Source organism: Mesorhizobium sp. M1E.F.Ca.ET.045.02.1.1, from assembly GCF_003952485.1.
Lineage (GTDB): Bacteria > Pseudomonadota > Alphaproteobacteria > Rhizobiales > Rhizobiaceae > Mesorhizobium.
Genome location: NZ_CP034447.1, coordinates 5183381 through 5298723, shown reverse-complemented (window position 1 = coordinate 5298723; position 115343 = coordinate 5183381). Strand labels below are relative to the sequence as shown.

Below are 115343 nucleotides of genomic sequence, written 5' to 3'. Positions count from 1 at the left end.
CGGCCCCGACGGCAAGGACTATGAGGCGGTCTACACGCTGGAGCAGCAGCCCGACGGCAGCTTCAAGATCACCGGCTGCAGCCTGCGCGCCTCGACTTCGGTCAGCACGTGAGCCAGACAATCAGTAGCGCGCCCTGCCGCCAGACATGTCAAAGACCGCGCCGGTGTTGAAGCTGGCGGCATCGGAGCAGAGCCAGAGAACCAGCGCCGCGACCTCTTCCACCGCCCCAAGCCGCTTCAGCGGGCTGGCGCCGACCATGTCGCTGACGACCTCGTTTCCGAGTCGCCGGATAAGGTCCGTATCGATCGGACCGGGAGCGACGCAGTTGACGCGGATATCGGTGTCGCAGACCTCGCGCGACAAGGCCTTGGTGAAGGCAATGATGCCTCCGCTTGCGGCCGAATAGGCGGCGAGGTTCGGCAATCCTTCCTTGCCGGCGAGCGACCCCATATTGACGATGCGGCCGCGAGCGGCCTTGCGCATGACCGGCAGAACCTGATGCGTGACCTCGAATGTTCCGATGAGATTGACCCCGATGATGCGCTGCCACTCAGCGGGATCGAAGGCCTCGAAGCCAAGGTAGGGACCAAGATAGCCCGCGTTGTTGATGAGAATGTCGACCCCGCCTGTCGTGGCGACCACCTCGCTGAGAGCATTCCTTATGTCGCCCGCCCTGGTCACATCGACCGTCTGACTGCTGGTTCCGTCGACTGGCGCTGGATCGGCATCCCACACCCACACGTCGGCTCCTGACCGCGCCAACTGCGTAGCCACGGCCTTGCCGATGCCCCTCGAGCCGCCGGTCACGATCGCCGTCTTGCCGGCAAAGTCGTAGGTCACGGTCATGGCTGATCCCCGAGGGCGCAACTCTGCTCTCGGGCAGTCGGTCCGTCAATCGCGGGACGTCCGGCTAGATGGTTGAAATATCGCCCCTCGCCCAGCCATCTGAAATCTCCGCGGCGCGCGCCTCGAAGCCCCGCGCCTCGATCGCGGCTCGGATGTCCTGCATCAGCTTCTGATAGTAGGACAGGTTGTTCCAGGTGAGCAGCATTGCGCCGAGCGTCTCTTGCGAACGCACCAGATGATGCAGATAGGCGCGCGAATAGTCGCGCGCGGCGGGGCAGTCGCTCTCCTCGTCCAGCGGACGTGGATCGTCGGCGTGGCGGGCGTTGCGCAGGTTGATCTTGCCGCGGCGTGTATAGGCAAGGCCGTGTCGGCCGGCGCGCGTCGGCATCACGCAGTCGAACATGTCGATGCCGCGCGCCACCGACTTCAAGATGTCGTCCGGCGTGCCGACGCCCATCAGATAGCGCGGCCTGTCGTCCGGCAGTTCCGGGCAGGTGATCTCCAGCATCTCCAGCATCACCGCCTGCGGCTCGCCGACCGCCAGGCCGCCGACGGCATAGCCTTTGAGGTCCATCGCCTTCAGCGCCTGCGCCGAACGCACACGCATCGCGGCGCTGTCGCCGCCCTGGACGATGCCGAACATCGCTTTGCCCGGCTGGTCGCCGAACGCCGCCTTGCAGCGTTCGGCCCAGCGCAGCGACAATTCCATGGCGCGCTCGATCTCCTTCGGCTTGGCCGGGAGTGCGGTGCATTCGTCGAGCTGCATCTGGATGTCGGAATCGAGCAGCCCCTGGATCTCGATCGACCGCTCCGGCGACATCTCGTAGGGCGCGCCGTCGATATGCGAGCGGAAGGTGACGCCCTTTTCCGTCAGCTTCCTCAGCTTCGACAGCGACATGACCTGGAAGCCGCCGCTGTCGGTCAGGATCGGGTATGGCCAGCGCGCGAACTCATGCAACCCGCCGAGTTTCGCCACGCGCTCGGCGCCCGGCCGCAGCATCAGATGATAGGTGTTGCCGAGGATGACGTCGGCGCCGACGCCGCGTACCTGGTCCATATACATGGCCTTGACGGTGCCGCCGGTGCCGACCGGCATGAAGGCCGGCGTGCGGATTTCGCCGCGCGGCATGGAAATCTGGCCGCGCCGCGCCCTGCCGTCGGTAGCGATGAGCTTGAAGGAGAAAGCTGCAGCCATCGAATTCCTTGTGGTGGACGAGCGTGCCTGGTGTTTTTCGAGATCAGCGTCCATCGCTTGTCTCCCGGAAAAGTAGGCAGGAGTCCCCATAGGAGTAGAATCTGTAGCGGCTCGCGATGGCATGCGCATAGGCCGAACGCATCGTCTCCAGCCCACTGAAGGCCGAGACCAGCATGAACAGCGTCGAGCGCGGCAGATGGAAATTGGTCATCAGCATATCGGCTGTCTTGAAACGGTAGCCGGGCGTGATGAAGATATCGGTCGGCCCCGACCAGGCCTCGATCCTGCCGTCTTCGCGCGCGGCGCTTTCCAGGAGGCGCAGCGACGTCGTGCCGACGGCGACGATCCGCCCTCCCCGCACCCTTGCCGCATTGAGTGCGTCTGCCGTCTCGCGGCTCACCGAGCCGATTTCCGCATGCATCTTGTGATCGGCGGTATCGTCGGCCTTGACCGGCAGGAAGGTGCCGGCGCCGACGTGAAGCGTGACGAAGCGGCGCTCGACACCCCTGGCGTCAAGAGCGGTGAACAGCTCAGGCGTGAAATGCAGCCCCGCGGTGGGCGCGGCGACAGCGCCCTCTTCCCTGGCGTAGATGGTCTGATAGTCGCGGCGGTCGCGCTCGTCGTCGTCGCGTTTCGAGGCGATGTAGGGCGGCAGCGGAATATGGCCGACGGCGTGCAGCGCCTCGTCGAGAAACGGCCCTGAGAGGTCGAAGCCGAGCAGCGCTTCGCCCGCCTCGCCCTTCTCGATCACGGTCGCGTCGAGCCGACCGAGGAAGCAGGAATTCTGATCTTGGCCGAAATGGATGCGGTCGCCGACGGCGATGCGCTTTCCGGGCCGCATGAAGGCCCGCCAACGGTCCGGCGCCACCCGCATATGCAGCGTGGCCTCGACCTGCGCCATCGCCTCGCCGCGTTTGCGGATGCCTTTCAATTGCGCCGGGATGACCTTGGTGTCGTTGAACACCAGCACGTCGCCGTCCTCAAGCAGCGACGGCAGATCGCGCACGATCCGATCGTCCAGGCCTTGGCCGGGTCTGACGACCAGCATCCTGGCGCTGTCTCGCGGCTCCGCCGGACGAAGCGCGATGCGCGCCTCCGGCAGCTCGAAGTCGAACAGATCGACGCGCATCAGAACAGCCGGATGAGCAGCGCTCCGACCAGCAGCAACACGGCCCCGGCGACGCGGCCAAGCGAGATCTCGCGCACGGCTACGCCGAGGAAACCGGCGCGGTCGACCAGCATGCCGGCGATCAGCTGGCCGGCGACCAGGAAGGCCATCAGCGCGGCGGCGCCGATGCGCGGCGTGAGGATGGTGGAGAGCGTGACATAGAAGCCACCGAGCATGCCGCCGGCAACGAACAGCCACGGCGCCGGCGCCTTCCAGTCGAGCGAAATGCCCTGCAGCCTCACCACGGCGACCGCGATGATGCCGAGCACGATAGCGCCGGACAGGAAGGAAAACGCGGCGGCCGCGACCGGAAGGCCGAGGCCGCGCGCCAGTTGCGAGTTGATCGGCGCCTGGATGGCGATGAAGGCGCCAGACAGGATGCCGAGCAACGACCAGACTGCGCCCATCACCTTTATGCCCTTACTTGACGTCGGCCGCGACCTTCAGCGACACGATCTTGTCGGGGTCCTGCACCGGCTCGCCGCGCTTGATCTTGTCGACATTCTCCATGCCCTCGATCACCTGGCCCCATACCGTATACTGGCGGTTGAGGAAGGAGGCGTCGTCGAAGCAGATGAAGAACTGCGAGTTCGCAGAATTCGGGTTCTGCGCGCGCGCCATCGAGCAGGTGCCGCGGCCGTGATTGGCGTTGGAGAATTCGGCCTTCAGGTCCGGCTTGTCGGAGCCGCCCATGCCGGCGCGAGACGGGGCAAAGGAGGGCTTCGAGGAATTGCCGAATTTGACGTCGCCGGTCTGCGCCATGAAGCCGTCGATGACGCGGTGGAACACCACGCCGTCATAGGCGCCCTCGCGCGCCAGTTCCTTGATGCGGGCGACGTGACCGGGCGCCAGGTCGGGATACATTTCGATGACGACGTTGCCCTTCGTCGTTTCCATGATGAGCGCGTTCTCGCGGTCCTTGATCTCAGCCATGTCAGAAAATCCTTTTAAAATTGAGTGAGTTACTTACCATCGGCAGCGATGCGAACCTTGATCATGCGATCGGGGTCGGTGACCGTGCCGTTGTCCGCCTCGTCGCCCTTCTTTATCTTGTCCACCAGATCCATGCCGCTCTCCACCTTGCCGACGATAGTGTACTGGCCGTCGAGGTTCGGCGCCGGCGCGAACATGATGAAGAACTGGGAATTGGCCGAATTCGGATCCTGCGAGCGGGCCATGCCGACCACGCCGCGCGTGAATTGTTCGGTCTGGGAGAACTCGGCCGGCAGGTCGGGAAGATCGGAACCGCCGGTGCCGACGGCCTCGGGGTTGAAACCCTTCTCCATGTTGCCGAACTTGACGTCGCCGGTCTGCGCCATGAAGCCGTCGATGACGCGGTGGAAGGCGACGTTGTCATAGGCGCCCTCGCGCACCAGCTTCTTGATCTGCGCGACATGCTTGGGCGCGATATCCGGACGCAGCGCGATAGTCACGTCGCCGTCCTTCAGCGTGATGATCATGGTATTTTCCTTGTCGGCGGCCAAGGCCGGCAGGGATGCGGCGAAAAGGCCGGCAAGCACGACAAGGAACGAAGCGAGCTTCTTCAGCTTCATGGTGTTCTCCGAAAGTCTTTGTTTGGGTGCATGTCGTTGACCCAAAACCGGAATCCACTTTTGGGCGACATGCGCTATTTCGCGAATTTGGCGGTGAGCGCGCCGGCGACGGCCGCCGGCACGAACGGGCGGATGTCGCCGCCCATCGACGCAATCTGGCGGACAAGTGTGGCGGTAATGGTGCGCACCGAGGGGCTCGCCGGCAGGAAAACCGTCTGCAGGTCCGGCGCCATCGTCTCGTTCATGCCGGCCATCTGCATCTCGTAGTCGAGATCGGTGCCGTCGCGCAGACCGCGGATGATGATCGAGGCGCCATGCTTCCTGGTGGCGTCGACGACCAGACCATCGAAGGCAACCACCTTGATGCGGGCGCTATCGCGGCCGAACTCCGCCTTGGTCGCGGCCTCGATCAGCGCCACGCGTTCGTCGAAGGAAAACAGCGGCGCCTTGCCTGGGTGGACGCCGATCGCCGCGTAGACGGTGTCGGCCACGGCAAGCGACGCCTTCAAGACGTCGAGATGGCCGTTGGTCAGCGGGTCGAAGGAGCCTGCGTAAAGGGCGGTGCGTACGGTCATGGCAGGCTTCTAGCGAGCCTCTCAAACAAAGGCAAATCCCATTGATGTGCCGGTCGTGAACCTTTTCACGGACGTGAACGACAGATGAATGCGACGATCACGAACGCTTCACGCAGCGTTCACTAGGTTGCCGCTTCAGGAGATGAAACCAAAACACCATCTTATCGTTACAAGAGCAGGAGAACACGAAAATGCTGATCTACATGCTTGCCACCGCAATGACTATCGGGATGCTGATCGCAACCGCATTCGGGCTGCATCAGGAAGCCGCGCGGGTGCGCGTCAAGGCCAACACCAAGCGTCTCGATGGGTTCGTCGCCCGTAACGTTTACCGCCGCTTCTGATTTCCAGCCATGATCGCACCGGCCCCACGGGCCGGTGGCGCGTAGCCAAAAGCCTATTCGGGATTTCCCTCGCCCGCATCTTCTGTGGCGCCGACCTCGCCCGAAGGCGCTTCTTCGGCTTCCTCGTCAGCCTGCGGCTCCGAAATCCGCTCCACCGAAACCACTTTCTCGCCTTCTGCCGTGTTGAAGATGGTCACGCCCTTGGTGGCGCGGCTGGCGAAGCGTATGCCCTCCACTGGCACGCGAATGACGGTGCCGCCGTCCGAAACCAGCATGATCTGATCGTCGTTGCCGATCGGGAAAGTCGCGACAAGGCGCCCGATCTCGGCCACTTTCGAGACATCGGTGGCGCGAATGCCCTTGCCGCCACGGCCTGTCAGGCGGAAATCGTAGGACGACGAACGCTTGCCGTAACCATATTCGGTCACCGTCAGCACAAGCTGCTCATGCACCTTGAGGAATTCGTAGCGCTCGTCGGAAAGCTCGGCTTCCTCGCCGATCTCCTCATTGGTCAGCGCAATCTCTTCCTCCTCGCCGACAGCACCGACGGCAAGCCGCCGCTCGGCGGCAGCGCGCTTCAGATAAGCGGCGCGCTCGGCAGGCGATGCGTCGACATGCTCGATGATGGACATCGAGATCACGCGGTCCGTCTCGGCCATGGCGATGCCGCGAACGCCGACGGAGTTGCGGCTCTGAAAGACGCGCACGTCGCCGACCGGGAAGCGGATGCACTGGCCGGAATTGGCCGTCAGAAGCACGTCGTCGTTGTCGGTGCAGGTCTCGACGCCGAGGATCTCGTCGCCCTCTTCCTCCAGCTTCATCGCGATCTTGCCGTTGCGGTTGACCTGGACGAAGTCGGACAGCTTGTTGCGGCGCACCGTGCCGCGCGTGGTGGCGAACATCACGTCGAGCTCGCCCCAGCTTGCCTCATCCTCCGGCAGCGGCATGATGGTGGTGATGCGCTCGCCCTGCTCGAGCGGCAGCATGTTGATCAGCGCCTTGCCTCGCGATTGCGGGTTGCCGACCGGAAGACGCCACACCTTTTCCTTGTAGACGATGCCGCGCGAGGAGAAGAACAGCACCGGCGTGTGCGTATTGGCCACGAACAGCCGGGTGACGAAATCCTCTTCCTTGGTCGACATGCCGGAGCGGCCCTTGCCGCCGCGGCGCTGCGCCCGGTAGAGCGACAGAGGCACGCGCTTGATGTAGCCGGAATGGCTCACCGTCACCACCATGTCCTCGCGCTGGATCAGGTCCTCGTCTTCCATGTCCGCCCCGCCCTCGGCGAGCTCGGTGCGGCGCGGCGTGCCGAACTCGTCGCGGACGGCGATGAGCTCGTCCTTGACGATCTGCTGGATGCGCGCGCGGGAAGATAAAATGTCAAGATAATCAACGATTTCGGCGCCGATCTTGTTCAGCTCGTCGGCGATCTCGTCGCGGCCGAGCGCGGTCAGGCGCTGCAGCCGCAGATCCAGGATGGCGCGCGCCTGTTCTTCGGAGAGATTGTAGGTGCCGTCTTCGTTGATGCGGTGGCGCGGATCGTCGATCAGCTTGATCAGCGGAGCGACGTCGTGGGACGGCCAGCGCCGTTCCATCAACTGCTCGCGCGCCGTCTGTGGATCGGGCGCAGTGCGGATCAGCTTGATCACTTCGTCGATGTTGGCGACGGCGATGGCGAGACCGACGAGCACATGGGCGCGCTCGCGCGCCTTGCGCAAAAGGTATTTCGTGCGGCGGCTGATCACCTCCTCGCGGAAGCCGACGAAGGCCTTCAGCATGTCGATCAGCGTCAGCACTTCCGGCTTGCCGCCGTTCAGCGCCACCATGTTGGCGCCGAACGACGTTTGCAGGGGCGTGAAGCGGTAAAGCTGGTTGAGAATGACGTCGGCGACGGCCTCGCGCTTCAACTCGACGACGACGCGGTAGCCCTGGCGGTCGCTCTCGTCGCGGATGTCGGAGATGCCCTCGATGCGCTTCTCGCGCACCAGTTCGGCCATCTTCTCGATCATCGCCGCCTTGTTCACCTGATAGGGAACCTCGGTGATGACGATCGATTCACGGTCGTTGCCGCGCGCCTCGATATTGACGCGGCCGCGCATGACGATCGAGCCGCGCCCCGTCGAATAGGCGCTGTAGATGCCGGAACGGCCAAGCACGATGCCGCCGGTCGGGAAATCCGGACCGGGCACGATCTCCATCAGCGACGGCAGGTCGATGGCGGGGTTGTCGATGATGGCGATGGCGCCGTTGCAGACCTCGGCCAGGTTGTGCGGCGGGATGTTGGTGGCCATGCCGACGGCGATGCCGCCCGAGCCGTTGACCAGAAGGTTCGGGAAGCGCGCCGGCAGCACTTTCGGCTCGCTGCCGGAAGCGTCGTAAGTATCCTGGAAATCGACGGTTTCCTTGTCGATGTCCTCCAGCAGCTCATGCGCGACCTTGGTCAGCCTCGACTCAGTGTAGCGCATCGCCGCCGGCGGATCGCCGTCGATCGAGCCGAAATTGCCTTGACCGTCGATCAGCGGCACGCGCAGCGACCAGTCCTGCGCCATGCGAACCAGCGCGTCGTATATCGAGGCGTCGCCATGCGGATGGTATTTACCCATCACGTCGGCGACCGGACGCGCCGACTTCACATATTTGCGGTTCCAGTGATAGCCGCTCTCATGCGAGGCATAGAGGATGCGCCGATGCACCGGCTTCAGGCCATCGCGTACGTCGGGCAGCGCGCGGCTGACGATCACGCTCATGGCGTAATCGAGATAGGAGCGCTGCATCTCCTCGATGATCGAAATCGGCTCGATGCCGATGGGGCCGCCCTCCGGCCCGCGCGGTGTCTTCTGGTCGGTCAAATCAGGTCACAATCCTGTCGGGAATCACTCACCGCTTATATAGGATGCCGGGCTGAAACTCCAATGGCGGCGACACTTTTCCAGAGACAATTTTGGTGGTAATTTCAAAAGGATACCGTTGATTGCGACGATATGGCCAAGGTCGATTTCGCCGCCACAGGGGCAAGGTCGGCCATGGATCGTCACCCTCGGGCGGAAACTGCAAATGCAATGAATTGGATCTCATGGCTGCCTCTGCGGGCGCTCAGCGGCTGGACGGCAAAGGACCTCAACGGCGACCTGGCCGCCGGTTTCACGCTGGCGGCGATCGCCATTCCCGAACAGATGGCGACGGCCAGGCTCGGAGGCTTCCAGCCGGGGATCGGGTTCTTCGCCTTCGTCGCCGGATCCGTGGCCTTTGCGTTCTTCGGCGCCAATCGCCATCTTTCGGTCGGGGCGGATTCGACGATCACGCCGCTTTTCGCCGGCGGCCTCGCACTGATCGCGGCATCCGGCTCGCCGCATTATCTGGCGCTGGCGGCCATGCTGGCGCTGATGGTCGGGCTACTGGTGGCGTTCAGCGGCATCTTCCGTCTTGGTTGGATCGCCGATCTCCTTTCGGTGCCGGTGACGACCGGTTTTCTCGCCGGCATTTCCGTCCATATCATCGTCTCGCAATTGCCCGGACTCCTCGGCCTGCCGCCGGAAACCGGCGAGACGCTGCGGCGCATCGGCGATATCGCCGCCAATCTCCGCCTCGCCAATCCGTGGAGCCTGGCGCTCGGGCTCGGCGTGTTTGCGATCGTTTTCATTGCCGCGCGCATCAGCGCCCGCATCCCCGCGGCCCTGATCGGGATGATGCTGGCCACACTCGCCGTCACTATCTTCGATTTGCAGAACCGGGGCGTCGAAGTGCTCGGCGCCTTGCCGAACAGGTTGCCGACGCCCGAAATGCCGACCGTCGACTTCCGGGATGCGCAGGCCCTTGTCCCGCTCGCGCTGCTGATCGCCATCGTCGTCATGGTGCAGACGGCGGCCACCAGCCGATCCTTCGCGCCGCAGGATGGCGAAGCGCCCGATGTCAACCGTGACTTTGTCGGCGTTGGCGCGGGCAGCATTGTGGCCGGCCTGTTCGGTGCCTTTGCCGTCAACTCCAGTCCTCCGCGCACGGCCATCGCCGCCCAGACCGGAGGTCGCTCGCAGCTGTCCGGCCTGATTGCCGCGACCATCGTGCTGGCGCTCAGCACCTTTGGCGGAAGCCTGCTTGCCAACGTGCCGCAGGCAGCCCTTGCCGGCGTGCTGATGTTCGTCGCCCAGCATATCCTACGCTGGCAGGTGTTCGCCGCCGTCTATCGCCAAGCGCCGTTCGAGTTCGCGCTGATCCTGATCACCATGGTCGCGATCGTCGTCCTGCCGATCGAGACCGGCGTGGCGATCGGCATCGGCCTGTCGCTGCTGCACGGCATCTGGGGCTCCACGCGCACTGAGCCAATTGAGCTGGCGCAGGTGCCGGGCACGTCGGTCTGGTGGCCGCCAAGCGGTCCCAGCGCGGGTGAGCAGCGTCCCGGCGTGCTGGTGGCTGCATTCCAGGCGCCGCTTTCTTTCGTCAACGCAGACCGTTTCAAGCGCGGCCTGCGCGATCTGGTCGACGCCAGAAGCGATGAGGTGAAATTAGTGGTGCTGGAGGCCAGCAACATCGTCGAGATCGACTACACCGCCGCCCAGGCGCTGATCGACGTCATCCGCCATTGCCGCGACAAAGGCGCCGTCTTTGCCGTCGCGCGCATGGAATCGCTCCGCGCCCAGGAGGCGCTGAGACGGTTCGGGGTCGCCGACCTGGTCGGCACGCAGCGGATATTCCAAAGCGTCGACGCCGCCATCAAATCGCTTGGCCCGGGACAAACTCAACAGCAGGACGAAGCGCAATGATAAGCCCACGCGAACCCATCGTTACACCTATCGCCGTCAACCCGGTCGGCTGGAACGGCGGGCGCGATAGGCGCCGGGAGCCTCGCCCATCTCGCGCTTGAACCGGCGGTTGAAGGTCGACAGATCGTTGAAGCCGGCATCCAAAGCGATCGTCGAGATCGCCTCGTCCGACGCGCGCAATTGCACCGCGGCGCGGTGCAGCCTGGTCCGCAGCAGGAACTGGTAGGGCGTCATGCCGGCCACATGCCGGAACGTGCGCAGGAAATGATACGGGCTGGTCGCAGTGCCGTCGGCAAGTTCGGTGAGCGAGAGCGGCCGGTCGGCGTTGAGCTCGATCAGGCGCACCGCCTCGGCAACGCGTTTCTGGTCGCGCCGGCTGGGTGTCGGCGCGACCTTGGGAGAGCCGGCTGCAGCCGCGACCACGGCGCCGGCAATGTTGAGCCCGAGCTCTTCGAATGCCTCGGCATCGCCCGTTTCCCGCGCAGCCTCCGCTTGCGCCAGCAATGATGCCAGCGCCGTCAAGGGCGGCAGGCTTGGACCGTCGAAGCCAAGCCGCTCCGCGCCCGGCACGTCGGCGACGACGCGCTCCATATACGTCGGAGAAAAATGGAAGGAGAGGCAGCGGTCGCCCGCGCCATGCTCGTGGCCGCATTCGTAGCAGGCGCCGGGATTGCCGAGCAGGATGGCGCCGGGAGCAAGCATCGCCGTGCCCTGGCGCGTGCGATAGCGGAAGGTGCCACTGGTCACAGCGGCGAGGCAGAAACTGCGATGCTGTTCCTCGAACGGCCTGTCGCCGGCGCGTGCCGTGCAGATCACGTCGCACACCTGCCAGCCGGGCCCAGAGCCGAGGTTTTTGTCAGTCGTCGCCATTACCGAAAGATAGCAATTTTTCCCAAGCGCAGAACCCTGCCGGCCCCTATTGCTGGTCCTCTCCTGACAAACGAGGCAGCAGCCATGACCGATCCTTTTGCCGAAGCCCTGCACAGCGACGGGCCCAATCCGGATCTTGCCGAAAAGCTGAAACTCTACGGCCGCTTCATCGGCGCCTGGACCTTCGACGCCACGCGCATTTTGGAGGACGGCACCAAGCTTGCCGGGCGCGGCGAGGTGCATTTCGGCTGGGTCCTGGAAGGCAAAGCGGTTCAGGACGTCTGGATCCTGCCCGCGCGGGATGCCGGTCCTTCGCCGTCGCTTGGGCCGTGGACCTTCTATGGCACGACGCTGCGCGTCTACGACCTTGGCATCGACGCCTGGCACATTTTCTGGAGCGATCCGCGCAACCAGTATTACAGCCGTCAGCTCGCTCGCGCCGAAAGCGACACGATCGTGCAGGTCGGCGCCGATGGCACCGGTGCATCGGTGCGCTGGAGCTTTTCGCGCATCACAGAAAATTCGTTCCGTTGGCTGGGCGAGCGCTCGCATGACGGCGGCGCGACCTGGCGCATCGAGGTGGAGTTTCTGGCCCGCCGATCGACTCCAACCTGAGCCATCAACCGCCTGTAATCATGGAGAAAACAATGCTCGACCATGTCTCGATCGGTGTCCGCGACGCCGATGCCTCGAAACGCTTCTACGACGCCGCGCTGCAGCCGCTCGGCTATTCTTGCCTCAGCCAGTCCCCCGGCTCGCTCGGCTACGGCGCTGAAGTTGTCCAGCTCTGGGTCAACGACGCCGGCCGGCCGGTGCCGGCAGACACGGACTCGGGCCTGCACTTCTGCTTTTCGGCACCGACACGCGCCGGCGTCGATGCGTTCCATGCAGCAGCGCTGCGAGCGGGCGGCAAGGACAATGGCCAGCCCGGGCTCCGCGCGGCCTATGGCGATAACTACTACGCGGCGTTCGTCATCGACCCTGACGGCTACCGCCTGGAGGCCTATTGCGGCAAAGCCGAATAGCCGGCTGATTTCCCTTCCGCCTGTTTCCAGCGCCCCGGCTTTGCTCTACCAATTGAAGCGCTTGGGCTTCGCCCGGCGGGAGGGGACCAGCGATGCCGAGCTTCGACAGCCTGTTCAACGCCTTCGTCACCATACTGGTGACCATCGACCCGCCGGGGCTGGCGCCGCTTTTTCTCGCCGTGACGCGCGGCATGAACCGCGAGGAGCGTCAGCAGGTTTCCGTCCGCGCGTCGGTGATCGGCTTCCTGGTGATGGCGCTGTTCGCCGTCGCAGGCGCCTCGATCCTGTCGGTGTTCGGCATCACGCTGCCGGCCTTCCGCGTCGCCGGCGGCTTCCTGCTGTTCTTCATCGCCTTCGAAATGGTGTTCGAGCGCCGTCAGGACCGCAAGGAGAAGATCGGCGACGTCGCCATCACCAAGGACATGATCCACAATATCGCCGCTTTCCCGCTGGCGATCCCGCTGATCGCCGGCCCCGGCGCGATCTCGGCGACCGTTCTGCTGTCGGGACACTTCGAGGGTTTCGCGGCGCAGACGGCGCTGGTCGGCATCATCGCGATCTGTCTTGTGCTCACCTTTCTGGTGTTCGTGCTGGCCGAACGCATCGACCGCATCCTCGGCCAGACCGGCCGCTCGATCCTGACCAGGCTGCTCGGCGTCATCCTGGCGGCGCTCGCCGTGCAGTTCGTGGCTGACGGCGTCAGGGCGCTGATGGCCTCTTGAGCAGCATCCCTACTGCCTACTGCCTACTGCCTACTGCCTACTGCCTACTGCCTACTGCCTACTGCCTACTGCCTACTGCCTACTGCCTACTACCTACTACCTATTCCCTATTTCACCGCCGTATCAACGACCTCGAAATCATGCGTGACGGTCGCGGTCTTGGCCATCATCGCCGTGGCCGAGCAGTATTTCTCGATCGAAAGGTCGATCGCCCGTTTGACCTTGTCGCGCGACAGCGCGCGGCCCTTGACGATGAAATGCATGTGGATGCGGGTGAAGACGCGCGGCTCGGTTTCGGCACGGTCGGCGTCGAGCTCGACCACACAGTCCTCGACCGCCTCGCGGCCCTTCTCGAGGATGTGGACGACGTCATAGGCCGAGCAGCCGCCGGTGCCGATCAGCACCAATTCCATCGGGCTTGGCCCCGGCGTTCGGCCTTCCGGCCCGTGCGCCGTGCCCAGCACCACTTTGTGACCGCTGCCGGACTCGCCGACAAAGGTGCGTTCCTCGACCCATTTGACGCGTACTTTCATGACTTTCCTCGAAAATATTGCCCTACTGGCCGAACACGACCGTATGCATGATGCGGCCCGGCAGCAGCGTGAAGATGCCGGCGCCGACCAGGGCGAAGACATAGAGTTTGATCATGGCGCCACGATGGGCGGCGACGCGATGCGTATGCGCATACCACACCGCCAGCGGCGCGGTGACCAGCACCAGGATCGACAGGATGTGGATCGGGCTGAACGGTCCGATGAGCCGGATCTGCTGGATCCAGAAGCTCGAGATGGCGATGACCAGCATCAGCGCCACCCAGACATAGCCCATCGCACGGTGGCGCGGCGTGCCTTTCGGCAGCGCCAGTTGGGCGCCGCCGACTGCCAATGCAGCAAAGGCCGCGAACGCATGCCACGGGATGGGAAATGGCGAGGACAAAAGCGGTCCGAGCGACATCGCTTTCCCCTCAAATAGCCACCGCGCGATCCCGGTGCTTAGAACGGGATCTCGTCATCCAGCTCGCGCGACGAGCCGCCGCCACCGCCCCTGGAACCACCACCGCCACCACGGCTGAAGCCCTCGTTCGGGCCGGACTGGCCGAAATCCGAGCCGCGGCTGTTGCCGCCGCCGGAATAATTGCCGACCTGGCCGCCGCCACCCTCGCCACGCGCGTCGAGCATCTGCAATTCGCCGCGGAACTTCTGCAGCACGACCTCGGTCGTGTAGCGGTCATTGCCGGTCTGGTCCTGCCATTTGCGCGTCTGCAACTGGCCCTCGACATAGACCTTCATGCCCTTCTTCAGATACTGCTCGGCCACCTTGGCGAGCTGGTCGTTGAAGATGACGACATTGTGCCACTCGGTCTTCTCCTTGCGCTCGCCGGAATTCTTGTCGCGCCAGCTTTCCGACGTGGCGATGCGGATGTTGACGACCGGATCGCCCGAATTCAGCCGGCGGATTTCAGGGTCCGCCCCGAGATTGCCGACCAGAATGACCTTATTGACGCTACCCGCCATCTTATTTCTCCGCGCTCATCCGAAACAATTTTACGTCGCCGCACCTTATAGCCTGCCGATCGCCCATGCCCGCAAAGGCTGGCTTTTCCCACAAGGTTTTTGTTCTCTTTTCGTTCTATTCTTGACGGCTGCTCCTGTCAAGGAATGTCACCAAGAAGTAGTGTTCTGCGTAGGAAACAAAAGGGGAGACATCCGAATGAACATCGTTACGCATGAGGATCGGCCGCGAGAGATGTGGCGAGCCGAAGTGGAGACCCGCATGCAGATCGCCGCCGCCAATGGCGCCGCCGAGCTTTGCATATTCGAGCAGTGGGTCGGGCCAGGTGCCGGCGCGCCGACGCATTCGCATCCAGTGGAAGAGGTGCTGACAGTGATTGCCGGTAAAGCCGAAATGTGGATCGAAGACCGACGCGCCGGACTCACCGCCGGGCAGTCGCTGATCATTCCCGCGCACCGCAAGCATGGCTTTCGAAATGTTGGTTCCGGCACGCTTCATATCCATGCCGTGCTCGCATCACCGATCTTCGAGGCAAGCTTCGACGGAGCCGCGGAGCCGGTGAAACGCTGGACGTCCTAAAACGGCACTTGCCAAACCAATAAGTATCGACTTATGCTTCGCACATGATCGAAGCAGAGATTTTCCGGGCGCTGGCCGATCCGACACGGCGCGCCGTCTATGAGCGGCTGGCGGCCGACGAATTGACCGTGTCCGAATTGCGCGCCGGCATGAGCGTGTCGCAGCCCGCGGTCTCGCAGCATCTTGCCGTACTGCGCGGCGCCGGCCTCGTGATCGAGCGGCGCGCCGGCCGCAACGCTTATTATCGCGCCGACCCGCAAGGGCTCGATCCCCTGCTCGGCTGGATCGAACGTTACCGCGCCTTCTGGCCGGAGCGAATCGAGAGGTTGAAGACGGTTCTGAAGGAAATGGATCAATGACGGCTATAAAACATCCGGCAGCGACCGGTGCACCGCTGAGCTTCGAATGCGAGCTTCCGGATCCGCCGGAAAAAGTCTGGCGCGCGCTGACCGAGCCGGAACTGCTCGCCGCCTGGATGATGCCCAACGACATGAAGCCGGAGGCGGGCAAGCGCTTCGCCTTTGCCGGGCCGGATGCGCCGATCGAATGCGAGGTGCTCGAGGCCGAGCCCGGCAAGCTGCTGCGCTATTCCTGGCGCGAGCGGCCGGGCGCAGACGCTGATCGGCTTCCGGCCTTCGACAGCGTCGTCACCTTCACGCTCGAGCCCACGGTTTCCGGCGGCACGCATCTCAGCATCGTCCATGACGGCTTCGTACCGGCAACGCATCCTGTCGTCGCCCTGGCCGGCGCCGGCTGCGGCCTGTCGCTCGACGCGCGCAAGAACCCGACCGCCGCCAATGCGCCCTTTATGATGCTGCACGCAGCCTGATCAACGACAACCAAGGAGACTTGGCCAATGAGCGCCCTTGCCAATCTGGTGCCGATGGTGATCGAGCAGTCGAGCCGCGGCGAACGCGCCTTTGACATCTTTTCGCGGCTGCTGCGCGAGCGCATCGTCTTCATCAACGGCGAGATCAATGACGGCGTGTCGGCGCTGGTCTGCGCGCAGCTTTTGTCGCTGGAATCGGACAATCCCGACAAGGAGATATCGATCTACATCAACTCGCCGGGCGGCGTGGTGACCAGCGGCTTCGCCATCTACGACACGATGCAATACATCTCCTGCCCGGTGTCGACGGTCTGCATGGGTTTTGCGGCGTCGATGGGCTCCTTCCTGCTGATGGCCGGCTCACCCGGCCGGCGCATCGCGCTGCCCAACACAAGGATCGTGCTGCATCAGCCGCTGGGCGGCTTCCAGGGCCAGGCCTCCGACATCCAGCGCCACGCCGAGGACATTCTGCGCACCAAGCACCACATGACCGAGCTCTATGCCAGGCATTGCGGGCGGACATACGAAGAGGTCGAGCGCACGCTCGACCGCGACTATTTCATGACCGCCGAGGAAGCCAAGGCCTGGGGCCTCGTCGACCACGTCTACGACACGCGCAAGAAAGCCGCCTAATGCATGTCGCCCAAAAGTGCGCAGCGGTTTTGGGAGAACGACATGCATCAAAACAAAGACCTAAAGCGCGTCGCCTGAATCCGCTTCAGCGCGACGCGCTTTAAGGCATGTGGCCCGGAAGTGTGTAGCGGTTCCGAAGCAACGACATGCATCAACGTGAGACCGCGCGGCAATTTGATTGTGACGCGTCTGGCCCCGATTTCCACGTGCCCCGATAGTCGAGGAATGACGACGCACCGGACATCCAGCCATTTGCGCATCGCCTTCGCCGCTCTCGTTGGCTCTCTGATTGGCAGCGCGGCAGCTTTTGCCGACGACAGCTCGACGCAGAAATTGCCGGGCGTCAGCAGCGACTACCGCATCGCCAAGCCTGCTCCGCAGCCTGAGCCGGACGACGCGCAGCCCGCCGGCAACAATGGCACGTTCAAGATCGGCGATACCGATGTCAGGATTTCCGGCAGCATAACCATCGACATGGCAACGGGCGGCATCAGGCCTCCCAGCCACTGAGGGCCATTTCGGCCTACCAAAGCTCCCACTCACAAAATGTAAGCCCCGCCACTGCTTCCGCAGGTGGACGGGGCTTTCATGGATCTGAAACCCAACTTTAGCCGGGAGTGGACTGCCGGCGTTCTGTTTCGGATGCAACGCGGCACTCAGCCGACGATCCGACTATGGTCTCTGATTGTACGGAATCGGCAAGTCACGGTTTGTCGGGCCGGCGCTCGCGCCTACCCTGGCACTTATGCCTGCCGCGGCTCCATCAACGCGTGGAGCCTCAATGGACTGTCCGGTGGCGTCATGCTCCGCTCCTGGGTCCGTTGCGACAATGTCGTTCGAAGCGCAAATCGCTATCGCCTGCGGCGTCTCGCAGGCCACCTCTGGGTGGCGAGGCCATCGAAAGACGGCCGGCTTCGTTGACGCGTTCGAGACTGCTCCCGCGGGTCCGGGACGTCAACCTTTGAATAGCCGGTTACGGAAAAATGTGATCGCTTGGAGGTTACGTCCAGGTAAGTCGCCTGCTTCCCGCGGATCGGTCAGGACGGCTTTGGTAGTCGCTGTTTCCACAGCACTTTGTCAGGAGCGTGTTCGGTCTTTGTTCTTTGCGCTTGCCCGCCCGCACGAAAGACGGTTAAACGCTTTTGTCGAGAATTGTGGCGTCTCTCGACGTGGCGGCGAAATTACCTACATAGGGGATGGCCGGGACAAACCCGCCAATCCAGCAAAATTCCAGATCTGAGGCGGCGACCGGCGATGGCCGACCAAAAATACCTTTCCATTCGCGGGGCGCGCGAACACAATCTCAAGAACGTCGATCTCGACCTGCCGCGCGACAGCCTGATCGTCATGACCGGCCTGTCAGGATCCGGCAAGTCGTCGCTCGCCTTTGATACCATCTACGCCGAGGGCCAGCGCCGCTACGTCGAAAGCCTGTCGGCCTATGCCCGCCAGTTCCTGGAGATGATGCAGAAGCCGGACGTCGACCAGATCGACGGCCTGTCGCCCGCCATCTCGATCGAGCAGAAGACCACCTCGCGCAATCCGCGCTCGACGGTCGGCACCGTCACCGAGATCTACGACTATATGCGCTTGCTGTTCGCGCGCGTCGGCATCCCTTATTCGCCGGCCACAGGCCTGCCGATCGAGAGCCAGACGGTCAGCCAGATGGTCGACCGCGTGCTGGCGCTGGACGAAGGCACGCGCCTCTATCTGCTGGCGCCGATCGTGCGCGGCCGCAAGGGCGAGTACCGCAAGGAACTGCTGGAACTGCAGAAGAAGGGTTTCCAGCGCGTCAAGGTCGACGGAGTCTTCTACGAGATCGCCGACGTGCCGGCGCTGGACAAGAAGTACAAGCACGACATCGACGTCGTCGTCGACCGCATCGTCGTACGTGGCGATCTGGCGACGCGGCTCGCGGATTCGATGGAAACCGCGCTGAAGCTCGCCGAAGGGCTGGCGGTGGCCGAGTTTGCCGACAGGCCGCTCGACGCCAGCCAGACCGGCGAGGACTCGGTCAACAAGTCGAAGAACGAGACGCATGAGCGCATCATGTTCTCGGAGAAATTTGCCTGCCCGGTGTCCGGCTTCACCATTCCGGAAATCGAGCCCAGGCTGTTCTCCTTCAACAACCCGTTCGGCGCCTGCCCGACCTGCGACGGCCTCGGCAGCCAGCGCGCCATCGACGCCAACCTCGTCGTGCCGGACGAGAACGTCTCGCTGCGCGACGGCGCGATCAGCCCGTGGGCGAAATCGACCTCGCCCTACTACGCGCAAACTCTGGAAGCGCTCGGCAAGGCCTACGGCTTCAAGCTCGGCGAAAAGTTCAAGGATCTGAGCGCCGAGGCGCAAGAAGCCGTGCTGCACGGCACCGGCGAGCGCGAGATCACCTTCCAGTATGACGACGGCTTGCGTTCCTACAAGACGACCAAGACCTTCGAGGGCGTCATCCCCAATCTCGACCGGCGCTGGAAGGAAACGGAATCGGCCTGGATGCGCGAGGAGATCGAGCGCTTCATGTCGGCCACCCCCTGCCCTGCCTGCAACGGCTTCCGGCTCAAGCCGGAGGCGCTGGCGGTGAAGATCGCCGGAAAGCATATCGGCGAGGTCACCGAACAGTCGATCCGCAAGGCCGACCAGTGGTTCACCGACCTGCCGGCGCAGCTCAACGAGAAGCAGAACGAGATCGCGGTCAGGGTGCTGAAGGAAATCCGCGAGCGGCTGCGCTTCTTGAACGATGTCGGCCTCGACTATCTGACGCTGTCGCGCAATTCGGGCACGCTGTCGGGCGGCGAGAGCCAGCGCATTCGTCTCGCCTCGCAGATCGGCTCCGGCCTGACAGGCGTGCTCTATGTGCTGGACGAGCCGTCGATCGGCCTGCACCAGCGCGACAATGCGCGCCTGCTCGATACGCTGAAGCACCTGCGCGACATCGGCAACACGGTGATCGTCGTCGAGCATGACGAGGACGCCATCCTGCATGCCGACTATGTCGTCGACATCGGCCCGGCCGCCGGCATCCATGGCGGCCAGATCATCGCGCAAGGCACGCCGCAGCAGATCATGGCGACGCCCGCCTCGATCACCGGCAAGTACTTGTCGGGCGAGCTCGAAGTGGCGACGCCACAGCTGCGCCGCGAGGCGAAGAAGAACCGGCGGATCAAGGTCGTCGGCGCGCGCGGCAACAATCTGAAGAACGTGACGGCGGAGATTCCGCTGGGCACCTTCACCTGCGTGACCGGCGTTTCCGGTGGCGGCAAGTCGACCTTCCTGATCGAGACGCTGTTCAAGGCGGCCTCGCGCCGCATCATGGGCTCGCGCGAGCATCCGGCCGAGCATGACCGCATCGAGGGGCTGGAGTTCCTCGACAAGGTCATCGACATCGACCAGTCGCCGATCGGCCGCACGCCGCGTTCCAACCCGGCGACCTATACCGGCGCCTTCACGCCGATCCGCGACTGGTTCGCCGGCCTGCCCGAAGCCAAGGCGCGCGGCTATCAGCCGGGGCGCTTCTCCTTCAACGTCAAGGGCGGCCGCTGCGAGGCCTGCCAGGGCGACGGCGTCATCAAGATCGAGATGCACTTCCTGCCCGACGTCTACGTCACCTGCGACGTCTGCCACGGCAAGCGCTACAACCGCGAGACGCTGGACGTGCTGTTCAAGGGCAAGTCGATCGCCGATGTGCTCGACATGACGGTCGAGGAAGGCGTCGACTTCTTCTCGGCGGTGCCCGGCGTGCGCGATAAGCTGGTGACGCTGAACCAGGTCGGCCTCGGCTACATCCATATCGGCCAGCAGGCGACGACGCTTTCGGGTGGCGAGGCGCAGCGCATCAAGCTCGCTAAGGAGCTGTCGCGCAAGGCGACCGGCAAGACGCTCTACATCCTCGACGAGCCGACCACCGGCCTGCATTTCCACGACGTCGCCAAGCTGCTCGAAGTGCTGCACGAGCTGGTCGACCAGGGCAACACGGTGGTGGTGATCGAGCACAATCTCGAAGTCATCAAAACCTCCGACTGGGTGCTCGACCTCGGCCCCGAGGGCGGCGACGGCGGCGGCGAGTTGGTCGCCTCCGGCACGCCGGAAGCGATCGTGCGCGAGAAGCGCAGCTACACCGGCCAGTTCCTGAAGGAGCTTCTGGAACGGCGCCCCGGAGGCAAGCGCGAAGCGGCTGAGTGATGGCGCCTGCATGGGCTTTTTGGACGATGCAATTCGCTTTCAGCAGCATGTTCAGAAGATTACTTCTGAACACTTTGAATTAATGCCGGATTTCGCGTATTTTTCTGAATTTCATGAGCGCCACATCGGGGGTTATTTGAGGTACCTGTCTGACCAGTCGAGCAACAAGCCTCTTACGTCCGGCCAAACTTTCCTTAGCTCATTGTCCTGTTTACTGGGACCTGCCCTAGAGTCGATAGGATATCGAAATAAGATTTCTCGCACGCGCCCAAAAATTGGCTCGTTTCACGCCTCCCAAAGCCTGATCGGACCGGTGAAAAACCTATCGTTTGAGGCATATCATTTCGCCGAATGTTTGAAATTCTTCTTAGATTCAGCCCGCTCTGTTGCCGTTAACACGCCTACCTCCGAGAGCATTAGTGTTACAATAGGAAAGATAATAAAGAACTTTAAAAATAAGAACAAAGAATGGATAGCGTATAGAAATTTTATTGTTCATGGACCGATAAATAGAAATGATCCTTTTAGATACTTGGTAATTTTTGAGCTTGGAGCGATAACGCTCCATAACGATTTATGGCTTGAGTTTCGCAATGTTTTTGACGAGGAGAGAGATGTCTGGAGAGGACGGGCAAAAAATCTCTTGAAGGACATGATCGATTGCCTATCGGTCATCCAAGGAATGAACGAAAGCTTGCTTGCGGCGAACCGATATACATTCGCGCCAACGGCTAAAGCGTCACAAGTTAGCGATCTCACAGTCAACGTCCAGCGGATCTGAAAGCATTTTACCATGCCAAGACAGGCAAACGATGCTGATCTCGCCGCCATCGTCGCGCTGACCACTGCCGCCTACGCACCCTACACCGCCCTGCTCGGCGCGCCACCGATCCCGGTCACCGAGGACTACGCGCCGCGCATCGAGCGCGGCGAAATCTGGCTGCTGGAGAGTGGCGGCGAATTGGCCGGGCTGATCGTCCTCGAACGGCATCCTGACCACGCCATGATCTTCAGCGTCGCGGTGGCGCCGGCCTTCCAGGGCAAGAAGCTCGGCATCGCTCTGCTCGACGTCGCCGACGGGCAGGCGCGGCAGTGGCACGTGCCGGAGGTGCGGCTCTACACCAATTCGCGGATGGAGCGGAACATCGCGCTCTACACCGCCTATGGCTATCGCGAGACGGGTCGCCGGCCCAATCCATACCGGCCGGGATGGACCGTCGTCGACATGGCCAAACCCGTCGGCAAAGCCGCCTGATCGTATTTTTTGAAACTGGGAGGAAGATGATGACCAGCCAAGGAAAGATCCGCTCCGGCATGGGCGGCTGGACCTTCGAGCCCTGGGACACGTCCTTCTATCCGGACAAGCTCGCCAAGGCCAAGCAGTTGCACTACGCCAGCCGCCAGGTGCCGAGCATCGAGGTCAACGGCACCTATTATTCCAGCTTCAAGGAACCGACTTTCCTGAAATGGGCCGGCGATACGCCGGACGGCTTCGTCTTCTCGCTGAAGGGCAACCGCTTCGTCACCAACCGCCGCGTGCTCGGCGAGGCCGGCGAATCGATGATGCGCTTCCTTGGTTCCGGCGTCGCCGCGCTTGGCGAAAAGCTCGGGCCGATTCTTTGGCAGTTCGCACCGACGAAAAAATTCGACCCGGACGATTTCGAAGCCTTCCTGAAGCTGCTGCCTGAAAAGCAGGACGGGGTTTCGCTCCGCCATGCGCTCGAGGTGCGGCATGACAGCTTCAGAGTGCCCGAATTCCCGGCCTTGGCGCGCAAATACAATGCCGCGATCGTCTATGCCGACCACGCCAAATATCCGGCGATTGCCGACGTCACCGGCGATTTCGTCTATTTGCGGCTGCAGACCGGCAGCGATGACAATCCCGACTGCTACACGCCGAAGGGGCTCGACGAATGGACGGCGCGGGCAAAGACCTGGGCGGAAGGCAAGCAGCCGGCCGACCTGCCCCGCGCCGATCCCAAGACCGATGCGCCGGTCAAGCCCCGCGACGTGTTCGTCTACTTCATCACCGAAGGCAAGGTTCGCGCGCCCTTCGGCGCCATGGCGCTGATGAAGCGGGTGGCGGCCTAGAGCTGCGGATCTCCAACGCAGCTCATTGTTCAAACCGGGAGAACTCTGCCCGGCGCGCCACACGACGCTAGACTAGGCATCGAACGAAGGTCACCACAGACGATTGCGACGATCATGCCGCTTCCGCTGACACCTGATATACAGGGTCAGTTCAAATATTCTGCCGCAATTTCTGTGTAGTCGAAGCCGCCCGATCGACCGCCAAGATGTTTGGCGAGGAAGTCTTCGATGAGGCGCGCGCGTCGAAGCTTTGTCTGCCAGCGGTCATATCCGTGTCCTTCCTTATCGAAATAGACCGCGGTCACGTCTTTTCCTGCAGCTTTCAGGGCCCCCTCGAACTCCTCGGTTTGCTCGAAGCCTACTATTTGGTCCTGCTTGCCGGCTGTGATGAGGATGGCCCCTTGGACATTCGCGGCGTGGGTCGAAGGGGACCGTTCCCGCATTTCGGCAAGACTTGCCTCATTGCCTGGATCGCCGAAATAGCGTTTCATTTCGTCGAGGTGAAGGCCCCATGAAAACGGGTTGTTCTGCATCTGGTAGGCGATGTCCATCACGCCGTAGTCGACGATCGCCGCTTTGAACACGCCCGGGTCGCGGGTCATTGCCAGGGCTGCGGAGTAGCCGCCGTAGCTGCCGCCCATCACGGCCATGTTGGACTTGTCGGCGATGCCTTGCCCGACCAGCCAGTTCGCCGCGTCAACGATGTCGTCCTGCATGGCCTTGCCGATCTCGCCGTAGCCTGCTGCGCGGAACGCCTTGCCATAGCCGGTCGAGCCGCGAAAGTTCACGGACAGAACAGCGTAGCCGCGGTTAGCGAGGAACTGGTAGTCATTGTTGTAGGCCCAGATTTCCTGCTGCGCGGGCCCACCATGGATGACGACGACCGCCGGTAGGTTTTTCGGTTCGACACCGCGCGGAAGTATGAGGAAGGCCGGAATATCAAGGCCATCTCGCGCTTTGAACGATACCGGCTTGGTCTCCACCAAGGCATCCCTGCGCTTTCGTAAATCGTACTCGGCAATTTTTGTGGCTTTGCCTTTTTCAAGGTCATAGAGGAAATACTCGAACGACTGTTCGCGCCACGAACGAGCGACCGTTGCAAACCGCCCGTCCGGAGACGTCCCGAGAATATTGAAGTCCACCGGATTGTCTCCGTCTAGGAGGAGCTTGGTGAACGCCTCGCCAAGCCTTGAAAACGTGCGATATTGGGGATAGCCGTCCTCGAATGTTAGAAAGTCGGGGCCTACGGCATTCTGAGCCAGCGCGAATGCTTTTTTGGCGTCCACCTTCGGATGGTCTGCGACGATGGTCTCCTCTCCTGTTCGAGGAGCCACGGTCACTAGCGCGATCCGGTCGCACCCACGGTCGGAGAGTGCGTAAATGGGCTTTCCGCCTTCAGGATGATAAAGAATGGTGAAATCATCGCGCGCGCTGATTTCGGTCAGCATCCGCCAAGGTTCGGTGGCGCTGTCACGGATCAGGAAACGCGTGCCCTCATCGCTAAGCCTATCGGCCCGAATCAATGGCATGTTGTGGCGGTCGAGCCACCAGTCGATTGTCTCGCCTTCGTTCTTCTCAAGTAACTGCTTGCCGCCACCGTCCTGCCGGACGCTGTATAGGTCGAGGAAGGCGGGGTTACGATCGTTGGAAGCCACGACCAGCCGATCATCCGGTCCCGACGGTGACGATACGATGCGCCAGTTCACGAAGCCGCGCGGCGTGACATCCGCCCAGTTGTCGCGCTTGGGCTTCAGGGGATCGATCTGCCACAGACGGCCCTCGCTCAGCACGACCAACTCGTTCTTGTAGGAATGCCACCAGAAGTCGTCGACCTGCGCGCCCGAAAGAGTAAGAAACGATCCGGCTTGCTCGGTCCGCTTCACGCGAAGGACGGTTTTCGTCCATTCGACGCCATACCAGGCGATCATGCTGCCGTCGTGGGACGGTTGATAGCCCCACTCTGCGCCTGTGTTGGCATAGAAGTCGCGCACAGGAATGAGCGGAGCCATAGCGGCTCTTGCGAGGGACGGATGTGTGGGGGCCGTTTCTTGCTCGAAATAGTAGCTGACGCCAAGCGCCGCAATCGCGACAACGATTAGGATGAATCCTATGATTCTCAGCAAGCGCATAAATATGTCCGGCTGGGAGTGTAATATCTTACAAATTCCATACTAAAAAATACCAAGCGAAACATACGCAATAATGGCCACTACGATAGAGTGCCACCGACAGTACTGCCTACAGCTGCAGCGATGCGGCTCAGAAGTGAATTCTCACTGAGCCGTTGCGTCCACTTCCGCCACCCCTCTTGCCGCCGTACGCGACGTGAATTCTCAACTTTTCTTCGAGGGGGTCAAACATGTCATGTCTCCGCATCGTTGACGCCGTGAAAAGATGATTGCGAACGCACGAAGGCATCTTTAACACTCCGCGTAGGTTGTCAACAAAACTATCTTGCAATTTTAGGTAGCGCTAATTGAGCGATCCCAAGTCGCAGCCCGCTTCGCTTGCATGGTTCACACAGTCGACATTCAGGTATACGCCGCTGATCGTCGAGGCGATGACGGTTGCAATTGTCCTGCGCCTGCTTGGCCTGGTGCAGCCCAGCAAAGGCCATTGGCGCCTATGCGGCATCGGCATGGATAGGGGACTATTTCCGACCCGGCAGAAGAACGACAAGCGACCTCGATCGAGACGTTCGTGGATACCTTCCGCGACGACTACGCCTGCGCGGCCAGAAAGCGGCGGCCTGACGGCTGCGTCCGAGAGACCGAGGGACTGCGCCTGATTTTCGACCGCGCTTCGGCATGACCCAAATGGGGGGATGTCCCTGCATGCCTGGATGCCTAGCCTATGGGTACAGGAGGCATCCTAGTCTAGTCGGCGGTTGGCTTGTCGGAACCTGCTGGCCATCTTGACCGTTCTGTCTCAGCCGCTGACCGCGGGAGGCCCTGCGAGTCACACTGGTCATCTCGCCGAAGATCGACGGCGAGGCAGTCACCTCGCGAAACGTTTGCCAAATCCCGCGACGTTCGGAAAGGAGCGAGGAAAGATGACCGTCATCCTCGGCGCGTTGCTCACCGTCGCCGGCGTCGTGTACATGGCAAGCGCCACTTTGAGACGCGGACGTCTGAGCGATCCAGCACCTACAGCGCCGAATCGTCCGGCGCCGAACCTGGCAACACCGGGCCCGACACTGGAGCCCCGGCGACGCGGGCTCGGTTTCCTCGGCCTGTCGCAGAATTGGCCGGGTCTGGTGATGATGGGGGCAGGCATCATACTGCTGTTGTCGGTGGCGGTTCTCTGACGCTACGGAATTATCGCGTTTTCACCGCTATCGTAACGTAATCGATACTTCCTTGCCGCATTAAGGCACCTACGCCAGGTTGCAGAAGCCCGGCGACGGCAAGGACAATGCATGCTGCTCGATTACAACTCATTGCTGCTGGCCGTCGGCTTCTCCGCTGCCTGCCTCAGCTTGACGCTTTTCGGAACCTGGCTGACCGCCCGTTCCGACAAGTTCCTGCTGACATGGGCGATCAGCGTGCTGGTGGTGGTAGTCGAGGTGTTTGCCTATGACGCCTATATCGAGGCGCCTGGAACAGCCCTCGGCGTCCTGACACTGGCGCTGCTGCTGCTCGGTTTCTCGGTGATGCTGGGCGCCGCACACCAGTTCCGGACCGGGAGTTCGCCGCTGCCGCGTATCGCGCTTGGCGCCGGCATCTCCTTCGCGCTGGCGCTGCCGGCCATGGCGCTCGGCTATGACGGGCTGGCCTTCATGCTGGAGAATTCGCTTGCGGCGCTGCTCCTGTTCGGCACGGCGCACGAATACTGGAAAGGCCGCGCGGAGGCGCCGGCGCAGCTCGTCGGCGTGGCGCTGCTCTACTCGTTGACCGCCGCCTCCTTCGTGCTGTGCGCAGCCGTGCTGGCATGGGGCGGCAAACTCGTCCTCGGCCACGCGCCGAGCAACTGGGCCGAAGATCTGAGCCTGGTCGTCGTTATCGCCTCGATGACCGGTATCGGCGCGCTGTCGCTGGCGCTCAACCAGGGGCGGCTTGCCCGGCATCACCAGCGCGAAGCGCGGACCGACGCGCTGACCGGGCTGCTCAACCGCCGCGCTCTGTTCGACCTGCATGGCAAGGTGCCCGTCGGCGCCTTCACCGCGATCGTGGTCTTCGACCTCGACGGCTTCAAGGCGATCAACGACCAGTACGGCCACGCCTCGGGCGACGAGGTGCTGAAGGTCTTCGCCGAAGAACTGTCCGGCAATCTGCGCCCGAACGATGCCGCCGCCCGCATGGGCGGCGAGGAATTCGCGCTGGTTCTGAAACGCACCTTGCCCGAGATGGTCGAGGGTACGGCGGAACGGATAAGGATGGCCTTCGCGGCGCGAACGATCGAGACCGAGACGGGCCAGCTCAAATGCACGGTGAGCGCCGGTTTCGCGTTCGGCAGCAACGAAGGCGTGAGCTTCGACAAGGTTCTCAGCGCCGCCGACAAGGCGCTTTACGCGGCCAAGCGCGGCGGCCGCAACCGCGTGCTCGACTTCCGCCGCGCCGGCTAAGAGCCTCTACACCGGCAACTCAGGCTGTCAGTGGCGCCCGATCACTTCATTGTAGGCGTCGAGGTCGACATAGAAGACCTTGGTTATCTCGCCGATCAGCTCGTCCTCGTCATAGCCTTGCGACATCAGGATATTGATCGCCGTCATGATATCCACGCGTTCGGTGAGGCGTCGCTTCTGATAATCCTCGACAAAACGTTCCATCGCCTTCCCCTGGCAAGTTCTTTGTTGGACGCATTGACCGACAATCACTGCGGGGAAAGCTAGGCGGGTTTGCTTGCGTGGAACTTGCCGGCTGGAGCCCGCGCCTTCCCCCTCATTCGCGACTGGTACGGAAAGCGGCCGACTCACCAAGGCCAAGAAAAGACTAGCACGCGGTATAGAGCGCGCCAGAGTTACACAGGGGCTGAACCGGAGAAATATTGGGGTTGCTATTGATCGCGATGCCGCCCGAAGTCGAGCAATCGGTTCTAGACTGTCAGGAACTTGCGCACATCGGGCCTGTCCAGATCCGCGGCCGGTCCGGTGTGCACGATCTGGCCCCGGTCCATGATGTTGACCTCGTCGGCAAGCTCGCGGCAGAAGTCGAGATACTGCTCGACCAGCAGCACCGCGATCCCCGCCTGGTCCCGCAGATAGCGGATGGCGCGGCCGATATCCTTGATGATCGAGGGCTGGATGCCTTCGGTCGGCTCGTCGAGCACGAGCAGCTTCGGCCGCATCACCAGCGCCCGCCCGATCGCGAGCTGCTGCTGCTGGCCGCCGGACAGGTCGCCGCCGCGACGCCCCAGCATCTGCTTCAACACCGGAAACAGCTCGAAGACATGCGCCGGAACAGTGCGGTCGGCGCGCTTCAGCGGCGCGAAGCCCGATTCCAGGTTTTCGCGCACCGTGAGCAGGGGAAAAATCTCCCTGCCCTGCGGCACGAATGCGATGCCCGACCGGGCGCGGTCATACGCCGCGCTCCGGTCGAGCGCCTTCCCCTCGAAGGCAACGCTTCCGCTCGTCAGCCGATGATGGCCGACGATCGATCTCATCAAACTTGTCTTGCCGACGCCGTTGCGGCCGAGCACGCAGGTGATCTTGCCGGCGCCGGCCTTCAGCGAAACGCCGCGCAGCGCCTGCGCGGCGCCATAGTGGAGCGTGGCATTGGAGACTTCGAGCATGGTCAGCCCCTTCTCCAACGCCGGAGGAAAGCGAAATCGAAACGGTGGAACGGAACCCGCCAGATCATGCTCATCGCCCCAAATAGACTTCGACGACGCGCTCGTCGGCCGAGATGAAATCGAGCGTGCCTTCGGACAGCACCGAGCCCTCGTGCAGGCAGGTGACCTTGACGCCGAGCTCGCGCACGAAATGCATGTCGTGCTCGACGACGATCACCGAATGGTCCCGCGCGATGTCCTTGAGCAGGCGCGCGGTTTCCTCGGTTTCGGCATCCGTCATGCCGGCGACCGGCTCGTCGACAAGCAAAAGCTTCGGGTCCTGCGCCAAGAGCATGCCGATCTCCAGCCATTGCTTCTGGCCATGGCTGAGATTGGCGGCGAGCTCGTCGCGCTTGTCGCCGAGACGGATGATGCCGAGGATGTCGTCGATGCGCCGTGCCTCGGCGGCCGAGCGGCGATGGAAGAGCGCCGGGAAGATCGAGCGCGGCCCTTTCAGCGCCAGCATCAGATTGTCCTCGACGCTGTGGCTCTCGAAAACGGTCGGCTTCTGGAATTTGCGGCCGATGCCCATCATGGCGATCTCGGCCTCGTCGTGGCGGGTCAGATCGACCTGGCCGTCGAAGAAGACCTCGCCCTCGTCCGGCCGCGTCTTGCCGGTGACGATGTCCATCATCGTCGTCTTGCCGGCCCCGTTGGGTCCGATGATCGCGCGCATCTCGCCCTTGTCGAGCACCAGCGACAGACTGTTGATGGCGCGAAAACCGTCGAAGGAGACCGACACGCCGTCGAGATAGAGGATGGTGTTCGACTTGCTCATGATCGCTCACTCCGCCGGCTGCGGCTCTGGGTCGGAAGCCGACCAGGCGCCCGGGGTTCTCGCCGCCGAGCGCACGATCTTCGGCCGCGGTTCCTGCGCATCGGCGCCAGCTTCGGCGGCGAGCGAGGCCGCGCGCAGCGCCTTGGCCTTGCCGCGCCAACTGTCCCACATGCCAACGATGCCCTTGGGCAGGAACAGCGTGACGGCGACGAACAGGCCACCCAGCGCGAACAGCCAGAATTCCGGCAGCACGCCGGTGAACCAGGATTTGCCGGCGTTGACGAGCAGCGCGCCGATGATCGGGCCGACGATCGTGCCGCGTCCGCCGACCGCGGTCCAGATCACCACCTCGATCGAATTGGACGGCTCGAATTCGCCGGGATTGATGATGCCGACCTGCGGCACGTAGAGCGCGCCGGCAAGGCCGGCCATGATCGCCGAGACGGTGAAGGCGAACAGTTTGACGTCCTCCGCCCGCCAGCCGAGGAAGCGGGTGCGGCTTTCGGCGTCGCGCACCGCCATCAGGAGCTTGCCGTATTTGGATCGCACGATCGCCGCAGTGACGAAGACGGCCAGCGCCAGCGTCACGGCGCTGGCAGCAAACAGCGCCGAGCGCGTCGCGTCGGCCTGCACGTTGAAACCGAGAATGTCCTTGAAGTCGGTCAGCCCGTTGTTGCCGCCGAAACCCATGTCGTTGCGGAAGAAGGCCAAAAGCAGCGCATAGGTCATCGCCTGGGTGATGATCGACAGATAGACGCCGGTGACGCGGCTGCGGAAGGCGAACCAGCCGAAGACGAAGGCGAGCAGGCCTGGCACGGCCAGCACCATCGTTGCCGCGAACCAGAAATGGTCGAAGCCGTACCAGAACCAGGGCAGCTCCTTGTAGTTCAGGAACACCATGAAGTCCGGCAGGATCGGGTTGCCGTAGACGCCGCGCGAGCCGATCTGTCGCATCAGATACATGCCCATCGCATAGCCGCCGAGCGCGAAAAAGGCGCCGTGGCCGAGCGAGAGGATGCCGCAATAGCCCCAGACGAGATCGAGCGCGAGCGCCAGCAGCGCATAGCAGAGATACTTGCCGAGCAGCGCCACGATATAGGGCGGCACATAGAGAGCGCTCGCCGGCGAGACCGCGAGGTTGAGCAGCGGCACGACGATGGCAGCCGCCAGCAGGACGAAAATGGTGACCGCGATGCGCCGGTCGGCGCCGAAGAGGCGCTGCGCGATCATGCTTCCACCGCCCTGCCCTTCAGCGCGAACAGGCCGCGCGGGCGCTTCTGGATGAACAGGATGATCAATACCAGCACGACGATCTTACCGAGCACCGCGCCGGCATAGGGCTCGAGGAACTTGTTGACGATGCCGAGCGAGAAGGCGCCGACCAGCGTGCCCCAGAGATTGCCGACGCCGCCGAAGACGACGACCATGAAACTGTCGATGATGTAGCCGCGGCCGAGATTGGGCGAGACATTGTCGATCTGGCTGAGCGCCACGCCGGCGATGCCTGCGATGCCGGAGCCGAGCGCGAAGGTCAGCGCGTCGACCCATGGCGTCCTGATGCCCATGGAGGCCGCCATGCGGCGGTTGGCGGTGACGGCGCGCATCTGCAGGCCCCAGGGCGTGCGCTTCATGACGTAGAGCAGTACCGCGAAAACCAGGAGCGCGAACACCAGAATCCACAGCCTGTTCCAGGTGATGGCGAGTTGCCCGATGTCGAACGAGCCCGACATCCAGGACGGATTGCCGACCTCCTGGTTGGTCGGCCCGAAGATGGTGCGCACGGCCTGCTGCAGGATCAGCGAGACGCCCCAGGTGGCCAAAAGCGTCTCCAGCGGACGGCCGTAGAGGAAACGGATGATGCCGCGCTCGATGGCAAGCCCGACCAGCGCCGCGACAAGGAAGGCAAGCGGCAGCGCGATGACCAGCGACCAGTCGAATATGCTTGGGAACGACGTGCGGATGACGTGCTGGACGACGAAGGTGGTGTAGGCGCCAAGCATCACCATCTCGCCATGCGCCATGTTGATGACGCCCATGACGCCGAAGGTGATGGCGAGGCCGATCGCGGCCAGCAGCAGCACCGATCCGAGCGAGATGCCGTACCAGATGTTCTGGCCGGCATCCCACAGCGCCAGCGTCGAATTGATGCGGCCGATGGCGCCGGCTGCCGCATCCTTGACCGCGCCTTGTGAATTGGCTTCGACCGAAGTCAGCAATGAAAGCGCGTCGCGATCGCCACGCGCCGCGATGAGCGAGATGGCCGCGAGCTTGTCGGCTTCGGGCTTGTCGGAAACCAGAACCGTCGCCGCGCGCGCCTGTTCGAACATGGCCTTGACGGCCGGCTCGGTCTCGGCGGCGATCGCGGCATCGAGCGGCTCGATATTCGCCGCATCGGGCGTCTTGAACATGGTCGTCGCGGCGGCGAGCCGCACGCCCGCGTCCTTGGCGCGCAGCGTCAGCGTGCCCAGGGCATCGCGGATCGTCCGGCGAAGGCCGTTGTTGACCTTGATCTTGGTGAGGTCGGTCTTGGCGGCGTCGGCCGCCTTCTTGCCGCTCAGCGGATCGAGCAACTCCACGCCGCCCGCGCCGTCCTTGCCGACGAAGACCTGGGAGTCGCCCTTGCGGATATAAAGTTCGCCGTCGGCCAGCGCCGAAAGTGGTCGTTCGACCGCCGGATCGCCGCTCGCGGCCAGCTCGCGCACCACCGCCTCGGTGGCCGAGAAGTTGGTGGCTGTCGCGAATTTGGCGATGATTGCGCGGAGATCGGCTTCGGCCGCGCTCGACGGCAACAGACTTGCCATCGTCAGCAACAGCAACAGCCCAATCGCGCGCAGCAGGATCATCGTCTTCCAGCGGTCCTCAAGGGTTTTGAAGGTTTGCCTGGGCGGGCCGGAGGATTGGCCCGCCCAGGCCGCGGTCTCGGATCGTGGGGCCACTCCGCGATCCGAGAGACCTGGGGTCATGGACCAAGGTCCGGACCGGGATCAGTTGGTGCCCTTGCCGCCGCACTTGCCGGTGGCGACGTTGAAATTGCCGCAGGACAGAGGCGCGCGCCAATCGGAGATCAGGTCCTTGGAATCCGGCAGATAGTCGGACCATTCGTCGCCCATCACGAGGCCGGGAGTTTGCGAGACGGTCTCGAACTGGCCATCGGCCTGGATTTCGCCAATCAGCACCGGCTTGGTGATGTGGTGGTTGGGCATCATCGTCGAATAGCCGCCGGTCAGGTTCGGAACCGACACGCCGACCATGGCGTCGATCACCTTGTCCGGATCGGTGGTGCCGGCCTTCTCGACCGCCTTCACCCACATGTTGAAGCCGATATAGTGGGCCTCCATCGGGTCATTGGTGGTGCGCTTGTCGTTCTTGATGAACTTGTGCCAGTCGTCGATGAACTTCTTGTTCTCGGGCGTGTCGATACTCTCGAAATAATTCCAGGCGGCGAGGTGGCCGACGAGCGGCCCGGTATCGAGACCGGCCAGTTCTTCCTCGCCGACCGAGAAGGCCATGACCGGGATGTCCTCGGCCTTGATGCCCTGGTTGCCCAGTTCCTTGTAGAAGGGCACGTTGGCGTCGCCGTTGACGGTCGACACGACCGCCGTCTTCTTGCCGGCCGAGCCGAACTTCTTGATCGCCGAGACCTCGGTCTGCCAGTCGGAGAAGCCGAACGGCGTGTAGTTGACCATGATGTCCTCGGCCGGCACGCCCTTCGACTTGAGGTAGGCCTCGAGGATCTTGTTGGTGGTGCGCGGATAGACGTAGTCGGTGCCTTCGAGCACCCAGCGCTTCACCGAGCCGCCATCGGCGCTCATCAGATAGTCGACGGCCGGAATGGCCTGCTGGTTCGGCGCCGCGCCCGTGTAGAAGACGTTGCGCTCGCTCTCCTCGCCCTCATACTGGACCGGATAGAAGAGGATGTTGTCGAGTTCCGAGAACACCGGCAGCACCGACTTGCGCGACACCGAGGTCCAGCAGCCGAACACCGCCGCCACCTTGTCCTTGGAGATCAGCTCGCGCGCCTTTTCGGCGAACAGCGGCCAGTTGGACGCCGGGTCGACGACGACTGCCTCGAGCTTCTTGCCGAGCAGGCCGCCCTTGGCGTTCTGCTCCTCGATCAGCATCAGCATGACGTCCTTCAGCGTCGTTTCCGAAATCGCCATGGTCCCCGACAGCGAATGGAGGATGCCGACCTTGATCGTATCGTCGGCCGCCCTGGCGGGAGCCGACATCGACAGGCCGGCAGCGATCACTCCGGCCGAAAACATTTTTGTTATTGTCGAGAAATTACCCCTCATGTTCCACGCTCCCAAGCTGGTTGTTTTGCATCGCGACAGAGCATTGCAAGCGACGTGCCAAACGCCGGAGCATGGCGAGCTGAGCGGCGATAGATGCGTTTTTACAATTGCTTATCGTATAGCCGTCGAACGGATCGAGTATCCGGGAGGGAAAGGGGATTGAGAAAACTTTGCGCACCTCTGCCTAGATTTTGCCCAAATGGTAAAAATGCCTAATCTTTGATCTCAATCCAACACGCGGTAATTCGGCGGCGGTTGCGAGACGATGGCAAAATGGGGCAAGGTCGCCGCGCAAACGAGCGACGTCATGGCCCTACGCATTATCCTGAGCTTCCTGCTTCTCTTATCCGCCGCCGGCGGCGCCCGCGCCGACTTCGCCGACGGCAGGCTGCCGGATGGCGTTTATCACTGCGAGGTCTACCTGCTCGGCATGTTCCTCAACCTCGGCGACATCACCATCAAGGGCAATCTCTACAGCGGCCCGGTCACCTTCGGCAGAATGCCGCAGGCCTACAATTACCAGATGGATGCCAATGGCGAGATCAGTTGGCTCGGTCCGCTCGGCGGCTACACCAGCGGCGGCAACTCTCTCTCCATCACCCAGGCGACGCTGGACGATCCGAACGCCCCTTCCTTCGACATCATCATGAAGCAGCAGGACGGCGCCTTCACCGCTTCGACCTGCACCAGGAGGTGACCGCCGGCGGCGGCCGCGCCTACCATTGCAATATGCCCTCTCATGTCATCCGGATGTTGCCGAGGCGGCTTAGGCAGCGCGGTGTCAAACATCCACCATAAGAGGCAGACACGATGGCCAACTCCCCGTCCTCACCCTCCCCTGTCATCCGCGACGTCATCGCCGCGCGAGTCTCGCGCCGCGAGATCCTCAGAGGCGGCCTTGCCTCCGGCGCGCTGATTGCCGGCGGCAGCTTCGTCGGCTCCTTGTTTGCCGGCGAAACACACGCCGCTGCCGCCCTTTCCACCCTTGGTTTTCCGGAGCTGAAGCGGGTCTACGACAAGAACCACGCCGCCGCCGAAGGCTATGAGACGACCATCGTCGCGCGCTGGGGCGATCCGCTCGCCGCTGGCTTACCCGAATTCGACGGCAACAAGGTCGAGGCCGAGGAGCAGGAAAAGCGCTTCGGCTACAATTGCGACTACATCGCCTTCATGCCGCTGCCCAAGGGTTCGGTGAATTCCGACCACGGCCTGCTCTGCGTCAACAACGAGTACATCTCGCCCAACGTCATGTTCCCCGGCATGACCGAGGACGACGCCGGCAAAACGATGACGAAGGAACAGGTCGATCTCGGCCTCGCGGCCATGGGCCATTCGATCGTCGAGGTGATGCTGAAGGACGGCAAGTGGGCGATCGTCGAGGACAGCCCGCTCAATCGCCGCATCACCGCCAACACCGAGACGGCTGTCTCCGGCCCAGTCGCCGGTCATGCGCTGATGCGGACCTCGGCCGACCCGACAGGCGCCAAGGTGCTCGGCACCAGCTACAATTGCAGCGGCGGCGTCACGCCCTGGGGCACGGTGCTGACCTGTGAGGAGGGCGTTTCCGATCTCTTCGGCGGTGACCCGAAGAAGGCGCCGACCGCCGATATCCTCGACCGCTACGGCTTCGACGGCTCCGACATCTACGGCCGCGGCCGCTTCCACGACCGCTTCGACATCGACAAGGAGCCGAACGAGCCCAACCGCTTCGACTGGGTTGTCGAGATCGACCCCTACGATCCGCGGTCGACGCCGGTCAAGCGCACCGCGCTCGGCCGCATGTCGCATGAGGCCTCGACCGTCGTGCGCAACAAGGACGGCCGCATTGTCGTCTACATGGGCGACGACGACTACTTTGAATACATGTACCGCTTCGTCTCCGCCAAGCCGTACGATCCGGCGAACCCCGCTTCCGGTAACGATCTCCTGGACGACGGCGTTTTGTCGGTGGCGCGGTTTGATGCCGACGGCACGGTGAGCTGGCTGCCGCTGGTCCACGGCCAAGGCAAGCTCACCGCCGAGAATGGTTTTGCCGACCAGGCCGAGGTGCTGCTCAAGACCCGCCTTGCCGCCGACGCGCTCGGCGCGACGCCGATGGACAGGCCGGAGGACATCGAGACCAATCCGGTCACCGGCCGCGTCTATGCCGTCATGACCAAGAACAAGAAGCGCGACGAATCCAAGGTGAACCCGGCCAACACGCGGCCGGAAAACCTCTGGGGCCACATCGTCGAGCTGATCCCGCCCGGCGGCCGCGGTCCCGATGCCGACCACACCGCCGATAAATATGCCTGGGACCTTTTCGTGCTCTGCGGCAACCCCAAGGACGCCAAGGTCGGCGCCACCTTCCACCCCGATACGTCGGACAATGGCTGGTTCGTCTGCCCTGACAACATCACCTTCGATCCGGCCGGCCGGCTGTGGGTGGCGACCGACGGCGCCAACGACTTCGACCTTCCGGACGGCGTCTATGGCGTCGACACCGAGGGCGCGGCGCGCGGCTTGCCGAAACTGCTCTTCACCTGCCCGCATGGCGCCGAGGCGACCGGCCCCTGCTTCACGCCAGACGGCACGACGCTGTTCCTCTCGGTCCAACACCCCTCGGAGGATGCCGAGACGCTCGACAAGGCCGAGACGCTGTGGCCCGACTTCAAGGACGGCCAGCCGCCACGCCCGTCGGTCGTCGCCATCCGCCGCAAGGACGGTCAGCCGGTCGGCGCCTAAGGTTGTCGGGCATTTGCAAAAAAGGGCGCGGAACCCCGATTTGGGTCCCGCGCCAGTAGGCAGTCGGGAGGACGAAAGCAATCCAGGAAAAGTGCGTAGCGGTTTTCCGTCCGGAATTGCTTCAAACAAATAACTGGAGCGGGTCGGCGATGAACGCCGAACCGCTCTAGATGCTTTTCGCCGACATTTGGGTGGCGATGTAGTCGGCCTGTCGGATAGCCAACGAGACGATGGTGAGCGTCGGATTTTCGGCGCCGCCCGTGGTGAACTGGCTCCCGTCCGACACGAACAGGTTCTTGATGTCGTGCGTCTGGCCATGCTTGTTGACGACGCCGTCGGCCGCCTTCTCGCTCATCCGGTTGGTGCCGAGATTATGGGTCGAAGGATAGGGCGGCGTCGGGAAGGTTCGCGTGGCGCCGACAGCAGCATATAGAGCCTGGCCCTGTTTGTAGGCGTGATCACGCATCGCCGTGTCGTTGGCATGGTCGTCGAAATGGACGTCTGCGATCGGCATGCCGTGCTCGTCCTTTTCGTCCTTGTGCAGCGTGATGCGGTTCTCCTCGCGCGGCATGTCCTCGCCGACAATCCACAGCCCCGCCATACGGTCGTAGTGATCGAGCGCGGTCGTGAAGGAGCGGCCCCAGCCGCCCGGATTGAGGAAGGCCGCCATGAACGGCAGGCCGAGCGACAGCGTCTCCATCTCATAGCCGCCGACGAAGCCGCGCGAAGGATCGTGGCGCGCCTCGTCGCGGATGATGCCGGCCATGGTGGTGCCGCGATACATGTGCACCGGCTTGTCGAAGACGGCATAGACCGAGCCGGTCGTGTGGCGCATGTAGTTCTTGCCCACCTGCCCCGATGAATTGGCAAGCCCGTGCGGGAACTTGCTCGATTCGGAGTTGAGCAGCAGCCGCGGGCTTTCGATAGAATTGCCGGCGACGGCGACGATGCGCGCCTTCTGCTCCTGCAGCTTGCCGTCCTTGTCGGCATAGACGACGCCCGTCACCTTGCCCGAGGCATCATGGTTGATCTTGATCGCCATGGAGTTCGGCCGCACCTCGAGATGGCCGGTCGCCTCGCCCTTCGGGATCTCGGTATAGAGCGTCGACCATTTTGCGCCCCACTTGCAGCCCTGGAAGCAGAAGCCCGTCTGCTGGCAGGAATTGCGGTCGTCGCGCTGCACCGAATTGATCGCCATGTTGCCGGTGTGGCATTCCTTGTAGCCGAGCTTGTCGGCGCCGGCCTTGAGCACCTTGAAATTGTTGTTGCCCGGCAGCCGTGGCCAGTTGTTGGTGCCCGTCACGCCCATCTTGGCTTCGGCCTTGGCGTAGTAGGGCTCCATTTCGGCGAGCGTCACCGGCCAGTCGAGAAGGTTCGCGCCCTTGATCTTGCCGTAGGTCGTAAGCGTCTTGAATTCATGCTCCTGGAAGCGCAGCGACGCGCCCGCCCAGTGCGTGGTCGAGCCGCCGACGGACTTGACGATCCAGGCCGGCAGGTTCGGAAAATCCTTCGCCACGCGCCAGTCGCCCGACGTGGTGCGCTTGTCCTTCCAGGCGAGCTGGGTGAAGGAATCCCATTCGTCGTTGATGAAGTCCTCATATTCGTGGCGCGCGCCCGCCTCGAGGATGACGACGTCGATGCCTTTCTGGGCGAGTTCGTTGCCGAGCGTGCCGCCGCCGGCGCCCGAGCCGATGATGACGACCACGCCGTCGTTCTTGAGATCAAATTGTGCTGCCATGGTTTCCTCCCATGAAATCGGTCAAAAGCGGTTCAAGGACAGAGCGGCTCAGAGCCACTCGATGTCGTCGAAGCCGCGCGCGATGTAGCCGCCCTTGGAAAAGGATTCGCCCTCGTAACCGAAGATGGGCCACACCTCCTTCTGGTTGTACAGGCTGACGACCAGGCCGCCGCGCACCGCCTGGAAGAACGGCGTCTTCTCGACCTCCTTCAGCAGCGCGACCCGCTGCTCTTCCCAGCCAAGTGCGCGATAGCCACCCTTGCCGGCCTTCTTGTCGAGATCGGCGACGCCCTTCTCGATCAGCTCCTTGTAGGCCGGATCCTTGGCGGCGGTCTCGTCATGGCCCTTGACGGCGATGGCATAGTATTTGTCCGGTACCTGGTCGTGCGGATAGATGTCGCGCGCCACCTGGATCAGCGTCGCCATCGTCTCGGGCTTCAGCGCCGAGGTTTCCAGGCCCCAGGCATGTTCGGGACTAATGATGGCGGTGCCCGAAATGATGAGCAGCGCACCTGCACCGCCGCGTTTGAGAAGCTCGCGCCGCGAGAGGCCAAGCTGCCTCTCATGCGGCTTCCGTTCATAGATCGTGACCATAATTTCCTCCCTGCTTGCTGTTCGCATCCTCCCCGGATGCCGTTGCTGGCGCCGCGCCGGTCCGCGCGGCATTTGTCCCCTATTGGAAGCGCCCTCCCCGCTGCAGGACCTCGATCTTGTAGCCGTCGGGATCCTCGATGAAGAAGAAGCGGGCGAATAGCGCTCCGTCGCGGTTGAATTCCACGATCTTCTTCGGATTGAATCCGAGCGCGCCGAGCCGATCGTGCTCGCTGTCGAGATCGACGACGGAGAGCGCGAGATGGCCGTAGCCATCGCCCAGCGCGTAGGGTTCTGTGCGCCCCTTGTTCACGGTCAGCTCGACCTCGAATGGAGAGTCGGCGTTGCTGAGATAGATCAGCGTGAAGGTCTCGAAATCGAGCCGCTGCGCGACGTCGAGACCGAAGGCCTTGCTGTAGAAATCGACGGACCGGGCCTCGTCGAGAACCCGGATCATGGTGTGGATCGCCTTCGCCAAATCGGACTCCGCAGCTTTTCGTGTTTTATAGGCCGATTATGCGCGCCGGCGAAAAAAGGTGGTGGCAGCCGATTACCACGCATGCGCCTGGAAAACGGCTAGTGTCGCGCCGGTTTTGAGGACGAAAGTCTGATTGCCGTCACTGGCCGTCAGGCCGAAGATGCAAGCGCAGGCAGTGTTCAAGAGGCGCCAACGCTCAATCGGCGCCCAAGACCAACAAGAACGGGAGGAAAACGATGTGCAGGGTCTTTGCCGGGCAGGATCCGGGAGGCAACCGGCAGATCAACCGGTCGATCCGCATAGACGGGCATTCGACGAGCATCCAGCTAGAGGCGACGTTCTGGGCGTTGCTCGACGAGATCGCCGAAAGCCAGGGCCTGACGACGCCCAAATTCATCTCGACCCTCTATGACGAGGCGATCGAGATCAACGGCCAGATCCCGAACTTCGCTTCGATGCTGCGCACGACCTGCGCGCTCTATCTGCGCGGTCACCGACCAGCGGTGCAGGAGCAGGCAGCGCTGAAACAGGTGGCCGCCTAGCTGCTCGCGGCCACTTCGAGCGCCAGCCGTGTCATGTCGGTGAACAGCGCCTGGCGTTCGGAATAATCGGTCTGCTCGCCGGTGGCGACGTGGTCGACCACAGTCAGCAGCGACAGGGCGCGCGCGCCGAACTGCGCCGAGATGCGGTAGAGCGCGCTGGTTTCCATGTCGACCGCCAGCGCGCCGAGCGCCCTGAACTCGTCGAAACGCGCGCGGCCGTCGGGATGATAGAACACGTCGCTGCAGACCGTGAGCCCCGCGCTGCAGGCGATGCCGAGATCGGCGGCCCGCCGCAGCGCCAGCGCATGCAGCGCCTGATCCGGGCCGGCCGGCTGGTACAGCCCGAAGACCTGCCCGCTGATTGCACCCTCGGCGCGGACGGCACTGGAAACGACGACGCCGCGTAACGGCACTTCCTCGGTCAGGGCGCCGCATGTTCCTGTGCGGATCAGCGTCTTCACGCCATGATAGTCCAGCAGCTCATGGGCATAGATGAGGAAGGAAGAGACGCCGATGCCGGTTGCATGGATGCTGACCGGTTTGCCGCGATACCGGCCGGTGAAGCCAAGGGCGCCCCGGCGGCGATTGACGCAGCGCGGCGCCTCGAGAAAGGTTTCCGCCATCCATTGGGCGCGCTCGGGATCGCCCGGCAACAGCACCGTTCCGGCATAGTCGCCCCTGCCCGCCTCGATGTGCGGCGTCACGCTAACTCCCTGTCATGCAACTTACCCCGTCTCCATCATCATGGCAGGGTCGCCGCAATGTGCAAGCGGTTGCTGTTTTAGGATTCCAGCACATCCTTGACGATGGTCGCCAGTTGCTTGAGCGAGAAGGGTTTGGGCAGGAACCCGAAATGCGCGTCGGCAGGCAGGTTTTTGGCGAAGGCGTCCTCTGCATAACCGGAGACGAAGACGAACTTGATATCCGGCTGGCGCTTGCGCAACTCGCCGAGCAGCGTCGGTCCGTCCATTTCCGGCATCACCACATCGGACACGACGATGTCGACCTTGCCGCCGAGAGCCTCGAAGACCTCCAGCGCCTCGACGCCGGAGGACGCTTCGTGAACGGTGTAGCCGCGCGAGGTCAGCGCCCTGACGCCGCCCATGCGGACGGCATCCTCGTCCTCGACCAGAAGCACCGTGGCCGAACCGGAGAGATCCTTCACCGTGTCGACCGGCTTGGCCGGCACCGCGGCGGCCGCCGTCTCGACAGGCTCGCTCGCCTTCTTCACCTCCGCGACGTGGCGCGGCAGGAAAATGCGGAACACCGTCCCCTTGCCGACCTCGGAATCGCAATAGATGAAGCCGCCGGTCTGCTTGATGATGCCGTAGACCATCGACAGGCCGAGGCCCGTCCCCTTGCCGACCTCCTTGGTGGTGAAGAACGGCTCGAAGATCTTCTTCAGTACGTCCGGCGCGATGCCGCTGCCGGTATCCTCGACCTCGACCAGCACATAATCGGCCGGCGTGAGCTCCCGGTAGGCAAAGGATTTGCACTCCTCGCCCGTGACGTTGCGGGTGCGCACCGTAAGGTCCCCGCCGGCGGGCATCGCGTCGCGCGCATTGACGGCGAGATTGACCACCACCTGCTCGAACTGGCCGATGTCGACCTTGACCGGCCACAGATCGCGACCATGGTCGATCTTCAGGCGGATGTCGTTGCCGACGAGGCGGGCGAGCAGCATTCTGAGGTCGGCCAGGACATCGGTCAGATTGAGCACTTCCGGGCGCAGCGTCTGCTTGCGCGAGAAGGCGAGCAATTGTCGCACCAGAGACGCCGCGCGGTTGGCGTTCTGCTTGATGTTCATGATGTCGGGGAAGGACGGATCCGACGGACGGTGGTTGGTGAGCAAAAGGTCTGATGCCATGATGATGGCGGTGAGCACGTTGTTGAAGTCGTGCGCGATGCCGCCGGCGAGCTGGCCGACCGCCTGCATTTTCTGGCTCTGCGCCATCTGGCCCTCGAGCGCCTTCTGTTCGGTGGTCTCGACCGCGTAGACGATGGCCGACTCCTCAGCCCCCTCGGCGCCGGCGCTGTCGGCCACAGCGTTGACGTAGAAGCGGATGTGGCGCTCGTCATTGCCGGGCAGCAGCGAGTCGATCGGCTCGATGTTGGCCTGGCGCTGTCGCGCCTTTTCGAAGGCGGCGGCAAAGGCCGGCCGGTCGCGCTCATGCACGACGCTCTCGAAGCGCACACGCCGGTCGACGGCGTCGCGGTCGACGACGGATGAAAACAGCGACAGGAACGGCGCGTTGGTGCGCAGGATGCGTCCGCTGGCATCGACGCCGGCAATCGCCATCGGCGTCGAGTTGAAGAAGCGGGTGAAACGGACCTCCGAGGCGCGCAGATCGGCGGAAGCGTCTTCGCCCTGGGTGCGGTTGAGCACGATGGTCCGGGTCGGCCCGTTCACCCCCTCGCGGCTCGCCGAAACGCGGTGCATGAAGCGGACCGGCAGCGCCTGGCCGCTCATTGTCGTGAGATCGAGGTCGATGACGGCGTTGCGCGTGGTGCCGGGATCAGCCTTGACCGAGCGGACGAGCGCCATGCCGTCGCCGGCGACGATTTCCGGCAGCGTCACCGCGCCTGGAGTGAAGCTGGCAAGGTCGATGCCCAGCCATTCGGCGAGCGTCGCGTTGATGTAGGTGACGCGGCCCTCCTGGTCGGCGGAGAAGAAGCCGGCCGGCGCGTGGTCGAGGTGGTCTATCGCTTTTTGCAGGTCGAGGAAGAACCGCTCCTGCTCCGCCCGCTCCTGCGAGATGTCCGCGATCTGCCAGGCGAGCATCGGCAGCCGCTCGCCCGGCACGCTGAAAGCGCGGGCGCGGGCGCGGTACCAGCGCGCGCCAGGCTCGGCCCCGGGCTTGATCGACTGCGCCAGCCGGAATTCACCGTCGCCGGCCTGACCGTCGCGCAGTCCGGAGGCCAACCGATAGATGGTCATCGAGGCCTCGGGAACGTCGGAAAGCAGGCCCTCGACCGTCTTCAAATCAGTCGCCGATGCGGCGCCTGTCATGTCGGCATAGGCCCGGTTGGCATAGACGACCCGACCCTTGGTGTCGGTGACCAGCAGACCTTGAGACATTGAATCGACGAAGGCTTTCGACAGTTCGTCGCTGGTCGAGCGCGGCGCGATCTGCACGAAGCCGATCGCGGTGGCGAACAGAAAGCCGACGCCGATCATCGCGAGCACGCCCAGCATGCCGAGCAGGAACGGATCGCCCAGACGCTCGCGGAACAGTCCGAAGACAATTGCGGCGCCGGTCAGAACGACGATGAAGACGATGAGCCTGGTGACGGCACCCGGACGCGTGTTCTGGTCGACGATCGGTACCGGATAGAAATCGCCGCGCGTTTCCTTGGCCATGTGCCCCCTGTTCGTGATTCCGGTGCCCGACACCCGCGAACGGGCCGGTTGAATCACATTCTCCTGTAGCGGAAAAGGCCTTGGCGGCAAATGTCAGATAAAAATGACGCCGGGCCAACCGATTCATGTTTCAAACTGTTCACGATGAGTGATGCGAACTTGCGGTCGCTAGTCCCAACGGTCTAGTGTCGCGTCACCTCAGGAAGGCGATTGGGTGCACCGATGCTGCAGTGGCTGGATAGCGTGGCGGGTCCGGGTTATGTCGCTGCAATCCTGTGGACGTTTGCAGCCCTTATCCTGCTGGTCGTCGTCCTTCTCGTCATCAAGGTCGTCCGCAACCTGACATTCGGCACTTTCGTTGCCGGCGGCAGGAACCGCAAGACGCGGCTCGCCGTCATGGACGCTACCGCCGTCGACAGCCATCGCAGGCTTGTTCTGGTGCGGCGCGACGATATCGAGCACCTGATCCTGATCGGCGGTCCGACGGATGTCGTGGTCGAGCGCGACATAAGGCTGGCAGCGCCCCGCCGTCCGGCGCTGACTGGCGACAGCGGCCAGCAACAGGCTGCCGCCCCTCGCCCGCGCGCGCCTCAGCCGGTGCCCGCACCCGCAAGGCAGTCACCAGCGCCAGCTCCAGTCGCCGAGCCCGCCCGCCCGCGTACGGCGAGCCCCGCGCCCAGGCCGGTTGCGCCGACCCACCCGGCCACCGCGAAAGTCATGCCGCTCCCCGCCTATGGAACGGGCAACGGCAGCGTCCGGCATTCCCCGCCGCCGCCCTCCAACGATTCGATCGACGACACGCTGATGCACGAACTCGAGGCATCGCTGGACGAGTCGCACCCCAAGCCGGCGACCGGAACGCCGGCGGCCAAGCCTTCGCTCGATGACGAGATGACCAAGCTTCTCGGCGAGCTTGCCAGCCACAAGCGCTGATCCGGCAACGGCCTTCGAGAGCAATTCCAGGAAAAGTGCGTAGCGGTTTTCCGTCCGGAATTGCGTGAAAACAAACGGTTGGAGCAGTTCAGCGATTCCAAGAACCGCTGAACCGTTCCAGCCGCGCTGCAATCGGCGGACGCCCGTTCTCCAACACTTTCCGGCAAAAAGCTCCTCAAAACAAAATGGCCGGGAATCCCGGCCATTTTCACAAATTCCAGCCTGCCTGCATCAGTCGTCGCGGTAGACCTTCTCGCGGCGCTCGTGACGCTCCTGCGCTTCGATCGACAGCGTCGCGATGGGGCGGGCGTCGAGCCGCTTCAGCGCGATCGGCTCGCCGGTTTCCTCGCAATAGCCGTAGGTGCCTTCGTCGATGCGCTGCAGCGCGGAATCGATTTTCGAGATGAGCTTGCGTTGGCGATCGCGAGCACGCAATTCGATGGCACGGTCGGTTTCGGAAGAGGCGCGGTCGGCTAGGTCGGGATGATTGGCGTTTTCTTGCTGGAGGATTTCGAGGGTTTCACGCGCTTCCCGGAGGATATCGTTCTTCCAGGTGATAAGCTTCATGCGAAAGTAAGATTTCTGCCGTTCGTTCATGAACGGCTCGTCTTCGGAGGGTACGTAATCGGCGGTAGCGATATCGTTCATTCGACTCACCCAACAACCCCAAATTTGGCGCCTATATATTCGTCGACAAGGCCCTGCACAAGCGTAAACGATAACAGTTTCACGCATTTGTTAGTCTCGCACCGATGGCGCCTCGCCGCCTCCTTTGTTTGAACGGCTTGGATCGAATTCATCCATGATTCGGTGCCGTTGCTGGCTGTCGACCATTGTGCTTGACACCGTTCTGGTGACTAATCGCGCTGCGAGGTCAGCACCACGAGGGTCCGGTTGAGCAGACTTTATCTATTGAGGCATGCCAAGGCCGGATGGGCGCTGCCCGGTGTGCGCGATTTCGATCGTCCGCTCGACGAATCGGGCATGGCCGATGCCGAGGTGATGGGCGATGCCATGCGGGCCCGCAATTATGTGCCGGATATCACGCTCTGTTCCAATGCCAAGCGGGCGCGGCAGACGCTGGAAGGCCTGGCGGGCCGCACCGACACCGGTCGGGTCATGTTCTTCGACACACTCTACAGCGAGGATGCGGCCGGCTATCTCGACATCATCCGCAAGAATGGCGGGGCCGGCTCCTTGCTGGTGATCGGCCACAATCCCATGACGGAGGATCTCGCCATGGCGGTATCCGGCGACGGCGACGAGGCCGCGCGCGGCACGCTAAACCATGGCTTTCCCACCTCCGGCCTCGCCGTCGTGCGTTTTCCCGGCAATCTCGCCGAGGCGGCTCAGGGCAACGGCTATCTCGAAGCCTTTCTCACCCCCGCCGATCTCTGACGCCATTACAAACGGCGGCTCCAGCGCCTATATCGGCCCCTGACGGGCGACCCAGAGGCAGATTTGGCACCATCACTGACCACCTTTACCGACGAGGCGAGAATTGCGCTCGACACATTGTCGGGCCGCGCCGCCGGGCTCTTCTCTCCATCGCTGCGCCTCGGCGTCACCGGCCTCTCCCGTGCCGGCAAGACGGTTTTCATCTCCGCTTTGGTCCACAACCTGATCCATGGCGGGCGGCTGCCGCTGTTCGAGGCGCAGAAGTCCGGCCGCATCGCCCGCGCCTTCCTCGAGGAGCAACCGGACGACGCCGTTCCGCGCTTCCAGTACGAGGACCACATCGCTGCCCTGGTCAACGACCGCGTCTGGCCGGATTCGACGCGTGCCATTTCCGAATTGAGGCTTACCATCGAATACGAATCGGCCTCCGGCTGGAACCGCCTGTTTTCGGCCGGAAAGCTGTCGGTCGATATCGTCGATTATCCCGGCGAATGGCTGCTCGACCTGCCGCTTCTCGGCAAATCCTTCGCCGATTTTTCGCGCGAGGCGGTCGAGTTGGCGGCCCTGCCCGTGCGCTCCGACCTTTCGCAGGCATGGCGCGAACTGGCTTGCGCCATCAATCCGGACGCCGACGCCGACGAGATGACGGCGCGCCACCTCGCCGAAAGCTTCGCCGCTTATCTCAAGGCCTGCAAGCTCGACGAGCGAGCGCTCTCCACGCTGCCGCCTGGTCGCTTCCTGATGCCGGGCGATCTCGAAGGCTCGCCCGCGCTGACCTTCGCCCCGCTGACGAGGTTGTCCGAACGGCGGCGCTCCGGATCGCTGCAGGCGATGATGGAGCGGCGCTACGAGGCCTACAAGACGCATGTCGTGAAACCGTTCTTTCGCGAGCACATCACCCGCCTCGACCGGCAGATCGTGCTGATCGACGCCATGCAGGCGCTCAACGCCGGCCCGGCCGCCATGGCCGATCTCGAACGGGCCGTCACGGAAATCCTCTCCTGTTTTCGGCCCGGCCGGGGCAATTTCGTCACCGACCTGCTTTCCAGGCGCATCGACCGCATCCTGGTGGCGGCGACCAAGGCCGACCAACTGCACCATGAAAGCCATGACCGGCTGCAGGCCATCGTGCGCAGGCTGGCGGACCGGGCCGTCGCGCGAGCCAATTTCAGCGGCGCCGATGTCGACGTGGTCGCCATGGCGGCGGTGCGCTCGACCCGCGAGGGAACGGTCAAGCAAGGCCGCGAGACATTGCCGGTGATCATCGGCACGCCGCTGAAAGACGAGAAGATCGACGGCGAAACATTCGACGGCAAAACCGAAACGGCCATATTTCCCGGTGACTTGCCGGAGAAAGTTGATGCTGTATTCGACCTTTCCGGATCGCAGCCGGAAAACAACGAACCGGCGATCCGCTTCGTGCGGTTCCGTCCGCCGAAGCTCGAGCGCACGGCCGAAGGCGTCACGCTTTCTTTGTCGCATATCCGGCTCGACCGCGCGCTGCAGTTCCTGATCGGAGATCGTCTGGCATGACCGCGCCCCGCAAACCGGCCGCCTTCCGCATCGAACCCGAGCCAGCGCCGAGGCAGGAGGCGGCGCGGAAGCATCGCGCCGACGAACGGCCCGCGCGCAAACCGCAAGCAGCAAGGTCCGATGTCGCTGTCGTCATTCCTTCGGAAATCGACGTCTTCGACGAGCCGGACATCGAGCAGGCGGCGCCACCGCCGGCCACGGCGCCAAGAAAGCGCTCGCTGCTCGCCCGCCTGTTTTTCGGCGCCCTCGGCGTGCTTGTCTCGCTCGCGGTGGGCTTGTGGACAGACCAGCTCATCCGCGATCTCTTCGCGCGCGCCGAATGGCTGGGCTGGCTGGCGGCCGGCATGGCGGCGATCGCGCTTTTGTCGCTGCTCGTCATCCTCCTCCGCGAATTCCTGGCCATTGCACGCCTCGCCGAAGTCGAGAAGCTGCAGCGGCAGGCCCTGGATGCCGTGGCGCGCGACGACCCCAAGGCCGCGCGCGCCCTGGTCGACGAGCTTTCAGCCTTCGTCGCGGCAAAACCGGAGACCGCGGCCGGGCGGCGCTCGCTCGCCGAGCTGCGCGGCGAGATCATCGACGGCGGCAATCTGGTGCGGCTCGCCGAGACCGAGATCCTGTCGCCGCTCGATGCCCGCGCCAAGACGATGATCCTCGAAGCGGCGAAGCGTGTCTCGCTGGTGACGGCGGTCAGCCCGCGCGCGCTCGTCGACGTCGCCTATGTCGTGTTCGAGGCCGGCAGGCTGATCCGGCGCCTCTCGGAGCTTTATGGCGGCCGCCCCGGCACGCTCGGTTTCCTCCGGCTGGCGCGCGGCGTGCTCGCTCATCTCGCAGTGACCGGCTCGATCGCGGTCGGCGACAGTTTCGTGCAGCAGATCATCGGCCACGGCCTTGCGGCGAAGCTCTCCGCAAAGCTCGGCGAAGGCGTGGTCAACGGCATGATGACGGCGCGCATCGGCATTGCGGCGATGGAAACGGCGCGCCCGCTGCCGTTCATCGCGATCAAGCGCCCCGGACTTGGCGATTTCCTCTCGGCGCTGACCTCGTTCGCGACCCGGAAGGATGGCCAGAGCGACCAATAAGACCGGGCAGTAAGGTAAACAGCGAAAAGGCCGCCAGTGACGAAGCATTAACCAATCTTCTTCATGGTCGTTTCTGTCCCAAGATACAGACTCTGTTGTGCCGGGTGTCGTCCATGAAAAGCGTGATCTTGTCCTGCGTCCTGCCTCTGACGGTTGCAGTAGCCGCACCGCTCGGCCTCGTCGGAAAAGCCCTTGGAGCAGAGCCGGACAAGCAGTTCTTTCGCTCCGTGGAAGGCAAGTGGATCGGCCCGGGCGAGATCATCGCCGGCAAATACAAGGGCACGAAATTCACCTGCAATTTCAACGGCTCCACGCCTGATGGCAAGGTCGGAATGACGCTCGACGGCGACTGCCGGGTCGGCGTGTTCACGCAGAAGATGTCGGCCTCCGTCGAGCGCAAGGGCCGCGAAGGCTACAAGGGCAATTTCATGGGCGGCTCGACCGGCAACGGGCTCGACATCATCGGCGGCAATGTCGTCGATCCGCAGAAGGTGGTCTTCACCATCAACCGCAATCAGTTGAACGGCGTTATGCAGGCCCGTATCCCCGACGACAATTCGATGACTGTGACGGTGGCCGTGCGTGTCAACAAGCAGCTGGTTCCGGTCATCGGCATGAGCCTGAAGCGGGTCGACACGGTCGAAGTCGGTTCAATCGCCAAGAACTGAGCAGGCGCCCTCGGCCAGGCAAGCAAAAGGCGGCAGCCAAGGGCTGCCGCCTCTCCATTTGACGACTTCGCTCACCCCTTGATGGCGGCGGTCACTTCGTCGTAGGCCTTGCAGGCTTCGTCGAGTGTCGTGGCGTTCTGGTATTTCGTCGTCACGGCCTGCACCTTGGCCGTCAGATCAGCCGCCTTGCTCGGATCCTTGGTGATCGCTTCCTGAAGCGCGGCAGCCATGTCCTGCGCCTTCTTGGTGGCCATCTCCTGCGTGCACTCCGGTCCCTTCGAACAGGCCGAAACGGCCAGCGCCGCAACACCCACGGCGACGAGCAAAAACTTCTTCATGTCAATCATCTCCTCAAAAAAGGCGGCGGCCCATCGCCGCCACCTCCCAATGGCCAAAGCCGATCGTGCTTAACCTCTGATTGTGGCGGCACGCAACGACCGGGCCGCGTAAACTTGTGTAACGAAGCTGCAATATCGCGGCGTTCCGGATTCAGGCCGCCCAATGCATGTCGCCCAAAGGTGCGCAGCGGTTTTGGGACAACGACATGCATAAAGACAACAACCTAAAGCGCGTCGCGTCTGAACGGCCTCACGCGACGCGCTTTAGGTCAGTTGTAGCAAAGTTCACCTACGAGGCTGTAGCAGCGCCAGCATGAGTGTCGATGCGGCAAGGACGACGGTAAGGGTCAAAGGCCCCGAGGCACCATAGGTGTCCACGACATAGCCGCCGACAACCGCGCCGATGGTGATGGCAACCTGGAAAGAGACGACCATCAAGCTACCCGCTGCCTCCAGCGCATCAGGTGCCGCGCGGGACAGATTGGTCGGCAGCACCACCGGCGCCATGCCGAATGCCAGGCCCCAAAGCGTGACGAATCCGAAGGCAACGGCGATGTGCACGCCCCAAAGCACCAATGCCAGCGCCGCAAACGCCATCAACGCGGCGTTGCCCACGAGAGCCATGCGGATATTGGCATCGGCCATGCGGCCGCCGGCAATATTGCCGATCACAGCGGCGACGCCAAATCCAAGCAGCGCCAGGGCAATTGGCCCGGTTGCAAGGAGTGTCACATGTTCGAGGAAGGGGCGTACATAGACGGACCCGGCAAAATGCCCTGTCATCAGCAAAAGAATGGCCAGCATGCCGAGTTGAATGCCACGCCGCCGTGTCAGCCGAAATACATCCGCGAGGCTATTGCTGGCTGTGGCAGGCAGGGTTGGCAGGCTAAGCCACTGCAGCAGCATGGCAATCACGGCCAGCCCCGCTGTCAAGGCCATGGCGCTGCGCCATCCCAGCCAGTCGCTGATCAACGCACCCGCAGATGGTGCGGCAATGGTGGCGAGCGAGACGCCGAGGGTGACGATAGCCATGCCCCGACCTGTCGCATTGGCGCCAACCAGCCTGGCCACAACGGCAACCGAGAGTGCCCAGAATGCGCTGAGAGCGATTCCGAGCCCGGCCCGGCCCAACAGCAACAGCCAGAAATTGGGCGCTAGCGCTGCAACGAGGTTGGAACCGACCGCCAAGGCGCTGAGGACAACCAGCACCGTCTTGCGGTTCAGTCGGCCGATGAGAACATTGCTCAACATGGCCGTCACAGCGCCGACCGAAGCGGTGGCGGTGACGACCTGTCCGGCCGTTCCTTCGCTGATGCCGAGATCGCGCGCCATTGGCGTCAGCAGACCTGCCGGCAGGAATTCGGCTGACACCAGGGCAAAGCTGGTGGCCGCCAATGAAAAGACCGCGAACCACGTGGCTGCGTTCCACGCGGTTGGCGCGGCGGCATCGACGTCAATCGCTGCGTCTTCAAGCTGTAATGTTGTGTCTGTCACTGAAAGATCTCCAAGGTCTGGAGGTCTTCAATAGACGAGTCCTTTCGGATGATATGTATCTTAAAATCCGAAATTCATGTCCATTCGTCCGGGAATTGTGCGACGCACAACGCCTGGCGAGACGTTGGTGATGCGCTTGAACGCGCGCGCGAAGGATGCTTCGCTATCATAGCCCAAACGGGCAGCGACCTCGGCAACCGACAAGCCGTTTTGCCCCAGCAACTCGCGGGCAAGCTGCATACGCAGACGGGCGAGATAGCGTGCAGCACCCTCCCCTAATACAGCGCTGAAGCGCTCGGCGAAAATCGACCGCGATTGGCCTGCCAGGCTAGCAAGGCTTTCCAAGGTCCAGTTATAGCCGGGGTCTCGGTGCATGGCCGCCAGCGCGCGGCCGATATGGGGGTCGCGGATAGCGGCGAGCCAACCGGTGGTCGAGGCTCCAGTGCAATTGACCCAGCAGCGGATGAGCCGGGCTGTCAGCAAGTCCGCCATGCGCGACAAGATGGTGGCGCTGCCCATCTGCGGTTGCGCGGCCTCCGCCGTCATAGCCGCCAGCAAAGGGCCGACGACCGGATCGTTGCCAGCCACGTCGCACCCTTTGATGATCGGCGGCATCAACGCGATCAGTGGATTGAGCGCACAGACGCCCAAGGCCATGGAGCCGCAGAAAAGGGTGCTTGTCGGGCCTGTCCCTTCCCGCACCACTTCGCAGACATTGCTCCCCAACTTGTTCACCTGGCAACCCTCGAGCGAATCGCCGACAACGTCCGGCGCACTGGCCAGCCGATGGGCGATGCCTTGCGGCAGCAGCGCCAGATCGCCGTCGCGCAACTCCTGCCAGCCCTCCGCTTCGGTATAAATCCAGCACGGACCCTGGCCGACAAAGTGAAAGCGAAGCAGTGGCTGTTGCGGAAAGGCGATGCTCCATGGATGTCGGAGCTCGCAGCGGCCATAGTTGACGCCACTCAGGTGAAAGTCTTGCAGGACTTCGCTGAGCGCATCCATCGGGATATGTGGAGGCGGGCGGGACGAATAGTCAGGCATTTGGCTTTTATAGATGCCAAGCGTCCGGCAAGCAAGCGGAGGCCGCTTCAACGGCACCCTACCCTTCCTGGCAGGCCTCCCGCCCTTGCCTCCCGCTCCCGCTGCATGCAAGGAGTGCTTCGAAACAACGGGATGATTGGCATGGCGGCTGAAGCATCGAGCAGCGATCTCGTACAGGTGGTGGCGCTGCTTGCTGCCGGCGTGGTCGCCGTGCCGATCTTCAAGCGCATGGGGCTGGGCTCCATCCTCGGCTATCTGGCGGCGGGCGTGGTCATCGGGCCGTTCGGCCTACGCGTTTTTTCCGAATCGGAGGCCATCCTTCATGTCGCCGAGCTTGGCGTCGTCATGTTCCTGTTCATCATCGGCCTCGAAATGCAGCCGTCGCGGCTCTGGGGCCTGCGCCGCGAGATCTTTGGGCTCGGCGCGCTGCAGGTCGGCGTCTGCGCCCTGCTTCTGACCGGCGTCGGACTCGCCGGAGGTTTTCCGATCGCTCAGTCCTTCGTCGCCGGCGCCGGCTTCGTCCTGACCTCGACGGCTATCGTCATGCAACTTCTCGAGGAACGCGGCGAGATCGCCACGCCCAAGGGCCAGCGCATCGTCTCGATCCTCCTGCTCGAAGACCTGATGATCGTGCCACTTCTGGCACTCGTCGCGTTCCTGGCGCCGGGCGGCGCCGACACCAGCCTGTCCGAACGGTTCACCGAGGTTGGCATCGGCGTCGCGGCAATCGTCGGGCTGGTGGTGGCAGGACGCTATCTGCTCAACCCGCTCTTCCGCATCCTGGCCGATGCCCGCGCCCGCGAGGTGATGACGGCCGCGGCGCTGCTCGTGGTGCTTGGGTCGGCTCTAGCCATGCAGCTTTCCGGCCTGTCGATGGCGATGGGCGCTTTCCTCGCCGGCGTGCTGCTCTCCGAATCGACCTTCCGCCATCAGCTCGAAGCCGACATCGAGCCGTTCCGCGGCATTCTGCTCGGCCTGTTCTTCCTTGCCGTCGGCATGTCGCTCGATCTCGGCGTCGTCGCCCGGAACTGGCGGCTCGTCGCCATCTATGTCGTCGCCTACATGATCATGAAAGCGCTCGGCATCTACATCGTCGCGCGCATGCTCAAGAGCGGCCACCGCGAAGCGCTCGAGCGCGCCGTCTTCATGGCGCAAGGCGGTGAGTTCGCCTTCGTGCTCTATTCCTCGGCGGCCGCGGTCGGCATCATCGACGGCCAGGCCAACGCCACGCTGACCGCCATCATCATCATCTCGATGGTGCTGACGCCGTTGGCAATCGTGGCGCTGCGCTACCTCACGCCGCGCGACGAGCAATCGCTGGAAGGTGTCGACATCGCCGACGGCCTCACCGGCAGCGTGCTGATCATCGGCTTCGGCCGCTTCGGCCAGATCGCCAGCCAGCCATTGCTTCTGCGCGGTCTCGACGTCTCGATCATCGACAACGAGGTCGAGATGATCCAGGCGGCGGCCGATTTCGGCTTCAAGGTCTATTACGGCGACGGCACCCGGCTCGACATCCTGCATGCGGCCGGCGCCGGCCGGGCGCGCGCCGTGTTGATCTGCGTCGACAAGCCGGACGCAGCCGTGCGCATCGCGCAACTGATCAAGTCCGAATTCCCGTTGGTCACCGTTATGGCACGTGCCTTCGACCGGGGAACCGCGCTGCAGCTCATCCGCGCCGGCGTCGACTATCAGCTGCGCGAAACCTTCGAATCGGCGCTGGTCTTCGGCGGCTCGGCGCTGGAAGCGCTGGGCGTCGACCCGGAAGAGGTCGCCGATGTCATCGAGGACGTCCGGCGCCGCGACACCGCCCGTTTCGAAACGCAACTGGCCGAGGGCGTGCGCGCCGGCCAGCGTTTCCTCAAAGGCAATATCGGCACGCCGATCCCGACGCCGCTGACCCAGCCACGCCGCGCCGGCCGGGCGCTGAACGAAGAGACGGCCGGCGTGCTGAACAAGGCAGAGACGAAGAGCTGAAAGGGTAATGCATGTCAGAGCTCGACGCGCGGGCGCTTTCCGTCACCAAATTCTGGCGCGATGCCGGCGAGGACGCCTGGTTCGAGAAGAACGACGCGTTCGACGCGGATTTGCGCAATCGCTTCCTCGGCCTGCACCATGCCGTCGCGCGGCGCGAATGCGACGACTGGAACGCGCACGCCGAAGGATCTCTGGCGCTGATGATCCTGCTCGACCAGTTCCCGCGCAATTGCTTCCGCGGTACCGGACACATGTATGCGACCGATCCGCTGGCCAGGCATTTCGCCGACAGGGCGATCGCCGCCGGCCATGACCTGGCGCTCGACCAGGCCTTGCGCGTTTTCCTCTATCTGCCCTTCGAGCATTCGGAATCGCTCGCCGATCAGCAGCGGTCGGTGGAACTCACCACAGCCAAGGCCCCGGACTATCTCAAATACGCCAGGGAGCACCTGGAGATCATCCAGCGCTTTGGCCGCTTTCCGCATAGAAACAGGATGCTGGGCCGCGAGACGACAGCGGAAGAAAAGGCATTTCTCGATGGCGGCGGCTTCTCCGGCTGAATTCGGCGGCTCAGCCTAGCCACCACTCCCGGCCGGACGGCAGGCGCTCGATCCCCGATGTATCGACGGCGCCGAGCCGCTCCGAAACGCTTCTGCCGCCGACCGCGAGGCCGGGCGCGATCTCCGCCAGCGGCGCCAGCACGAAGGCCCGCTCCAGCATGCGGGGATGCGGCACCTCGAGCCCGGTTTGGTGGATCACCCGATCGCCGAACACCAGGATGTCGATGTCGATCAGACGCGGTCCCCAGCGCTCCTCGCGCACCCGCTTCAGCCGCCTTTCGACGTCCAGGCAAAGGTCGAGCAAGGCGCGCGGCGACAGTGCCGTTTCGATCGCAGCCGCGGCATTGAGGAAATCGGGCTGGTCGAGCTTGCCCCATGGCGGCGTGCGGTAGAGCGAGGAGACGGCGGTGACGCGCGTCCTGTCGTCGCCATCCAGCATGCGCAGCGCCGCGGCCATGGACTTCGCCGGGTCGCCGAGATTGCCGCCGAGACTGAGATAGACGACGCTACTCTGGCCAGACAACGGTCACCTCGACATGATCGAGCACGCCCGGTACAGGGGCGTTCGGCTTGCGCACCGTGATCTCGGCCTTCCTGATCTGCGGAAACCGCGCCGCCAGCGCCTTCGCCACTTCCAGCGCCAGCGCCTCGATCAGGAAACGGCGCTGCCCGGTCACGATCTTCTCGATCACCGTGAAGGCGATGCCGTAATTGACGGTGTCCTCGATGGAATCGTCCTCCAGCGGCCGGCTGGGCTCGACGGTCAGCTCGGCGTCGACATAGAAACGCTGGCCGAGCGTCTCCTCCTCGTCCAGCACGCCGTGCCGGGCAAAGAAGGCGCAGTTCTTCATGCGGATGACATACATGCTCAGCGTCCGGAAGAAAGGTTCTCTCGCGCCAGCATAGCATCGGCCACCGCCAGCGCATCCACGTTGATTGCGACATCGTGGACGCGAAAAAGGTCGGCGCCTTTGAGCCGCAGGATGACGCTGGTGGCCGCCGTTCCAACGGCCCGCTCGGCAGGCTCGCGCCCCGTGACACCGCCGATGAAACGCTTCCGCGACGTCCCCGCCATCAGCGGAAAGCCGAGCGCTGTGAGTTCGGAAAACCGCGCCATCAGATCGAGATTTTCCTCCGTCGTCTCCTTGGCGAAGCCGAAGCCGGCGTCGAGCACGATCTGGCCGTCGGCAACATAGTTGGCGCGCGCGATCTCCAGCGATCTGCGCAGGAACAGGAACTGGTCGTCGATCACGTCCGGGAGTTTCTGGCGCTCGCGGCCTGTGTGCATGATGATCAATCCCGCGCCGGTCTCGGCGGCAACACGGGCTATGCCGGGCTCGCGCTGCAGGCCCCAGACATCGTTGACGATATGCGCGCCGGCGGCAATGGCGCGCCGCGCGGTATCCTCGCGATAAGTGTCGATCGAAATCAGGACGTTGCCCGAGGACGCCAATGCCTCGATGACCGGCAGCACCCGCCCTTGCTCTTCCTCGGCGGTGATCGGTGCGAAACCCGGACGCGTCGATTCCCCGCCGACATCGATGACGGCAGCCCCCTCTTCCACCATGCGGCGCGCCTGCGCCACCGCCTTCTCCGGGGCGATGAACAGCCCGCCATCGGAAAAACTGTCCGGAGTGACGTTGAGGATGCCGACGACGACCGCCTTGGGGCCGAGGTCGAGATGGCGTCCATGCGCGAGCTGCCATCGCCTTGTCGTCATTGTCCATCAACCATGTGTGATCCGCGCGAAATCAATTTCGTTGCGCCGGCAACGGCCGTAAAGCAAGGTGCGTGAAGAGGCAACATGATGAACCGCTCCCCGCTCTGCGCCCTGATGCTCATCCTCGCCGTCATGCCGGCCGGCGCGGCCAGCCTGGTGAAGACCTACAGCTATTTCAGCGTCACCGGCCGCACGCTGGACGATATCGAAAAGCAGCTGACGAAAAACGGCCCCGAGGTGAAGAGTACCGGCTCCAGGCACCCGGGCGCAACGCAGATGGCTTTCACCACCCGCGTCAGCTACGCGCAGACGGCGAATTCCTGCCGGATCGCCAATGCGCAGGTTACCGTGAAGGTCAAGGTCATCCTTCCGGAATGGCGGCGGCCGCGCAAGGCCGATCCTGAAGTCAGGCTGTTCTGGGACACGCTGTCGGCGGACATCAAGCGCCACGAGGAGCGCCATGTCGAGATCGCCAAGAACCACGCGCGCGAACTCGAGGATGCGCTGAGGGCGACCTATCCGCAGAAGACCTGCGAAGCCGCGAAGGCGAAGGCCGCCGAGATCTCGGCCGCCGTCCTCGCCCGGCACGACCGCGCCCAGGTGCAGTTCGACCGCGTCGAAAGCGTCAACTTCGAAAGCCGGATCATCCGGCTTCTGCGCTACCGGATGCAGCGCATCCAAAGCGGCCAATTGCCGCCGGCTTGATCGTTGGAGCGGCGCCCCCGCGAAGGCCAATCCCGCCCTAAACATGGTGCCAGATTCGAAAAACTTTCGAGCGGCGGTCGAAAACGGCCTATATCGAACGACATATATCGGGTTCGCCGGCAGGCGGGCTTCAAGAACAAGAGACCCGAACGACAGGCGGAAGACGCCCGAGCCGGTCGCGTTTGCGGACCGCGAACCAGCCTTTGTTTGAAAGAATGACGCATGGACCAGACCGTCGACAATCGCACGACGATGGGAACGACAACCTCGCCACTGATGAGCGAGAGCGAGAAGAATGCCATCATCGGCGGCGTGCTTTTGTCGATGCTTCTGGCGGCGCTTGACCAGACCATCGTCGCCCCTGCCCTGCCGACGATCGGCCGCGCGCTCGGCCATGCCGAATACCTGCCCTGGATCGTCACCGGCTATCTTTTGACGGCGACCGCGATGGCGCCGCTCTACGGCAAGATTTCCGATGTCTATGGCCGCCGGCCGGTCATCTATGCCGCCGTGCTCATTTTTCTCCTGGGATCGCTGGTCAGCGCTCTCGCCCCCAACATGCTGGTGCTGGTCATCGGCCGCGCCATCCAGGGCGCTGGCGGCGGTGGCCTGTTCGCCCTGACGCAGACCGTCATTGGCGACCTCGTGCCGCCGCGTGAACGGGCCCGTTATGCGGCCTGGATTGCCGGCACATGGGCCGTCGCCAGTGTTGCCGGGCCTCTGCTTGGCGGCACCTTCGCCGAGCACCTGCACTGGTCGCTGATCTTCTGGATCAACCTGCCGCTCGGCTTCCTGGCGATGGCGATCATCAACAGGCCGCTGAAAAAGCTGCCGATCGCCGCGAAACACCACCGCATCGACGGGCTGGGTGCCGTGCTGCTGGTGATCGCCACGGCGCTGCTGCTCCTGGCGCTCAACTGGGGCGGCAGCACCTATCCGTGGTTCTCACTGGAAGTCCTTGGACTGGTGGCTTGCTCGGCCGTGTTCTGGGCGCTGTTCGCGGTCAGACTGCTGCGCGCCGCCGAACCGTTGGTCTCGCTCGAAGTGCTGAGCAATCCGATCGTGCTCGCCGGCACATTGTCGATGTTCCTGCTGCAGGCGGCCAGCATTGGCATCTCGGTCTATCTGCCGGTTTATCTGCAGGCGGTCGTCGGGCTTTCGGTCAGCGAGTCCGGCACGGCCATGCTCGGATTGCTCCTCGGCACCGTCGCCGGCGCCACCTTCAGCGGCCGCACCATCCCGCGCTTCTTCCACTACAAGCGCATCGCCATGTTCGGTATCACCTTCGCGATCCTGTGCATCGGCGTGCTCAGCGCCATTGCGGGCCAAGCTTCGCTGCTCGAAGTCGAGATCCTGACGACCTTGATCGGCATCGGCACTGGAACGACTTTTCCGGTCAGCACGGTTTCGGTCCAGAACGCGGTCGACCGCGCGCATCTCGGCGTCGCGACCGGGGTGCTGACGTTCCTGCGTTCGCTAGGCGGCGCGCTCGGCGTCGCAATGCTCGGCGCCGTTGCGCTCGGCTACGGCTTGCCTTTAGCCGCCGAGGGCTCGCTCACCCGCATCGAGGTCACCTCGGTGACGCCGTTCGTGATGATCTTCCTTACCGCCGGCATCACGCTTGTCCTGGCGCTCCTCGCGTTGGCGTTGATGCCGGAAAAGCCGTTACGCGGGCCAGGCTGAGCATTCGGCGCCGGTGCTCTCGGAGTAGCCGCGCGGCCTTTTTGAGCCAAGCTGCCAGAGCAATTCAGCGACCGGCAGAGCGCTGAGGTGCTCTGCCATTTGTTTCACTCGTGGACGCCGAGCTTCTTCTGGAGGCTGGTCGACGAGGTCGTGTACTGGAAAACAATGCGCTCGCCGGGGCTGATGATGCGCTTGGCCGCCTGCGCCATCAGAGCGACCTCGTGGAAGCCCGACAGGATCAGCTTCAACTTGCCCGGATACCAGTTGATGTCGCCGACGGCGAAGATACCGGGGACCGACGTCTGGAATTTCTCGGTGTCGACCGGGATAAGGTTCTCATGCAGGTTCAGCCCCCATTCGGCGATCGGCCCGAGCTTCATGGTGAGACCGAAGAACGGCAGCATGCGGGTGCAGGGCACCTCGATATCGCCATCCGGGCCGCCCTTGATGGTCGCGGATGAAAGCCGGCCATCGGCGCCCGCAAGGCCGCTCACCTGACCGACAAGGAATCGCAGCTGCTTCATCTCCTGCATGGCATACATCTTGTTGACGCTGTCGGGCGCTGCCCGGAACTCCGGGCGCCGGTGGACGAGCGTCACGCTCTTCGCGACCGGCTGCAGGTTGAGCGTCCAGTCGAGCGCCGAGTCGCCGCCGCCGACGATGACGAGGTCATGGCCGCGGAAATCCTCCATGCGCCGGACGGAGTAGAAGACGCTCTTTCCCTCATAATCCTCGACACCAGGGATGGGCGGGCGCTTGGGTTGGAACGAACCGCCGCCTGCGGCAATCACCACCACCTTGGCCTCGAACACCTCGTTTTCATCCGTGGTGACGCGGAAGCTGCCGTCCTCGAGCTTTTTGAGGCTCGAGACCATCCGGTTGAAGGTGAACCCCGGCTTGAACGGATGTATCTGTTCCATGAGCTTGTCGACCAGCCCCTGCGCCGTGATGATCGGCCAGCCGGGAATGTCGTAGATCGGCTTTTCCGGGTAGAGCTCGGCGCATTGCCCCCCGGGACGGTCGAGAATGTCGATCAGATGGCACTTCATGTCGAACAGGCCGAGCTCGAACACGGCGAACAGACCGATCGGCCCCGCCCCGACAATGAGTACGTCCGTCTTGATCGTGTCCGTCATCAGCTCCGCCCCATTTTGGGAATGGTGGGGACAGTGCATGAGCTATGGCCTGCTGCCAAGCGGCCACGGGCAAAATTGGAAAATGGAGAGTTGGCTCAGCCCTGGCGCTCGGGCACGCGCACGACAAGCCCGTCGAGCGCGTCGCGCACCTTGATCTGGCAGGACAGGCGCGAGTTCGGCTGGACGTCATAGGCGAAGTCCAGCATGTCCTCTTCCATCGCCTCGGGCTCCCCGACCTCCGCGATCCAGGCCTCGTCGACATAAACATGGCAGGTCGCGCAGGCGCAGGCGCCGCCGCATTCGGCCTCGATGCCGGGCACCGCGTTGCGGATCGCGTTTTCCATGACGGTCGAGCCGTTCTCGGCTTCCACGTCGAATCGAGTGCCGTCATTGGCGATGAAAGTCAGCTTGGTCATTTGTCACCTGAAGGAGTCGCAGCCGAGATAATCACTCCGCCGCACAAGTCAACTGCGGCAGGAAAACGCCACCAAATGACGTTTTTCGGAAGATGGCTGTTCGCCGACGCGTCGCCCGAATCCTCCCGGCGCGATGCTTCAGCGGCTGATGGCGGCGATGAAATCCCGCACTTCGTCGATCAGCATGCCGAGCTTCTTCAGGGTGCGGGTGTCCTCGGGCTGCTTTTCGATGGCTGCGGCGCATTCGGCGACGGCAAAGGCACCGATGCCGCGCGCCGAGCCTTTCAGGCTGTGAGCTAGGAGCACACGTTCCCTGGCATCGGCGTCGAGGATCTTGTCACGCACCGAAAGCGCCTGCTGCACGAACAGCGCCAGCACTTCCTGTTCGAGCGCGCGATCGTCCATCGTCTGCCGCGCCAAATGGGCCAAATCCACAGGTCGCGACCCTGCCGTTCCCGACACGTCTCCGCCGGGCATGGAAAACGCGATTCCACTTTCGCCACGCATACGCACTGCAACTCCTAAAAAGGCGGCTGGCGCCCAAAAAAATAGGCGATCCGCGTCGCCATCGGGTTAACGGCTACCGGGGAAAAATGTTGTCACAGAGGCAGCCAAATCACGCTTGCGTTAACCTTATATTTAAAGTTTTACGTATCGCCCGGAATGCATGTTTTCTTTACCCCTGTGTGTCATTACGATACGAACGTCCATTTTCAGCCTCCTGTCTGGGACCAGACAAGCCAGAATCAGGCCAAAATCATAAGTCCCGCGGCAGCTAGTACAGGGTAGCGAAGGCATGGCTAAGAAACCGACGACGACGAAATCCCTCGAGAGCGACGTAGCCGCGGAACGGGAAAAGGCGCTTGACCTTGAGCTCAACGGCGACGAAGGCGGCCTCGACATGGCGGCGTCGATGGAAGATCTCGAAGCCCAGATTTCGGCGGCCGCGGACGAATTGGCGCGCGAAGGCCGCAGCCAGAGAATCGAGCCGGCAAATGAGCCTCAGGCCGCAAAGGCGGCACCCCAGCCAAAGCCGGCGGAGCTGCGCCCGGTCGAATCGCGCGCTTCGCAGCCAGCCGGTTTCACGCCGGCCCCTGCCGGTTTCACACCGGCAAATGATGACCGCCAGAAGGATTACCGGACGCTTCTGCATGGCCTCAACCGGCGCGCCTCGAGCACCGTCTACTGGGTCGTAGCGTTCATTTCGCTTGCGTGGATCGCCGGCGCCGGCGGCGTTGCCAACCTGCTGTTCGGCCCGAGCATCTGGAAGATCCGCACCTTCGATCAGTTCTTCGCCCGCCCCGAGCTGATCGGCCTGGCGGTCGCGGCGATCATCCCGGTCATCCTGTTCTGGGCCTTCGCGGCCATGATCCGGCGCGCCCAGGAAATGCGCATTGCCGCGCAATCGATGACCGAAGTGGCCTTCCGCCTCGCCGAGCCGGAGAACCTTGCCCAGGACCGCGTCATGATGATCGGTCAGGCCGTGCGCCGCGAGGTGGCGGCGATGGGCGAAGGCATCGAGCGCACGCTGGCGCGCGCCGTCGAGCTCGAAACGCTCGTCCACAGCGAAGTCAGCCAGATCGAGCGCTCCTATTCCGAGAACGAGGCTCGCATCCGCTCGCTGGTCGACGGCCTCGGCAGCGAGCGCGAGGCAGTCGTCACCCACGCCGAGCGCGTGCGTGCCTCGATCGCCGGCGCCCATGAGACGCTGCGCGACGAGATCGGCTCGGCCAGCGACATCATTCGCGACTCGATCCTCAACGCCTCGACCAAACTGTCGATGACGATCAACAATTCCGGCGACACGCTGATCGATCGCATCAACGAAAGCTCGATGTCGATCTTCGATTCGGTGGAAACCCGGCTCGATACGATCACCGACCGCCTGTCGACCTCGGGCGAGGCCTTCGCCAGCCTGCTCGACACCCGCATCGCCAAGCTGACCGACACGACCGACGGCCTCACCCGCTCGCTGACCGACCTGCTGGATGACCGCACCACCGGCATGGTCTCGCTGCTCGGCGGCGCTGCACGCACGCTCAACTCCGAGTTCGAAGCAAGCCTCAACGGCATCGAGCGGACGCTGGCCGAGCGCGGTCAGGCGCTGATCAGCGAGTTCCAGACCCGCGCCGAGGCGCTCGATACCGGCACCCAGAAGCTCAATGCCGCGCTCGAGGCACGCGCCCGCCAGATCAACGAGACGCTGGTCGAGCGAGCGCGCGAGATCGCCAGCACCTTCGCCGAGAGCAAGGACACGCTGTCGGCGATGATCGATCAGGGCAAGACCCAGATCGGCGCCGATATGGCCGACATCGTGTCGTCGACCTCCTCCATGCTCGAAGCGCGCGCCACCGATTTCGCCGGGCGCATGGAAGCCGCCCGCCACGTCGTGTCGCGATCGTTCGACGCCGACATCCAGCGGCTCGCCGACGCTCGCGCCGGCATCGACGAGGCCATCGAAGACCACAGCCGGAAGCTGGCCGAAAGCAGCCAGCGTATGGCGGCTGCCATGCAGGAGGATCTCGCGAAATTCGCCGAGAGTCGCGCCGGCATCGACGACGCCGTGGCCAATCAGGTCCAGAAACTGGCCGAGGGCCGCGGCCTGATCTCTCGCGCGCTGGAAGATGACCTGCGCAAGGTCAACGAGGCGCACGCTGCCATCGACGCTTCGCTGGGCAGCCACCTCGAACAGCTCGAAGAGGGTCGCAACCGCCTGTCTCAGGCCTTGAACGAAGACTCCGGCAGACTCGTGCAAGCCCGTACAATGATTGACGAAATGGTCGCCGGCCATGTCGGCAAGCTGGCCGAGGGCCGCAACATCCTAGCGCGCGCGCTGGAAGCCGATCTCGGCAAGCTGCAGGACAGCCGAGCCTCGATCGATGGCCTGGTCGCCGGCCAGGTCGAGAAGATCGCCGAAGGTCGCGCCGTGCTCGCCAAGGCGCTTGAGACCGACATCTCCGGCATAAGGAACCTGATCGAGACCCATTCGGCCAAGCTCGCGGAAGACAGGGGCGAACTCAGCCGCGCGCTGGAAGGCGACCTGAGCGGCATCCGCAGCCTGATCGACAGCCATGCCGGCAAGCTCGTCGAGGACCGCAGCCTGTTGTCGCAGACGCTGGAATCCGACCTCGCCAAGTTGGCCGAGAGCCGCGCCTCGATCGACGGTCTTGTCGCCGGCCAGGTCGAGAAGCTCGCCGAAGGGCGCGATATCCTCAAGCGCGCCCTCGAAGCGGACATCAATACCATCAGGGGTGCCATCGCGGGACATTCCGACAGGGTGCAGGAGGAACGGGCGCAACTGTCGAAGGCCCTGGAGGCCGACCTGCAGACGGTCGGCGGCGCAATCTCCGACCACCAGAACCGGCTTGTCGAGGACCGCGCGGTGCTGTCGAAGTCGCTCGAGGACGATTTGGCCAAGTTGGCCGAGAGCCGCTCCAGCATCGACGGCCTGGTCGCCGGCCAGGTCGAGAAGCTGGCGGAAGGCCGCGACATCCTCAAGCGCGCGCTGGAAGCGGACCTCAACACCATTCAGGGCGCCATCGTCGATCATTCGCAAAAGATCACCGACCATCGCGCCGAGCTTTCACGCGCCCTCGATGCCGACATGGCCAACGCCAGCGGCCTCATGCAGACCCACGCCGACAGGCTCTCGCAGGACCGCTCGGCACTGTCCAAGGCCTTGGAGGACGATCTCGCCAAGCTCGCCGAGAGCCGCTCCAGCATCGACGGCCTGGTCGCCGGCCAGGTCGAGAAGCTCGCCGAAGGCCGCGACATCCTCAAGCGCGCCCTGGAGGCGGATCTCGCCAAGCTCGCCGAGAGCCGCGCCTCGATCGATGGCCTCGTCGCAGCCCAGGTCGAGAAGCTTTCGGAGGGCCGTGATGTGCTCACGCGTGCTCTCGAGGCGGATCTTGCCAAGCTCGCCGAGAGCCGCGCCGGTATCGATGGCCTGGTCTCCGGCCAGGTGGAGAAGCTCGCCGAGGGCCGCGATATCCTCAAGCGTGCGCTCGAAGCCGACTTGCAAAAGCTGGCGGAAAGCCGCTCGGAACTCGACGGCATCATTGCCGGCCATGTCGGCAAGCTGTCCGAAGGGCGCGACACGCTGGCTCGCGCCCTGGAGGACGATCTCGCCAAGCTTGCCGAGGCACGCGAGGACGTCGATCGTTCGGTGTCCGGCCACATCGACCAGATCGCTGCCAAGAGCAGCGACATTTCGGCGGCGATCGCGAGCACGCTTTCAGCAGGCAGACCGGTATCATCGAAGAGCGCGCCGGCACCATGGAGCGTGCATTGTCGACCGGCGTCGACAACGTCCGCGGCGTGCTGGAGAAGACCGCCGTCTTCGTTGCCGGCGCGTTGCGCGACAAGGTCATGGAAATCACCAGCACGCTGCACGAGCAGGCCGGGGCCGCCTTCAGCGATGCCGACCGCAAGATCGCCGAACGCGCCGAGCAGACGTCGGCCGCGCTGCTTGCCAGGGCCGAGGACATCGCCAACGCCTTCGAGGCGGCCGACCGCCGCCTGCACGAGCGTGCGCAGGACACGTCCAGCATGCTGATGGCCCGCGCCGACGATGCGTCCAATTCGCTCATGGCCCGCGCCGAGGAAACCGCCGACAAGCTGGCGGCGCGCGCCGGCGAGATCGCCGGCACTTTCGACGCCGCCGACCAGAAGCTGGTCGCTCGCGCGGTCGAAACGGCGCAGTCGCTGGCGGCGCGCGCCGGCGACATCCTGCGCAACTTCGAGGGCGCCGACGAGCGGCTGAGCATGCGCATCACCGAATCGGCCGAGGCGCTGGCCGCACGCGCCTCCGACCTCGGCCGCATCTTCGACGCCGCCGACCAGCATCTGATCTCGCGCATCGCGGAAGGTTCGGAAGCGCTTTCGTCGCGGGCGTCTGAAATTGCCCGCATCTTCGACGATGCCGACAGCCGCCTGGTGTCGCGCATCGCCAGCAGCAGTTCGACCATCGGCGAACATACCGACGCCATTGTCGGCGCATTCGCGGCCACCGAGCAGCGCGTCGCCGATCGTGCTCGCCAGACCGGCCAGGAGCTCGCCGTCCACGCCCGCGAGATCGAGCAGGCGCTTGCCGGCGCCGACGAGCGCCTGGCATCGAGCGCGGCCGCGGCCGCTACCCGTGTCGAGGAGCAGGTGACGAGCGTCGAGAGCCGCCTCGCCCACACCGCCGAAACGATGGGCCAGAAGCTCAGCGAGCAGGTATCGAGCGCCGAGGCGCAGCTCATCTCGCGCGCCAACGTCATCGCCGAAACCTTCACCGCCGTCGGCCAGCATATCGGCCAGAGCACCAACGAGGCGGCAAAGACCATCGGCGCCAATACCCGCGAGCTCAACACCATGCTTGCGGCGCGTTCGGCCGAGATGTCGAAGATCCTCGACGAGACGGCGCGTCCTCTGGTCGAGCGCTTCGCCCAGGGCGGCTCCGAACTGCAGAAAAACATGGAAGAGGTCACCGAGCGGGCGACCGAGAAGCTGCGCAGCGAAAACGCGGCCCTCGTCAACGCGCTCGCCAGCCGCACGGCCGAGACGCTTTCGGCCGTCGAGGGCGCGCGCTCGACGCTGGCCGACAGCGTTGCCGACCTCATCGGCCGCATGTCCACCTCCAGCGCGCAGCTCGGTCAGCTGATCGACCAGGCGGCGGTCAACCTCGGTCAGGTCGAGGAACGCCTCACCGGCAGCACGCAAAGCTTCGCCACGACCACGGAAAAGGCGGCCCAGACCTTCGCCAGTTCGGCGCGCCTCGTCGATTCCAACACGACACGGCTCACCGATCTGTCGTCGGCGACGTTGCGCGAGGTTGCCTCGATCGCGACCAAGTTCGACGAGCACAGCCGCCTGCTGTCGAGTGCCTCGGCTCTGCTGAGCTCCGCTCAGAGCAATCTCGAGCACACGCTGGAGCGGCAGTCCTCGCTGGAAGACCTCGCCGTCGGCCTGGTCAAGAAGTCGGAAGACCTCGAGAAAGTGATGCGCTCGTTCGAAAGCCTGGTGGGCAAGACGATGCAGAATGCCGAGGGCCGGACGATGGAATCGGCGGAGAAGATCCGCACGGCCATCGCCGAGGTCGTCGATTCGGCGACGCGGCGCTTTGCCGATGCCACCGAGGAGATGCGGCGCACCGCGGGCTCGATCAAGAGCGAGCTGGACCTCACCCGCGCCGAGCTCAAGAAGGGCGTGATCGAGATGCCGGAGGAGGCCAAGGAATCGACCTCGGCCATTCGCCGTGCCGTCTCCGAGCAGATCAACGCGCTCAAGGAACTGTCTGACATCGTTGCGAAATCCGGCCGCAGCGGCAGCAGCGAGACCGGCGAGCCCCGCAGCCTGCGCCCTGCACCGCAGGCGCCGGACCGTCCCGCCGAACAGCCGCTGCGCCGTCCGCCTGCGCCGCAGCCTCAACCGCAGCCGGAGCGTCGCTCGCCGCAGGCACCGCTCGCCGAGACGACGCTGCGCGGTACGCTCGATCTCGAGCGTCCCGCGGAGGCGCCGCGGCGCGACCCGAATGGCCGCACACAGCAGGGCGGCTGGGTGCGCGATCTTCTGACCAACGCTTCGCGCGAAGAAAACCTGAAGCCGGCCGCCCCGGCGGAAGCGCCGCGCGCGGCCCCTGCCCAGCGTTCGCCGCTGCATGTCATGGAGTCGCTCAATTCGCTGTCCGTCGACATCGCGCGCGCCATCGACCATGACGCCTCGATCGAATTGTGGAACCGCTATCGCCGCGGCGAGCGCGACGTCTTCACGCGCCGGCTCTACACGCTGAAAGGCCAGCAGACCTTTGACGAGATCCGCCGCAAGTATCAGGCCGAGGCCGAGTTCCGCGCCGCTGTGGACCGCTACTGCGACGACTTCGAGAAGCTGCTCAAGGATGTCTCGCGCAACGACCGCGACAACATCATGGCGCAGACCTATCTGACGTCGGACACCGGCAAGGTCTACACCATGCTTGCTCACGCCAGCGGCCGTCTGCACTGAGCCGGCTGTTAGCGAGTAACAAAAAAGGCGGGACAAGCTCCCGCCTTTTTGTTTGTCCGAACGGCATGCCTGTGACCTGAGCAGCGATAGATATCGTCGCCGACGCCTCATGCCAGGGGAACGACAGCCTCAGCGACCCGGATGGAGTCCCATCAGATCACCGAGTCCGTCCAGCGGACGATGTCCTTCGCCGCCTGGCCGAAGGCGTTGTCCAGCGCGCCGACAAAGGCGGCGTTGCCGCCGCCGGAGACCGGCGCGCTCGCGGTGAAGCTCTTGGAGGCGCGCACCTCGCCATTGCGGTCGTTGAGGATGCGCACGAACAGGTCGACATCGGCATGTTCGCCGCCGTCGACGCGGACTTCGAAGGAGCGGACCTCGACGATGATCTGATAGTCGATCGCCAGCCCCTCGCCCGGCTTGCCGACGCCGGCAAAACTGCCGGAACGCTGGAAGGTCTCGGCGAGCCTGGCCTGCACGATCAGCGGCAGGCGATCCGCCCATTGCGCGCCCTTGAGGAACTGGATCGACTGGTCGGACGGCCTGATGACGATGTTCTGGCTGTCCAGCGCCTTCAGCGCAGAAGGCTGGGCGATCAGGATCTGGCGGCGGCTATGGCCGTGCATGTCGACCGCCGGAGCAGAAAGCTCGAACGTATCGAGCGGCGCCGGCTTGCCTCCCAGCGCCGCGCATCCGGCAAGCGCAAGCGCGAGCGCCGCGGCGGCAACCGACTTCAACCCTCTCACCGACTTCACGCGCGATCCCCATTGTCCCCGGATCTGACGATCAACTTACAGCTGCAATCCATGTTCTTGGCTTTCGCGGCAGCCGAAGTCAACGCCGTGCCCTGCCGTCAAACTGACGAACCTCACCCTCGCCGCCCGTCAGAATGCGCTGCGGGTTGCGGCTGAGGTCAGTCACCGCTTCCTCGATGCGGTTGATCGAGCGCCGGCTGTCCTGAACCAGCGCCTCGACATTCTGCAGCCCCTGGCCGGAGAAGCGCGCCAGATTGTCGGTGATGGTGCCAAGCCGCGCATTCAGCGTATCGGCGACCTGCTTGAAGGATTTCAGCGTCGCCCTGGCGTCGGCCATCACGCCGTTGGCCTCGCCGGATCCGAGAAGCTTGTCGACCTTGGCGAGGATGCCGTCGACGCGCACCGAGGCATCGTTGAGGCGCTGCGAAAGCTGGCGTGCGTTCTTGATGGTATCGTTGATATCGTCGGAGCGGTTGGCGATCTTGTCGGTGACCTTGGCGATGTCAGCGGCCGCCCTGTTGGCGCTGTCGCTGGCCTTCTGGATGTTGGCGAGCGCCGTGCGGACATCCGCGGGATCGATCCCATCGAGCACGTTGTCGACTTTGGCCAGGGTGCCTTGCGTCTGCTTGGCGAAGTCGTTGATCGAGCCGACCGCCGTATTAACGTTGTCGATGGTCGTGTCGAACTGCTTCGACGTTTCCTTCAGGTTCGCCGTGACCGTGTCGACATTGGCGACGATGCTCTTGATCTTGTCCTTGTCGACGGAGTTGAGCAGTCCTTCCGCGGCCTTCAACGTGCTGTCGAGCCTGCCTGACACGTTCTGCAATTGATCCGAGAGCGAGCTCACGGCGGACAGGAACTTGTCGATGCCGTCCGAATTCTTAGCCAGCGCGTCGGAGAAGGTCTCGACGTTCTTGACGGTCTGCGTCAGCGGGCCGCGAACGTCCTTGGTGAAGCCCTCAAGATCTGAGAGCACCTTGTCGGCGCGAGTGAAGATGTTCTGCGCCGTCTGCAACAGGTTGGTCACGGCCGAAGGATTGGCGACGATCTCGGGGACCCTGCCCTCCTTCTCCGCCTCGTCGAGCAGCTTGGCTTCCTTGGGATCCGCGCCCCTGAGCTCGATATTGGCCTGACCGGTGAGGCCCGCGAGCCCGATATCGGCCTGCGTCGACTTGGTGATCGGCGTCATGCGGTCGATCTCAGTGTCGGCGATAGCGACGGTCGGATTGTCGACGTCGATATAGACACGCTTGACGTCGCCCACCTTGACGCCGTTGAAGAGCACGAAGCTGCCGCGGCCAAGGCCCGAAGCCGAGCCAGGAATGCGCACGCGCAGAAGCGTCGTCTCGCCCCTTTCGCCGATCGCAGCGGTCCAATAGACGAAGGCGAAGGCCGCGAGGATCGCAGCCAGTGTGAAGATGCCGACAATGACGTAGTTGGCTCTGGTTTCCATTGCCCCACTTATGGCTAAGCACGCGCCGCAAGATCAAGTTGCCGGGCACGTTTTCCGCGGAAATAGGATTTGACCCACGGCTCCTCGCTCTTCAGCATGTCGTCGATCGTGCCTTCGACCAGCACCCTCTTCTTGCCGAGCACCGCCACGTGGTCGCAGGCGGTGAACAGCGTGTCGAGGTCGTGCGTGACCATATAGACCGTCAGATCCATCGTATCGCGTAGCTTGACGACCAATTCGTCGAATTCGGCCGCGCTGATCGGATCGAGGCCCGAAGTCGGTTCGTCGAGAAAGACGATGTCCGGGTCGAGCGCCAGCGCGCGCGCCAGAGCCGCGCGCTTGATCATGCCGCCCGAAAGCTCGGAGGGGAATTTCTGCGCCGCGTCGGGCGGCAGCCCGACCAGTTCGACCTTGAGCATGGCGAGCTCGTCCATCAGCTTCTTCGGCAGGTCGAGATATTCGCGCATCGGCACCTGCACGTTTTCGAGCACCGTCAACGCCGAAAACAACGCCCCGTGCTGGAAAAGAACGCCAAGGCGCATGTCGATGCGAAGGCGCTCGGCGTCGCTTGCCTTGTCGACGTCGACGCCGAACAGCCTGATCGTGCCCGATTGCTTGGGCATCAGCCCGAGGATCGTGCGCAGCAAGACCGACTTGCCGGCGCCCGAGGCGCCGACGAAGCCCAGGATCTCGCCGCGCTTGATGTCGAGGGAAAGCTTGTCGAGGATCAGCTTGTCCTCGATGGCAACGGTGACGTCCCGCACCGAAAGCACGATTTCGCTCTCATCCGCGTTCTGCGTCCTCTTGACCCCGTTGCCGCTCGCGACTGCCATCTCAGAACTCGATCGCTGCGTAGAACATGGCGAAAAGCCCGTCGAGGATGATGACGACGAAGATCGACTTCACCACCGAGGCGGTAACGTGCCGGCCGAGCGACTCGGCGCTGCCGCCGACCTTCATGCCTTCCACTGAAGCAATGGTGCCGATGATCATGGCCATGAACGGCGCCTTGATCAGCCCGGAGAAGATGGTGCTGAGGTCGATGGCGACGCGCAACCGATCGATGAAGGCAGCGGGGGGGATATCGGAGTAAAGCCAGGCGGCGACGATGCCGCCGCCAAGCGCCGCGAAATTGGCGATGATCGTTAGGCATGGCAGCGCGATCACCAGGGCGACGAGCCGCGGAAACACCAGAACGCCGATCGGATTGAGCCCGATCACCTTCAGTGCGTCGACCTCTTCGCGCATCTTCATCGAGCCGATCTCTGCGGTGATGGCGCTTCCCGAGCGGCCGGCGAGCATGATCGCGGTCATCAGCACGCCGAGCTCGCGCAGGATCAGCACGCCGACGAGATCGACGACGAAGATATCGGCGCCGAAATAGCTGAGCTGATAGGCGCCCTGCTGCGCGACGATCGCCCCGACGATCGCCGACATCAGCACCACCACAGGGATGGCGCCGACGCCCATGCGGTCGATCTGATTGAAGATCGCGGCCGGATTGACGGCATGGCCACGCCCGAGCTTCATCTGCGCGCCGCGAATGGTGGCGCCGAGGATGTTCATCGAAGCAATGAAATCGTCGCGCATCTCGTAGACGCGGCGGCCGACCAGTTCCAGCGCGCGCATGATGATGTTGGGCGGCCCGGCCGGTCCCGATTCGGGTTCGCGCCGCACCGCGTCGCCGACGGCGCCAAGCAGGATCGAGGCGATCTCGCTCTGCCCCTGCACGTGGACTTCGACGCCCTTCTTCTCGAAGGCGCTGGCCAGCCGATCGATCAGCCAGGCGCCCGCCGTATCCATCTTCTCGATATGCGAAAGATCGAGCATCAGCTGCTTTGCGCCGCTGCGCTTCTCGATCCTGCGCATCTCGGCGTCGACCGATGCCACGGTCCGCGTCGTCCAGACACCGGAAAAAGCGCAGCCGAGCACGCCGCCTTCCTCGCCGACGGCGATGCGCGGCTGGTGATTGCCTTCACCGGCAGGCGTGCGGCTTGCGTCGCGTTTGCGGATGGTCAACATGGCGTCCTGTTTAGCGTGACGGAACTGGCGTGTCGATTTGCCGGCAGACCGGTGTCGCACAGCCGGAGAAGAAAAATATGGCGCGTGTCATTTCGGTCGAGGCCGAGCGGTTCCCGATCGCGGGCACCTTCACCATCTCGCGCGGCTCGAAAACCGAGGCGGAAGTCATCACCGTGGCGATCGGCGACAATGGGCATGTCGGGCGCGGCGAATGCGTTCCCTACAAGCGCTATGGCGAGACCATGGAGGGTGTGCGCGCCGCAATCGAGGCCATGCGTGGCAGGATTGAGGGTGGCATCGACCGAGCCGCCCTGCTCGCGGCCATGCCGGCCGGCGCGGCACGCAACGCGATCGACTGTGCCCTGTGGGATCTGGAGGCAAAGCTCAGCGGCAGTCCGGTAGCGGACGCGATCGGCGCCGCCTCGCCAAAGGTGCTGGAAACCGCCTACACACTGTCGCTCGGCGCACCTGAAGCGATGGCCGCGCAGGCTAGCGCCAACGCCTCGCGGCCACTGCTCAAGGTCAAGATCGGCGGTGACGACGACTTGGCGAGAATACGCGCCGTGACGGAGGCCGCCCCGCGGAGCCGTATCATCCTCGATGCAAACGAGGGATGGACCGACGACAACATCGAGGCCAACCTCGCCTTTGCCGCCAGGCAAGGCATCGCGCTCATCGAGCAGCCGCTTCCTGCCGGCCGCGACGGCATCCTGCGCGAAATCGCGCATCCGGTGCCGATCTGCGCCGACGAAAGCGTGCATGAGGCAAAGGACCTCGATTCGCTTGTCGGCCTCTATGACGCCGTCAACATCAAGCTAGACAAGTCGGGCGGCCTGACGGAAGCGCTCAGGCTTCGCGAACGCGCCCAGGAACTGGGTTTCGGCATCATGGTGGGCTGCATGGTCGGCACGTCGCTCGCCATGGCGCCGGCTGTCTTGTTGGCTCAAGGCGCCGATTTCGTCGACCTCGACGGGCCGCTGCTGCTTGCGCGCGACCGCGATCCTGGCCTCGTCTACCAGGGATCGCTGGTGTCACCGCCTGACCGGGCGCTGTGGGGTTGAGCGCGCGGCGAGCCCGATCAACGCAAGGCCAATGATCGCGATCGGAATCATGGCCAGGAAGCCATCGACGCCGAAGCGATCGTAGAGCGGGCCGGAGGCCAGCGTCACCGCGGCCATGAAGAAGCCGTTGAAGAAATAGGCGATACCTTGCGCGGCACCCGTGCGCTCTTCGGAAACCGTTTCGCCTATCATCTTCTGCAGGCCGATCAGGACCATTGCAACCGACACCGAATGCAGCGTCTGGACGCCGAAGAAGCCGGCGACGCCCAGGCCAAGCGGCCAGACCAGCGGAAAGGCGATCCAGCGCACGATCGAGCCGATGCCGGCGATCAGCATAACTTTCACGACCGTGACAGATGCGAAAATACGGTTGAAGAACAAGAACATGCAGACTTCCGACACCACGCCCCAGGCCCACAGCAGGCCGACAACGGAATCGCTGATGCCGATCGACTTCCAGTAGATCGACACGAAGCCGTAGAGAAAGGCGTGGCTGGCGGTGATGATCCCGACACCGAGCGTGAAATAGAGGAAATAGGCGTTGAAAAGGCTCGGGGCCGAATGCTGGATGTCGGCCGCCGACAGCGGCGATGCCTTGCGGGGCCGTCCCATGCGCGGCGCAAACAGCGCAGCAACAAGTGCCGCGGCAATGGCCACGAAGATGATCGCCGGCACAGCCTCAGCTCCGGTCACCGCGAGGATGAAGCCGCCAACCACATTGGCGCAAAGATAGGAGATCGAGCCCCATTTGCGCATGCCGGTGTAGTTGGAGCCGAAGCGGCGCACGCCCGACAACGCCAGCGAGTCGGCCAGCGGCGAATGCGGCGTCCAGACGATCGTCAAAACGAGCGACACTGCGAGCACGATCGCATAGGTGGCCGGCAGGAAATAGCCGGCCGAAATGATCATCGATGCCGCAACCAGCGCGATATAGACGTCGGTCCGGTCCTTCGCCCGGTCGGCAAGCGCGGTCAGCATCGGCGTCGTCACGACGCGCAGGAACATCGGCGCGGCCAGGATGACGGCGATCTGTTCGGCGTGAAAACCTTTCGCCTGCAGCCAGAGCGGGAAATAGGGCAGATGCGTGCCCTGCGACACGAACAAGGTCGCGAAGATCAGGCTCATGCGCAGTTCGAAATGGCTGGGCTTGACGAGTTGCTCAGGCGAAAGCGGCGGCAGCGACATGAATCGATCCAATTACGCTGCATTCGACGGCCCGCAACGCGTTTCGATCCCTATCATGCGGTAAGTCCCGGCGGAACTGCCTGGACCAATCGACCAGGCTAAAGCCGTTGAAAGACAAAGAATGCCGAGCCCGAGGCACGTTTGCGCCTCGGGCCTGCCGTCGTTCGACTCAGCTTTGGAAGTAAGTCGGCTGGTCGATATCCGCGATCAGCCCTAGCTGGGTCGGCTCCCAACCCAGTTCCTGCCGGGTCAGCGCGCTCGAGGCCTCGTTGTCGATCGCCGAGAAATGCGCGAACCAGCCGAAATGTTCGGCGGATTCCTCCCGGCTTTTGCTGACCACCGGCACACCGAGTCTGCGGCCGATGACGCCGGCGATCTCGCGGAACGGCACGCCCTCCTCGGCGACGGCGTGGTAGCGCGCGCCGCCGCGGCCCTTTTCCAGCACCAGCCTGTAGAGCCTGGCGGCATCGAGCCGGTGCACGGCGGGCCAGCGGTTGAGACCCTCGTCCGTGTAGATCGAGGCACCCTTCTCGCGGGCAATGCCGATCAGGATCGGAACGAAGCCGTGATCGCCAACACCATGCACCGACGGCGGCAGGCGAATGATCGACACGCGCACGCCCTTCTCGGCCGCGGCATGGGCGGTCTGCTCCGAGACCCTCGGGATCGCTGGATTGGATGCAGGCGAAACGTCTTCGGTCGCGATGCGGCCGGGCCGGACCAGTCCGATGCCGGAAGTGACGATCAGCGGCCGGTCGGAGCCCGCAAGCTCCGTGCCCATCGCCTCGATGGCACGCCGGTCGGTTTCGCAGTTTTCCTTGAACTTCGAAAAATCGTGGTTGAAGCCGCTTCACCGCGTCGATACGGCCGCGACCGCAGCGCGGTTGCCGCTTGAGTTCAGGAGGTGCTCAGGCGGCCTTGGCCGCCCTGCCCTTGAGGCCGGCGATATCGACGGGCACCAGCACATCCTTGCCGGCCGAGGATTCGGGCAGAACATGCGCCCAGGTCAGGATCTCCATGCGGCCGTCGAAATGCTCGACCACCGCCGTGCAGCTTTCCACCCAGTCGCCGGTGTTGATGTACCGCACGTCGCCATAGTCCTCGATCGCGGCATGGTGGATGTGGCCGCAGATCACGCCGTCGACATGCGAGCGCCGCGCTTCCTCGGAGAGGACGGTCTGGAACGAGCCGATGAAGTTCACCGCCTTCTTGACCTTGACCTTGGCCCAGGACGAGAACGACCAGTAAGGCAGCCCGAGCAGGTGGCGCAGCTTGGTCACGACGCGATTGACCAGCATCGCCGCGTCATAGGCATAGTCGCCGAGATAGGCGAGCCAGCGCTGGTTGTGCACCACCGTGTCGAACTGGTCGCCATGGATGACGAGCAGCCGCCTGCCGTCGGCCGTCTCGTGGACCGCGCGGTCGGCAACGACGATGCCGCCGAAATGCACGCCCTGGAACTGGCGGGCGAATTCGTCGTGGTTGCCGGCGATGTAGGTGATCGAGGCGCCCTTGCGCGCTTTGCGCAGCAATTTCTGCACGACGTCGTTGTGGCTCTGCGGCCAATGCCAGCTACGCCGCAGGCGCCAGCCGTCGACGATGTCGCCGACCAGATAGATGGTATCGGCATCGTGGTAGCGCAGGAAATCGATCAGGAAATCGGCCTTGGCCGCCTTCGACCCGAGATGCACGTCGGAAATGAACATGGTTCGGAAAGTGCGGGGTTCTGGACCGGACATCGCGATTTCCACCTTTCTTTCGCGTGCCTATGCCTCGATTCATGCAACAACCGTATGACGGTTGCGGTTGGTCCAGCCCAGGCGCTAGCTTGCCGCCCTCGAAAAAGGAGAAATCACCATGGATCTCGGTATTCGCGGAAAGAAGGCCATCGTCTGCGCCTCGAGCAAGGGACTGGGGCGCGGCTGCGCGATTGCGCTCGCCGAAGCCGGCGTCGACCTCGTCGTCAATGGCCGCAACGCCGAGCTTTTGGCGAAAACTGCCGCGGAGATCCGCGAGAAATACGACGTCAAGGTGATCGAGATCGCCGGCGACGTCTCGAAGCCCGACGTGCAGGGGGCGATCCTCGCCGCCTGCCCCGACCCCGACATCCTGGTCAACAACAATGGCGGCCCGCCGCGGCGCGATTTCCGCGAGCTCGACCGCGGCAAGATCCTCGAAGGCGTGACGCAGAACATGGTGACGCCGATCGAGCTGATCCAGGCGGTCATAGACGGCATGGCAAAGCGCGGCTTCGGCCGCATCGTCAACATCACCTCGCTGTCGGTCTATGTGCCGATCCCTGGTCTCGACCTGTCGTCGGGCGCCCGCGCCGGCCTGACCTCTTTCCTTGCCGGCGTGGCGCGCACGGTGATCGACCGCAACGTGACCATCAACAGCCTCCTGCCCGGCAAGCACGACACCGACCGGCTGCGCGGCCCGGATGAGGCAGGCACGCCGGAAGACCCGGCCGCGGCGGCGGCGCGCAAGGCCCGCATCAGCGCCGATGTGCCGGCCAAGCGCCTCGGCACGCCGGAGGAATTCGGCCAGATCTGCGCCTTCTTGTGCTCGGTCCATGCCGGCTACCTCACTGGCCAGAACATCCCGGTCGACGGAGGCCTCTACGTCAGCGCGTTCTGACTGAGTCAGCTCGCGGCCGCCGATAGAACTCGAGAGTCTTGTTACAACAGACTGAAATAACTCGATTATTTTAGCTTAAGCAATGAGAACGCCGATACCGTGATTTGGCGCCGCGAAGAATCGTCGCCGCATGTATCTGCCTGACGCAATTCCGGACGGAAAACCGTTTCACACTTTTCCTGGAATTGCTCTAAAAGGCTCGAAAGCAGGAAGCACAGGAGGGGCCGCGATGGACGGCGAGAGCAAGAAAACGGCCAGGTCGGACCTCGACGAGGCCGCGCTCTTCTTCCACAAGTACCCCACGCCCGGAAAGCTCGAAATCCAGGCGACGAAGCCGCTCGGCAACCAGCGCGATCTCGCGCTTGCCTATTCGCCTGGCGTCGCCGCGCCCTGCCTCGAGATCCGCGACGACCCGGCGACCGCCGCCGACTACACGGCGCGCGCCAATCTCGTCGGCGTCGTCTCCAACGGCTCGGCGGTGCTCGGCCTCGGTAATATCGGCCCGCTCGCCTCCAAGCCGGTCATGGAAGGCAAGGCGGTGTTGTTCAAGAAGTTCGCCGGCATCGACGTCTTCGACATCGAGATCGACGCGCCTGAAATCGAGCGCATGGTCGAGACGGTGGCCGCGCTCGAGCCGACCTTCGGCGGCATCAATCTCGAAGACATCAAGGCTCCCGAATGTTTCGAGGTCGAGGAGCGGCTGAAGGCCCGCATGGGGATTCCGGTCTTCCATGACGACCAGCATGGCACGGCGATCATTGTCGCGGCGGCGGTGCTCAACGGGCTCGAATTCGCCGGCAAGACGATTGCCGACATCAAGATCGTCACCTCCGGTGCCGGTGCCGCGGCGCTCGCTTGCCTCAACCTCCTGGTCTCGCTCGGCGCCAAGGTCGAAAACATCTGGGTCACCGACCGCTTCGGCGTCGCCTGGAAGGGCCGCGCCGAGGAGATGGACCGCTGGAAAGACCCCTATGTGAAGGATACGCAGGCGCGCACGCTGGCCGACGTCATCCCCGGCGCCGATGTCTTCCTCGGCCTCTCCGCTGCCGGCGTGCTGAAGCCTGAACTCCTGCAGCACATGGCGCCGAAGCCGCTGATCCTGGCGCTCGCCAACCCGACGCCGGAGATCATGCCGGAAGTGGCGAGGGCGGCGCGGCCGGACGCGATGATCTGCACCGGGCGTTCCGATTTTCCCAATCAAGTCAACAACGTGCTCTGCTTTCCTTACATCTTCCGCGGCGCGCTGGACTGTGGCGCCAGCGCCATCAACGAGGAGATGAAGATGGCCGCCGTGCGGGCAATCGCCGCCCTCGCCCGCGAAGAGCCCTCGGACGTCGCGGCGCGCGCCTATTCCGGCGAGACGCCGGTGTTCGGCCCGGATTTCCTGATCCCCTCGCCCTTCGACCCGCGCCTCATCCTGCGCATCGCGCCGGCGGTCGCGAAAGCCGCCTGCGATACCGGGGTGGCGACACGGCCGATCGCAGACTTCGCGGCCTATATCGACAAGCTCAACCGCTTCGTCTTCCGCTCCGGCCTGGTGATGAAGCCGGTCTTTTCTTCGGCCAAAGCCTCCAGCGCCAAGCGCGTCATCTATGCCGACGGCGAAGACGAGCGCGTGCTGCGCGCCGCGCAGGTGGTGCTGGAGGAAGGTATCGCCGAGCCTATCCTGATCGGCCGCCCGCATGTCGTGGAGGTTCGACTGAAGCGCTACGGGCTGCGCATCCGGCCGGGCGTCGATTTCGGCCTGATCAACCCGGAAGACGATCCGCGTTACCGCCACTATGTCGATCTGCTGATAGAACTCGCCGGCCGACGCGGCATTACGACGGAAGCCGCCCGCACCATGGTGCGCACCAACAATACGGTGATCGCGGCGCTCGCGCTGAAGCGTGGCGATGCGGATGCGATGGTCTGCGGGCTCGAAGGCCGCTTCGAGCGGCATCTGCGCAATGTCGCGCTGATCATCGGGCCGCGCCCCGGCGTCAAGGACCACGACCTGTCGACGCTCTCGATGCTGATTTCGCAGCGCGGCATCATTTTCCTGACCGACACCTATGTCACCATCGATCCGACGGCCGAGGAGATCGCCGAGATGACCGTCCTGGCGGCCGAGGAGATCAGGCGTTTCGGCATGGAACCCAAGGCCGCCCTGCTCTCGTTCTCGGATTTCGGTTCGCGCGACGCGCCGACCGCGCTCAAAATGCGGGAGGCCGCGGCGATCCTGGCGCGCATCGCGCCCGACCTGCAATGCGACGGCGAGATGCATGCCGATACAGCGCTGTCGGAACATCTGCGCCAGCGCGTCTATCCGCATTCGCGGCTGAAGGGTGAAGCCAATCTGCTGGTGTTCCCGAACCTCGATTCGGCAAACATCACGCTGACGGCGCTGCGCGCCATGATGGACGCGCTGCATGTGGGGCCGATCCTGCTCGGCACCGACAAGCCGGCGCATATCCTGACGCCTTCGGTGACCTCGCGCGGCGTGGTCAACATGACGGCTTTGGCGGTGGTCGAGGCGGCGCACAAGGCGCAGGCGATCGCCGATCTGGGTTGAGGACGCTCTGGCCGTAAACACCGATGATGCTTCATTGTAAGGTGGTTGCGGCCATCACGGCCTCACTGCCACGCTTCGACGTTCAAGCGCGAAAGACGAATGGGCAGATGCGAGGGTTGAATGAGCTTCGAACTAGCCATGCTCGCCGCAAGTTGCGTGCTCTGTTTCATTCACATCGTTCTCGCCTCGCATTCGGCGAGCTTCCAGCGAGGTTACCGCTGGACGGCCAGCGCCCGAGACGCCGAAGTCCCTCCGCTCACAGGTGTGGCAGGGCGCCTGGAAAGGGCACTGCGAAACTTCGTCGAGACATTTCCGGTGTTCGTGGCGGCGGTTTTTCTTGTTCACGCGGCTGCCCACGAGACCGCGCTCAGCAAGTGGGGAGCCGGACTCTATTTTTCGGCCAGGCTGGTCTATCTTCCGCTCTATGCATTCGGCGTTCCCCTGCTCCGCTCGCTCGTTTGGAACGTTTCGTTTGTTGGAATCGTTCTGCTTTTGCTGGCATCGGTGTGGCCCGACCTGCCTTTACTAGGGAACAGTTAACCACGAACACGGTAGCCTTCCGGCCACGGCAATCGGGGTTTCTGGCGGATGAAAGGATTGAAGCTGACGCATCTCGCGGCGCTGCTTGCGGCGCTGGCGGCGTCGGCTGTCGCCGTGACCGAGCCGCAGGCGGCCTCCCGCATGTGCCGCCAGCTCGAAGCCGAGCTTGCCGCCGCGCGCGGCGGTGGCGGCGAACCGGGCCTGATCCGCAAATATGACGACGCGATCGCGCGACAGCGCGAGCAGCTGGCGAAGGCGCGAAGCCGCGCCAGCGACGCCAATTGCGGCTTTACTCTGTTTTCGCGCAATGTCAGCCAATGCGCGGCGATCAATGCCTCGATAGAGCGCATGAACGCCAATCTCGACACCTTGCAGGCCAAGCGAGAGCGGCTGGCCGGCGGCGGCACGCGGCGCGACCGCAGCCGTATTCTTGCGGCGCTTGATGCCAATGGCTGCCGCGGCGACGAGGTCGCGCCGCGGCGCACGCCGATCGAAGAGGCTGCCCGCAACAATGGCGGCGGCAATCTTTTCGAGCAGCTTTTCGGCCGCGGCGATCAGGAGATCGAAACGCTCGACACGCCTGGAGTGGCCGATGCTCCGCCGGACGACCCCAGCGTCCGCAACATCCGCCGCGTCATAAACCAGCCGGACGGCATGGACCTGCCGAGGCAGAGCGGCGAGTTCCGCACGGTTTGCGTGCGCACCTGCGACGGCTATTTCTTCCCGATGTCGAACGCTGCCTCTTACGGCGATTTCGAACGCGATCAGAAGAATTGCGAATCGAGCTGCCCCGGCACCGAGATGCAGGTCTTCTACGCGCAAGGCATGGAAGATGATGCCGGCAACATGACCTCGTCGGTGACCGGCCAACCTTACAGCGAGCTGCCGACCGCCTATCTCTACAAGCAGGCCAACTACTCGCGGCCGCCGCAATGCGGCTGCAATGCCCAGGCCGGCAATTTTTCGATCATCGCCGGCAATCCGCCCAATCCCGAGCAGTCGCAGCCGGACAGCGAGGCGACGCCCTTCATGCCGGTGCCGGCCTCGAAGCCCGATCCCGGCGCCGACCCCGAAACGCTTGCCAATGCCGAAGGCGGGCTTGACCGCGAGGCGATCAAGCGCCTGACCACCAAGGCGCCGGTGTCGCCGGTTTCGGCTTTGCCGCCGGAACAGCGCAAGGTCAGGGTCGTCGGGCCAGCGTTCCTTCCCGACCCATCAGCGGCAATAGATCTGAAAGCTCAGGCCCAGAAGTCTGCCCAGTAAGCGCCAGCCTCAGAGGCATGAACAGCGGCTTGCCCTTGCGGCCCGTCGCTTCCTTGATCTTGCCGGTCCAGTCCTTCCAGACCGTGCCGTTCCAAGGCTCCTCAGGCAGAAGGTCGAAGGCTTGGTGGAGGAATTCGCGATCCTCGCTGGAAAATTCCGCCGGCTCTTGCGGACCGTCGGCGAGGATGCGCCACCAAGCGACCGCGTCGGACAAGCGGTCGATGTTGCCACGCACCGCCAGCCAGAAGCGCTCCGCGTCGTCGCCGGAAATGCCGAGCACCATCAGCCGGTCCCGCGCCTCGTCGAACGGCATGTGATGCATGAGGGCCCGGTTGAGCACGAAGAGCTCGTCGGGGTCGAACTTGGCGGCGGATTTGGACGTCGCGGCCGGGTCGAAATGGCCGGCGAGCTCGTTGAGGTCGTGCGTGGCCGTGACGTTTTCCGACGTGCCGACGAGCACGGCGAGCGAGGCGACCGCCATCGGCTCGATGCCGTCCTCGCGCAGGCTTTCGATCGACAGCGCGCCGGTGCGCTTCGACAGCCCCTCGCCCGAAACGGTGGTCAGGAGATTGTGATGGCCGAAGACCGGCGACTCGGCGCCGAGGGCCTGGAACAAGGCAATCTGCACACCGGTGTTGGTCACATGGTCGTCGCCGCGGATCACGTGAGTGACGCCCATCTCGATGTCGTCGACCACGGAAGGCAGGGTGTAGAGATAGGTGCCGTCCTCGCGCACCAGGACGGGGTCCGACAGCGAGGCGAGATCGACGGTCTCCTCGCCGCGCACAAGATCGTTCCAGTGCACCTCGGTCCGCTCCGGCTGCAGCGGATCGGTGGTGAAGTTCGGCAAAAGAAACCGCCAGTGCGGCCGGCGCCCGTCGGACTCGTATTCGGCCACCTGCTCCGGCGTCAGCGTCAGCGCCTCGCGGCCATAGACCGGCGGCTGGCCGCGCGTGCGGCGCACCTTGCGGCGCAGGTCGAGCTCCTCGGGCGTTTCGTAGCAGGCGTAAAGCACGCGCGCCGCCTTCAGCCGCTCCACCGCCGCATCGTAGATCTCGACGCGCCGCGATTGGTATTCGGTGGCGTCCGGGAAAATGCCCAGCCAATGCAGGTCATAGAGGATGGAATCGGCGAATTCCTGCGTCGAGCGGGCAACGTCGGTATCGTCGAAGCGCTGGATGTAGCGGCCCTTGTTGTTCATGGCGAACAGCCAATTGAACAGCGCGGTGCGCGCATTGCCGATATGGATGCGGCCGGTCGGCGACGGGGCGAAACGGACGGTAACTGTCATGAGCGGGGCGTAACGAATGCTTTTACGGTTGACAAGACACGCCCCCGCGCAAGGGCAACAGATAGTGCAAGCCACCTAAAATGAAAAGCCTGCCGGTCGGACGTCAGCGGTTACGGGCCTGCGCGACGCCAGCCCAGCCGCTCCTCGATCCGCTTGGCGCTCTGCCTGACCAGCGAAGTCAAATCGGGATCTTTTTGCCTGACCTTCACATCCGGCACGACGATCGAAATTGTCGCCCGGCACGCTCCGAGATTGTCGCGGATCGGCGCCGCGATGCAGGCGACCGAAAAGTCCGACTCGCCGGCCTGGATCGCAAGCCCCTGGGACAGCGCCGCCGCCGATGCCTGGGCCAGCACGTGCTTGTCCGTTTCGGCGCGTCCCGTCGGCGAAGCGGTCGCCGAGCGGGCAAAAATGGCAAGACGTTCTTCCTCCGGCAGGTGACCGACCAGCAGCCGGCCAGATGCCGTCCAGTTGAGCGGCGTGCGCGTGCCAACGCGCGACGTCACCTGGAAATGATCCTTGCCCTCCTCCATGGCGAAAACGACCATATAGTCGCCGTCGCGACCGCATATCTGGATGGTTTCTTTCGAACTCTGGGCGAGTTCGTGCATTTCCTGCGTCGCGACATTGAGCAGGTCGAGCGTGCGGGCGTAGGTCAGCCCGTACTGATAAAGCCTCGGCCCGAGCCACAGCAGGCCGCCATCCTTGCGATCGAGAAGCTCCTTCTCGACCATGTCGTCGACGATAACATAGACGGTCGACAGCGGCGCGCCGATGTCGCGCGCGATCTCATACGCGGTCGCCGGGCGCCCCCGCCGCTGCAGGCAGTCCAATATCTGCAGCACGCGGTCGATGCCGCTGGTGCGCGACCGGCGCGGTTCGGCGGCTATCTCAGTGCGGCTCAGGTCCTGATCTCTCACGTTGGCTGTCATGTGGTCTCAAATGTTGATCGCGATGATCTAAAGGACAGCACCCGGGTGGCGGTCAACCCGATTTGGATCAGACAGTCTTTCATTGTGGCGAATACACGCCACATGGTGTCCGCCACCAATATGCTCGACCGGCGGAACGGCTTGCGCGCAGGCGGCGATGGCTTCGGGGCATCGTGTGCGAAAGACGCAGCCGGACGGCGGCGCGATCGGGCTCGGAATATCACCATGCAAGGGCGTATGCGTGCGACGCCGCGTCGGGTCGGGCACCGGCGCCGTGGCGAGCAGGGCCCTGGTGTAGGGATGGCGCGGCGCTGCATAGACAAGCCGGCTCGGCCCACGCTCCATGACGCGGCCGAGATACATGACCACCACTTCGTCGCAGAGATATTCGACCACCGACAGGTCGTGCGCGATAAACAGAAACGTCAGCCCGAGCTTTTTTTGCAGGTCGCCGAACAGATTGAGCACCTGTGCCTGAACGGAGACATCGAGCGCCGAAACCGGTTCGTCGGCGACGATGAATTGCGGCTCGACCGCAAGCGCGCGCGCAATGCCGATGCGCTGGCGCTGGCCGCCGGAGAACTCGTGCGGGTACCGGCCAGCATGTTCGGGCGACAGGCCGACCAGCGTCAGCAATTCGCCGACGCGCTCGGCGCGCCGTTTGCCACGAGCATAGCCGGCCGCGTCGAGCGCCTCGCCGATGATGCCGCCGATCCGCATGCGCGGATTGAGGCTCGAAAACGGATCCTGGAAAACGATCTGCAGCTTTTGCCGGTAGCCGCGCATCTCGCGCTGCGACAGCGAAAACAGGTCGACGCCGTCGAACAACGCCTTGCCTCCGGTCGGCTCGACCAGCCGCAGCAAGGCGCGGCCGGCGGTGGTCTTGCCGGATCCTGACTCGCCGACGAGGCCAACCGTCGAGCCGCGCCGAACGTCGAAGCTGACGTCCTCGACGGCATGAACGATACGACCGCCTCTGGCCGGGAAATGCTTGGTCAGTCCCTGCACGCTGAGCAGCGGCCGCACCTCTTCTGATATGACGGATGCGGTGCTCATAGCTCGGCGCTCCGGATGCAGCGGGACGCGCCATGCGGGCCGGCCGGCACCAACGGCGGCGGCGCGGCCCTGCAAGGCGTGATGGCGAAATCGCAACGCGGCTCGAAGGCGCAGCCAGGCGGCAGGTTGGTGATCGGCGGCACGCTGCCCGGGATCGAATGCAGCGCGCGGCGCTGCCCGGCGGCGTCGATGTCGCGGGCGGCGTTCGGCGTGCAGGCGAGCAGGCCCCTGGTGTAGGGGTGACGCTGATGCGCGAAGAGATCATTGACTGGCGCCTGCTCGACGACGCGGCCGCCATACATGACGACGACATCATGGGCGATTTCGGCCACGACGCCGAGATTGTGGGTGATGAACAGGATCGACATGCCCATCTCGGCCTGAAGCCGGCGCAACAGATCGAGGATCTGCGCCTGGATGGTGACGTCGAGCGCCGTCGTCGGCTCATCGGCGATCAAGAGCGACGGGCTGCAGGACAGCGCCATGGCGATCATCACCCGCTGCCGCATGCCCCCCGACATCTGGTGCGGATAGTCGTCCAAGCGCGATTCCGCATCCGGGATCTCGACATGCTTCAGCATGGCTAAAGCGCGCCTGCGCGCCTCACGGCGATCGACGGGCTCATGCAGCGCGATCATTTCGCCGATCTGGTCGCCGACCGTGAACAGCGGATTGAGGCTGGTCATCGGTTCCTGGAAGATCATCGCGATTTCGCTGCCGCGCAGTTTGCGGAACTGCCGCTGGCTGAAGCCGGCGAGATCGTGGACGCGCTCCTGCCGGTCGCGAAACAGGATGCTGCCGCCGGCGATCGCTCCAGGCCGCGACAAAAGCCCCATGATGGAGAGGCTGGTAACGGACTTGCCGGAGCCGGATTCGCCGACCACCGCGAGCGTCCTGCCCCGCTTGAGATCGAAGGTCACGCCATCGACCGCCTTCGCCGTCACCCGGCGCGTCACGAACCAGGTCTTGAGATCGCGGACCGAAAGGATGACGTCGCTGGCTAAAGGCCCGCTCATGACTTCCACCCGCAATGCGGACAGGCGTGCGAACTGCCCTCGCCTTCCGCCGGCACGTGGCGATGCGCGGCCACGGCCTCAGCGCCGAGGATGGCATGGCGCGGCTCGAACAGCCGATGCAATGTGCTCGACGCGCCTTGTGAATCGCGCACCGTGAGATCGGCGTCGACGACGTCGAACAGCGTGAACTCCGCCGGCTTGCCTTTCTCCAGCAGCCTTTCGGTCGGCAGGCGGATGGCGCGGCGTGGCGTCGTGGTCGAGGCCGCCACCACGTCCTCGAATTTCATGCCGAGCGACAACAGCTTGGACATGGTCGTGGCCATGTCCCAGACCGAGCCGTCGAGCGATCGATTGTGGAGATCGGTCGAGATCGTCGCCGGCGGCAGGCCGCGTTCAAGCGCGGCCTTGGCGACGTCGAAGGAGAAGGACGCGCCGCCGTGGCCGACGTCGAGCACGATACCGCGCGCCGCCGCCTGCTCGGCAAGCCGGTAGAGGTCGTCGTCCTCGATGATCGAGCCGCCGGCCTTGCCGTTGAAGCAGTGGGTGACGATGTCCCCCTCGCTCAAGAGGCCGAGCACGTCGTCGTAGAGCGGCGGCGGCTCGCCAACATGCACCATGATCGGCAGTTTCAGGATGCGGCCGAGCTTCTTGGCGAGCCGCACCGGCGTCAGGTCCCAGGCCCCGGTGATGACATGGCTGGCGCGGACTTTCAGCCCGACGATGACATCGCGGTTGGCCTCGACCGTGGCGATGGTCCGGTCGAAATCGATCGAGCGCATGTCGATCAGCTCGCTGACGCGGTTGCAGGCGACAAGACCGATCGAGCCGATGTTCAGGAAGGCGTAGACGTTCTCTCTTGCCGGCTCGATGATGAACTCGCGAAAGCCGTGGAAATTCGCCTCGCCGGCGGAGCCGGCGTCGACCATCGTGGTGACGCCGCGCGTCGCGCCGCATTGCCCGGGGCGCAGCGAAATGTCGGTGCCGCCATACCAGACATGGACATGCAGGTCAGTCCAGCCCGGCGACAGGAACGCGCCCTTGGCGTCGACGACCTCGATGCGATCACCGGCGGCGATTGCCGATGAGGTCTCGGCGATACGGCCCTGCTCGTCGATCATGACATCGATCGGCTGACCGACGCCGTCGCCGAACCCGACAGGTCTGGCGCTCCTGATCAGCAGCGGTCGCTCGGCCTTGGGGAAGCGATTGGCAAACATCAGATATCCTTGGCGAGACGTGGATCGAGAAGATCGCGCAGCCCGTCGCCGAGGAGCTGCAGCGACAGCACCGTCACGACGATTGCCGCACCGGGAAACATCATCACCCAGGGTGCCTGGTCCATGTATTGGCGGCCGGTGGCGATCATCGTGCCCCAGGTTGGAATGTCGGGCGAAATGCCGACGCCGAGGAAGGACAGGCCGGCCTCCGCCAGGATGGCGTTGGCGAAGATGAAGGTGCCCTGCACCAGGAGCGGCGAGGTGACGTTGCGCAGCACGTGGCGGATCAGGATGATCGGCGTCGGCACGCCAAGCGCCCGCGCCGCCTCCACATAAGGCAGTTCGCGGATGACCAGCGTCGAGGCCCGCACGACCCGGGCGATCCTGGGCGCATAGACCACGCCGAGCGCCACCACGACATTGGTCGCGGTCGCGCCGAGTGCGGCGACCAATGCAATCGCCAGCAGGATATCCGGGAACGCCATCATGGCATCGATCAGCCGCGACACCGGTGTGTCGAGGCGTTTGAAGTAGCCCGCCGTCAGCCCGAGAATCGTGCCGATGATCGATGAGAGGATGACCACGGCGAAGCCGACGCTGAGCGAGGTACGCGCGGCATAGAGCATGCGCGTGAACACGTCGCGGCCGAGATCGTCGGTACCGAACAGATGATCGAGGCTTGGCGGATGCAGCCGGCTGGCGATCGAGAGTTTCGACGGCGCATAGGGCGCGATGACGGGCGCCAGGATTGCGGCGAGCACGATGATGACCAGCACGGTCAGGCCGACGGCCGATGTCGGTCGGCCTATCAGCCGCGACAGGATGTTGGGTTCGGAATGGAGCGGGACGGAGATCGCGGCCATCAGTAGCGAACCCTTGGGTCGACGACGAGGTAGAGCATGTCGATTGCGAAATTGACCAGCACGTAGAGGCCGGCAATGACCAGCAGCGCGCTCTGGATGACCGGATAGTCGCGCCGCAGCACCGCCGACACGACCAGGCTGCCGACACCCGGCAGGCCGAACACCGTTTCGGTGACCACGGCCCCTGAGATCAGCAGCGCGGCGGTAAGCCCGATGACCGTGATGATCGGGATCAGCGCGTTCCTGAAGGCGTGCTTCAGCACCACGCGCCATTCGCTCATGCCTTTCGAACGCGCGGTGCGCACATAGTCGTCGTTGAGCACGTCGAGCATCGAGGCGCGGGTGAAGCGCGTGATCAGCGCCGAGCTGACGAGGCCGAGCGCCAGCGCCGGCAGCGCGAGATGGTTCAGCCTGACGGCGAAGGATGCGCCCGGCCCGCCATAGCCGGACGTGTCGAACCAGCCGAGCCTGACGGCGAAGAACTGGATGAACAATAGGCCCAGCCAGAAGCTCGGCACGCTGGCCGCGAACATGGCGACGGCCGTCGTCGCCTGGTCGAAGATCGAGCCGCGCTTGTAGGCGGCCAGGATGCCGACAGGCAAGGCGATCAGCGTTGCGATCAGCAGCGAGAACACCGTGAGGAAGAAGGTCGGCTCGGCGCGCTGGGCGAGCGCCGTCGTGACCGGCTCGTTGAGGAAGATCGACTGGCCGAAATCGCCCTGGACGAGACCGAGGACGTAACGCCCGAATTGCTCCGGGATCGAGCCATCGAGGCCGAGCCTGGAGCGCAGCGCGGCGATATCGGCGGCGGAAGCATCCGGGCCGAGCATCACGGCGGCCGGATCGCCGGGCGTCACCCGCACGATGATAAAGACGATGGTGACGACCAGCGCCATCACGACGATCATGCCGAGAAGCCTGTTGAGGATCGAGCGCAGCATCGGCGGTCAGCCTGTCTTCGGTGATCTATCGAATGTTCTCGGGTGCCGACCGAGAACGGCCGGCACCCTGTTTGCCTGCCCCGGTTGCGCAGGGGACAGGCGGGAGGAACCTACTTGCCTTCGAGATAGGCGTTCCAGAAATACGGCCATGGCGCCGGCGTCACGCCCTTGAGCGTCGGCGCCTGGGCGGCCAAGGCGTTGAAGTCGCCGATCTTGACCGCCGGAACCTCGTCGAGCACCGCCTTCTGGACATCCGCGAACAGTTGGACGCGCTTGGCTGGATCGGGCTCGGCATTGAAGGCGTCGAGCACCTTGTGCTTGCGGTCCGAGACCCACCATCCGGGCGAAGAGTCCGACATGATGCCGGTCAGCGACGGCTCGGGCAGGAACGGGCTGTGGGTGATGTAGATGTCCCAAAGCGCCGGATCGGTGCGGTTCTTGGTCAGCGTCGCCCACTCGACGACGTCGAGCTGGACCTGGAAGCCGGCGGCCTTGAGATATTCCGCCGCGACCTGCGCCATCTTGTAGTGGAACTCGTACTGGCGGCTGGTGAGGATGCGCAGCGGCTTGCCGTCATAGCCGGCTTCCTTCAGCAGGGTTGCCGCGGCTTCGGTGTCGCCGTCGGGTTTGTAGGCTTCGGTCCCGGCATCGGTATGCCAGGCATAGCCTTCCGGATAGAGCGCGCCGTCGGCGGCGAAGAAATCCTTGGAGCCGAAGGCGGCGAGCAGCATGTCGTTGGGCGCAAGCGCTGCCTGGATCGCCTTGCGGATGCGGATGTCGCTGTTCGGCCCATGTTTGGTATTCAGCACGAAAACCGGCCAGCCGAACGGTTTCAGCATGACCGGCGCGGTCTTGCCGCCGGAGACCTTGTCGAAGGATTCCACGGGAAGCGAATCGACGTAGGCGAACTGGCCGGCGACCGCTCCTTCCACGCGGGTGTTGGCGTCGGGAACCGGCACGAAACGGATTTCGTCGAGATACTGTTTTCTGGCGCCGCCATAGCCGTTCGGCTCGCCGTCGCGCGATTTATAGCCGTCGAAACGGGCAAGCTGGATGAACTGATCGGGCTTGCGGTCCTTCAGCATATAGGGACCGGTGCCGACGAAGCTGGTCAGCGGATCCTGCTTGGCATTCTCGGAAGGAATGATGATGGCCGCGGCATTGTTCAGCGACAAAAGCGCGAGCAGCGGCGCGAAGGGCTTCTTGAGAGTGATCTTGACCGTGTCGTCGTCGACCGGCTCGACCGAAGCGATCACCTCGGCGGCCTGCTTGCCGCGGGTGGCGATCTTCATCCAGCGCTGCAACGATGCCACGACGTCGGCGGAATTCATGTCGCTGCCGTCATGGAACTTCACGCCGGTCCTCAGCTTGATCGCGTAGACGAGGCCATCGGGCGAAATCTGCGGCATGTCGGCGGCGAGAAGCGGGGTGATGCCCCAGTCCTTATCGAAGGTGTAAAGCGTCTCGTAGATGTGCTGGGTGACGATGCCGACGAGGTCGGCCGTGGACGCCATCGGATCGAGTGTCGGCGGCTCGCCGATCGTGGCCACGTCGATAACACCGCCTTTGGCCGGCTCTGCCCACGCTGTGCCCGTTGCCGAAAGCACAAGCGCCGCCAGCGAAGCCGCAATTTTCACGAAGCGCTTCATCTTGGTTCCCTTCTTATATTCCATATTTATGGAATTTATATCTTAGTTACGGACTAATAAGTGCATTGGGATACCGATGCGTCAAGCTCTTTTGGTATCTGGAGCGGCGCGCGCCGAAACACGGATCGAGCTCTCGGCGGACCGAGGCACAATGAGATGTTCGCCTTTTCCGGGTGCTCGGAAACAGTCACGATCCGAGGCGCGGAGCGGCTTTCAACCAAGCCAAGGCGAATTCCGCGCCGACGGTTTTCTGTCCCCGTTATCCACATATGTGACACACAACATATTGGGGTCACAAAACCTACAAAAACGAATCCTTGACGGTTCCAAACGAGTCGCTCTTTATAGGCCATGCGCTCCTGTTGCGGGCGTGACCGGAGTGTTCAGAGGCCGGTCTTTTTTCCCGGATTTTGTGCGTTTTGCCCGCATTTCCGCCTGTTCACGAGGCCGGCGGAAGCGTTGGGAATGTTGGGGCTTGGGTGGGCGAAAGGGAGAATTGTCGGCCTGGAAAAAATGATCTGTTAACACTATATTTAGTGTTTGCAGGCAGGCTCGACCCTAGATAGTGTGAACCTCCCTCGAACGAGGGAATCGACAAAAGTTTCAGTTTAGGGACCCGCGGGGGTCGGTCTGCAGCCCAGGCGAACACCTGGCAAGGCGTTATGCTGTCTGCAAGCCGGCACCTGCGACGAGGAGAGTGCCGGCGTCGCCCGCGATGCCGGCAAACGGCGGACTGCGCTTTTCGCCTTGAGGGCAGAAAACCCTGGGGAAAAGCGCTATATATAGACAAAAGGGACCGGACCAATGCGCATCGAGCGTCGCTTCACCAAGCCAGACCAGTCAGCCTATGCGGAGATCGAATTCCGCAAGGCCCTGTCGGAGATCAAGAATCCCGACGGCTCTGTGGTGTTCCGCCTGGATAACATCGATGTGCCGGCCCAATTCAGCCAGGTCGCGGCCGACATCCTGGCCCAAAAATATTTCCGCAAGGCCGGCGTGCCGGCGCGCCTGAAAAAGGTCGAGGAGAACGACGTCCCCTCCTTCCTGTGGCGCTCGGTTGCCGACGAGGCCGAACTCGCCAAGCTGCCCGAGGCTGAGCGCTATGGTTCGGAAACCGACGCCCGCCAGGTCTTCGACCGTCTCTCCGGCACCTGGACCTACTGGGGATGGAAGGGCGGCTACTTCAAATCGGAAGAAGACGCGCGCGCCTTCCGCGACGAGCTCGCCTATATGCTCGCCACCCAGCGCGTTGCGCCGAACTCGCCGCAATGGTTCAACACCGGCCTGCACTGGGCCTATGGCATCGACGGTCCGAGCCAGGGCCACTTCTATGTCGACCCCTTCACCGGCAAGCTGACCAAGTCCAAGTCCGCCTACGAGCATCCGCAGCCGCATGCCTGCTTCATCCAGAGCGTGCAGGACGACCTCGTCAACGAGGGCGGCATCATGGACCTGTGGGTGCGTGAGGCGCGCCTGTTCAAATACGGTTCCGGCACCGGCTCGAACTTCTCGATGCTGCGCGGCGAAGGCGAAAAGCTGTCCGGCGGCGGCCGCTCGTCCGGCCTGATGAGCTTCCTCAAGATCGGCGACCGCGCGGCCGGCGCCATCAAGTCGGGCGGCACGACGCGCCGCGCGGCCAAGATGGTGATCGTCGACGCCGATCATCCCGATATCGAGGAATTCATCGACTGGAAGGTCAATGAGGAGCAGAAGGTCGCCTCGCTGGTGACCGGCTCGAAGATCGTCAAGAAGCACCTCGAAGCGATCATGAAGGCCTGCGTCAACTGCGAAGGCCATGACGACGACTGCTTCGACCCGGCTTTGAACACCGCGCTGAAGCGCGAGATCAAGGCGGCCAAGAAGGACGCCGTGCCGGAGAACTACATCTACCGCGTCATCCAGTTCGCCCGCCAGGGCTACACCTCGATGTCGTTCAAGACCTACGACACCGACTGGGATTCCGACGCCTATCTCACCGTCTCCGGCCAGAACTCCAACAATTCGGTGTCGCTGAAGGACAACTTCCTGCGCGCCGTCGAAGCCGATGGCGACTGGCAGCTCACCGCCCGCAAGGACGGCAAGGTGCTGAAGACGCTGAAGGCCAAGGACCTCTGGGAAAAGATCGGCTATGCCGCCTGGGCGTCGGCCGACCCCGGCCTGCACTTCAACACGACGATGAACGACTGGAACACCTGCGCGTCCGCCGGTGCGATCCGGGCCTCCAACCCGTGCTCGGAATACATGTTCCTCGACGACACGGCCTGCAACCTCGCCTCGATCAACCTCCTGCCCTACCGCAGAGAGGACGGCACGATCGACATCGCTGCCTACGAGCACACCGTCCGGCTGTGGACCGTCGTGCTCGAAATCTCGGTGATGATGGCGCAGTTCCCGTCGAAGGAGATCGCCAAGCTCTCCTATGAATACCGCACGCTCGGCCTCGGCTACGCCAATATCGGCGGCCTGCTGATGACCTCGGGCATTCCCTATGACTCCGACGAGGGCCGCGCCATCTGCGCCGCGCTCACCGCGATCATGACCGGCGTCGCCTACTCCACTTCGGCCGAGATGGCCTCCGAACTCGGCGCCTTCCCGGATTATGACCGCAACGCCCAGAACATGCTGCGCGTCATGCGCAACCACCGCCGCGCCGCTTACGGCGACAAGGCCGGCTACGAGAAGCTCGCCGTCAATCCGGTGCCGCTGGTTGCCTCCGATCTGAAGCAGCAGGCGCTGGCCGAGCATGCCCGCGCCGCCTGGGACCGCGCCATCGAGCTCGGCGAGGAGCATGGCTACCGCAACGCGCAGGCGACCGTGATCGCGCCGACCGGCACGATCGGCCTGGTCATGGACTGCGACACCACCGGCATCGAGCCCGACTTCGCGCTGGTGAAGTTCAAGAAGCTCGCCGGCGGCGGCTACTTCAAGATCATCAACCGCGCCGTGCCGGAGGCACTGAGGACGCTCGGCTATTCCGAAAGCCAGATCGCCGAGATCGAGGCATACGCCGTCGGCCACGGCAATCTCAACCAGGCGCCGGGCATCAACCCGCCCTCGCTGAAGGCCAAGGGCTTCACCGACGAGAAGATCGCCGCGCTGAATGCGGCGCTGAAGTCGGCCTTCGACATCAAGTTCGTGTTCAACCAGTGGACGCTGGGCGCCGACTGGGTGAAGGAGACGCTTGGCTTCACCGACGAGCAGCTCTCGGACGTCTCCTTCGAGATGCTGCCGGCTCTCGGCTTCTCGAAGAAGGACATCGACGCCGCCAACATCCATGTCTGCGGCGCCATGACGCTGGAAGGCGCGCCCTTCCTCAAGGCCGGGCATCTCGCAGTGTTCGACTGCGCCAGCCCCTGCGGCAAGATCGGCAAGCGCTCGCTGTCGATCCAGAGCCACATCCTGATGATGGCGGCGGCACAGCCATTCATCTCGGGCGCGATCTCCAAGACCATCAACATGCCGAACGAGGCGACGGTCGAGGACGCCAAGAACGCCTACATGCTGTCGTGGAAGCTGGCGCTGAAGGCCAATGCGCTCTATCGCGACGGCTCGAAGCTGTCGCAGCCGCTCAATGCCTCGCTGCTCGCCGATGACGACGAGGACGAGGACGAGGCGGTCGAGCAGTTCATCGCCGCCCCGGCCGCACAGCGCGCCGTGCAGGTGACGGAAAAGATCGTCGAGCGCGTGGTGGAACGCCTCTACCGCGACCGCGAGAAGCTGCCGAACCGCCGCAAGGGCTACACCCAGAAGGCGGTGGTGGGCGGCCACAAGGTCTATCTGCGCACCGGCGAGTTCGACGACGGCCGCCTGGGCGAGATCTTCATCGACATGCACAAGGAGGGTGCCGCCTTCCGCGCGATGATGAACAATTTCGCCATCGCGATCTCGCTCGGCCTGCAGTACGGCGTGCCGCTCGACGAATATGTCGAGGCCTTCACCTTCACCAAGTTCGAGCCGGCCGGTATGGTGCAGGGCAACGACGCGATCAAGAACGCGACGTCGATCCTCGACTACGTGTTCCGCGAGCTTGCCGTCTCCTATCTCGGCCGCCACGACCTCGCCCATGTCGACCAATCGGACTTCGACAAGACCGCACTTGGCCGCGGCATCACCGAAGGCAAGGCGACGCCCTTCTCCAAGGGCCTCTATCGCGGCGCCTCGCCGGTGAAGCTGGTGTCGGGCATCGGTAGCGAACCCAAGGGGCTTGGCGGCTCCGCCCCGACGACGGCCCCTGCCCGCGCCGCGCCCACCGCCTTCGCCGGTTCCAACGTGCTGGCGCTGAAGCCGGCGAGCGACGAGGCGCTTGCCTACAAGCGCGACTATGAGGAGCGCGCCAGGGAACTGGCCGAGGATATGCTGGAACAGGAAGCCGAAGCCGCCGGCGGCGCCGAAGCTTTATTCACCGACGCCGCCGCCAACGAAGCGGCCGAGGCAAAGAAGCTCGCCGCGACAAGGCGCCAGCAGTCGCTGCTCCAGGGCTACACTGGCAACGAATGCTCCGAGTGCCACAACTTCACCATGGTGCGGAACGGCACCTGCGAGAAGTGCGACACGTGTGGTTCGACGAGCGGGTGCAGCTGATATCTAAAACCTAGATGGTGCAACACTCAAAGTTTTGTACCTACAAGCCAATGTTTTGTACTTGGAGCGGCCAGACGGCCGCTCCTGATAAAGTCAGAAGGTAAGAAGCAACGGATCGTGAGAGAAATGCATCGGCTGCGGTGCAACGAGCGAAAGACGTTACGCGACGCACCGCCCCCCTCCTCCTGACGCGTCACTGAATCTCACTCAACGTCAAGGTAGATCGCTCATTCGACACACGAAGTCCGCTCACCCGGCCTGAATAGGTCGGGCGAACACTGAAACGAATGTTTCCGGGCACTAGGGTGCCCGGAAAGTGGTACGGCGAACAAAACGAGAATTGAGAGTATAGGTAGTGGGTGCCTATGGCTGACGCAGTGATTGCAAACTGGGACGGGCATGACTATCAGGCCCGATTCTTCTGGATACATGCTTCGGGTCTCCGCAATCCGGAGACACCCCATGTGGTCGAAGTTTCGTACGAGGCCGACGGCCCGAAAGGGTTCGACGACGTTGTCGTGCGATATAATCCTGGTATGGCCGGGCGTCGCTCGTTCAGAGTCGAGACCGCCCACCACCAGGTCAAATTTCATGTAAACCAAGTTGGGCGTTTCGGCTTCAGGGAGCTTGTGGAACCCGAGTTTATCGGCGCCAGCGCGATCTCTATCTTGCAGCGCCTGAAGGAAGCGGTGGCGAAAGCCCCACCCCGCTCGACGTTCACATTGGTCACGACAGATCGCGTCCGCGATGATGACCCGCTGTCCAAGCTTCTCAAAACGGCGGACAAGTCGCTGGACCTGGAAAAGCTCGCCGTAGGGAAAACAGAACTCAGCGAAATGGGTGAGGTCCGCGCTCTTTGGCGCAATCATCTCGAGCTGGAATCGGACGAAGAACTCTACGCGATCCTCGACACCTTCCATATCATGGAGGGGTATCATTCGCTGCAAGACATGCGTGAAAACGTCGACCTCAGATTCCAGGTCGTCGGTCTGGCACCCGGGGGTAACAGCCTCGAATTCAAGTTCGATGGTGCAGCCCGGGCACTCAAGGCGACTCAGCGAAATGTGCTTACCCGTGAGGCCTTCGAAGAGCTGTGCATCGAACAAGGCTGGGCGAGAACGACCCAGCCGGAGGATAGAAAGAACATTTCCATCCGTTCATTCACAGACGGTCCGACAGACTACCTCGATGCTCAGCCGGAAAACACGCTCTCGCTCGTGGACTTGTTCAACTTGCGGCATCTCAGGGAGGGAATCGACTGGAACACCGACGTCCGTTCTGCTGTCGAGGAGTTCCTCACGCGCGTTCGCCAGACGGACAAGGACATCCGTCTGTTCCTAGATAGCCATTCCTCGATTGCCTTCCTTGCAGGCGCGATGCTCGGCTTCAAGACCAGCACGCACGTCGAACTCAACCAGAAGGGACGAGGGCCGACCACCGTATGGCGGTCGGACGACGGGAAAGTCGGCCCGGCGGCCACAACCGAGGTGATTCCAGTCGGATCCGGCGACGAGATCGCTGTCGTGGTCAGCTTCTCGCGAAATGCATTGGCGGATGTCCAGGAATACATCAGGACGACCGCCCCGAGCATCGGGAGAATCCTGCACGTCGTCGCCGCAAACGGCCCGAGCCAGAAAGCGCTCGCTGGCGGAGAGCATGCAGCCGATCTCGCCGATCAGATCGCGGGTGCCGTGAAGGCGCTTCGCCCGCCGATCAGCGCGCGGCGGCACTTCTTCATAACGGCCCCGAATGCCTTCACATTCTTCATGGGCCAGCACCGCGACTCGATGGGTCCTGTGACGCTATACGAATTCGACTTCAAGAGCGCCGTGGACGGCAGCTACATCCCCTCTATCAGGATCGGTTGAACATGGAACTTAAATCGCAGTTCAGTGAGTTTCTCAGGGAAATCCGCCCTACCGATCGCCAGAAGGAGGAATGGAAGACGGGCTCGAACACGCTCCGGTCTCGCCTAGCGGCGGACAGGGACCTGAGTGGAATCGTGGTGGCGACCTTCCTGCAAGGAAGCATCCGACGTTCCACTGCCATTCGTCCGACGGGCGACAAGCGTCCGGATGTCGATGTGGTGGTGGTGACGGATATCGACTGTGACAAAACCACCCCCCAGCAGGCGATGGACAAGTTCGTGCCGTTCCTCGATCGACACTACCCAGGCAAGTGGCGGGCTCAGGGACGTTCCTTCGGGATCGAACTTTCCTATGTCGATCTCGATCTGGTCATCACCGCGCTTCCGACTGATCCGACGTCGCGTCAGGCAATGGAGCGTCTGTATCGGTCCAACTCGGTGTTGACCACCAGTACTATCGAAGACGACATGAGCTGGCGGCTGAACGAGCGCTGGCAGCCAACGCCCTTCGGAGTTCAGCCGCAGTTGCTTGAGGACGCGCCTTCAGGCAACTGGCGACCACATCCGCTTTTCCTTCCCGACCGCGATGTCGGGAGGTGGGGACGTACGCATCCGCTGGCTCAAATCCAGTGGACGGCCGCCAAGAATCGAGCTTGCAACGGACACTACGTCAATCTGGTACGCGCGACGAAATGGTGGCGGCAGCAGTATGCCGAGACCCTCCCCAAATATCCCAAGGGTTACCCGCTGGAGCATATGATCGGCCACGTCCTTGAGGAAGGCACCAGTTCCATGGCTTCAGGCCTCGTCCAGGTATTCGAGACGATGCGGGACAAATGGAGGTTCGAAGCCCTCGTGGGCAAGGTCCCTGCACTGGCAGACCACGGCGTGCCCGAGCACGACGTCCTCAAGCGCCTGCCTCTGGAAGACTTCAGGGCATTCCACTCTGCGATCACGACCGCGGCCGATCAGGCGCGCGAGGCGCTGGAGTGTGACGACGTTCAGAAGAGCGGCCAGCTCTGGCAAAAACTGTTCGGCGGAAAGTTCCCGCTTCCCGGTCCGAACGGAGGAGATCGAAAGCCAGGTTTCTTCACGGCGCCTGCGCAGCCCGCCGAACCACGGAGGACCGAGCGGTTCGCATGAGGACCTCGTAGTTGTTCGTACCTGAGGTCCTTCAGAACGTGGCCGACAGCGTTGTCGGCCACAGCCGAATTACGGTACTCCGGCCGTGGACACGTCTGGCCGACAGCCGGTGGACGCTGTATATATGCGCGCGCCTTTCAGTTCCCGAATGCGGCACCATTCCAACGGAGACAAACTGGTATCTGGTGTTCGATCCGGCCAGCGTGTCTGTGACCGTCTTCCCATCGAAGGTAGGTGGGATAACTGCGACCCACCAGCACCAGAGTTTCAACGACGAAGGTCCGGCCGCCCTACCGTGGCGGCTGGGCAATCCGTGCCTTAATCGTCAAGCAGCAGCTTTCGCCCGCGTCGCCTGGGCAGGCGAACCCAAAGCCATCGACGAGAAGATTTGGTGGCATCTCGAGCGGCTACTTGTTTGGATCGACGCTGGGGCGAGCGATAAACTCGCGGTCCCGGGAGAGCCTCTGGAACTGCCGTCCGGTCCTGGTCAGACAAGTTTTCCTGTGGTGGGTTTCACGAGCTCGGTCGACGACCTTCAGTACTGGCAGGCAATGAACGGTCAGTGGGGATGGGCAGACCTAGCACGGCTTCCGAGATCGGTCGCAAGCTATGGCATCACGGCTTTCCACGGCAAAGGTCAAAAATCGATCCGCGAGCTGAAATGGGGCCGCTTGATCGCGGCCCAGGAGTCGTCCGCAACAGCGCTCTGGATCGCCCTCGATCGGTTGCCTGTCGTCGCGCCATGGGAGTTGCCACGGACATGGGCCGCCCTGTCCTCCTACCTAGAAACCGTCGGAGTCGATCTCGGAGAGGTCCTTGTTCGATCGGGAGCGGATCGCCGTCACCGAACGAAGGACAGCGGTCCCGTAATGATGCTTCTTGGTTTTCCACTTTCGTACACGATCGGCGAACCGCCCTTGCGCTATCATTGGCTAGCGATCGACGGCGTCGAACTTGCTGACCGTCGGGCAAAGAAAAACGGTTTCCGAGCGAATGAAAATACGCGGCAGTTCATCGACCGTTCCCGCGCGTCCTTGAATTCGAACCTGAAATGGCTCCGCACGGTGAACTGGGAGCCCGAGGAAATCCGGGCCCGCGCAGGTCCGGAGAATGTGGTGCCGTCGAAGCGGGTCCTCGTCATCGGGGCAGGTTCTCTCGGCAGCGCGGTGTGCGAGAATCTGGTTCGGATGGGTTTGATCGAGATGGGTGTCCTTGATGCCGACCTTCTCGACGTCGGCAATCTTACCCGACACGCGCTGGGCATGGACGCGGTTGGCCACAACAAGGCCTCGGCGCTTGCCAGTGCCCTGAACCTGATCATGCCGGACGCAAACGTCACGGGCTTCGCATCGAGTTTCCCGCCGACAGACACAGAGATAGCAGAACAGGTGCGTTCATTCGACGTGATTGTCGATTGCTCGGGATCGGACAGTGTTCTTGATGCCCTGTCAATGTTCGACTGGGGGGACGAAAAAACGTTCGTCAGCTTAGCGATGACCTGGAAAGGCGAAGGCTTGCTCGTGTTTACTGCATCGGAAACCTCGTTTCCCACGGTGGACGCCAAAGAGAGCTTCGCGGATTTCGGCGTTCCCCCTGCCTCTCTTGATGACGCGCGAATAGAAGGTATCGGCTGCTGGCACCCTGTGTTCCCGGCAGATGCATCGGACGTGCGATTGTGGGGCGCGATTGGATCGAAAGCCATTCTAAGGGCGATCCGGTCTCCGCAAAGGCGTTGCGAGTATTTCAGGCAGGGCGTGGACGGGACCGTGGAGCGTCAGGATGCCTGAGGACGGAAAAGACTTCGTAAGCCAGGTTCATGGGATCTCAGTACATGTGACCGGAGTGGCCGTTCACACGATCAAAGAATACGCGCTGGCGGCGGGAGACCGCGAGACCGGAGGCATCCTAGTCGGCCGCTACGATGGCCACGGGAATAACGTAACCGTCTCCGAGGCAACGACGCAGTCTAAGGATTCTCGGTCAGGTCGGACATGGTTTCAGCGTGGTGTCCATGGCTTGAAAGACCTTCTCCAAAGCCGTTGGCGCCATGGCGAATACTACGTCGGGGAATGGCATTCGCACCCACGCGCAGCGCCCGAGCCGAGCGCGAATGACATCAAGGAAATGCGGGCGATTTCAAAGGAAATCAGCTATCGATGTCCGAAGCCGGTCATGATTATAGCTGGCACTTCGGCTGCACGAGAGGTCTACCTCTCGGCAAGTGTCTTCGAGCGTGGAGGCCTAGTAAGGCTCCAGGAGAGTTCCGTTTCTTCTGAGACTTGACAGCTTCAGGCGAACCTTCAACCAGAAGAAACAATATGCAGACTGCATGCCGGTACTCGGATGGCCATGCCCCTGACCGTCGGTGTTTCCGGAATGCTCGTAACGAGCTAGACGAAGGGATGAACGAAGCCTTCACCTCTATCTTGCTATCGCTGCAAGCTGGCGTGCCTTGGCGAAAGGTGAAAGGCTTCCAGATGACAGACTTCCCGAATTTGAAGACGAAGTACCCGGACCTGATTCCGGCCCGAATGGATTTCGAGTGCGGGCCGGGATGGGAAAAGGTCCTAGACAAGTATTTCGGCGACGTCTCCGCCGCCCTTCCATCAGGAACGCGCTTACGCCTCGACAAAGTCTACGAGAAATATGGAAGCCTGAGGGTTGATGCGATGCCCGAGGGCGCCGTTACCCGCTCTGTTCATCTTGCACTGGATAGGGCAGAGGTCCTCGCCGACTTGCGTTCCTATCGATACTGCGAGACCTGCGGCAAGCCGGGCAGCCTACGAGACAAGTCGTGGCTTTCCGTTGATTGCGAGGCCCACGCCAACGGAGCACCCCCTCTCCCGCCCCATGACGGTCGGATTACCCTCGATGGCGTTGCCTTTGAATATGACGAAGGCCTCGACGACTTGGTCCCTACCAAACGCCGCGCAAAGCGACCGACTGGGACGAAGCGCTAGCCCCAAGCCACGTTTCGTTTGACCAAAACGATTGCCGAGACAGCCGCTACTTGTGGGTCCTCGGAAGGATTCCTGGATTGCCATACACCACCTACGCCATAGGCGACGTTCACGGCCGTGCTGACTTGCTTGCGCCTCTCCTTGATGCCATTGGCCGGGAAGCTGGCGCATCCGGCCGCGAGCCCCGCGTGCTCTTCCTCGGGGACATCGTCGACCGCGGCCCATCGAGCCGGCAGGCGCTGGACCTCGTCTGCCACACACTGGAGAGATGGCCTCGGTCGCGGCTGATCCGCGGCAATCATGACGCCTACTTCCTGGATTTCATGACGTCGGAGGCAGTCGACGAAGTCAGGTTCAGCAGGTGGCTGCTACGGCTGGGCGGCTACGAGACACTGGAATCCTATGGGCTGATTGCCGAGGGCGGTATCTCCGACACCGCTGCCGCGTTCAGGGCAAACTTCGGCCGGCACCTGGAGACATTGCAGCAAGCCGTGCCGATCATTGTCGACGGCCGCTTCGCCTATGTTCACGCGGGAGTTGATCCAATTCGCCCTGTCACGGAGCAGGATTCGAAGGACATGATGATGATCCGGGAGCCCTTCCTGCGATACGAAGGCGAGCTTTCTCACGTCATCGTCCACGGACACACGCCAACGCCAACCTGCCTGCCCGAGAGAGGGCGCTGGCGTATCGGCATCGATACCGGGGCATACGCTACCGGCAGGCTAACCTGCCTTGTCGTCCCGGCTGATGAACGCATCCGCCACTTCCTGTTCGCTATTGCCTCGGCGGCACATGTGGAGATTACGCGAGAAGAGGCAGATGGGTTCGAACTCGCCGCGTAGCATGTGGAAGCGTTGCCTCTCTGCTCAGAGCGCCAGCTTGACTTCCTGGTCAGTGGCCCGCAGACGATAGAATTCCCTGGCGACATGGTCTTCGATTTGGGCGTTGGGATGCTTCGACGGCATCATGCGGTCGAGGCCCTCCGGCGTGAAGATGTCGTCGACCTGAACAGCAGCATCGCCAGGATCGTCGACCTGCAGAACCCAATCACGCGAAGGCAGCCGGCCTGCCGCTACAAGCGGGTCGCCCCAGCCGCGCCAGCCATCGAAGCCGGCAGTGAGCTTCAGCCCGTTGAGTTCCGGGCGAGGAAGCGGCAGCAGGCTGGCAAGTTCCGTTGCAGCTCCCAGGTTCATGTTCGCAGCGAAGACGGCGTACTGAGCTTCGCCTGTTCGGATCGTGAGGCGAGCCGCCCGGTACTTGGCGCCTTTGCGGTCGAGCGGCAAGGGGAAGACCATGCTTTCGAGGACAGCGAATCCTTTCCGCCCTAGCTGGAAAAGATCGTGCTTTATGGGGAACGGTTCTGCTGACAATCTTCGAACTCCAGTTTCCGCAAGAGCTTGCGTTGGCTGGAAGCAAGGATCGAATCCGCAAGCGCGTGAACCGAATGGCCTCGATTTGAAGTCATCATCGATCCCGCGAATTGTTGGCCTATGGATATCGGCAGCACCTGATCAAGGGCCCGATGTCGGCCGCCTGCCTAAGATACATCGTTCCCATTCTCATCGTCGTCCTGCAAGACATCAGTCCATTGAGACTTCACGCCCCGCTGCACGCGTCCAGGACGATCCACCGCGTACCTGCCAAGATTGCGGCCGGCCTCCACGATTTCTTGATACAGCGACTGCGCCGACTGAAGCCGACCAAAATTCTCAAGAACCTGGAGGAAGAGGCGGGTCGAGAGCATGTAGACTTCCGGATGGCTGCCACGGACCACGACATCTCCGAAATTGGCATCGTCAGACAACAGCAAGATAAGTTCGTCGCGAGGTTCCGAGTTGTTGATCTGCTGTATCAGCCACGCAATCGACGCATCACCAATGCCCTTGGAAGGACGTGACGTGTTGCCCGCTTCCTCCTGCGCGACTGCATCAAGCCAGTCGTCGAGCAGAGGGGTGTCGATGACCTTGTGCTTCTGGCCATCAACCTGCTGGAACCATGAAGCGAGTTCAGCGGCACCAATCTTATCAGGGTACCGCAGGCACTCTGCGCGAACGACATCGGTAACGCGGACTCTTCTCTTGAATTCTCCCAGCAGGTCGAGCCGATGACAGGCTGCCAAACTGATTAAGGGGCCGCTGTCGACGATTACGATAGTGACGGGCAGCCGTCGATAATCACTCATGCGGCTCTTGGTCCGGGGCCAGCGGGTCCAGCGTTCTGTTGCTCCAATGCTCGCCGGACTGCGGCGGATACCTTTTCCACCGCCGCCGCCTCTGCTTCATTCAGCTTGATACAGATATCCACGTCGCAAGCATCCGCGAGCCCGTAGAGTTCGAGGATATTCGTCGCGCCCGTAAGAGACATTGCGCGAGAGGCCGTAATTTCGCCTTCCTGCCACGCCTCGAGTGCGTCATGAACGGACATCATTTTCTCAACCCTTTCCTTTCACTTGCCTGCTTCCATGACGTAGCGCGTGAAGACGCATACGACAATATGGCAGCGCTTAAGCGAAGCTTGACAAGAGAATATCATATCTTCGAACCGCACGGACCCTTCGCCAAACCCGGATAGGACCTTCCGCGTGCAGACTTGGGGCTAGATTCAGAATTGGGCATACCAAGAATCCTTTCTTTATTTGGAGGGCGGCCGCGCTCCCGGGATTGGGGTACACGCTGGCAACCGCGGCGACGTCGAACGCCACGTTGGTCTCAGTATTTTTTGGGAGGAGCCGCCAGAAAGGACGGTCCCGACTGAAGACGCTAGGAGAGCGTGCCCGGGTCGACGGGCAGCTCAGACCAGTCGAAGGCCTCGCCCGCCTCCTGGCAGCGGTCGCGCTCGCGGAGATAGAGCACTTCCCAGCGCTGTCCGGTCCGCCGGTAGAAGCGAGCCAGGGCATCCAACGCGGGCTCGATATGCCCGAAAACCTTGCGCTCGATCTCCGCCTTCGACACATCGACGGCTTGCGTGACCGGGACGGGCTTGCAGCCGCGCCGCAGCGGATCGCCATCGTACGCCACCTCTGGCTTCAGGGTGGCATTGTCCGGCAGGAAGAACACGGCGGGCCGCCAGAAGGTAGGGATTGACGGGAGTCCGGGCACTAGCACGACCGCCGTCGCCCTGCGGGCGTACGTGCAGTAGTATCCTGCGCGCGTCAGGCTCTCGTCATCGAGATGCCAGCCGTCGGCAGCGTTGCCGTCACGGAAGCGAAGGTCGAAGGCGCTAGGGGAAGCGTACTCAGGCAGCGGCTGTGAATGCGCGGCAATGGCCTGCTTGATACGAGCGGTGATATCCATGATTTGGTTCCTTTCTTTGCACGATAAATGACGTCACTCACCGGATGGCGAGGTCATATGCGTGCGAAAGAAAGGGCGCTCATGAACATGGGGCGCTCCTATACATAAGCGACCCAGGGGAGTCGAGATCCCCTGCAACAAAAACGGAGCCATCTGAACCATCGGTGAATCCGCTGGAAATGCCTTCGTTACATTTCTACAGAACCGGGTCGGGTTTGATCTCCGCTTCCCAGGGCAGCGATTACAGCCAGTGGGTGCCCGACAACCTTTTTGGACGGCGGTGCTCCAGGCCGGGAAAACATTTCCCAAAATCCGACGCTTTGGTTGCGTGAACCGCTCAAGCGTGGCGTGAAATCGGCCAGCTTCGTCTTTCTGAAAAGGCACCAGGTGAATCAGTAATAAATCAGCAGTCCTGTCGTTGATTGCGCCGCCTCGGGAAGTTAGGGAGACGGATGCACTTAACCAGGAGGATTTGTTTTGGCCGACGCGACCGTCAATCTGATCGAGGTAACCGCAGATATCGTTTCCGCTTACGTCAGCAAGAATCCGGTACCCGTCGCGTCTTTGCCGGAACTGATTTCCAGCGTGAATTCGTCACTCTCGAAAATCCGCCAACTAACCGAACCCGAGAAGCAGGCCCAGGCTCCGGCAGTCAATCCGAAGAGGTCGGTGTTCCCCGACTACATCATTTGCCTCGAGGATGGGAAGAAATTCAAATCACTGAAGCGCCATCTCGGCGTTCATTATGGGCTAACGCCCGACGAGTATCGCGAGAAGTGGGGATTAAAGTCGGACTACCCTATGGTGGCGCCGAACTATGCGGCTGCGCGGTCGGAAATGGCTAAGGCAATAGGTCTGGGCCGGAAGGCCCCACCAGCGAAGAAGGCTGCCACCAAGCGGAAAGCGAAGGCTCGCTAGAGCTTTGCTGCGCCCGGGCGTAACTGAGAGGCTGCCTTGAGAGACGGTATCCTGACGCGGGTAAACCGACTCACCTAGACAGCACCGCTGAAGGCAACTTCCCGACGAGCTCACTAGCCGCGCTCGGCGGCGCGTGCTGTGACAATGATAGCATTGCGGCAAGCGCAGGCGAGACTTCGACGCGACCCGAATGGCAAGCCGAGCCGGTCGATGCCGCGACCCGGCGAGTGCTGCCGATCACGCTATCCGGGTGTGGAAGAAGTCCTTGCTACCTACGAGGCGCTTGTCGAGTACTGGCGGCCGGAGACGAGGTTGGCGGCACCGACACTGCTTCGCCATGGATGAAGTCAACTCTTTGCGCTGGCGCAAGCTTCGACGATTCAAGGTAGGCCAATATTGAGCGACGCGGCGCGATATGTGCTCAGGCGAATGGCCAAGCGCCGGCAGCGGTACCCTCCCGTTAGTGGCAGCAGTTCGCAAGGAGCTTCACGATACCGGCCGCATTCGTTCTTGTCGGGGCACAAAGCCTCGATCTGCGCTCGAAGCAGGAAGCCTGGGAAAGTGAGATGACCGACTTGCGGGATGATGCCGACGACAGACTTGCGGCCTCGCCGTTCTGGGTCATGGCCAAACCCATAGGTCCCAGATGCAACCTCGACTGCACCTATTGCTACTATCTGAAAAAGGCAGAGCTCTATCCGGAGGAAAACAAGTTCCGGATGCCGCCCGACGTGCTCGAAACCTTCATTCGCGACTATATCGCCAGTCAGTCGCGTGCCGGGCTGCGGGAAATCCAGTTCGTCTGGCAGGGCGGCGAGCCTACCATGCTGGGACTGGACTACTTCCGGACCATAACCGCATTGCAGCGCAGGCATTGTCCGCCAGGCCGCGCCATCCGCAACGCGCTGCAGACGAACGGCACCCTTCTCGATGACGAATGGGCACGATTCTTCCACGAGGAACAGTTTCTGGTTGGCCTGAGCCTGGATGGACCGCCTCGCCTGCACGATCATTACCGACGCGACAGGCGCGACCAGCCCAGCTCGTCCCGCGTGCTGTCTGCCTGGGATCTGCTGGCCCGTCATAGGGTGGATACGAACGTCCTGTGCGTGGTCAACGCCCGCAACGTCAGCTTCCCCCTGGAAGTGTACCGCTATCTGCGGGACATCGGCGTGCAGTTCATGCAGTTCATCCCGGTGATCGAGCGGATCGATCGGCAAGGAGAGCTCGCCCCGCCGCCCATGCCCAACGACGACGATCTCGTCATCGCGCCTTGGAGCGTGACCCCCAAGAAATACGGCCGGTTCCTGTGCAGGATGTTCGACGAATGGGTCCGTCATGACGTCGGCAGGGTCTTCGTCCAGTTCTTCGACCTTCAGCTCGGGATCTGGGCCGGGCGGCCAGCCTCTTTATGCGTCTTTGCGGAGACCTGTGGCTCGGGACTGGCCCTGGAGCACAATGGCGACCTTTATGCGTGCGACCACTACGTCTATCCGCAATATCGGCTCGGCAACATCACGCAGTCTCCGATCGATGCTCTGGCGTCTCTGCCGCAACAGCGACAGTTCGGCCTGGACAAGAAAGCCCGCCTTCCTGCCGCATGCAAAAGGTGCGAATGGCGCTTTGCCTGTCATGGCGGCTGTCCCAAGCACCGTTTCCTACCAACGCCCGCGAATGCCCCGGAGCGGTTGAACTATTTTTGCGAATCCAATCGCATGTTCTTTGCCCACGCGGCACCCTTGCTGGAGGCGATGGTGCACCTGCTGCGTCAAGGGCTGCCTGCGGCCAGGATCATGGACATGCTGGCAAGAGAGCCTGCAGGCTCGCCTTCCGGGCGCAATGCCCAGTGCCCATGCGGAAGCGGCCTAAAGTACAAGCGATGCTGCGGCGCTTGAACTCAGAGTTTCCATGCGAGAGCTAGTCGCTCCGAGCCGTAGCCGGAAAGTTGTTATGGCCGATGCCGACGATGCGGTTGAGAGCGCCCTTTAGTTTCGCAGGACCAGTGAAGGTTGGCGGAACTCGTCCGCCGCATATGTAAGCGAAATAATGGCAGAGCATTTCGACATCGAAAGCGAATCCGACGGCACGTGGTCGGTGATCGACATCAAGACCCGGGCTTCCCTACGAGGTCGCCGGCCTCCAGCTCGAGAGCATGCCCTTCTGGTTGGCTCCCGATCTTGTTGGCTTCTGAATGACGTGGATCGCGAGAGAAAGCGGCCCCACTAGCTGCTAGCGGATTCCTATTCGTCGCTATCCTCGTGGCCGTTTTCTCGTCGAGTTGGTTCCGAGCTGCATCTTTCGCCTTTTCTTCGACGTACACCTGGCAGCCTTCATTGAATGATTGGCCTCCCCGTCGCGATCCCGTTCGTCAGTGATGTCATTCCGAGCCGCCCAGTCGTAGCCTCATGTCTGGAGCAATCGTCAGTGGACTCGTAGCCACGGAGCGTCTCTTCGCCGGAGTAGCGTGCGAGCCGACCAGCGCCGGGGTGCCTGTCCGTACGTTGCCTAAGGATCTACCGCCGACGGACGCGACAGGAATAAGCGCGCGTGGCGAACAGCCAGCACGTCTTCAGCCGACAACCCGCTCTGAGTTTGACCTAGCGCAATGTTCGCCGGCGAGCTTCGTCTAATAGACGGCGCGGGTCGATCAAGCGATCTCGTCCCAGACAAATAAGGACTCGGAAGAAAATGCCTTCGATGAAACTTATGCTGTCGGTTGCGGCAGCCACTCTGATAACGGCTGGTGCTGCTCACGCCGCCGAGGTTGAAGTCAACATGATGAACATGGGCAAGCACGGGATGTTTCAGCTAGAACCGTCGTTCCTCAAAGTAGCGCCCGGCGACACCGTCCATTTCGTCGCCAAGGACAAGGGCCACGATGTCGAATCCATTCCCGGCATGCTGCCGGACGGCGCCCAGCCGTTCAAAGGCGAGATGAACAAGGACGTCTCAGTCACATTCACGAAGCCCGGCGTTTACGGCATCAAATGCAATCCCCACTACGGCATGGGCATGGTCGCGCTGGTCGTGGTCGGCGACCCGGGCAGCAACCTGAAGGCAGCCGAAGCGGTCAATCAGCCCGGCAAGGCCAAGAAGGCTTTCGAGGAGCTGTTCAAACAGATCGGCCAATAGTGCGTAAAGGCAGTTCAGCGATTCCATCGAACGCTGAACCGCTCCGCGGCTGACGCTCGCTGCATCAGCCGAACGCCTGCAGCCGCGCTGCGATGGCAGCGAGGCTCAGCAGGGTCCGATCCGCCGCCCGTTGGGCCGCAGCCAGCACCTGTTCGTCGCGCGTGCGGTCGGCGAGATTTAGATAGGCCTGGTGCAGCCGTTCGGCCTCGGCGAGCGCAGCGCGCAGAAGCGGCAAGGGCCTGGCGGCCTGCGCAAGCTCCGCTCTCCCTGCTTCGACAGTTCCGTTGGCGGCTTCAGATCCGTTCGCACGTTCCCGCTCGGCGACCTCGGCGATCGTTTTCGACGCCGCATCCTCACCCAAGATTGCAAGCCGTGAAGCAATCCTTCGGTGGCAGGCTGCGGCACGCGACTCCAGCTGGCGGCTCTGTCGCACGAACTCCGGCAGCGACGAAGCATCCAGCATTGGCATCTCGCTGCGGGCGCCTGCGGCACCTTGCCGCCGATAGGCACGACGCCGCTCTTCGCGCAGCGTCGCCGCGTGATCGAGCGCCTTTCCGGCGAGCCACTCCGCCGTCGCCCGGACTGCCGCATCGTCGCTTTGCGCCGCGACATAGGAATAGAAGGCGAAAGCCAACATTTCGTTGTCCACGGCAATGCCGAGGGCTCGGTACGCAGTGAGTAGCGCGCTTGCCTCCGCTTCGTCCCACGATCGAGCGATTTCTGAAGGCAACCCACGCGGATCGGCTGGTGTCGGCGGCTGCGCGCCCGTCAACTGACTAGAGCGGCGGGCGATTTCCTCGACATGGTCGCGCTGCTCTTCGACAAGCGTACTGAACGTTCCGGCAATCTCACGCTCGTTCAGCTTCTCCATACGAGCAGCGAGCCTTTGGTATCGCTGTGCCGCGCTTTCCTCCACGGCCGTCGCCAAGCCAAGAAGCTGCTGAACATTGCGAAACTGCACCTTGGGCTCTTCACTCAGCCGCGTCATGGGAGCGCGCCTCCTGGAGGAATGAGCGCCAGTATGACATCGGCTGGCATCGTTTGAGTTTGTCGTAGATCAAAGAGCCGCCGGCGCGATCGTCTAAGGGTGGCGCTCGCCTGGTCAGCAGTCGACCGGGCACAGGGCAGATGACGGCAGATGAAATCACGCATCGAATTTGGACGGAGACCGACGGCGCGCCGGCTGATGGCCGTCTTTGTCCTTCTTCTCGCCGTTCTGTGGTTGCCCTACGAAGCAAGCGCGGCCGGTCGCCTCGGCGAGTTCCTGGGCGGATTGAGGGCCGCCGACATAGACCCCGCCGCCGACAGCTTCGGCGAGGTCGAGGGTAATCCGCCCGCGGCAAAGCTGCTGAAGGGCGGCCAACCCGTCGGCTACGCCTTCCTTACGGGCGATGTCGTCGATTCGACCGGCTATTCCGGCAAGCCGATCAACATAGTTGTCGGCATCGACCTCGACGGCAAGATCACTGGCGCGAAGCTCGTCGAGCACCACGAACCGATCGTTCTGGTCGGCATCCCTCAAGCCAAGATCGAGCACTATATCGACGGCTTCGTCGGCCGGCGTGTCCTCGATCCGGGCGAGGAGAGCCGCATGCCGGTCGACATCGTCAGCGGCGCGACGGTCACGATGATGGTCATCGCCGACAGCATGACGCAGTCGGCGGTCAAGATCGCGCGGTCGCGCGGTCTGGGCGCGGGTGCCGTGAATGTCGCTTCTCAGCCGGCCCCCCGCACGATCGATCAGACCGACAGCGCCGTCGAAACCTGGCAGGCCTTGCTCGACGACGGATCGGTCCGCAGGCTTGCGATCACCAACAAGGAACTCGACGACCTGTTTCAGCGGACGGGCAACGCCGCGGCGATCGCCCGCCCGCAGCAAGGAGATCCGAATGCCTCCTTCGTCGACGTTTATGTTGCGCTGGCAAGCGTGCCGACGGTCGGCCGATCGCTGCTCGGCGATGCCGAATATGATCGCCTTCGCCAGGATCTGAAGCCCGGCCAGCAGGCGATCCTCGTCGCCGGCGACGGGCCGTATTCCTTTCGCGGCTCCGGCTATGTGCGCGGCGGCATCTTCGATCGCATCGAGCTGATCCAGAGCGAGGCCAGCATACGCTTCCGCGATCGCAACTATCGCCGGATCGGCGCCGTGGCCGCCGACGGCGCGCCTGACTTTCCCGAGATCGGCGTCTTCGTCACGCCCGACGGTGCGAAACTCGACCCTGGCGCGCCATGGCGATTCCAACTCCTCGTGCAGCGGGCGACCGGGGCGCTCGACAAGGCGTTCGTCACCACCGGGCTCGATTACTCGACCCCCGACAAGTTCCTGACCGCGCCCGTCTCGCCGGCGGCGGCCGCGCCGGCGTCGGCTGCCGTGCAACCGGTGGCGGCGGCGGACGACGAGCCGCCGCTCTGGCAACGGATGTGGCAGGCGCGCATGTTCGACATCGCCATCATGCTCGTCGCGATCGGCGTGCTCACCGGCATCTTCTTCTTCCAGGATATCCTCGTGAAATGGCCGCGCGCTTATGAGCGCATCCGGCTGGGCTACCTCGCCTTCACGCTTCTGTGGCTCGGCTGGTACGAGCACGCACAGCTGTCGGTCGTGAACATCCTCACATTCTTCAACTCGCTGCGCGGCGACTTTCGCTGGGACTATTTCCTGCGCGACCCGCTGATCTTCATCCTGTGGTCGGCGGTCGCGGCCGCCCTGCTGTTCTGGGGGCGCGGCGCCTATTGCGGCTGGCTTTGCCCGTTCGGCGCGCTGCAGGAATGGACGAACCGGCTGGCGCGCTGGGCGCGCATTCCGCAGATCCGCGTGCCGTTCTGGCTCAATCAGCGCCTGTGGCCGTTCAAGTACATCATCTTCCTCGCGCTTTTCGGCCTGTCCTTAGGCTCGCTCGGGCTCGCCGAGGAAGCAGCCGAGGTGGAGCCCTTCAAGACCGCGATCATCCTGCATTTCGCGCGCGAGTGGTGGTTCGTGCTGTTCGCCGTCGGCTGCCTTGCACCCGGCCTCTTCATCGAGCGCTTCTACTGCCGCTACCTCTGCCCGCTCGGCGGCGCGCTGGCTGTCCCGGCCCGTATGCGCATGTTCGACTGGCTGAAGCGCTACAAGGAATGCGGCTCGCCCTGCCAGCGCTGCTCCAATGATTGTCCTGTCCAGGCGATCCATCCGGAGGGAGCGATCAATCCCAACGAATGCATCCAATGCCTCAACTGCCAGGTGCTCTACCACGACGACCAGCGCTGTCCGGTGGTGATCCAGAAGCGCATCAAGCGTGAGAAGTTCCTGGCCCTGCAGTCGCCGTCGATGGTGCCCGAGCCCAAGCGCAAGCCGAGGGTCCTGGTGACCGTCAACGGCCGCGAGCCATCCGTGGAACGGAAGCCTGCGGCCAGCCAGGCCGTGTCAACTGAAGGAGAGAACCAATGAAAAACGACGATAGGCCGGAGGAAGCTGGAGTAAGCCGCCGCACGCTTCTGACCGGAAGCGGCAAGGCCGCCATTCTGGCCGGTTTGGCGAGCGCGGCCGGCGGCGGAGCCGTTGGCGTTGCCGGCTTCACCAAGCCGGCCCATGCCAAGGAGGCGACCAGCGAAATCCGGCCGGGCGATCTCGACGAATATTACGGCTTCAGCTCGAGCGGCCAGTCCGGCGAGGTACGTATCATAGGGCTGCCCTCCATGCGTGAGCTCTCGCGCATTCCGGTCTTCAACCGCTGCAGCGCCACCGGCTGGGGGATCACCAACGAGAGCCGGAAGATCATGACGGACGGCCTGATGCCGACCACGCGCGAATTCCTTGCCAAGCGCGGCGGCGTCTACCCCAACGGCGACCTGCATCACCCGCATATGTCCTTCACGGACGGCACCTATGACGGGCGCTTTCTGTTCGTCAACGACAAGGCCAATTGCCGCGTCGGGCGCATCCGTTGCGACGTGATGAAGTGCGACAAGATCATCGAGATTCCGAACGCATCGGATATTCACGGGCTGCGCCTGCAGAAATATCCGCGGACCGGTTACGTGTTCGCCAACAGCGAGCACATCATCCCGGTCCCGAACGACGGCAAGGTCCTCGACGATCCCAAGCAGTACTGGTCGGTGTTCACGGCGATCGACGGCGACACCATGAAGATCGCCTGGCAGGTGCTGGTCGACGGCAATCTCGACAACACCGACGCCGACTACCAGGGCAAGTACGCGTTCTCGACCTGCTACAATTCGGAGCGGGGCGTGACGCTCGCCGACATGACGTCGGCGGACCGTGACTGGGTGGTGATCTTCAACCTCAAGCGCATCGAGGACGCGGTCAAGAAAGGCGACTACAAGGAGATCAACGGCGTGCCGGTGGTCGACGGGCGGCACGGCTCGCGCTACACGCGCTACGTTCCGGCCGGCAACAACCCGCACGGCTGCAACACGGCGCCAGACGGCATCCATGTCGCGATCGCCGGCAAGCTCTCGCCGACCGTCACGCTTCTCGACGTGCGCCGCTTCGACGACCTGTTTGACGACAAGATCAAGCCGCGCGACGTCGTCGTCGCCGAGCCCGAGCTGGGTCTCGGGCCGCTCCACACGGCATTCGACGGCAAGGGCAACGCCTACACCACGCTGTTTCTCGACAGCCAGGTCGTCAAGTGGAACCTCGACAAGGCGATCCAGGCTTATGGCGGCGCCAAGGTCGACCCGATCATCCAGAAGCTCGACGTTCACTACCAGCCGGGCCACAACCACACCTCCATGGGCGAGACCAAGGAGGCGGACGGCAAGTGGCTGATGTCGCTCAACAAGTTCTCCAAGGACCGCTTCCTGCCGGTGGGACCGCTGCATCCGGAGAACGACCAGCTGATCGACATCTCGGGCGACGAGATGCGTCTGGTCCATGACGGGCCGAGCTTCGCGGAACCGCACGACATCTGTCTGGTCCATCGCTCGAAGGTCAGACCGGCGATCGTGTGGAAGCGCGAGGATCCGATGTGGGAGGAAGCGCGGCAGCAGGCGGCGAAGGACGGCGTCAAGCTCGAGGAAGCCGCCAACGTCATTCGCGACGGCAACAAGGTGCGCGTCTACATGCACTCGGTCGCGCCGGCCTTCAGCCTCGACAAGTTCACGGTGAAGCAAGGTGACGAGGTCACCATCACAGTGACCAATATGGACGACGTCGAGGACCTGACCCACGGCTTCACCATGGTGCGCCACGGCGTGGTGATGGAGATCGGGCCGCAGGCGACCTCATCCGTGACCTTCACCGCGGACCGCCCCGGCGTCCACTGGTACTATTGCCAGTGGTTCTGCCACGCCCTGCACATGGAAATGGCCGGGCGCATGATCGTGGAGCCGCAGCCGGCATGATCTGGCACCGGCATAACAGGAGCGCAGTCGCGGCGGCCTTCGTCGCCGCCTGCGCCTTTCTCTTCCCAGGGGCGGGGCGGGCAGAGACCCTCGCCGTCCCCGCGGGGGGCGACGGTCTTCAGAGGGCGATCGCCGCGTCGCAATCCGGCGATACGCTCAGACTCGCCGCCGGCATGCATCAAGGTCCGGTCCGGATCGACCACGCTCTCACCATCGAGGCCGAGCCAGGCGCCGTGCTCGACGGGCAGGGCCGTGGCCGCGCGATCGAGGTGGTTGCCCCGAACGTCGTCATGCGCGGCCTCACGATACGCAATTCCGGCATCGACGATCCCATGGATGCGGCGGTCTTCCTCGAAGACAGCGCCACGGGCGCAATCGTCGAGGACAGCCGGATCGAGAACAGCCTGGTCGGCGTCTATGTTCACGGCGCCGCCGGCGCCATCGTGCGGAACAACCGCATCGTCGGGCGGACCGACCTCAGGACCAACGAGCGCGGCAACGGCGTCTATGTCTGGAACGCGCCGGGGGCGCAGGTGATCGGCAACCACATCACCGGCGGGCGCGACGGCATCTTCACCAATGCCAGCCGCAACAACGTCTTCCGCGGCAACCGTATCGAGAACGTCCGCTTCGCCATCCACTACATGTACACCAACGACAGCGAGGTCAGCGACAACGTCTCGCGCGGCAACCACAACGGCTACGTCATCATGTATTCGAGCCGCCTGGCGATCCGCCGCAACCTGTCGGAAGACGATGGCGATCACGGCCTTCTGCTCAACTATGCCAACGATGCGGACATCGAAGACAATGTGGTGCGGCGGAGCGACCAGTGCGTCTTCATCTACAACGCCAACAAGAACCTTTTCGCCGACAACCGGTTCGAGGATTGCGCCGTCGGCATCCATTTCACCGCGGGTTCCGAGCGCAACCGGATGACCGGCAACGCCTTCGTCCATAACCGCTCGCAGGTCGTCTATGTGGGCACCCGGTCGCTCGACTGGTCGGCGGACGGGCGCGGCAATTACTGGAGCGACAATCCGGCGTTCGACCTGAACGGCGACGGCATCGCCGATACCGCCTACCGCCCGAACGACATCTTCGACAAGGTCGTGTGGACTTATCCGACGGCCAAGCTCCTCATCAACAGCCCGGCCGTGCAGGTCATCCGCTGGGCTCAAGCGGAATTCCCCGCGCTCCATCCGGGCGGCGTCATCGACAGCGCGCCGCTGATGGCGCCCATCCCGCCCGCGCTGGAGGTGAAGCCATGACCATTTCGCCGACGATATTCATGGAAGGCGTGTCGAAGCGATACGGGGATGCCTATGTCGTGCGCGACGTGGGCCTCTCGGTCGCGCCCGGCGAATGCGTTGCCATTGTCGGACACAACGGAGCCGGCAAGAGCACGCTGGTGAAGATGGCGCTCGGCCTCATCACGCCGACCGCCGGGCGCATCGCGCTGCTCGGCGAGAACCCGGCGGGGCGCCAGGCCATGGCGTTCCGGCGCAGGATCGGCTTCCTGCCCGAGAACGTCGCCTTCTCCGCGGCCATGACCGGCCGCGAGGTGCTGCGTTTCTACGCGCGTCTCAAGCAGGTGCCGCTCGGCGTCACCGACCAACTCCTGGAACGCGTCGGGCTCGCCGCCGCCGCGCGCCGCCGCGTCGGCACCTATTCGAAGGGCATGCGCCAGCGCCTCGGATTGGCGCAGGCGCTGCTCGGCGAGCCGCGCGTCCTCTTCCTCGACGAGCCGACGACCGGCCTCGACATCGAGTCGCGCCAGATGTTCTACGGCGTCATGGCCGAGTTGCGCGAGGCCGGCGCTACGCTGCTGCTTTCCTCGCACGCGCTCAGCGACATCGAGCAGGCCGACCGCATCGCCATCATGAAGGCCGGCCGCATGGTCGCATGCGGCGCGCTTCCGGAACTCCGCCGCCTGGCCGACCTGCCGCTTCGCATAAGGGTGCACGTCGTCGATGGGAATGCGGCGCGGGAATTCACCGCCCGGCGCGGCGTGCAGTGGCTCGACGAGCTGCGCTTCGAGCTCACCTGCGCCGACGACGGCAAGGTCGAAGCGATCCGCAGCGTCTCGCTGCTGCAAGGTGTCCGCGACATCGAAGTGATGCCGCCGACCTTGGTCGATCTTTGCGACGAGCTGACACGGGAGGCCGCGGAATGAATGCCATAGCAACGATTGCCGGCCGCGAGATACGCGACGGCCTGCGCAACCGCTGGGCCCTTGGCGCCGTCCTGCTGATGGCCGGCCTGGCGCTGACGCTTGCGTTTCTCGGCAGCGCTCCCACCGGCGTGGTCGGCGCAAGTCCGCTCGAGGTCACGGTCGTCAGCCTGTCGAGCCTGACGATTTTCCTGGTCCCGCTGATCGCGCTCCTCCTGTCACACGACGCAATCGTCGGGGAACGGGATCGCGGCACGCTGCTTCTTCTTCTTTCCTATCCGCTCTCGCGCTGGCAGATCCTGTTCGGCAAGTTCCTCGGGCACCTCTTGATCCTGACGGTGGCGACCGTGCTCGGCTACGGTGCTGCCGGAGCGGCTCTGGCCCTTGCGGCCGGCGAGTTCGATGCCGACAGCCTCGGCAGCTTCGCGCGGATGGTCGGCTCGTCCATTCTGCTCGGCGCGGTCTTCGTCGCGCTCGGATATTTGATCAGCGCGACCGTGCGCGAGCGCGCGACCGCGGCAGGCCTTGCCATCGGCATCTGGCTGGTTCTGGTCCTTCTCTACGACATGGCGCTGCTCGGCCTGCTGGTTGCGGATCAGGGCAGGACGATCAGCGCCGCCGCCTTCAACTGGCTGCTGCTCCTCGATCCCGCCGATATCTTCCGGCTCCTCAACC

General features: G+C 63.5%; 100 protein-coding genes and 3 pseudogenes (2 of these 103 running past the window's edge). 50 read left to right on the top strand and 53 right to left on the bottom strand.

Annotation, left to right across the window (positions count from 1 at the left end):
* Positions 1-112, top strand: the 3' portion of a protein-coding gene (locus tag EJ070_RS25475; protein ID WP_126093828.1) for a DUF4864 domain-containing protein. Its footprint begins 308 nt before the window's first position; 112 of the gene's 420 nt are visible here — the last part of the coding sequence; its start codon lies off the left edge, out of view; the stop codon is at positions 110-112.
* A 9-nt stretch (positions 113-121) separates the two neighbouring features.
* On the opposite strand, the gene EJ070_RS25470 is transcribed toward EJ070_RS25475, so the two are convergent.
* From EJ070_RS25470 to coaD, 7 genes are all read right to left on the bottom strand, one after another.
* Positions 122-847, bottom strand: coding sequence for an SDR family NAD(P)-dependent oxidoreductase (locus tag EJ070_RS25470; RefSeq protein WP_126093827.1), 726 nt, complete (start codon positions 845-847; stop codon positions 122-124).
* 64 nt (positions 848-911) lie between these two features.
* Positions 912-2042 carry a tRNA guanosine(34) transglycosylase Tgt gene (gene tgt / locus EJ070_RS25465; protein ID WP_126095903.1) on the bottom strand — a complete coding sequence of 377 codons (1131 nt, stop codon included), beginning with the start codon at positions 2040-2042 and terminating at the stop codon, positions 912-914.
* 43 nt (positions 2043-2085) lie between these two features.
* Entirely contained in the window at positions 2086-3171 is a 1086-nt protein-coding gene (gene queA, locus EJ070_RS25460; RefSeq protein ID WP_126093826.1) for a tRNA preQ1(34) S-adenosylmethionine ribosyltransferase-isomerase QueA, read from the bottom strand.
* Entirely contained in the window at positions 3171-3620 is a 450-nt protein-coding gene (locus EJ070_RS25455; protein WP_126093825.1) for a DMT family transporter, read from the bottom strand. Before EJ070_RS25455 ends, queA begins: the two co-directional genes overlap by 1 nt.
* Before the next feature lie 10 nt (positions 3621-3630).
* Positions 3631-4143 carry a peptidylprolyl isomerase gene (locus tag EJ070_RS25450; RefSeq protein WP_126093824.1) on the bottom strand — a complete coding sequence of 171 codons (513 nt, stop codon included), beginning with the start codon at positions 4141-4143 and terminating at the stop codon, positions 3631-3633.
* 29 nt (positions 4144-4172) lie between these two features.
* Positions 4173-4670 (bottom strand): peptidylprolyl isomerase, encoded by a 498-nt coding sequence (locus EJ070_RS25445; RefSeq protein WP_245464964.1) that lies wholly within the window; start codon positions 4668-4670, stop codon positions 4173-4175.
* Between the two features lie 167 nt (positions 4671-4837).
* Positions 4838-5338, bottom strand: coding sequence for a pantetheine-phosphate adenylyltransferase (coaD, locus tag EJ070_RS25440; protein ID WP_126093822.1), 501 nt, complete (start codon positions 5336-5338; stop codon positions 4838-4840).
* Positions 5339-5529: 191 nt separating this feature from the next.
* Between coaD and EJ070_RS25435 the strand changes: the two genes are divergently transcribed.
* Positions 5530-5682 carry a hypothetical protein gene (locus EJ070_RS25435; RefSeq protein ID WP_126093821.1) on the top strand — a complete coding sequence of 51 codons (153 nt, stop codon included), beginning with the start codon at positions 5530-5532 and terminating at the stop codon, positions 5680-5682.
* Between the two features lie 53 nt (positions 5683-5735).
* On the opposite strand, the gene gyrA is transcribed toward EJ070_RS25435, so the two are convergent.
* Positions 5736-8531: a DNA gyrase subunit A gene (gene gyrA / locus EJ070_RS25430; protein ID WP_126093820.1), complete on the bottom strand. Its 2796-nt coding sequence runs from the start codon at positions 8529-8531 to the stop codon at positions 5736-5738.
* A gap of 210 nt (positions 8532-8741) precedes the next feature.
* Here gyrA and EJ070_RS25425 point away from each other — a divergent pair, with 210 nt between their 5' ends.
* Positions 8742-10439: a SulP family inorganic anion transporter gene (locus tag EJ070_RS25425; protein ID WP_245464672.1), complete on the top strand. Its 1698-nt coding sequence runs from the start codon at positions 8742-8744 to the stop codon at positions 10437-10439.
* A 36-nt stretch (positions 10440-10475) separates the two neighbouring features.
* Here the strand turns inward: EJ070_RS25425 and EJ070_RS25420 are convergent, their stop codons facing one another.
* Positions 10476-11309, bottom strand: a complete 834-nt coding sequence (locus tag EJ070_RS25420) for an AraC family transcriptional regulator (RefSeq protein ID WP_126093818.1) — start codon at positions 11307-11309, stop codon at positions 10476-10478.
* A gap of 84 nt (positions 11310-11393) precedes the next feature.
* Here EJ070_RS25420 and EJ070_RS25415 point away from each other — a divergent pair, with 84 nt between their 5' ends.
* The 3 genes from EJ070_RS25415 (at position 11394) to EJ070_RS25405 (ending at position 13056) form a co-directional block, all read left to right on the top strand.
* Positions 11394-11924 (top strand): hypothetical protein, encoded by a 531-nt coding sequence (locus EJ070_RS25415; protein WP_126093817.1) that lies wholly within the window; start codon positions 11394-11396, stop codon positions 11922-11924.
* A 32-nt stretch (positions 11925-11956) separates the two neighbouring features.
* Positions 11957-12334 (top strand): VOC family protein, encoded by a 378-nt coding sequence (locus EJ070_RS25410; protein ID WP_126093816.1) that lies wholly within the window; start codon positions 11957-11959, stop codon positions 12332-12334.
* Positions 12335-12426: 92 nt separating this feature from the next.
* Positions 12427-13056, top strand: coding sequence for a MarC family protein (locus EJ070_RS25405; protein WP_126093815.1), 630 nt, complete (start codon positions 12427-12429; stop codon positions 13054-13056).
* A 107-nt stretch (positions 13057-13163) separates the two neighbouring features.
* Here EJ070_RS25405 and EJ070_RS25400 read toward each other — a convergent pair whose 3' ends face one another.
* The 3 genes from EJ070_RS25400 to EJ070_RS25390 are packed head-to-tail and all read right to left on the bottom strand — an operon-like array spanning position 13164 to position 14570.
* Positions 13164-13589: an OsmC family protein gene (locus EJ070_RS25400; RefSeq protein WP_126093814.1), complete on the bottom strand. Its 426-nt coding sequence runs from the start codon at positions 13587-13589 to the stop codon at positions 13164-13166.
* A 22-nt stretch (positions 13590-13611) separates the two neighbouring features.
* Positions 13612-14010, bottom strand: coding sequence for a DUF2306 domain-containing protein (locus EJ070_RS25395; protein WP_126093813.1), 399 nt, complete (start codon positions 14008-14010; stop codon positions 13612-13614).
* Positions 14011-14048: 38 nt separating this feature from the next.
* Complete coding sequence (locus EJ070_RS25390; RefSeq protein ID WP_126093812.1) at positions 14049-14570, bottom strand: single-stranded DNA-binding protein; 522 nt, start codon at positions 14568-14570, stop codon at positions 14049-14051.
* A 259-nt stretch (positions 14571-14829) separates the two neighbouring features.
* Here EJ070_RS25390 and EJ070_RS25385 point away from each other — a divergent pair, with 259 nt between their 5' ends.
* The 9 genes from EJ070_RS25385 to EJ070_RS25345 all read left to right on the top strand — a co-directional run bounded on the left by EJ070_RS25385 (position 14830) and on the right by EJ070_RS25345 (position 22876).
* A complete protein-coding gene (locus EJ070_RS25385; RefSeq protein ID WP_126093811.1) occupies positions 14830-15147 on the top strand; it encodes a cupin domain-containing protein in 318 nt (105 codons plus the stop codon).
* 44 nt (positions 15148-15191) lie between these two features.
* Positions 15192-15506, top strand: coding sequence for a metalloregulator ArsR/SmtB family transcription factor (locus EJ070_RS25380; RefSeq protein ID WP_126093810.1), 315 nt, complete (start codon positions 15192-15194; stop codon positions 15504-15506).
* A complete protein-coding gene (locus EJ070_RS25375; protein ID WP_126093809.1) occupies positions 15503-15976 on the top strand; it encodes an SRPBCC domain-containing protein in 474 nt (157 codons plus the stop codon). The genes EJ070_RS25380 and EJ070_RS25375 overlap by 4 nt, the downstream gene beginning before the upstream one ends.
* 27 nt (positions 15977-16003) lie before the next feature.
* Entirely contained in the window at positions 16004-16609 is a 606-nt protein-coding gene (locus tag EJ070_RS25370; RefSeq protein ID WP_126093808.1) for an ATP-dependent Clp protease proteolytic subunit, read from the top strand.
* Positions 16610-16834: 225 nt separating this feature from the next.
* Complete coding sequence (locus EJ070_RS25365) at positions 16835-17119, top strand: hypothetical protein (protein ID WP_126093807.1); 285 nt, start codon at positions 16835-16837, stop codon at positions 17117-17119.
* 744 nt (positions 17120-17863) lie between these two features.
* The gene (gene uvrA, locus EJ070_RS25360; protein WP_126093806.1) at positions 17864-20785 is read left to right on the top strand and encodes an excinuclease ABC subunit UvrA; all 2922 of its coding nucleotides are present in this window, start codon (positions 17864-17866) and stop codon (positions 20783-20785) included.
* A gap of 10 nt (positions 20786-20795) precedes the next feature.
* Entirely contained in the window at positions 20796-21566 is a 771-nt protein-coding gene (locus EJ070_RS25355) for a hypothetical protein (RefSeq protein ID WP_126093805.1), read from the top strand.
* Between the two features lie 12 nt (positions 21567-21578).
* The gene (locus EJ070_RS25350; RefSeq protein ID WP_126093804.1) at positions 21579-22040 is read left to right on the top strand and encodes a GNAT family N-acetyltransferase; all 462 of its coding nucleotides are present in this window, start codon (positions 21579-21581) and stop codon (positions 22038-22040) included.
* A gap of 29 nt (positions 22041-22069) precedes the next feature.
* Entirely contained in the window at positions 22070-22876 is an 807-nt protein-coding gene (locus EJ070_RS25345) for a DUF72 domain-containing protein (RefSeq protein ID WP_126093803.1), read from the top strand.
* Between the two features lie 146 nt (positions 22877-23022).
* Here the strand turns inward: EJ070_RS25345 and EJ070_RS25340 are convergent, their stop codons facing one another.
* On the bottom strand, positions 23023-24885 hold the full coding sequence (locus tag EJ070_RS25340; protein ID WP_189350041.1) for a S9 family peptidase: 1863 nt from the start codon (positions 24883-24885) through the stop codon (positions 23023-23025).
* A 1043-nt stretch (positions 24886-25928) separates the two neighbouring features.
* Between EJ070_RS25340 and EJ070_RS25335 the strand changes: the two genes are divergently transcribed.
* Both EJ070_RS25335 and EJ070_RS25330 read left to right on the top strand, forming a co-directional pair.
* Entirely contained in the window at positions 25929-26183 is a 255-nt protein-coding gene (locus EJ070_RS25335; protein ID WP_126093801.1) for a hypothetical protein, read from the top strand.
* A gap of 111 nt (positions 26184-26294) precedes the next feature.
* Positions 26295-27440, top strand: coding sequence for a GGDEF domain-containing protein (locus EJ070_RS25330; protein WP_126093800.1), 1146 nt, complete (start codon positions 26295-26297; stop codon positions 27438-27440).
* 27 nt (positions 27441-27467) lie between these two features.
* On the opposite strand, the gene EJ070_RS25325 is transcribed toward EJ070_RS25330, so the two are convergent.
* The 6 genes from EJ070_RS25325 to urtA form a co-directional block, all read right to left on the bottom strand.
* Positions 27468-27644, bottom strand: coding sequence for a hypothetical protein (locus EJ070_RS25325; RefSeq protein ID WP_126093799.1), 177 nt, complete (start codon positions 27642-27644; stop codon positions 27468-27470).
* Positions 27645-27910: 266 nt separating this feature from the next.
* Positions 27911-28606, bottom strand: coding sequence for an urea ABC transporter ATP-binding subunit UrtE (gene urtE, locus EJ070_RS25320; RefSeq protein WP_126093798.1), 696 nt, complete (start codon positions 28604-28606; stop codon positions 27911-27913).
* A gap of 70 nt (positions 28607-28676) precedes the next feature.
* Positions 28677-29423, bottom strand: a complete 747-nt coding sequence (gene urtD / locus EJ070_RS25315) for an urea ABC transporter ATP-binding protein UrtD (protein ID WP_126093797.1) — start codon at positions 29421-29423, stop codon at positions 28677-28679.
* Positions 29424-29429: 6 nt separating this feature from the next.
* Positions 29430-30653: an urea ABC transporter permease subunit UrtC gene (urtC, locus tag EJ070_RS25310; protein ID WP_126093796.1), complete on the bottom strand. Its 1224-nt coding sequence runs from the start codon at positions 30651-30653 to the stop codon at positions 29430-29432.
* Positions 30650-32266 carry an urea ABC transporter permease subunit UrtB gene (gene urtB, locus EJ070_RS25305; protein ID WP_126095902.1) on the bottom strand — a complete coding sequence of 539 codons (1617 nt, stop codon included), beginning with the start codon at positions 32264-32266 and terminating at the stop codon, positions 30650-30652. The genes urtC and urtB overlap by 4 nt, the downstream gene beginning before the upstream one ends.
* A gap of 141 nt (positions 32267-32407) precedes the next feature.
* A complete protein-coding gene (gene urtA / locus EJ070_RS25300; RefSeq protein WP_126093795.1) occupies positions 32408-33718 on the bottom strand; it encodes an urea ABC transporter substrate-binding protein in 1311 nt (436 codons plus the stop codon).
* Positions 33719-34025: 307 nt separating this feature from the next.
* On the opposite strand from urtA, the gene EJ070_RS25295 reads away from it, so the two are divergent.
* Positions 34026-34415, top strand: a complete 390-nt coding sequence (locus tag EJ070_RS25295) for a hypothetical protein (RefSeq protein WP_126093794.1) — start codon at positions 34026-34028, stop codon at positions 34413-34415.
* A 113-nt stretch (positions 34416-34528) separates the two neighbouring features.
* On the top strand, positions 34529-36442 hold the full coding sequence (locus EJ070_RS25290) for a PhoX family phosphatase (RefSeq protein WP_126093793.1): 1914 nt from the start codon (positions 34529-34531) through the stop codon (positions 36440-36442).
* Positions 36443-36608: 166 nt separating this feature from the next.
* On the opposite strand, the gene EJ070_RS25285 is transcribed toward EJ070_RS25290, so the two are convergent.
* The 3 genes from EJ070_RS25285 to EJ070_RS25275 form a co-directional block, all read right to left on the bottom strand.
* Positions 36609-38180, bottom strand: coding sequence for a GMC family oxidoreductase (locus tag EJ070_RS25285; protein WP_126093792.1), 1572 nt, complete (start codon positions 38178-38180; stop codon positions 36609-36611).
* A gap of 48 nt (positions 38181-38228) precedes the next feature.
* Entirely contained in the window at positions 38229-38774 is a 546-nt protein-coding gene (locus EJ070_RS25280) for a gluconate 2-dehydrogenase subunit 3 family protein (protein ID WP_126093791.1), read from the bottom strand.
* A 79-nt stretch (positions 38775-38853) separates the two neighbouring features.
* Positions 38854-39249, bottom strand: coding sequence for a VOC family protein (locus EJ070_RS25275; RefSeq protein WP_126093790.1), 396 nt, complete (start codon positions 39247-39249; stop codon positions 38854-38856).
* A 236-nt stretch (positions 39250-39485) separates the two neighbouring features.
* Between EJ070_RS25275 and EJ070_RS25270 the strand changes: the two genes are divergently transcribed.
* Positions 39486-39791 (top strand): ribbon-helix-helix domain-containing protein, encoded by a 306-nt coding sequence (locus tag EJ070_RS25270; RefSeq protein ID WP_126093789.1) that lies wholly within the window; start codon positions 39486-39488, stop codon positions 39789-39791.
* Here the strand turns inward: EJ070_RS25270 and EJ070_RS25265 are convergent.
* Complete coding sequence (locus EJ070_RS25265) at positions 39788-40495, bottom strand: DeoD-type purine-nucleoside phosphorylase (RefSeq protein WP_126093788.1); 708 nt, start codon at positions 40493-40495, stop codon at positions 39788-39790. The two genes, EJ070_RS25270 and EJ070_RS25265, sit on opposite strands and share 4 nt — an antisense overlap.
* Before the next feature lie 77 nt (positions 40496-40572).
* A complete protein-coding gene (locus EJ070_RS25260) occupies positions 40573-43152 on the bottom strand; it encodes an ATP-binding protein (RefSeq protein ID WP_126093787.1) in 2580 nt (859 codons plus the stop codon).
* Positions 43153-43374: 222 nt separating this feature from the next.
* Here EJ070_RS25260 and EJ070_RS25255 point away from each other — a divergent pair, with 222 nt between their 5' ends.
* Positions 43375-44085: a flagellar biosynthetic protein FliO gene (locus EJ070_RS25255; RefSeq protein WP_126093786.1), complete on the top strand. Its 711-nt coding sequence runs from the start codon at positions 43375-43377 to the stop codon at positions 44083-44085.
* Positions 44086-44316: 231 nt separating this feature from the next.
* Here the strand turns inward: EJ070_RS25255 and dksA are convergent, their stop codons facing one another.
* Positions 44317-44733, bottom strand: a complete 417-nt coding sequence (dksA, locus tag EJ070_RS25250; RefSeq protein WP_126093785.1) for an RNA polymerase-binding protein DksA — start codon at positions 44731-44733, stop codon at positions 44317-44319.
* A 246-nt stretch (positions 44734-44979) separates the two neighbouring features.
* On the opposite strand from dksA, the gene EJ070_RS25245 reads away from it, so the two are divergent.
* The 4 genes from EJ070_RS25245 (at position 44980) to EJ070_RS25230 (ending at position 48763) form a co-directional block, all read left to right on the top strand.
* Positions 44980-45483, top strand: a complete 504-nt coding sequence (locus EJ070_RS25245; RefSeq protein WP_126093784.1) for a histidine phosphatase family protein — start codon at positions 44980-44982, stop codon at positions 45481-45483.
* A 63-nt stretch (positions 45484-45546) separates the two neighbouring features.
* Entirely contained in the window at positions 45547-47016 is a 1470-nt protein-coding gene (locus EJ070_RS25240) for a YcjX family protein (RefSeq protein ID WP_126093783.1), read from the top strand.
* Positions 47013-48095: a TIGR01620 family protein gene (locus tag EJ070_RS25235; protein ID WP_126093782.1), complete on the top strand. Its 1083-nt coding sequence runs from the start codon at positions 47013-47015 to the stop codon at positions 48093-48095. The genes EJ070_RS25240 and EJ070_RS25235 overlap by 4 nt, the downstream gene beginning before the upstream one ends.
* A gap of 113 nt (positions 48096-48208) precedes the next feature.
* Complete coding sequence (locus EJ070_RS25230; RefSeq protein WP_126093781.1) at positions 48209-48763, top strand: hypothetical protein; 555 nt, start codon at positions 48209-48211, stop codon at positions 48761-48763.
* Between the two features lie 71 nt (positions 48764-48834).
* On the opposite strand, the gene EJ070_RS25225 is transcribed toward EJ070_RS25230, so the two are convergent.
* The 3 genes from EJ070_RS25225 to EJ070_RS25215 form a co-directional block, all read right to left on the bottom strand.
* Complete coding sequence (locus tag EJ070_RS25225; protein WP_126093780.1) at positions 48835-49101, bottom strand: hypothetical protein; 267 nt, start codon at positions 49099-49101, stop codon at positions 48835-48837.
* A gap of 285 nt (positions 49102-49386) precedes the next feature.
* Positions 49387-50595 (bottom strand): MFS transporter, encoded by a 1209-nt coding sequence (locus tag EJ070_RS25220; RefSeq protein ID WP_126093779.1) that lies wholly within the window; start codon positions 50593-50595, stop codon positions 49387-49389.
* Positions 50596-50655: 60 nt separating this feature from the next.
* On the bottom strand, positions 50656-51639 hold the full coding sequence (locus EJ070_RS25215) for an AraC family transcriptional regulator (RefSeq protein WP_126093778.1): 984 nt from the start codon (positions 51637-51639) through the stop codon (positions 50656-50658).
* Between the two features lie 141 nt (positions 51640-51780).
* Here EJ070_RS25215 and EJ070_RS25210 point away from each other — a divergent pair, with 141 nt between their 5' ends.
* Positions 51781-53616 carry a monovalent cation:proton antiporter-2 (CPA2) family protein gene (locus EJ070_RS25210; RefSeq protein ID WP_126093777.1) on the top strand — a complete coding sequence of 612 codons (1836 nt, stop codon included), beginning with the start codon at positions 51781-51783 and terminating at the stop codon, positions 53614-53616.
* Between the two features lie 11 nt (positions 53617-53627).
* On the top strand, positions 53628-54176 hold the full coding sequence (locus tag EJ070_RS25205) for a DUF924 family protein (protein WP_126093776.1): 549 nt from the start codon (positions 53628-53630) through the stop codon (positions 54174-54176).
* Positions 54177-54186: 10 nt separating this feature from the next.
* Here EJ070_RS25205 and folK read toward each other — a convergent pair whose 3' ends face one another.
* Genes folK through folP form a run of 3 tightly spaced genes read right to left on the bottom strand, consistent with a single transcriptional unit; the run spans position 54187 to position 55896 of the window.
* Positions 54187-54699 (bottom strand): 2-amino-4-hydroxy-6-hydroxymethyldihydropteridine diphosphokinase, encoded by a 513-nt coding sequence (gene folK, locus EJ070_RS25200; RefSeq protein WP_126093775.1) that lies wholly within the window; start codon positions 54697-54699, stop codon positions 54187-54189.
* On the bottom strand, positions 54683-55042 hold the full coding sequence (folB, locus tag EJ070_RS25195) for a dihydroneopterin aldolase (protein ID WP_126093774.1): 360 nt from the start codon (positions 55040-55042) through the stop codon (positions 54683-54685). The genes folK and folB overlap by 17 nt, the downstream gene beginning before the upstream one ends.
* Before the next feature lie 2 nt (positions 55043-55044).
* Complete coding sequence (folP, locus tag EJ070_RS25190; protein WP_126093773.1) at positions 55045-55896, bottom strand: dihydropteroate synthase; 852 nt, start codon at positions 55894-55896, stop codon at positions 55045-55047.
* Between the two features lie 84 nt (positions 55897-55980).
* Here folP and EJ070_RS25185 point away from each other — a divergent pair, with 84 nt between their 5' ends.
* Positions 55981-56601, top strand: coding sequence for a DUF922 domain-containing protein (locus tag EJ070_RS25185; RefSeq protein ID WP_126093772.1), 621 nt, complete (start codon positions 55981-55983; stop codon positions 56599-56601).
* 222 nt (positions 56602-56823) lie between these two features.
* A pseudogene (locus EJ070_RS25180) lies at positions 56824-58312 on the top strand (MDR family MFS transporter).
* 76 nt (positions 58313-58388) lie between these two features.
* Here EJ070_RS25180 and EJ070_RS25175 read toward each other — a convergent pair.
* The 3 genes from EJ070_RS25175 to EJ070_RS25165 form a co-directional block, all read right to left on the bottom strand.
* Positions 58389-59420, bottom strand: coding sequence for an NAD(P)/FAD-dependent oxidoreductase (locus EJ070_RS25175; RefSeq protein ID WP_126093770.1), 1032 nt, complete (start codon positions 59418-59420; stop codon positions 58389-58391).
* 95 nt (positions 59421-59515) lie between these two features.
* A complete protein-coding gene (locus tag EJ070_RS25170) occupies positions 59516-59836 on the bottom strand; it encodes a 2Fe-2S iron-sulfur cluster-binding protein (protein WP_126093769.1) in 321 nt (106 codons plus the stop codon).
* A gap of 138 nt (positions 59837-59974) precedes the next feature.
* On the bottom strand, positions 59975-60343 hold the full coding sequence (locus EJ070_RS25165; protein WP_126093768.1) for an Hpt domain-containing protein: 369 nt from the start codon (positions 60341-60343) through the stop codon (positions 59975-59977).
* Positions 60344-60632: 289 nt separating this feature from the next.
* Between EJ070_RS25165 and EJ070_RS25160 the strand changes: the two are divergent.
* Positions 60633-66820, top strand: a pseudogene (locus EJ070_RS25160) (kinesin).
* A gap of 152 nt (positions 66821-66972) precedes the next feature.
* On the opposite strand, the gene EJ070_RS25155 reads toward EJ070_RS25160, so the two are convergent.
* The 4 genes from EJ070_RS25155 to EJ070_RS25140 all read right to left on the bottom strand — a co-directional run bounded on the left by EJ070_RS25155 (position 66973) and on the right by EJ070_RS25140 (position 71047).
* Positions 66973-67563, bottom strand: a complete 591-nt coding sequence (locus EJ070_RS25155; RefSeq protein WP_126095901.1) for an ABC-type transport auxiliary lipoprotein family protein — start codon at positions 67561-67563, stop codon at positions 66973-66975.
* Positions 67564-67651: 88 nt separating this feature from the next.
* Positions 67652-69025: an MlaD family protein gene (locus EJ070_RS25150; protein ID WP_126093767.1), complete on the bottom strand. Its 1374-nt coding sequence runs from the start codon at positions 69023-69025 to the stop codon at positions 67652-67654.
* Between the two features lie 14 nt (positions 69026-69039).
* The gene (locus tag EJ070_RS25145) at positions 69040-69858 is read right to left on the bottom strand and encodes an ABC transporter ATP-binding protein (protein WP_126093766.1); all 819 of its coding nucleotides are present in this window, start codon (positions 69856-69858) and stop codon (positions 69040-69042) included.
* A 1-nt stretch (position 69859) separates the two neighbouring features.
* Positions 69860-71047, bottom strand: a complete 1188-nt coding sequence (locus EJ070_RS25140) for an ABC transporter permease (protein WP_126093765.1) — start codon at positions 71045-71047, stop codon at positions 69860-69862.
* 77 nt (positions 71048-71124) lie between these two features.
* On the opposite strand from EJ070_RS25140, the gene dgcA reads away from it, so the two are divergent.
* Positions 71125-72108, top strand: coding sequence for an N-acetyl-D-Glu racemase DgcA (dgcA, locus tag EJ070_RS25135; protein WP_126093764.1), 984 nt, complete (start codon positions 71125-71127; stop codon positions 72106-72108).
* Here the strand turns inward: dgcA and EJ070_RS25130 are convergent.
* The 3 genes and pseudogenes from EJ070_RS25130 to EJ070_RS25120 all read right to left on the bottom strand — a co-directional run bounded on the left by EJ070_RS25130 (position 72079) and on the right by EJ070_RS25120 (position 75032).
* Complete coding sequence (locus tag EJ070_RS25130; RefSeq protein ID WP_126093763.1) at positions 72079-73293, bottom strand: MFS transporter; 1215 nt, start codon at positions 73291-73293, stop codon at positions 72079-72081. The genes dgcA and EJ070_RS25130 overlap by 30 nt on opposite strands.
* A 169-nt stretch (positions 73294-73462) precedes the next feature.
* Positions 73463-74140: pseudogene (locus tag EJ070_RS25125) on the bottom strand (SDR family oxidoreductase); the annotation flags it as partial.
* Positions 74141-74201: 61 nt separating this feature from the next.
* The gene (locus EJ070_RS25120) at positions 74202-75032 is read right to left on the bottom strand and encodes a UDP-2,3-diacylglucosamine diphosphatase (protein ID WP_126093761.1); all 831 of its coding nucleotides are present in this window, start codon (positions 75030-75032) and stop codon (positions 74202-74204) included.
* 118 nt (positions 75033-75150) lie between these two features.
* Here EJ070_RS25120 and EJ070_RS25115 point away from each other — a divergent pair, with 118 nt between their 5' ends.
* The 4 genes from EJ070_RS25115 (at position 75151) to EJ070_RS25100 (ending at position 80287) form a co-directional block, all read left to right on the top strand.
* Positions 75151-75930 (top strand): SDR family oxidoreductase, encoded by a 780-nt coding sequence (locus EJ070_RS25115; protein ID WP_126093760.1) that lies wholly within the window; start codon positions 75151-75153, stop codon positions 75928-75930.
* A 229-nt stretch (positions 75931-76159) separates the two neighbouring features.
* Complete coding sequence (locus tag EJ070_RS25110) at positions 76160-78484, top strand: NADP-dependent malic enzyme (RefSeq protein ID WP_126093759.1); 2325 nt, start codon at positions 76160-76162, stop codon at positions 78482-78484.
* 120 nt (positions 78485-78604) lie between these two features.
* Positions 78605-79024, top strand: a complete 420-nt coding sequence (locus EJ070_RS25105) for an MAPEG family protein (RefSeq protein WP_126093758.1) — start codon at positions 78605-78607, stop codon at positions 79022-79024.
* Between the two features lie 48 nt (positions 79025-79072).
* Positions 79073-80287: a DUF2865 domain-containing protein gene (locus tag EJ070_RS25100; RefSeq protein WP_126093757.1), complete on the top strand. Its 1215-nt coding sequence runs from the start codon at positions 79073-79075 to the stop codon at positions 80285-80287.
* Here the strand turns inward: EJ070_RS25100 and gltX are convergent.
* From gltX to EJ070_RS25060, 8 genes are all read right to left on the bottom strand, one after another.
* Complete coding sequence (gltX, locus tag EJ070_RS25095; RefSeq protein WP_126093756.1) at positions 80205-81578, bottom strand: glutamate--tRNA ligase; 1374 nt, start codon at positions 81576-81578, stop codon at positions 80205-80207. The two genes, EJ070_RS25100 and gltX, sit on opposite strands and share 83 nt — an antisense overlap.
* Positions 81579-81688: 110 nt before the next feature.
* Positions 81689-82510 (bottom strand): IclR family transcriptional regulator, encoded by an 822-nt coding sequence (locus EJ070_RS25090; protein WP_126093755.1) that lies wholly within the window; start codon positions 82508-82510, stop codon positions 81689-81691.
* A gap of 27 nt (positions 82511-82537) precedes the next feature.
* The gene (locus EJ070_RS25085; RefSeq protein WP_126093754.1) at positions 82538-83566 is read right to left on the bottom strand and encodes an ABC transporter ATP-binding protein; all 1029 of its coding nucleotides are present in this window, start codon (positions 83564-83566) and stop codon (positions 82538-82540) included.
* Positions 83563-84582 carry an ABC transporter ATP-binding protein gene (locus tag EJ070_RS25080; RefSeq protein WP_126093753.1) on the bottom strand — a complete coding sequence of 340 codons (1020 nt, stop codon included), beginning with the start codon at positions 84580-84582 and terminating at the stop codon, positions 83563-83565. Before EJ070_RS25080 ends, EJ070_RS25085 begins: the two co-directional genes overlap by 4 nt.
* A complete protein-coding gene (locus tag EJ070_RS25075; protein WP_126093752.1) occupies positions 84579-85799 on the bottom strand; it encodes an amidohydrolase/deacetylase family metallohydrolase in 1221 nt (406 codons plus the stop codon). The genes EJ070_RS25080 and EJ070_RS25075 overlap by 4 nt, the downstream gene beginning before the upstream one ends.
* Positions 85799-86662, bottom strand: coding sequence for an ABC transporter permease (locus tag EJ070_RS25070; protein ID WP_126093751.1), 864 nt, complete (start codon positions 86660-86662; stop codon positions 85799-85801). The genes EJ070_RS25075 and EJ070_RS25070 overlap by 1 nt, the downstream gene beginning before the upstream one ends.
* Positions 86662-87603, bottom strand: coding sequence for an ABC transporter permease (locus EJ070_RS25065; protein ID WP_126093750.1), 942 nt, complete (start codon positions 87601-87603; stop codon positions 86662-86664). Before EJ070_RS25065 ends, EJ070_RS25070 begins: the two co-directional genes overlap by 1 nt.
* A 110-nt stretch (positions 87604-87713) precedes the next feature.
* Positions 87714-89252, bottom strand: coding sequence for an ABC transporter substrate-binding protein (locus EJ070_RS25060; protein WP_126093749.1), 1539 nt, complete (start codon positions 89250-89252; stop codon positions 87714-87716).
* Between the two features lie 804 nt (positions 89253-90056).
* Here EJ070_RS25060 and EJ070_RS25055 point away from each other — a divergent pair.
* The 7 genes from EJ070_RS25055 (at position 90057) to EJ070_RS25025 (ending at position 100648) form a co-directional block, all read left to right on the top strand.
* On the top strand, positions 90057-93833 hold the full coding sequence (locus EJ070_RS25055) for a vitamin B12-dependent ribonucleotide reductase (RefSeq protein ID WP_126093748.1): 3777 nt from the start codon (positions 90057-90059) through the stop codon (positions 93831-93833).
* A gap of 365 nt (positions 93834-94198) precedes the next feature.
* Positions 94199-95701 (top strand): SAVED domain-containing protein, encoded by a 1503-nt coding sequence (locus EJ070_RS25050; RefSeq protein ID WP_126093747.1) that lies wholly within the window; start codon positions 94199-94201, stop codon positions 95699-95701.
* 2 nt (positions 95702-95703) lie between these two features.
* The gene (locus EJ070_RS25045; RefSeq protein WP_126093746.1) at positions 95704-96843 is read left to right on the top strand and encodes a hypothetical protein; all 1140 of its coding nucleotides are present in this window, start codon (positions 95704-95706) and stop codon (positions 96841-96843) included.
* An 11-nt stretch (positions 96844-96854) separates the two neighbouring features.
* Entirely contained in the window at positions 96855-98630 is a 1776-nt protein-coding gene (locus EJ070_RS25040; protein ID WP_126093745.1) for a ThiF family adenylyltransferase, read from the top strand.
* Positions 98623-99126 (top strand): Mov34/MPN/PAD-1 family protein, encoded by a 504-nt coding sequence (locus EJ070_RS25035; protein WP_126093744.1) that lies wholly within the window; start codon positions 98623-98625, stop codon positions 99124-99126. Before EJ070_RS25040 ends, EJ070_RS25035 begins: the two co-directional genes overlap by 8 nt.
* A 119-nt stretch (positions 99127-99245) precedes the next feature.
* Positions 99246-99803, top strand: a complete 558-nt coding sequence (locus EJ070_RS25030; protein ID WP_126093743.1) for a hypothetical protein — start codon at positions 99246-99248, stop codon at positions 99801-99803.
* Between the two features lie 77 nt (positions 99804-99880).
* Positions 99881-100648: a metallophosphoesterase gene (locus tag EJ070_RS25025; RefSeq protein WP_189350039.1), complete on the top strand. Its 768-nt coding sequence runs from the start codon at positions 99881-99883 to the stop codon at positions 100646-100648.
* Between the two features lie 24 nt (positions 100649-100672).
* On the opposite strand, the gene EJ070_RS25020 is transcribed toward EJ070_RS25025, so the two are convergent.
* The 3 genes from EJ070_RS25020 to EJ070_RS25010 form a co-directional block, all read right to left on the bottom strand.
* A complete protein-coding gene (locus EJ070_RS25020; RefSeq protein ID WP_126093741.1) occupies positions 100673-101089 on the bottom strand; it encodes a hypothetical protein in 417 nt (138 codons plus the stop codon).
* A gap of 254 nt (positions 101090-101343) precedes the next feature.
* A complete protein-coding gene (locus EJ070_RS25015; protein WP_126093740.1) occupies positions 101344-101988 on the bottom strand; it encodes a hypothetical protein in 645 nt (214 codons plus the stop codon).
* A gap of 577 nt (positions 101989-102565) precedes the next feature.
* Positions 102566-103099 carry a hypothetical protein gene (locus EJ070_RS25010; RefSeq protein WP_126093739.1) on the bottom strand — a complete coding sequence of 178 codons (534 nt, stop codon included), beginning with the start codon at positions 103097-103099 and terminating at the stop codon, positions 102566-102568.
* Between the two features lie 477 nt (positions 103100-103576).
* Between EJ070_RS25010 and EJ070_RS25005 the strand changes: the two genes are divergently transcribed.
* The 3 genes from EJ070_RS25005 (at position 103577) to EJ070_RS24995 (ending at position 107149) form a co-directional block, all read left to right on the top strand.
* Positions 103577-104017 (top strand): MucR family transcriptional regulator, encoded by a 441-nt coding sequence (locus tag EJ070_RS25005; RefSeq protein WP_126093738.1) that lies wholly within the window; start codon positions 103577-103579, stop codon positions 104015-104017.
* A gap of 566 nt (positions 104018-104583) precedes the next feature.
* The gene (locus tag EJ070_RS25000; RefSeq protein WP_126093737.1) at positions 104584-105912 is read left to right on the top strand and encodes an anaerobic sulfatase maturase; all 1329 of its coding nucleotides are present in this window, start codon (positions 104584-104586) and stop codon (positions 105910-105912) included.
* 802 nt (positions 105913-106714) lie between these two features.
* Positions 106715-107149, top strand: a complete 435-nt coding sequence (locus EJ070_RS24995; protein ID WP_126093736.1) for a pseudoazurin — start codon at positions 106715-106717, stop codon at positions 107147-107149.
* A gap of 64 nt (positions 107150-107213) precedes the next feature.
* On the opposite strand, the gene EJ070_RS24990 is transcribed toward EJ070_RS24995, so the two are convergent.
* The gene (locus EJ070_RS24990) at positions 107214-108137 is read right to left on the bottom strand and encodes a ferritin family protein (protein ID WP_126093735.1); all 924 of its coding nucleotides are present in this window, start codon (positions 108135-108137) and stop codon (positions 107214-107216) included.
* A 150-nt stretch (positions 108138-108287) separates the two neighbouring features.
* Between EJ070_RS24990 and EJ070_RS24985 the strand changes: the two genes are divergently transcribed.
* The 5 genes in view from EJ070_RS24985 to EJ070_RS24965 are tightly spaced (each overlapping or abutting the next) and all read left to right on the top strand, a layout consistent with a single transcriptional unit that may run on beyond the window.
* Positions 108288-110576, top strand: a complete 2289-nt coding sequence (locus tag EJ070_RS24985) for a NosR/NirI family protein (protein WP_210211959.1) — start codon at positions 108288-108290, stop codon at positions 110574-110576.
* Positions 110573-112495 (top strand): TAT-dependent nitrous-oxide reductase, encoded by a 1923-nt coding sequence (nosZ, locus tag EJ070_RS24980; protein ID WP_126093734.1) that lies wholly within the window; start codon positions 110573-110575, stop codon positions 112493-112495. The genes EJ070_RS24985 and nosZ overlap by 4 nt, the downstream gene beginning before the upstream one ends.
* A complete protein-coding gene (locus tag EJ070_RS24975; protein ID WP_126093733.1) occupies positions 112492-113766 on the top strand; it encodes a nitrous oxide reductase family maturation protein NosD in 1275 nt (424 codons plus the stop codon). The genes nosZ and EJ070_RS24975 overlap by 4 nt, the downstream gene beginning before the upstream one ends.
* Positions 113763-114671, top strand: a complete 909-nt coding sequence (locus EJ070_RS24970) for an ABC transporter ATP-binding protein (protein ID WP_189350037.1) — start codon at positions 113763-113765, stop codon at positions 114669-114671. The genes EJ070_RS24975 and EJ070_RS24970 overlap by 4 nt, the downstream gene beginning before the upstream one ends.
* Positions 114668-115343, top strand: the 5' portion of a protein-coding gene (locus EJ070_RS24965; protein WP_126093732.1) for an ABC transporter permease. The gene runs 155 nt beyond the window's last position; only the first 676 of its 831 coding nucleotides appear in the window; its start codon is at positions 114668-114670; its stop codon lies off the right edge, out of view. Before EJ070_RS24970 ends, EJ070_RS24965 begins: the two co-directional genes overlap by 4 nt.

What these genes read in the sequence shown, in the direction of transcription:
- EJ070_RS25335 (WP_126093801.1), top strand. Translation starts at nt 25,929, where the DNA reads ATGACCGTCATCCTCGGCGCGTTGCTCACCGTCGCCGGCGTCGTGTAC.
- EJ070_RS25165 (WP_126093768.1), bottom strand. Translation starts at nt 60,343, where the DNA reads ATGCGTGGCGAAAGTGGAATCGCGTTTTCCATGCCCGGCGGAGACGTG.
- EJ070_RS25055 (WP_126093748.1), top strand. Translation starts at nt 90,057, where the DNA reads ATGCGCATCGAGCGTCGCTTCACCAAGCCAGACCAGTCAGCCTATGCG.
- EJ070_RS25295 (WP_126093794.1), top strand. Translation starts at nt 34,026, where the DNA reads ATGGCCCTACGCATTATCCTGAGCTTCCTGCTTCTCTTATCCGCCGCC.
- EJ070_RS25365 (WP_126093807.1), top strand. Translation starts at nt 16,835, where the DNA reads ATGACGACGCACCGGACATCCAGCCATTTGCGCATCGCCTTCGCCGCT.
- EJ070_RS25090 (WP_126093755.1), bottom strand. Translation starts at nt 82,510, where the DNA reads ATGACAGCCAACGTGAGAGATCAGGACCTGAGCCGCACTGAGATAGCC.
- EJ070_RS24995 (WP_126093736.1), top strand. Translation starts at nt 106,715, where the DNA reads ATGAAACTTATGCTGTCGGTTGCGGCAGCCACTCTGATAACGGCTGGT.
- folB (WP_126093774.1), bottom strand. Translation starts at nt 55,042, where the DNA reads ATGTATGTCATCCGCATGAAGAACTGCGCCTTCTTTGCCCGGCACGGC.
- EJ070_RS25285 (WP_126093792.1), bottom strand. Translation starts at nt 38,180, where the DNA reads ATGGCAGCACAATTTGATCTCAAGAACGACGGCGTGGTCGTCATCATC.
- EJ070_RS25375 (WP_126093809.1), top strand. Translation starts at nt 15,503, where the DNA reads ATGACGGCTATAAAACATCCGGCAGCGACCGGTGCACCGCTGAGCTTC.
- EJ070_RS25280 (WP_126093791.1), bottom strand. Translation starts at nt 38,774, where the DNA reads ATGGTCACGATCTATGAACGGAAGCCGCATGAGAGGCAGCTTGGCCTC.
- EJ070_RS25255 (WP_126093786.1), top strand. Translation starts at nt 43,375, where the DNA reads ATGCTGCAGTGGCTGGATAGCGTGGCGGGTCCGGGTTATGTCGCTGCA.
- EJ070_RS25470 (WP_126093827.1), bottom strand. Translation starts at nt 847, where the DNA reads ATGACCGTGACCTACGACTTTGCCGGCAAGACGGCGATCGTGACCGGC.
- nosZ (WP_126093734.1), top strand. Translation starts at nt 110,573, where the DNA reads ATGAAAAACGACGATAGGCCGGAGGAAGCTGGAGTAAGCCGCCGCACG.
- EJ070_RS25085 (WP_126093754.1), bottom strand. Translation starts at nt 83,566, where the DNA reads ATGAGCACCGCATCCGTCATATCAGAAGAGGTGCGGCCGCTGCTCAGC.
- folP (WP_126093773.1), bottom strand. Translation starts at nt 55,896, where the DNA reads ATGACGACAAGGCGATGGCAGCTCGCGCATGGACGCCATCTCGACCTC.
- EJ070_RS25400 (WP_126093814.1), bottom strand. Translation starts at nt 13,589, where the DNA reads ATGAAAGTACGCGTCAAATGGGTCGAGGAACGCACCTTTGTCGGCGAG.
- EJ070_RS25235 (WP_126093782.1), top strand. Translation starts at nt 47,013, where the DNA reads ATGACCGCGCCCCGCAAACCGGCCGCCTTCCGCATCGAACCCGAGCCA.
- EJ070_RS25395 (WP_126093813.1), bottom strand. Translation starts at nt 14,010, where the DNA reads ATGTCGCTCGGACCGCTTTTGTCCTCGCCATTTCCCATCCCGTGGCAT.
- EJ070_RS25205 (WP_126093776.1), top strand. Translation starts at nt 53,628, where the DNA reads ATGTCAGAGCTCGACGCGCGGGCGCTTTCCGTCACCAAATTCTGGCGC.
- EJ070_RS25035 (WP_126093744.1), top strand. Translation starts at nt 98,623, where the DNA reads ATGCCTGAGGACGGAAAAGACTTCGTAAGCCAGGTTCATGGGATCTCA.
- EJ070_RS25140 (WP_126093765.1), bottom strand. Translation starts at nt 71,047, where the DNA reads ATGTTGACCATCCGCAAACGCGACGCAAGCCGCACGCCTGCCGGTGAA.
- queA (WP_126093826.1), bottom strand. Translation starts at nt 3,171, where the DNA reads ATGCGCGTCGATCTGTTCGACTTCGAGCTGCCGGAGGCGCGCATCGCG.
- EJ070_RS25215 (WP_126093778.1), bottom strand. Translation starts at nt 51,639, where the DNA reads ATGCCTGACTATTCGTCCCGCCCGCCTCCACATATCCCGATGGATGCG.
- EJ070_RS25350 (WP_126093804.1), top strand. Translation starts at nt 21,579, where the DNA reads ATGCCAAGACAGGCAAACGATGCTGATCTCGCCGCCATCGTCGCGCTG.
- EJ070_RS25065 (WP_126093750.1), bottom strand. Translation starts at nt 87,603, where the DNA reads ATGCTGCGCTCGATCCTCAACAGGCTTCTCGGCATGATCGTCGTGATG.
- EJ070_RS25060 (WP_126093749.1), bottom strand. Translation starts at nt 89,252, where the DNA reads ATGAAGCGCTTCGTGAAAATTGCGGCTTCGCTGGCGGCGCTTGTGCTT.
- EJ070_RS25110 (WP_126093759.1), top strand. Translation starts at nt 76,160, where the DNA reads ATGGACGGCGAGAGCAAGAAAACGGCCAGGTCGGACCTCGACGAGGCC.
- EJ070_RS25050 (WP_126093747.1), top strand. Translation starts at nt 94,199, where the DNA reads ATGGCTGACGCAGTGATTGCAAACTGGGACGGGCATGACTATCAGGCC.
- EJ070_RS25150 (WP_126093767.1), bottom strand. Translation starts at nt 69,025, where the DNA reads ATGGAAACCAGAGCCAACTACGTCATTGTCGGCATCTTCACACTGGCT.
- gltX (WP_126093756.1), bottom strand. Translation starts at nt 81,578, where the DNA reads ATGACAGTTACCGTCCGTTTCGCCCCGTCGCCGACCGGCCGCATCCAT.
- EJ070_RS25075 (WP_126093752.1), bottom strand. Translation starts at nt 85,799, where the DNA reads ATGTTTGCCAATCGCTTCCCCAAGGCCGAGCGACCGCTGCTGATCAGG.
- EJ070_RS25210 (WP_126093777.1), top strand. Translation starts at nt 51,781, where the DNA reads ATGGCGGCTGAAGCATCGAGCAGCGATCTCGTACAGGTGGTGGCGCTG.
- EJ070_RS25270 (WP_126093789.1), top strand. Translation starts at nt 39,486, where the DNA reads ATGTGCAGGGTCTTTGCCGGGCAGGATCCGGGAGGCAACCGGCAGATC.
- EJ070_RS25290 (WP_126093793.1), top strand. Translation starts at nt 34,529, where the DNA reads ATGGCCAACTCCCCGTCCTCACCCTCCCCTGTCATCCGCGACGTCATC.
- EJ070_RS25015 (WP_126093740.1), bottom strand. Translation starts at nt 101,988, where the DNA reads ATGAGTGATTATCGACGGCTGCCCGTCACTATCGTAATCGTCGACAGC.
- urtC (WP_126093796.1), bottom strand. Translation starts at nt 30,653, where the DNA reads ATGATCGCGCAGCGCCTCTTCGGCGCCGACCGGCGCATCGCGGTCACC.
- EJ070_RS25100 (WP_126093757.1), top strand. Translation starts at nt 79,073, where the DNA reads ATGAAAGGATTGAAGCTGACGCATCTCGCGGCGCTGCTTGCGGCGCTG.
- EJ070_RS25390 (WP_126093812.1), bottom strand. Translation starts at nt 14,570, where the DNA reads ATGGCGGGTAGCGTCAATAAGGTCATTCTGGTCGGCAATCTCGGGGCG.
- EJ070_RS25385 (WP_126093811.1), top strand. Translation starts at nt 14,830, where the DNA reads ATGCAGATCGCCGCCGCCAATGGCGCCGCCGAGCTTTGCATATTCGAG.
- EJ070_RS25380 (WP_126093810.1), top strand. Translation starts at nt 15,192, where the DNA reads ATGATCGAAGCAGAGATTTTCCGGGCGCTGGCCGATCCGACACGGCGC.
- EJ070_RS25330 (WP_126093800.1), top strand. Translation starts at nt 26,295, where the DNA reads ATGCTGCTCGATTACAACTCATTGCTGCTGGCCGTCGGCTTCTCCGCT.
- coaD (WP_126093822.1), bottom strand. Translation starts at nt 5,338, where the DNA reads ATGACCGTACGCACCGCCCTTTACGCAGGCTCCTTCGACCCGCTGACC.
- EJ070_RS24990 (WP_126093735.1), bottom strand. Translation starts at nt 108,137, where the DNA reads ATGACGCGGCTGAGTGAAGAGCCCAAGGTGCAGTTTCGCAATGTTCAG.
- EJ070_RS24975 (WP_126093733.1), top strand. Translation starts at nt 112,492, where the DNA reads ATGATCTGGCACCGGCATAACAGGAGCGCAGTCGCGGCGGCCTTCGTC.
- EJ070_RS25000 (WP_126093737.1), top strand. Translation starts at nt 104,584, where the DNA reads ATGACCGACTTGCGGGATGATGCCGACGACAGACTTGCGGCCTCGCCG.
- EJ070_RS25230 (WP_126093781.1), top strand. Translation starts at nt 48,209, where the DNA reads ATGAAAAGCGTGATCTTGTCCTGCGTCCTGCCTCTGACGGTTGCAGTA.
- urtA (WP_126093795.1), bottom strand. Translation starts at nt 33,718, where the DNA reads ATGAGGGGTAATTTCTCGACAATAACAAAAATGTTTTCGGCCGGAGTG.
- urtE (WP_126093798.1), bottom strand. Translation starts at nt 28,606, where the DNA reads ATGCTCGAAGTCTCCAATGCCACGCTCCACTATGGCGCCGCGCAGGCG.
- EJ070_RS25425 (WP_245464672.1), top strand. Translation starts at nt 8,742, where the DNA reads ATGAATTGGATCTCATGGCTGCCTCTGCGGGCGCTCAGCGGCTGGACG.
- EJ070_RS25370 (WP_126093808.1), top strand. Translation starts at nt 16,004, where the DNA reads ATGAGCGCCCTTGCCAATCTGGTGCCGATGGTGATCGAGCAGTCGAGC.
- EJ070_RS25450 (WP_126093824.1), bottom strand. Translation starts at nt 4,143, where the DNA reads ATGGCTGAGATCAAGGACCGCGAGAACGCGCTCATCATGGAAACGACG.
- EJ070_RS25185 (WP_126093772.1), top strand. Translation starts at nt 55,981, where the DNA reads ATGATGAACCGCTCCCCGCTCTGCGCCCTGATGCTCATCCTCGCCGTC.
- EJ070_RS25445 (WP_245464964.1), bottom strand. Translation starts at nt 4,670, where the DNA reads ATGATCATCACGCTGAAGGACGGCGACGTGACTATCGCGCTGCGTCCG.
- EJ070_RS25345 (WP_126093803.1), top strand. Translation starts at nt 22,070, where the DNA reads ATGACCAGCCAAGGAAAGATCCGCTCCGGCATGGGCGGCTGGACCTTC.
- EJ070_RS25105 (WP_126093758.1), top strand. Translation starts at nt 78,605, where the DNA reads ATGAGCTTCGAACTAGCCATGCTCGCCGCAAGTTGCGTGCTCTGTTTC.
- EJ070_RS25340 (WP_189350041.1), bottom strand. Translation starts at nt 24,885, where the DNA reads ATGGCTCCGCTCATTCCTGTGCGCGACTTCTATGCCAACACAGGCGCA.
- EJ070_RS25070 (WP_126093751.1), bottom strand. Translation starts at nt 86,662, where the DNA reads ATGGCCGCGATCTCCGTCCCGCTCCATTCCGAACCCAACATCCTGTCG.
- EJ070_RS25170 (WP_126093769.1), bottom strand. Translation starts at nt 59,836, where the DNA reads ATGACCAAGCTGACTTTCATCGCCAATGACGGCACTCGATTCGACGTG.
- EJ070_RS25325 (WP_126093799.1), bottom strand. Translation starts at nt 27,644, where the DNA reads ATGGAACGTTTTGTCGAGGATTATCAGAAGCGACGCCTCACCGAACGC.
- dksA (WP_126093785.1), bottom strand. Translation starts at nt 44,733, where the DNA reads ATGAACGATATCGCTACCGCCGATTACGTACCCTCCGAAGACGAGCCG.
- EJ070_RS25115 (WP_126093760.1), top strand. Translation starts at nt 75,151, where the DNA reads ATGGATCTCGGTATTCGCGGAAAGAAGGCCATCGTCTGCGCCTCGAGC.
- EJ070_RS25260 (WP_126093787.1), bottom strand. Translation starts at nt 43,152, where the DNA reads ATGGCCAAGGAAACGCGCGGCGATTTCTATCCGGTACCGATCGTCGAC.
- uvrA (WP_126093806.1), top strand. Translation starts at nt 17,864, where the DNA reads ATGGCCGACCAAAAATACCTTTCCATTCGCGGGGCGCGCGAACACAAT.
- urtD (WP_126093797.1), bottom strand. Translation starts at nt 29,423, where the DNA reads ATGAGCAAGTCGAACACCATCCTCTATCTCGACGGCGTGTCGGTCTCC.
- urtB (WP_126095902.1), bottom strand. Translation starts at nt 32,266, where the DNA reads ATGATCCTGCTGCGCGCGATTGGGCTGTTGCTGTTGCTGACGATGGCA.
- dgcA (WP_126093764.1), top strand. Translation starts at nt 71,125, where the DNA reads ATGGCGCGTGTCATTTCGGTCGAGGCCGAGCGGTTCCCGATCGCGGGC.
- EJ070_RS25080 (WP_126093753.1), bottom strand. Translation starts at nt 84,582, where the DNA reads ATGAGCGGGCCTTTAGCCAGCGACGTCATCCTTTCGGTCCGCGATCTC.
- EJ070_RS25145 (WP_126093766.1), bottom strand. Translation starts at nt 69,858, where the DNA reads ATGGCAGTCGCGAGCGGCAACGGGGTCAAGAGGACGCAGAACGCGGAT.
- EJ070_RS25010 (WP_126093739.1), bottom strand. Translation starts at nt 103,099, where the DNA reads ATGGATATCACCGCTCGTATCAAGCAGGCCATTGCCGCGCATTCACAG.
- EJ070_RS25420 (WP_126093818.1), bottom strand. Translation starts at nt 11,309, where the DNA reads ATGGCGACGACTGACAAAAACCTCGGCTCTGGGCCCGGCTGGCAGGTG.
- EJ070_RS25130 (WP_126093763.1), bottom strand. Translation starts at nt 73,293, where the DNA reads ATGTCGCTGCCGCCGCTTTCGCCTGAGCAACTCGTCAAGCCCAGCCAT.
- EJ070_RS25030 (WP_126093743.1), top strand. Translation starts at nt 99,246, where the DNA reads ATGAACGAAGCCTTCACCTCTATCTTGCTATCGCTGCAAGCTGGCGTG.
- EJ070_RS25415 (WP_126093817.1), top strand. Translation starts at nt 11,394, where the DNA reads ATGACCGATCCTTTTGCCGAAGCCCTGCACAGCGACGGGCCCAATCCG.
- EJ070_RS25410 (WP_126093816.1), top strand. Translation starts at nt 11,957, where the DNA reads ATGCTCGACCATGTCTCGATCGGTGTCCGCGACGCCGATGCCTCGAAA.
- EJ070_RS24985 (WP_210211959.1), top strand. Translation starts at nt 108,288, where the DNA reads ATGAAATCACGCATCGAATTTGGACGGAGACCGACGGCGCGCCGGCTG.
- EJ070_RS25045 (WP_126093746.1), top strand. Translation starts at nt 95,704, where the DNA reads ATGGAACTTAAATCGCAGTTCAGTGAGTTTCTCAGGGAAATCCGCCCT.
- EJ070_RS25175 (WP_126093770.1), bottom strand. Translation starts at nt 59,420, where the DNA reads ATGACGGACACGATCAAGACGGACGTACTCATTGTCGGGGCGGGGCCG.
- EJ070_RS24970 (WP_189350037.1), top strand. Translation starts at nt 113,763, where the DNA reads ATGACCATTTCGCCGACGATATTCATGGAAGGCGTGTCGAAGCGATAC.
- EJ070_RS25405 (WP_126093815.1), top strand. Translation starts at nt 12,427, where the DNA reads ATGCCGAGCTTCGACAGCCTGTTCAACGCCTTCGTCACCATACTGGTG.
- EJ070_RS25120 (WP_126093761.1), bottom strand. Translation starts at nt 75,032, where the DNA reads ATGTCCGGTCCAGAACCCCGCACTTTCCGAACCATGTTCATTTCCGAC.
- EJ070_RS25225 (WP_126093780.1), bottom strand. Translation starts at nt 49,101, where the DNA reads ATGAAGAAGTTTTTGCTCGTCGCCGTGGGTGTTGCGGCGCTGGCCGTT.
- tgt (WP_126095903.1), bottom strand. Translation starts at nt 2,042, where the DNA reads ATGGCTGCAGCTTTCTCCTTCAAGCTCATCGCTACCGACGGCAGGGCG.
- EJ070_RS25435 (WP_126093821.1), top strand. Translation starts at nt 5,530, where the DNA reads ATGCTGATCTACATGCTTGCCACCGCAATGACTATCGGGATGCTGATC.
- EJ070_RS25355 (WP_126093805.1), top strand. Translation starts at nt 20,796, where the DNA reads ATGGGCTTTTTGGACGATGCAATTCGCTTTCAGCAGCATGTTCAGAAG.